Annotated in this window: 108 protein-coding genes, 2 tRNA genes and 6 pseudogenes (1 of these 116 only partly in view); 30 read left to right on the plus strand and 86 right to left on the minus strand. The window is 70.3% G+C overall.

Annotated elements, in window-relative coordinates; all coding sequences use genetic code 11:
• From AB8998_RS20360 to dxr, 8 genes are all read right to left on the minus strand, one after another.
• Positions 1-607, minus strand: partial view of a cobyric acid synthase gene (locus tag AB8998_RS20360; RefSeq protein ID WP_369739505.1) — the 5' portion only. The gene continues 896 nt to the left of window position 1, outside the view; only the first 607 of its 1503 coding nucleotides appear in the window; it begins with the start codon at positions 605-607; its stop codon lies beyond the left edge, outside the window.
• Positions 608-615: 8 nt separating this feature from the next.
• A complete protein-coding gene (gene map / locus AB8998_RS20365; RefSeq protein ID WP_369739506.1) occupies positions 616-1473 on the minus strand; it encodes a type I methionyl aminopeptidase in 858 nt (285 codons plus the stop codon).
• 98 nt (positions 1474-1571) lie between these two features.
• Complete coding sequence (locus tag AB8998_RS20370) at positions 1572-2144, minus strand: DUF1707 SHOCT-like domain-containing protein (protein WP_369739507.1); 573 nt, start codon at positions 2142-2144, stop codon at positions 1572-1574.
• A 58-nt stretch (positions 2145-2202) separates the two neighbouring features.
• Complete coding sequence (locus AB8998_RS20375; RefSeq protein ID WP_369739508.1) at positions 2203-4020, minus strand: penicillin-binding transpeptidase domain-containing protein; 1818 nt, start codon at positions 4018-4020, stop codon at positions 2203-2205.
• A gap of 86 nt (positions 4021-4106) precedes the next feature.
• Positions 4107-4961 (minus strand): GNAT family N-acetyltransferase, encoded by an 855-nt coding sequence (locus AB8998_RS20380; RefSeq protein ID WP_369739509.1) that lies wholly within the window; start codon positions 4959-4961, stop codon positions 4107-4109.
• A 56-nt stretch (positions 4962-5017) separates the two neighbouring features.
• Complete coding sequence (gene ispG, locus AB8998_RS20385) at positions 5018-6190, minus strand: flavodoxin-dependent (E)-4-hydroxy-3-methylbut-2-enyl-diphosphate synthase (RefSeq protein WP_369739510.1); 1173 nt, start codon at positions 6188-6190, stop codon at positions 5018-5020.
• Between the two features lie 17 nt (positions 6191-6207).
• Positions 6208-7422 carry a M50 family metallopeptidase gene (locus AB8998_RS20390; protein WP_369739511.1) on the minus strand — a complete coding sequence of 405 codons (1215 nt, stop codon included), beginning with the start codon at positions 7420-7422 and terminating at the stop codon, positions 6208-6210.
• A 19-nt stretch (positions 7423-7441) separates the two neighbouring features.
• The gene (dxr, locus tag AB8998_RS20395) at positions 7442-8662 is read right to left on the minus strand and encodes a 1-deoxy-D-xylulose-5-phosphate reductoisomerase (RefSeq protein WP_369739512.1); all 1221 of its coding nucleotides are present in this window, start codon (positions 8660-8662) and stop codon (positions 7442-7444) included.
• 132 nt (positions 8663-8794) lie between these two features.
• Here dxr and AB8998_RS20400 point away from each other — a divergent pair, with 132 nt between their 5' ends.
• Positions 8795-9049, plus strand: coding sequence for a DUF2631 domain-containing protein (locus tag AB8998_RS20400; RefSeq protein WP_369741676.1), 255 nt, complete (start codon positions 8795-8797; stop codon positions 9047-9049).
• 17 nt (positions 9050-9066) lie between these two features.
• On the opposite strand, the gene rlmN is transcribed toward AB8998_RS20400, so the two are convergent.
• The 4 genes from rlmN to pyrH all read right to left on the minus strand — a co-directional run bounded on the left by rlmN (position 9067) and on the right by pyrH (position 12711).
• Positions 9067-10170 (minus strand): dual-specificity RNA methyltransferase RlmN, encoded by a 1104-nt coding sequence (gene rlmN, locus AB8998_RS20405; protein ID WP_369741677.1) that lies wholly within the window; start codon positions 10168-10170, stop codon positions 9067-9069.
• Between the two features lie 42 nt (positions 10171-10212).
• Complete coding sequence (locus tag AB8998_RS20410; protein ID WP_369741678.1) at positions 10213-11052, minus strand: phosphatidate cytidylyltransferase; 840 nt, start codon at positions 11050-11052, stop codon at positions 10213-10215.
• Between the two features lie 127 nt (positions 11053-11179).
• Positions 11180-11737, minus strand: a complete 558-nt coding sequence (gene frr, locus AB8998_RS20415; protein ID WP_369739513.1) for a ribosome recycling factor — start codon at positions 11735-11737, stop codon at positions 11180-11182.
• Between the two features lie 224 nt (positions 11738-11961).
• Positions 11962-12711 (minus strand): UMP kinase, encoded by a 750-nt coding sequence (pyrH, locus tag AB8998_RS20420; RefSeq protein WP_369739514.1) that lies wholly within the window; start codon positions 12709-12711, stop codon positions 11962-11964.
• Between the two features lie 309 nt (positions 12712-13020).
• On the opposite strand from pyrH, the gene mbp1 reads away from it, so the two are divergent.
• On the plus strand, positions 13021-13260 hold the full coding sequence (gene mbp1 / locus AB8998_RS20425) for a microaggregate-binding protein 1 (protein WP_369739515.1): 240 nt from the start codon (positions 13021-13023) through the stop codon (positions 13258-13260).
• Positions 13261-13517: 257 nt separating this feature from the next.
• Complete coding sequence (locus tag AB8998_RS20430) at positions 13518-14258, plus strand: winged helix-turn-helix domain-containing protein (RefSeq protein WP_369739516.1); 741 nt, start codon at positions 13518-13520, stop codon at positions 14256-14258.
• 44 nt (positions 14259-14302) lie between these two features.
• Here the strand turns inward: AB8998_RS20430 and AB8998_RS20435 are convergent, their stop codons facing one another.
• Positions 14303-15238 carry a lysophospholipid acyltransferase family protein gene (locus AB8998_RS20435; RefSeq protein ID WP_369739517.1) on the minus strand — a complete coding sequence of 312 codons (936 nt, stop codon included), beginning with the start codon at positions 15236-15238 and terminating at the stop codon, positions 14303-14305.
• 109 nt (positions 15239-15347) lie between these two features.
• A complete protein-coding gene (locus tag AB8998_RS20440; RefSeq protein WP_369739518.1) occupies positions 15348-15830 on the minus strand; it encodes an MPT63 family protein in 483 nt (160 codons plus the stop codon).
• 537 nt (positions 15831-16367) lie between these two features.
• On the opposite strand from AB8998_RS20440, the gene AB8998_RS20445 reads away from it, so the two are divergent.
• Positions 16368-16625, plus strand: coding sequence for a hypothetical protein (locus AB8998_RS20445; protein WP_369739519.1), 258 nt, complete (start codon positions 16368-16370; stop codon positions 16623-16625).
• 88 nt (positions 16626-16713) lie between these two features.
• On the opposite strand, the gene AB8998_RS20450 is transcribed toward AB8998_RS20445, so the two are convergent.
• On the minus strand, positions 16714-17676 hold the full coding sequence (locus AB8998_RS20450; RefSeq protein ID WP_369739520.1) for an esterase family protein: 963 nt from the start codon (positions 17674-17676) through the stop codon (positions 16714-16716).
• Between the two features lie 38 nt (positions 17677-17714).
• Positions 17715-18143: a hypothetical protein gene (locus AB8998_RS20455; RefSeq protein ID WP_369739521.1), complete on the minus strand. Its 429-nt coding sequence runs from the start codon at positions 18141-18143 to the stop codon at positions 17715-17717.
• Between the two features lie 506 nt (positions 18144-18649).
• On the opposite strand from AB8998_RS20455, the gene AB8998_RS20460 reads away from it, so the two are divergent.
• Positions 18650-19087 (plus strand): hypothetical protein, encoded by a 438-nt coding sequence (locus tag AB8998_RS20460; RefSeq protein ID WP_369739522.1) that lies wholly within the window; start codon positions 18650-18652, stop codon positions 19085-19087.
• A 1-nt stretch (position 19088) separates the two neighbouring features.
• Positions 19089-19508, plus strand: a complete 420-nt coding sequence (locus tag AB8998_RS20465) for a MarR family winged helix-turn-helix transcriptional regulator (RefSeq protein ID WP_369739524.1) — start codon at positions 19089-19091, stop codon at positions 19506-19508.
• A 173-nt stretch (positions 19509-19681) separates the two neighbouring features.
• Here the strand turns inward: AB8998_RS20465 and AB8998_RS20470 are convergent, their stop codons facing one another.
• Genes AB8998_RS20470 through rpsB form a run of 3 tightly spaced genes read right to left on the minus strand, consistent with a single transcriptional unit; the run spans position 19682 to position 22774 of the window.
• The gene (locus AB8998_RS20470; protein WP_369739526.1) at positions 19682-21100 is read right to left on the minus strand and encodes an amidase; all 1419 of its coding nucleotides are present in this window, start codon (positions 21098-21100) and stop codon (positions 19682-19684) included.
• Positions 21101-21108: 8 nt separating this feature from the next.
• The gene (gene tsf / locus AB8998_RS20475; RefSeq protein ID WP_369739528.1) at positions 21109-21924 is read right to left on the minus strand and encodes a translation elongation factor Ts; all 816 of its coding nucleotides are present in this window, start codon (positions 21922-21924) and stop codon (positions 21109-21111) included.
• Positions 21925-21934: 10 nt separating this feature from the next.
• Complete coding sequence (gene rpsB, locus AB8998_RS20480) at positions 21935-22774, minus strand: 30S ribosomal protein S2 (RefSeq protein WP_369739529.1); 840 nt, start codon at positions 22772-22774, stop codon at positions 21935-21937.
• Between the two features lie 235 nt (positions 22775-23009).
• On the opposite strand from rpsB, the pseudogene AB8998_RS20485 reads away from it, so the two are divergent.
• Positions 23010-23531, plus strand: a pseudogene (locus AB8998_RS20485) (M23 family metallopeptidase); the annotation flags it as partial.
• 32 nt (positions 23532-23563) lie between these two features.
• Here AB8998_RS20485 and AB8998_RS20490 read toward each other — a convergent pair.
• From AB8998_RS20490 to AB8998_RS20530, 9 genes and pseudogenes are all read right to left on the minus strand, one after another.
• Positions 23564-24460 (minus strand): tyrosine recombinase XerC, encoded by an 897-nt coding sequence (locus AB8998_RS20490; RefSeq protein WP_369739530.1) that lies wholly within the window; start codon positions 24458-24460, stop codon positions 23564-23566.
• 32 nt (positions 24461-24492) lie between these two features.
• Positions 24493-25656, minus strand: a complete 1164-nt coding sequence (locus tag AB8998_RS20495; protein WP_369739531.1) for a lactate 2-monooxygenase — start codon at positions 25654-25656, stop codon at positions 24493-24495.
• 42 nt (positions 25657-25698) lie between these two features.
• Positions 25699-26562 (minus strand): siderophore-interacting protein, encoded by an 864-nt coding sequence (locus AB8998_RS20500; protein ID WP_369739532.1) that lies wholly within the window; start codon positions 26560-26562, stop codon positions 25699-25701.
• Positions 26563-26594: 32 nt separating this feature from the next.
• Complete coding sequence (gene dprA, locus AB8998_RS20505; RefSeq protein WP_369739533.1) at positions 26595-27764, minus strand: DNA-processing protein DprA; 1170 nt, start codon at positions 27762-27764, stop codon at positions 26595-26597.
• Complete coding sequence (locus AB8998_RS20510) at positions 27761-29272, minus strand: YifB family Mg chelatase-like AAA ATPase (RefSeq protein ID WP_369739534.1); 1512 nt, start codon at positions 29270-29272, stop codon at positions 27761-27763. The genes dprA and AB8998_RS20510 overlap by 4 nt, the downstream gene beginning before the upstream one ends.
• Positions 29272-29649: a YraN family protein gene (locus AB8998_RS20515; RefSeq protein ID WP_369739535.1), complete on the minus strand. Its 378-nt coding sequence runs from the start codon at positions 29647-29649 to the stop codon at positions 29272-29274. Before AB8998_RS20515 ends, AB8998_RS20510 begins: the two co-directional genes overlap by 1 nt.
• Positions 29650-29776: 127 nt before the next feature.
• Entirely contained in the window at positions 29777-30598 is an 822-nt protein-coding gene (gene fdhD, locus AB8998_RS20520) for a formate dehydrogenase accessory sulfurtransferase FdhD (RefSeq protein WP_369739536.1), read from the minus strand.
• Complete coding sequence (locus AB8998_RS20525) at positions 30586-32955, minus strand: FdhF/YdeP family oxidoreductase (RefSeq protein WP_369739537.1); 2370 nt, start codon at positions 32953-32955, stop codon at positions 30586-30588. The genes fdhD and AB8998_RS20525 overlap by 13 nt, the downstream gene beginning before the upstream one ends.
• Before the next feature lie 24 nt (positions 32956-32979).
• Positions 32980-33307: pseudogene (locus tag AB8998_RS20530) on the minus strand (epimerase); the annotation flags it as partial.
• A 247-nt stretch (positions 33308-33554) separates the two neighbouring features.
• Here AB8998_RS20530 and AB8998_RS20535 point away from each other — a divergent pair.
• Positions 33555-34305: pseudogene (locus AB8998_RS20535) on the plus strand (GAF and ANTAR domain-containing protein).
• Positions 34306-34325: 20 nt separating this feature from the next.
• Here the strand turns inward: AB8998_RS20535 and AB8998_RS20540 are convergent.
• Genes AB8998_RS20540 through rplS form a run of 4 tightly spaced genes read right to left on the minus strand, consistent with a single transcriptional unit; the run spans position 34326 to position 36684 of the window.
• Positions 34326-34631 (minus strand): DUF2469 domain-containing protein, encoded by a 306-nt coding sequence (locus AB8998_RS20540; RefSeq protein WP_076122808.1) that lies wholly within the window; start codon positions 34629-34631, stop codon positions 34326-34328.
• On the minus strand, positions 34628-35407 hold the full coding sequence (locus tag AB8998_RS20545) for a ribonuclease HII (RefSeq protein ID WP_369739538.1): 780 nt from the start codon (positions 35405-35407) through the stop codon (positions 34628-34630). Before AB8998_RS20545 ends, AB8998_RS20540 begins: the two co-directional genes overlap by 4 nt.
• 2 nt (positions 35408-35409) lie before the next feature.
• Positions 35410-36285: a signal peptidase I gene (gene lepB, locus AB8998_RS20550; RefSeq protein ID WP_369739539.1), complete on the minus strand. Its 876-nt coding sequence runs from the start codon at positions 36283-36285 to the stop codon at positions 35410-35412.
• Between the two features lie 57 nt (positions 36286-36342).
• Positions 36343-36684: a 50S ribosomal protein L19 gene (gene rplS / locus AB8998_RS20555; protein WP_369739540.1), complete on the minus strand. Its 342-nt coding sequence runs from the start codon at positions 36682-36684 to the stop codon at positions 36343-36345.
• A gap of 245 nt (positions 36685-36929) precedes the next feature.
• Between rplS and AB8998_RS20560 the strand changes: the two genes are divergently transcribed.
• A complete protein-coding gene (locus AB8998_RS20560) occupies positions 36930-37904 on the plus strand; it encodes a serine hydrolase (RefSeq protein ID WP_369739541.1) in 975 nt (324 codons plus the stop codon).
• Here AB8998_RS20560 and trmD read toward each other — a convergent pair.
• From trmD to AB8998_RS20585, 5 genes are all read right to left on the minus strand, one after another.
• A complete protein-coding gene (gene trmD, locus AB8998_RS20565; RefSeq protein ID WP_369739542.1) occupies positions 37901-38596 on the minus strand; it encodes a tRNA (guanosine(37)-N1)-methyltransferase TrmD in 696 nt (231 codons plus the stop codon). The two genes, AB8998_RS20560 and trmD, sit on opposite strands and share 4 nt — an antisense overlap.
• Positions 38593-39126, minus strand: a complete 534-nt coding sequence (gene rimM, locus AB8998_RS20570) for a ribosome maturation factor RimM (protein WP_369739543.1) — start codon at positions 39124-39126, stop codon at positions 38593-38595. Before rimM ends, trmD begins: the two co-directional genes overlap by 4 nt.
• 19 nt (positions 39127-39145) lie before the next feature.
• Positions 39146-39388, minus strand: coding sequence for an RNA-binding protein (locus AB8998_RS20575; protein ID WP_369739544.1), 243 nt, complete (start codon positions 39386-39388; stop codon positions 39146-39148).
• Positions 39389-39393: 5 nt separating this feature from the next.
• Entirely contained in the window at positions 39394-39882 is a 489-nt protein-coding gene (rpsP, locus tag AB8998_RS20580; protein WP_369739545.1) for a 30S ribosomal protein S16, read from the minus strand.
• Between the two features lie 179 nt (positions 39883-40061).
• Positions 40062-40481 (minus strand): nuclear transport factor 2 family protein, encoded by a 420-nt coding sequence (locus tag AB8998_RS20585; protein ID WP_369739546.1) that lies wholly within the window; start codon positions 40479-40481, stop codon positions 40062-40064.
• A 57-nt stretch (positions 40482-40538) separates the two neighbouring features.
• On the opposite strand from AB8998_RS20585, the gene AB8998_RS20590 reads away from it, so the two are divergent.
• A complete protein-coding gene (locus AB8998_RS20590; RefSeq protein ID WP_369739547.1) occupies positions 40539-41423 on the plus strand; it encodes a D-alanyl-D-alanine carboxypeptidase family protein in 885 nt (294 codons plus the stop codon).
• An 11-nt stretch (positions 41424-41434) separates the two neighbouring features.
• Here AB8998_RS20590 and AB8998_RS20595 read toward each other — a convergent pair whose 3' ends face one another.
• The 5 genes from AB8998_RS20595 to ffh all read right to left on the minus strand — a co-directional run bounded on the left by AB8998_RS20595 (position 41435) and on the right by ffh (position 48347).
• Positions 41435-42031, minus strand: a complete 597-nt coding sequence (locus tag AB8998_RS20595; protein ID WP_369739548.1) for a TetR/AcrR family transcriptional regulator — start codon at positions 42029-42031, stop codon at positions 41435-41437.
• 1 nt (position 42032) lies between these two features.
• The gene (locus AB8998_RS20600) at positions 42033-43868 is read right to left on the minus strand and encodes an N-acyl-D-amino-acid deacylase family protein (protein WP_369739549.1); all 1836 of its coding nucleotides are present in this window, start codon (positions 43866-43868) and stop codon (positions 42033-42035) included.
• A gap of 71 nt (positions 43869-43939) precedes the next feature.
• Complete coding sequence (locus AB8998_RS20605; protein WP_369739550.1) at positions 43940-45628, minus strand: serine/threonine-protein kinase; 1689 nt, start codon at positions 45626-45628, stop codon at positions 43940-43942.
• Between the two features lie 9 nt (positions 45629-45637).
• The gene (locus tag AB8998_RS20610) at positions 45638-46756 is read right to left on the minus strand and encodes a metal-dependent hydrolase family protein (protein ID WP_369739551.1); all 1119 of its coding nucleotides are present in this window, start codon (positions 46754-46756) and stop codon (positions 45638-45640) included.
• 7 nt (positions 46757-46763) lie between these two features.
• Positions 46764-48347, minus strand: a complete 1584-nt coding sequence (ffh, locus tag AB8998_RS20615; protein WP_369739552.1) for a signal recognition particle protein — start codon at positions 48345-48347, stop codon at positions 46764-46766.
• 89 nt (positions 48348-48436) lie between these two features.
• On the opposite strand from ffh, the gene AB8998_RS20620 reads away from it, so the two are divergent.
• Positions 48437-49231, plus strand: a complete 795-nt coding sequence (locus AB8998_RS20620; RefSeq protein WP_369739553.1) for an alpha/beta hydrolase — start codon at positions 48437-48439, stop codon at positions 49229-49231.
• Between the two features lie 102 nt (positions 49232-49333).
• On the plus strand, positions 49334-51073 hold the full coding sequence (locus tag AB8998_RS20625) for a DEAD/DEAH box helicase (RefSeq protein WP_369739554.1): 1740 nt from the start codon (positions 49334-49336) through the stop codon (positions 51071-51073).
• Positions 51074-51080: 7 nt separating this feature from the next.
• Here the strand turns inward: AB8998_RS20625 and AB8998_RS20630 are convergent, their stop codons facing one another.
• The 10 genes from AB8998_RS20630 to sepIVA all read right to left on the minus strand — a co-directional run bounded on the left by AB8998_RS20630 (position 51081) and on the right by sepIVA (position 64091).
• Entirely contained in the window at positions 51081-53537 is a 2457-nt protein-coding gene (locus tag AB8998_RS20630) for a [protein-PII] uridylyltransferase (protein WP_369739555.1), read from the minus strand.
• 27 nt (positions 53538-53564) lie between these two features.
• Positions 53565-53903, minus strand: a complete 339-nt coding sequence (gene glnB, locus AB8998_RS20635; RefSeq protein WP_144956377.1) for a nitrogen regulatory protein P-II — start codon at positions 53901-53903, stop codon at positions 53565-53567.
• A gap of 2 nt (positions 53904-53905) precedes the next feature.
• Entirely contained in the window at positions 53906-55318 is a 1413-nt protein-coding gene (locus AB8998_RS20640; protein ID WP_369741679.1) for an ammonium transporter, read from the minus strand.
• A gap of 167 nt (positions 55319-55485) precedes the next feature.
• The gene (gene ftsY, locus AB8998_RS20645; RefSeq protein ID WP_369739556.1) at positions 55486-56745 is read right to left on the minus strand and encodes a signal recognition particle-docking protein FtsY; all 1260 of its coding nucleotides are present in this window, start codon (positions 56743-56745) and stop codon (positions 55486-55488) included.
• A 68-nt stretch (positions 56746-56813) separates the two neighbouring features.
• Complete coding sequence (gene smc / locus AB8998_RS20650) at positions 56814-60416, minus strand: chromosome segregation protein SMC (RefSeq protein WP_369739557.1); 3603 nt, start codon at positions 60414-60416, stop codon at positions 56814-56816.
• A gap of 212 nt (positions 60417-60628) precedes the next feature.
• Positions 60629-60904, minus strand: a complete 276-nt coding sequence (locus AB8998_RS20655; RefSeq protein WP_369739558.1) for an acylphosphatase — start codon at positions 60902-60904, stop codon at positions 60629-60631.
• Positions 60905-60941: 37 nt separating this feature from the next.
• Positions 60942-61811, minus strand: a complete 870-nt coding sequence (mutM, locus tag AB8998_RS20660; protein ID WP_369739559.1) for a DNA-formamidopyrimidine glycosylase — start codon at positions 61809-61811, stop codon at positions 60942-60944.
• A 173-nt stretch (positions 61812-61984) separates the two neighbouring features.
• Positions 61985-62698, minus strand: a complete 714-nt coding sequence (gene rnc, locus AB8998_RS20665; RefSeq protein WP_369739560.1) for a ribonuclease III — start codon at positions 62696-62698, stop codon at positions 61985-61987.
• Positions 62695-63282, minus strand: a complete 588-nt coding sequence (locus AB8998_RS20670; protein ID WP_369739561.1) for a YceD family protein — start codon at positions 63280-63282, stop codon at positions 62695-62697. Before AB8998_RS20670 ends, rnc begins: the two co-directional genes overlap by 4 nt.
• A 71-nt stretch (positions 63283-63353) precedes the next feature.
• Positions 63354-64091, minus strand: a complete 738-nt coding sequence (gene sepIVA / locus AB8998_RS20675; RefSeq protein WP_369739562.1) for a cell division protein SepIVA — start codon at positions 64089-64091, stop codon at positions 63354-63356.
• A 380-nt stretch (positions 64092-64471) separates the two neighbouring features.
• On the opposite strand from sepIVA, the pseudogene AB8998_RS20680 reads away from it, so the two are divergent.
• Together AB8998_RS20680 and AB8998_RS20685 are read left to right on the plus strand one after the other, a co-directional pair.
• Positions 64472-65412, plus strand: a pseudogene (locus AB8998_RS20680) (permease); the annotation flags it as partial.
• Between the two features lie 300 nt (positions 65413-65712).
• Entirely contained in the window at positions 65713-66132 is a 420-nt protein-coding gene (locus AB8998_RS20685; RefSeq protein ID WP_369741680.1) for an alpha/beta hydrolase, read from the plus strand.
• Between the two features lies 1 nt (position 66133).
• Here the strand turns inward: AB8998_RS20685 and AB8998_RS20690 are convergent, their stop codons facing one another.
• The 6 genes from AB8998_RS20690 to AB8998_RS20715 all read right to left on the minus strand — a co-directional run bounded on the left by AB8998_RS20690 (position 66134) and on the right by AB8998_RS20715 (position 70865).
• Entirely contained in the window at positions 66134-67087 is a 954-nt protein-coding gene (locus AB8998_RS20690) for an amidohydrolase family protein (protein ID WP_369739563.1), read from the minus strand.
• Between the two features lie 35 nt (positions 67088-67122).
• A complete protein-coding gene (gene coaD / locus AB8998_RS20695; RefSeq protein ID WP_369739564.1) occupies positions 67123-67605 on the minus strand; it encodes a pantetheine-phosphate adenylyltransferase in 483 nt (160 codons plus the stop codon).
• 77 nt (positions 67606-67682) lie between these two features.
• Positions 67683-68237, minus strand: coding sequence for a 16S rRNA (guanine(966)-N(2))-methyltransferase RsmD (gene rsmD / locus AB8998_RS20700; RefSeq protein WP_369739565.1), 555 nt, complete (start codon positions 68235-68237; stop codon positions 67683-67685).
• A gap of 7 nt (positions 68238-68244) precedes the next feature.
• A complete protein-coding gene (locus tag AB8998_RS20705; RefSeq protein ID WP_369739566.1) occupies positions 68245-68880 on the minus strand; it encodes a vitamin K epoxide reductase family protein in 636 nt (211 codons plus the stop codon).
• A complete protein-coding gene (locus AB8998_RS20710; RefSeq protein WP_369739567.1) occupies positions 68877-69641 on the minus strand; it encodes a DsbA family protein in 765 nt (254 codons plus the stop codon). Before AB8998_RS20710 ends, AB8998_RS20705 begins: the two co-directional genes overlap by 4 nt.
• Positions 69642-69746: 105 nt before the next feature.
• Positions 69747-70865: an alpha/beta hydrolase gene (locus AB8998_RS20715; RefSeq protein ID WP_369739568.1), complete on the minus strand. Its 1119-nt coding sequence runs from the start codon at positions 70863-70865 to the stop codon at positions 69747-69749.
• On the opposite strand from AB8998_RS20715, the pseudogene AB8998_RS20720 reads away from it, so the two are divergent.
• Together AB8998_RS20720 and AB8998_RS20725 are read left to right on the plus strand one after the other, a co-directional pair.
• Positions 70864-71719: pseudogene (locus AB8998_RS20720) on the plus strand (aldo/keto reductase). The gene AB8998_RS20715 and the pseudogene AB8998_RS20720 sit on opposite strands and share 2 nt — an antisense overlap.
• A 5-nt stretch (positions 71720-71724) precedes the next feature.
• On the plus strand, positions 71725-72576 hold the full coding sequence (locus tag AB8998_RS20725) for an aldo/keto reductase (RefSeq protein WP_369739569.1): 852 nt from the start codon (positions 71725-71727) through the stop codon (positions 72574-72576).
• A 17-nt stretch (positions 72577-72593) separates the two neighbouring features.
• Here AB8998_RS20725 and AB8998_RS20730 read toward each other — a convergent pair whose 3' ends face one another.
• The 3 genes from AB8998_RS20730 to AB8998_RS20740 are packed head-to-tail and all read right to left on the minus strand — an operon-like array spanning position 72594 to position 77214.
• The gene (locus tag AB8998_RS20730; protein ID WP_369739570.1) at positions 72594-73313 is read right to left on the minus strand and encodes an HNH endonuclease family protein; all 720 of its coding nucleotides are present in this window, start codon (positions 73311-73313) and stop codon (positions 72594-72596) included.
• Entirely contained in the window at positions 73310-75544 is a 2235-nt protein-coding gene (recG, locus tag AB8998_RS20735; RefSeq protein ID WP_369739571.1) for an ATP-dependent DNA helicase RecG, read from the minus strand. The genes AB8998_RS20730 and recG overlap by 4 nt, the downstream gene beginning before the upstream one ends.
• Before the next feature lie 2 nt (positions 75545-75546).
• On the minus strand, positions 75547-77214 hold the full coding sequence (locus tag AB8998_RS20740) for a DAK2 domain-containing protein (protein ID WP_369741681.1): 1668 nt from the start codon (positions 77212-77214) through the stop codon (positions 75547-75549).
• A gap of 329 nt (positions 77215-77543) precedes the next feature.
• On the opposite strand from AB8998_RS20740, the gene rpmB reads away from it, so the two are divergent.
• Positions 77544-77738 carry a 50S ribosomal protein L28 gene (gene rpmB, locus AB8998_RS20745; RefSeq protein ID WP_369739572.1) on the plus strand — a complete coding sequence of 65 codons (195 nt, stop codon included), beginning with the start codon at positions 77544-77546 and terminating at the stop codon, positions 77736-77738.
• Here the strand turns inward: rpmB and AB8998_RS20750 are convergent.
• From AB8998_RS20750 to AB8998_RS20760, 3 genes are read right to left on the minus strand one after another with little or no spacing between them, the layout of a single operon-like run.
• Positions 77710-78066: a nitroreductase family protein gene (locus AB8998_RS20750; RefSeq protein WP_369739573.1), complete on the minus strand. Its 357-nt coding sequence runs from the start codon at positions 78064-78066 to the stop codon at positions 77710-77712. The two genes, rpmB and AB8998_RS20750, sit on opposite strands and share 29 nt — an antisense overlap.
• A gap of 56 nt (positions 78067-78122) precedes the next feature.
• Positions 78123-78806, minus strand: coding sequence for a uracil-DNA glycosylase (locus AB8998_RS20755; RefSeq protein ID WP_369739574.1), 684 nt, complete (start codon positions 78804-78806; stop codon positions 78123-78125).
• Between the two features lie 58 nt (positions 78807-78864).
• Positions 78865-79833 (minus strand): thiamine-phosphate kinase, encoded by a 969-nt coding sequence (locus tag AB8998_RS20760; RefSeq protein ID WP_369739575.1) that lies wholly within the window; start codon positions 79831-79833, stop codon positions 78865-78867.
• Positions 79834-79917: 84 nt separating this feature from the next.
• Between AB8998_RS20760 and AB8998_RS20765 the strand changes: the two genes are divergently transcribed.
• Positions 79918-80499 (plus strand): DUF3515 domain-containing protein, encoded by a 582-nt coding sequence (locus tag AB8998_RS20765; protein ID WP_369739576.1) that lies wholly within the window; start codon positions 79918-79920, stop codon positions 80497-80499.
• Here the strand turns inward: AB8998_RS20765 and AB8998_RS20770 are convergent, their stop codons facing one another.
• Together AB8998_RS20770 and AB8998_RS20775 are read right to left on the minus strand one after the other, a co-directional pair.
• Positions 80500-81627 carry a D-alanine--D-alanine ligase family protein gene (locus tag AB8998_RS20770; protein ID WP_369741682.1) on the minus strand — a complete coding sequence of 376 codons (1128 nt, stop codon included), beginning with the start codon at positions 81625-81627 and terminating at the stop codon, positions 80500-80502. It lies immediately after the preceding gene.
• Between the two features lie 62 nt (positions 81628-81689).
• Complete coding sequence (locus tag AB8998_RS20775) at positions 81690-82718, minus strand: NAD(P)H-dependent glycerol-3-phosphate dehydrogenase (RefSeq protein ID WP_369739577.1); 1029 nt, start codon at positions 82716-82718, stop codon at positions 81690-81692.
• 111 nt (positions 82719-82829) lie between these two features.
• Here AB8998_RS20775 and cofC point away from each other — a divergent pair, with 111 nt between their 5' ends.
• From cofC to mutT1, 3 genes are all read left to right on the plus strand, one after another.
• Entirely contained in the window at positions 82830-83480 is a 651-nt protein-coding gene (gene cofC / locus AB8998_RS20780) for a 2-phospho-L-lactate guanylyltransferase (protein ID WP_369739578.1), read from the plus strand.
• Positions 83481-83566: 86 nt separating this feature from the next.
• Positions 83567-85753 (plus strand): RNA degradosome polyphosphate kinase, encoded by a 2187-nt coding sequence (locus AB8998_RS20785; RefSeq protein WP_369739579.1) that lies wholly within the window; start codon positions 83567-83569, stop codon positions 85751-85753.
• Positions 85754-85825: 72 nt separating this feature from the next.
• Positions 85826-86764: an 8-oxo-(d)GTP phosphatase MutT1 gene (gene mutT1, locus AB8998_RS20790; RefSeq protein ID WP_369739580.1), complete on the plus strand. Its 939-nt coding sequence runs from the start codon at positions 85826-85828 to the stop codon at positions 86762-86764.
• A 57-nt stretch (positions 86765-86821) separates the two neighbouring features.
• Here the strand turns inward: mutT1 and AB8998_RS20795 are convergent, their stop codons facing one another.
• The 3 genes from AB8998_RS20795 to leuC all read right to left on the minus strand — a co-directional run bounded on the left by AB8998_RS20795 (position 86822) and on the right by leuC (position 89763).
• Positions 86822-87481, minus strand: coding sequence for an HU family DNA-binding protein (locus tag AB8998_RS20795; RefSeq protein WP_369739581.1), 660 nt, complete (start codon positions 87479-87481; stop codon positions 86822-86824).
• A 215-nt stretch (positions 87482-87696) separates the two neighbouring features.
• Complete coding sequence (gene leuD, locus AB8998_RS20800) at positions 87697-88293, minus strand: 3-isopropylmalate dehydratase small subunit (RefSeq protein ID WP_369739582.1); 597 nt, start codon at positions 88291-88293, stop codon at positions 87697-87699.
• A 21-nt stretch (positions 88294-88314) separates the two neighbouring features.
• Positions 88315-89763, minus strand: coding sequence for a 3-isopropylmalate dehydratase large subunit (leuC, locus tag AB8998_RS20805; RefSeq protein ID WP_369739583.1), 1449 nt, complete (start codon positions 89761-89763; stop codon positions 88315-88317).
• A gap of 87 nt (positions 89764-89850) precedes the next feature.
• Here leuC and AB8998_RS20810 point away from each other — a divergent pair, with 87 nt between their 5' ends.
• Together AB8998_RS20810 and AB8998_RS20815 are read left to right on the plus strand one after the other, a co-directional pair.
• Positions 89851-90552 (plus strand): IclR family transcriptional regulator, encoded by a 702-nt coding sequence (locus AB8998_RS20810; RefSeq protein WP_369739584.1) that lies wholly within the window; start codon positions 89851-89853, stop codon positions 90550-90552.
• A gap of 59 nt (positions 90553-90611) precedes the next feature.
• A pseudogene (locus AB8998_RS20815) lies at positions 90612-91126 on the plus strand (PPOX class F420-dependent oxidoreductase).
• 17 nt (positions 91127-91143) lie between these two features.
• Here AB8998_RS20815 and AB8998_RS20820 read toward each other — a convergent pair.
• From AB8998_RS20820 to AB8998_RS20835, 4 genes are all read right to left on the minus strand, one after another.
• A tRNA-Glu gene (locus AB8998_RS20820) sits at positions 91144-91216 on the minus strand.
• 98 nt (positions 91217-91314) lie between these two features.
• Positions 91315-91386, minus strand: a tRNA-Gln gene (locus AB8998_RS20825).
• A gap of 148 nt (positions 91387-91534) precedes the next feature.
• Positions 91535-92995 carry a glutamate--tRNA ligase gene (gene gltX, locus AB8998_RS20830; protein WP_369739585.1) on the minus strand — a complete coding sequence of 487 codons (1461 nt, stop codon included), beginning with the start codon at positions 92993-92995 and terminating at the stop codon, positions 91535-91537.
• The gene (locus AB8998_RS20835; protein ID WP_369739586.1) at positions 92992-93798 is read right to left on the minus strand and encodes a fumarylacetoacetate hydrolase family protein; all 807 of its coding nucleotides are present in this window, start codon (positions 93796-93798) and stop codon (positions 92992-92994) included. Before AB8998_RS20835 ends, gltX begins: the two co-directional genes overlap by 4 nt.
• 105 nt (positions 93799-93903) lie before the next feature.
• On the opposite strand from AB8998_RS20835, the gene AB8998_RS20840 reads away from it, so the two are divergent.
• Entirely contained in the window at positions 93904-95205 is a 1302-nt protein-coding gene (locus tag AB8998_RS20840) for an MFS transporter (protein WP_369739587.1), read from the plus strand.
• Here AB8998_RS20840 and AB8998_RS20845 read toward each other — a convergent pair.
• Positions 95108-96118 carry a 3-isopropylmalate dehydrogenase gene (locus tag AB8998_RS20845; RefSeq protein WP_369739588.1) on the minus strand — a complete coding sequence of 337 codons (1011 nt, stop codon included), beginning with the start codon at positions 96116-96118 and terminating at the stop codon, positions 95108-95110. The genes AB8998_RS20840 and AB8998_RS20845 overlap by 98 nt on opposite strands.
• A gap of 7 nt (positions 96119-96125) precedes the next feature.
• Positions 96126-97712 carry a phosphoglycerate dehydrogenase gene (serA, locus tag AB8998_RS20850; RefSeq protein ID WP_369739589.1) on the minus strand — a complete coding sequence of 529 codons (1587 nt, stop codon included), beginning with the start codon at positions 97710-97712 and terminating at the stop codon, positions 96126-96128.
• A 149-nt stretch (positions 97713-97861) separates the two neighbouring features.
• On the opposite strand from serA, the gene wrbA reads away from it, so the two are divergent.
• Positions 97862-98479: an NAD(P)H:quinone oxidoreductase gene (gene wrbA, locus AB8998_RS20855; protein WP_369739590.1), complete on the plus strand. Its 618-nt coding sequence runs from the start codon at positions 97862-97864 to the stop codon at positions 98477-98479.
• On the opposite strand, the gene ilvC is transcribed toward wrbA, so the two are convergent.
• The 3 genes from ilvC to AB8998_RS20870 are packed head-to-tail and all read right to left on the minus strand — an operon-like array spanning position 98476 to position 101906.
• The gene (gene ilvC / locus AB8998_RS20860; RefSeq protein WP_369741683.1) at positions 98476-99477 is read right to left on the minus strand and encodes a ketol-acid reductoisomerase; all 1002 of its coding nucleotides are present in this window, start codon (positions 99475-99477) and stop codon (positions 98476-98478) included. The two genes, wrbA and ilvC, sit on opposite strands and share 4 nt — an antisense overlap.
• Before the next feature lie 57 nt (positions 99478-99534).
• Positions 99535-100038, minus strand: coding sequence for an acetolactate synthase small subunit (gene ilvN, locus AB8998_RS20865; protein ID WP_369739591.1), 504 nt, complete (start codon positions 100036-100038; stop codon positions 99535-99537).
• Positions 100038-101906, minus strand: a complete 1869-nt coding sequence (locus tag AB8998_RS20870) for an acetolactate synthase large subunit (RefSeq protein WP_369739592.1) — start codon at positions 101904-101906, stop codon at positions 100038-100040. Before AB8998_RS20870 ends, ilvN begins: the two co-directional genes overlap by 1 nt.
• 320 nt (positions 101907-102226) lie before the next feature.
• On the opposite strand from AB8998_RS20870, the gene AB8998_RS20875 reads away from it, so the two are divergent.
• The gene (locus AB8998_RS20875; protein WP_369741684.1) at positions 102227-102586 is read left to right on the plus strand and encodes a PH domain-containing protein; all 360 of its coding nucleotides are present in this window, start codon (positions 102227-102229) and stop codon (positions 102584-102586) included.
• 5 nt (positions 102587-102591) lie between these two features.
• On the opposite strand, the gene AB8998_RS20880 is transcribed toward AB8998_RS20875, so the two are convergent.
• On the minus strand, positions 102592-103440 hold the full coding sequence (locus AB8998_RS20880) for a DoxX family protein (protein ID WP_369739593.1): 849 nt from the start codon (positions 103438-103440) through the stop codon (positions 102592-102594).
• 185 nt (positions 103441-103625) lie between these two features.
• Here AB8998_RS20880 and AB8998_RS20885 point away from each other — a divergent pair, with 185 nt between their 5' ends.
• Entirely contained in the window at positions 103626-104756 is a 1131-nt protein-coding gene (locus tag AB8998_RS20885; protein WP_369739594.1) for a PQQ-dependent sugar dehydrogenase, read from the plus strand.
• Positions 104757-104761: 5 nt separating this feature from the next.
• Here the strand turns inward: AB8998_RS20885 and AB8998_RS20890 are convergent, their stop codons facing one another.
• The 4 genes from AB8998_RS20890 to AB8998_RS20905 all read right to left on the minus strand — a co-directional run bounded on the left by AB8998_RS20890 (position 104762) and on the right by AB8998_RS20905 (position 109242).
• A complete protein-coding gene (locus AB8998_RS20890; RefSeq protein WP_369739595.1) occupies positions 104762-105325 on the minus strand; it encodes a flavin reductase family protein in 564 nt (187 codons plus the stop codon).
• A gap of 79 nt (positions 105326-105404) precedes the next feature.
• Positions 105405-106916, minus strand: coding sequence for an Asp-tRNA(Asn)/Glu-tRNA(Gln) amidotransferase subunit GatB (gene gatB / locus AB8998_RS20895; protein WP_369739596.1), 1512 nt, complete (start codon positions 106914-106916; stop codon positions 105405-105407).
• A 9-nt stretch (positions 106917-106925) separates the two neighbouring features.
• A complete protein-coding gene (locus tag AB8998_RS20900) occupies positions 106926-108086 on the minus strand; it encodes a MinD/ParA family ATP-binding protein (protein WP_369739597.1) in 1161 nt (386 codons plus the stop codon).
• A 124-nt stretch (positions 108087-108210) separates the two neighbouring features.
• The gene (locus AB8998_RS20905) at positions 108211-109242 is read right to left on the minus strand and encodes an ATP-dependent 6-phosphofructokinase (RefSeq protein WP_369739598.1); all 1032 of its coding nucleotides are present in this window, start codon (positions 109240-109242) and stop codon (positions 108211-108213) included.
• A 178-nt stretch (positions 109243-109420) separates the two neighbouring features.
• Here AB8998_RS20905 and AB8998_RS20910 point away from each other — a divergent pair, with 178 nt between their 5' ends.
• Positions 109421-110161: an ATP-binding cassette domain-containing protein gene (locus tag AB8998_RS20910; protein WP_369739599.1), complete on the plus strand. Its 741-nt coding sequence runs from the start codon at positions 109421-109423 to the stop codon at positions 110159-110161.
• A 2-nt stretch (positions 110162-110163) separates the two neighbouring features.
• Positions 110164-112077, plus strand: a complete 1914-nt coding sequence (locus AB8998_RS20915; RefSeq protein WP_369739600.1) for a YhgE/Pip family protein — start codon at positions 110164-110166, stop codon at positions 112075-112077.
• Positions 112078-112112: 35 nt separating this feature from the next.
• On the opposite strand, the gene gatA is transcribed toward AB8998_RS20915, so the two are convergent.
• Together gatA and gatC are read right to left on the minus strand one after the other, a co-directional pair.
• Positions 112113-113606, minus strand: coding sequence for an Asp-tRNA(Asn)/Glu-tRNA(Gln) amidotransferase subunit GatA (gatA, locus tag AB8998_RS20920; RefSeq protein WP_369739601.1), 1494 nt, complete (start codon positions 113604-113606; stop codon positions 112113-112115).
• The gene (gatC, locus tag AB8998_RS20925) at positions 113603-113902 is read right to left on the minus strand and encodes an Asp-tRNA(Asn)/Glu-tRNA(Gln) amidotransferase subunit GatC (RefSeq protein WP_369739602.1); all 300 of its coding nucleotides are present in this window, start codon (positions 113900-113902) and stop codon (positions 113603-113605) included. Before gatC ends, gatA begins: the two co-directional genes overlap by 4 nt.
• 211 nt (positions 113903-114113) lie before the next feature.
• Between gatC and AB8998_RS20930 the strand changes: the two genes are divergently transcribed.
• Positions 114114-114770, plus strand: coding sequence for an ACT domain-containing protein (locus AB8998_RS20930; protein ID WP_369739603.1), 657 nt, complete (start codon positions 114114-114116; stop codon positions 114768-114770).
• Positions 114771-114776: 6 nt separating this feature from the next.
• Here AB8998_RS20930 and AB8998_RS20935 read toward each other — a convergent pair whose 3' ends face one another.
• Positions 114777-114941 (minus strand): hypothetical protein, encoded by a 165-nt coding sequence (locus tag AB8998_RS20935; RefSeq protein ID WP_369739604.1) that lies wholly within the window; start codon positions 114939-114941, stop codon positions 114777-114779.
• Between the last annotated feature and the right edge of the window lie 402 nt (positions 114942-115343).

The following is a 115343-nucleotide window of genomic DNA, read 5'->3' on the forward strand; positions in this document are numbered from 1 at the left end:
GGTCCCCGCGGAACTTGTTGACGACGAAGCCGGCGACCAGCGCCTGGTCCTCGGGTTCGAGCACGGCCAGCGTGCCGAACAGATGCGCGAGAAGACCGCCGCGGTCGATGTCCCCGACCAGCAGCACCGGAAGGTTCGCGGCCCTGGCCAGGCCCATGTTCGCCACATCGGTTGCGCGCAGGTTGATCTCGGCGGGAGAACCCGCGCCCTCGCAGATCACCGCATCGAATTCTCTACGCAAGCAGGACAATTCGTCGGAAACGATGCCGGCGAGCCGGTCGCGGTTTTTCATGTAGTCCGCGGCGGCGACCGATCCGTCGACCCGGCCGCGGATCACCAGCTGCGACGTGCGGTCGCCGCCCGGTTTGAGCAGGATCGGGTTGAAGCGGACGCTGGGTTCCAGGCCCGCCGCCCGGGCCTGGAACGCCTGGGCCCGCCCGATCTCGCCGCCCTCGACGGTGACGGCCGAGTTGTTGGACATGTTCTGCGCCTTGAACGGCGCGACCCGGACCCCGCGGCGGGCCAGCAGCCGGCACAGGCCCGCCACCACCACCGACTTCCCGGCGTCGGAGCTGGTGCCGGCGACCAGCAGCGCCCCGCTCACCATTTACGGCGTCATGGCAGCGTGAGGATCTCGACACCGGTCTCGGTGACCAGCAGCGTGTGCTCGAACTGCGCTGTCCACTTGCGGTCCTTGGTGACCACCGTCCAGCCGTCGTCCCAGATCTCGTAGTCCAGCGCGCCGAGGTTGATCATCGGCTCGATGGTGAACGTCATGCCCGGCTGCATGGTCGTGGTCACCGAGGGCTGCTCGTAGTGCAGCACCACCAGCCCGTTGTGGAACGTGGTGCCGATCCCGTGCCCGGTGAAGTCGCGAACCACGTTGTAGCCGAACCGGTTCGCATACGACTCGATCACCCGGCCGACGACCGACAGCGCACGCCCCGGTTTGACGGCGTTGATCGCCCGCATCGTGGCCTCGTGGGTGCGCTCCACCAGCAGCCGGTGCTCCTCGGAGACGTCGCCGGCCAGGAAGGTGGCGTTGGTGTCGCCGTGCACCCCGTCGATGTAGGCGGTGACGTCGATGTTGACGATGTCGCCGTCCTCGACCACCGTCGAGTCGGGGATGCCGTGGCAGATGACCTCGTTGAGCGAGGTGCAGCACGACTTGGGGAACCCCTTGTATCCCAGCGTGGACGGGTAGGCGCCGTGGTCGACCATGTACTCGTGGGCGATCCGGTCCAGTTCGTCGGTGGTGACCCCCGGCGCGACGGCCTTGCCCGCCTCGGCCAGCGCGCCCGCCGCGATCCGGCCGGCGACGCGCATTTTCTCGATGACCTCCGGCGTCTGCACCCACGACTCGCTGCCCTCTTGGGCGGTCGCCTTGCCGACGTACTCCGGGCGCGGGATGCGGGCGGGCACCGGCCGGGTGGGGGACAACACTCCGGGGGAAAGCACGGTGCGAGCAGACATACCGCCAGCTTAATCGCCCGGCCCGGGGCCGGCCCGGCCACGCGTGTGGATCGGCCGCGTCCGCGGTGCACACAGGGCGGCGACACGCCGCCGCCGATTTACCCCCGATGCCGGCGCAGGAGCGACCGGCGCGGCCCCCGGATGGTCACCGATCCGCACACCACCCGCCCCGTCAGCACCACATGCGGCCTGCCCTCGCCCGGTGCGTCCTTGCGTCGGTCGCTGGCGCTGCCGCCGTAGACCTCGACGTCGTCGATCGAGGCGCTGGCGCCGGCGGGCAACCGGATCTGCACCGAGCCGAACCTCATGTCCATCTCGATGACCACCACCGGCCCCGCGAACCGGGCCCTGGTCAGGTCGAGTTCCACCGAGCCCAGTCGGCGCACCAGCGCCAGGCGGGTGGGCACCGTCCATTCGCCGTGCCGCTTCAGCGAGCCCGCCCAGCCCCGCAGCTCCACCCGGTCCGCCGCGGAGCTGACGATGGCGCCGGGCCCCGGCAGGTCGCCGACCAGCACGTCCAGCTCGCCCCGGGTACGAGCGTAGGACACCTGCGACGAGCGCTGCTCGAACTCGTCGACGTCGATCAGCCCGAGCGCGACGGCGTTGTGCAGCCGCCGCATCGTGCCGTTGCGGTCGGCGTCGGAAACCCGCAGCGATACCGGAGCCACCATGTCTCCACCGCTTTCAGCGCCCACCCCGGCAATTTACCGCTGCGGGCGGGCCGGGGCCTCACGCCAGGAAATCCGGGGGCAGCGACTCGAACATCACCTTGGTCATCCGGACCGCGTACTCCGAGCTGCCACCCCCGACGATCAGGGACGCGAACGCCAGGTCGCCGCGGTACCCGGCGAACCACGAGTGCGATCCGCCCGGGAACTCGGCCTCGCCGGTCTTCCCGAACACCGCCCCGCAGCCCGAGATCTCCTTGGCGGTCCCGTTGGTCACCACCAGCCGCATCATGGGCCGCAGGGCCTCGACCATCTTGGGGCTGATGGGCGTCGCGTCACCCTGTACCGTCGTCGGCCGCCCGGCGATCAGCTGCGGCACCGGCGTCCTGCCGGCAGCCACCGTGGCGGCCACCAGGGCCATGCCGAACGGGCTGGCCAGCACGCGTCCCTGCCCGAAGCCGTCCTCGGTGCGCTCGGCCAGGTCCACCGTCGGCGGCACCGAGCCGGTGACCGTGGTGATGCCCTCGACCTGGTAGTCCAGCCCGATGCCGTAGCGGCTGGCCGCCTGGGTCAGCCCGCGCGGCGGCATCTTGCTGCTCAGCTCGGCGAATGTGGTGTTACAGGAACTGGCGAACGCGCGCGACATCGGCACCACGCCGAGGTCGAAGCCGCCGTAGTTGGGGATGCTGCGGTGCCCGATGTCGATGTGGCCCGGGCAGCCCATCATCGTGTTGGGCGTGGCCATGTCGCGCTCGACGGCCGCACCGGCGGTCACCATCTTGAACGTCGACCCCGGCGGGAACAGCCCGGTGGTGGCGAGCGGGCCGTCGGCGTCGGCCCCGGCGTTCTGCGCGATCGCCAGGATCTCCCCGGTCGACGGCTTGATCACCACCATCATCGCCTTACCGCCGCGGCTGTCGACGGCGTGCTGGGCGGCATTCTGCACCGCCCGGTCCAGGGTGAGCGAGACCGACGGCGCCGGAGACCCCGGAACCTCGTGCAGCACTTCGACTTCGACACCGTTCTGGTTCACGCTGACCACCCGCCAACCCGGCTCGCCGTCGAGTTGGCCGATGACCGTCTTCTTCACCTCGGCCACCACCGTCGACGCGAAATGCGGGTCAGTGGGCAGCATCTCGGGCTGGGGCGTGATCACGATGCCGGGCAGCCGGCCGATCGCCGGGAAAACCTTGTCGTTGTCGTCCGGATGCAGGGTGACCAGGTCCACCGGCTGGGTCGACGAGCTGGCCTGCTCCGCGAGCAGCTGGGGATCGCCGAGCGCGTCGTTGAAGGGGTGCAGGACGTCGGCCACCGCGTGCGCCGTCGAGCTCAGGGCCAACCCGGAGCCGGCCTGCGTGGCGTCCAGCGTGTAGTGGTACAGGTAGCCCGGCACCAGCACGTCGGTGCCGCCGAGTTCGTTGACCGAGGCGCGCCGCGGCCGGTCGGCCCGCAGCGCGAACGTCTGGTGCTCGCCCAGCTTGGGGTGCAGCCCGGTGGTGGTCCAGCGCACGCGCCAGCGTCCCTCGTAGCGGGCCATCTTCAGCTCGCCGTCATAGGTCCAGACCCGGTCCTTCGGCAGATGCCAGGAGAAGCGGTAGTCCACCTTGCCGGTGTCCTCGGCGTACCTGGCGCTGAGCACCTGCGCGTCGAGGTGGGTGGCCTGCAGCCCCGCCCAGGCCGCGTTGAGCGCCTCGCGGGCGTCGTTGGGGCTGTCGCTGAGCTGGGCGGCGCTGGCGGTATCCCCGACGGCCAGGGCGGCGAAGAACTGCTCGGCGGCCGGGCCGGGCCCGTCGGGCCGCGGGGTGCACGCGGACAGCGCGATCGCGGCAACGACCACCAAGCACGTGACTGACGAGACGAATGTTGTTCGAGTTGCCATCGGTGCTGATGTTAAGAACAGTGACACCGCCGCCCGCGCAGACACACCGAGACGAAACCGTTACGTCCGCGGCCCCGGCGCGGGGGCTAGTCCAGCAGGACGGTCGCGAACGTGCCGACCTCGGTGAAGCCGACGCGCGCATACGCCGCGCGGGCCACCGCGTTGAAGTCGTTGACGTAGAGGCTGGCGATGCGCCCGGCGCCCACGATTACCGCGGCCACCGTCGCGGTGCCGCCCGTGCCCAGTCCCTGGCCGCGCCACTCCGGGTGCACCCAGACGCCCTGGATCTGGCCGACCGCCGGGGACTGCGACCCCACCTCGGCCTTGAAGACGACCTGACCGTCCTCGAAGCGCGCCCAGGCCCGCCCGGCGGCGATCAGGCTGGCCACCCGGCGCCGGTAGCCACGGCCGCCGTCGCCGATGCGCGGGTCGACACCCACCTCCCCGATGAACATGTCGACGGCGGCCACCAGGTAGGCGTCCAACTCGTCCGGCCGGACCTGGCGCACCCCGACGTCGATGTCGCAGTTGGGATGGGCGGACAGCGCCATCAGCGGCTGCTGCTCGCGCACGTCACGCGCCGGGCCCCACGCCACCTCGAGCCGCTCCCACATCGGCAGCACCAGGTCGGCCCTGCCGACCAGCGACGAACAGCGCCGCGTCCCGCTCATCGCCTCGTCGGCGAACGCGTTGAGGTCGGCCGGCGCGCCACGCAGCGGGATCAGGTTGGCGCCGGCAAAGCACAACGACTCCTCCGGGCCGCGGCGGGTCCACAACTCGCCGCCGATCGCGTTGGGGTCGACGCCGTGGTCGGCGACGCGGGCCGCGACCATGCACGACCCGACCGGGTCCTCGTCGAAAACGCGCCACACGGTGGCGGCATCGCGCACCACGGACACCCGCCGCTCGCCGACGAGGCGGAAGATGGGCGGAGCCGACATGGGGGCGAACTCCCTGTGGTGGGTGCCGGGGACCGGTGCGAGCGCACCGGCCCCTATCAGCTTACGGTCACAACCGGCGAACCGCTCGCGGTTGTCTGCGGCCCGTCGCCCGATTCGTCACCCGTTTCGGACGCGAGACGCATCGCCTCCTCGATCAGGGTCTCGACGATCTTGGCTTCCGGAACGGTCTTGATCACCTCGCCCCGAACGAAGATCTGGCCCTTGCCATTTCCCGACGCCACGCCCAGGTCCGCCTCGCGGGCCTCGCCGGGACCGTTGACGACGCAGCCCATCACGGCGACCCGCAGCGGCACGTCGAGACCGTCCAAGCCGGCGGTGACCTCGTTGGCCAGCGTGTAGACGTCGACCTGGGCCCGGCCGCACGACGGGCACGACACGATCTCGAGCCCCCGCGGCCGCAGGTTGAGCGACTCGAGGATTCCGACGCCGACCTTGACCTCCTCTACCGGCGGGGCCGACAGCGACACCCGGATGGTGTCGCCGATGCCCTTGGACAGCAGCGCGCCGAAGGCGACCGCGGACTTGATGGTGCCCTGGAACGCCGGCCCGGCCTCGGTGACCCCCAGATGCAGCGGGTAATCGCACCGGGCGGCCAGCAACTCGTAGGCGGCGACCATCACCACCGGGTCGTTGTGCTTGACGCTGATCTTGATATTCCCGAAACCGTGCTCCTCGAACAGCGAGGCCTCCCACAGCGCCGACTCCACCAGCGCCTCGGGGGTGGCCTTGCCGTACTTCTCCAGGAACCGCTTGTCCAGCGAGCCGGCGTTGACGCCGATGCGGATCGGGATGCCGGCGTCGCCGGCGGCCTTGGCGACCTCGCCGACCCGGCCGTCGAACTCCTTGATGTTGCCGGGGTTGACCCGCACCGCGGCGCAGCCGGCGTCGATGGCGGCGAAGATGTACTTGGGCTGGAAGTGGATGTCGGCGATCACCGGGATCTTGCTCTTGGACGCTATCGCGGCCAGCGCGTCGGCGTCCTCCTGACGCGGACAAGCCACCCGCACGATGTCGCAGCCCGCCGCGGTCAACTCGGCGATCTGCTGCAGCGTCGAGTTGACGTCGTGGGTCTTGGTGGTGCACATCGACTGCACCGAGATCGGGTGGTCGCTGCCCACCCCGACGTCGCGAACCATCAGCTGGCGCGTGGGGCGACGGGGCGCGAGCGTGGGTGCCGGGGCGTCCGGCATTCCCAGGCCAACAGACACTTTTTGCCTTCTCTCGTCTACTGGAACAGCCGGATCGGATTCACCAGGTCGGCCGTGACGGTCAGCAGCATGTACCCGACGACGAAGACCAGGACCACATACGTCGCGGGCATCAGCTTGAGATAGTTCACCGGCGCGGCCGCCACCATGCCGCGGGCCGAGCGGATCATGTTGCGGACCTTCTCGAACACCGCGATCGCGATGTGGCCGCCGTCGAAGGGCAGCAGCGGCACCAGGTTGATCGCACCGAGGATGAGGTTCAACTGGGCCAGGAAGAACCAGAACGCCACCCACAGCCCGTGGTCGACGGTGTCGCCGCCGATGATGCTGGCCCCGACGACGCTCATCGGCGTCTGCGGGTCGCGCTGCCCACCGCCGATGGCATGCACCAGCGCGCCGACCTTCGTCGGGATCGCGACCAGCGCCTTGCCCACCTCGACGGTCAGTCCCCCGGCGAACGCGAACGTGGCCGGCACCGCGGAGAACACGCCGTAGTGGGTGGGCGTGAGCCTGACGGCGCCGACACCGATGGCGCCGACCGTCGAGGCCTCCGGCTTGCCGCCCTGTCCGTTTCCGACAAAGCGTTGCGTGGGCGTGATGTCGACATAGGTGGTGACGGTGGAGCCGTCCCGTTCCACGACGACCGGAACGGTCCCGTGCAGCTTGCGGACCGCCGCGGCCATGTCCTCGAAGCTGGACACCGGGGTGTCGCCGACCTTGACCACGATGTCGCCGGGGCGGATCCCGGCGCGCGCGGCCGGACCGGGGCCCGTGCAGGTCCCGAGCTTGCCCGGCGCCACTTCCGGTGCCACACACGCCGTTTCGCCGACCACGGCCCTGGTGGGTGGGTGCAGGTTAGGCAGACCCCAGACCAGTGCGATCCCGTAGAGCAGCACCAGGCAGATGACGAAGTTCATGCCGGGGCCCGCGAACAACACCGCGACCCGCTTCCAGGTCGCCTGCTTGTACATCGCCCGGTCGGTCTCGTCGGGCGCCAGCTCCTCGACCGGCGTCATGCCGGCGATGTCGCAGAAGCCGCCCAGCGGGACGCCCTTGACGCCGTACTCGGTCTCCCCGCGCCGGATCGACCACAGCGTGGGCCCGAAGCCGACGAAGTAGCGGCGCACTTTCATGCCGGTGGCGCGCGCCACCCACATGTGGCCGCACTCGTGCAGGGCCACCGAGATCAGGATGGCCAGCGCGAACAGCACAATGCCGATAACGAACATCATTTCGCTGCCAGGACCTTTCTCAAGCCAATCCCGAGACCTTGTCAGGGGCCACTGCCGGGGTCGCAGACGTTGCTACTGCGACGGCGCGCCGCGCCCGCTCCCGTGCCCAGCGCTGCGCCTCCAGTACCTCATCCACGTTAGCGGGTGATACGGCCCATTGGTCGGCGGCGTGCAGCACCTCGGCGATCGTTTTGACGATGCCCGGGAAGCCGATCCGGCCGTCGAGGAACGCTTCGGCCGCCTCTTCGTTGGCGGCGTTGTAGACCGCGGTCATGCAGCCGCCGGTCTCCCCGGCCCGCCGGGCGAGGTCGACCGCGGGGAACACGTCGCCGTCGAGCGGCTCGAATTCCCAGGTCGAGGCGGTGCTGAAGTCGCAGGAGGCGGCCGCGCCGGGGACGCGGCGCGGCCAGCCCAGCGCCAGCGAGATGGGCAGCTTCATGTCCGGCGGGCTGGCCTGCGCGATCGTCGAGCCGTCGACGAAGGTGACCATCGAATGAACGATCGACTGCGGGTGCACGACCACCTCGATGCGGTCGTAGGGGATGCCGAACAGCAGGTGGGTTTCGATGAGCTCGAGACCCTTGTTCACCAGCGACGCCGAGTTCAGCGTGTTCATCGGGCCCATCGACCACGTCGGGTGGGCGCCCGCCTGCTCGGGGGTGACGCTCTCGAGATCGGCGGCCGTCCAACCCCGGAACGGCCCTCCGGAGGCGGTCAACACCAGCTTGGCCACCTCCTCGGGGGCACCGCCGCGCAGGCACTGGGCCAGCGCGGAGTGCTCGGAGTCGACGGGCACGATCTGGCCCGGGCGCGCCGCCCGCAGCACCAGCGGGCCGCCGGCGATCAGCGACTCCTTGTTGGCCAGCGCCAGGCGGGCGCCCGAGTCCAGCGCGGCCAGCGTCGGGCGCAGCCCCAGCGCTCCGACCAGCGCGTTGAGGACGACGTCGGCCTCGGTTTCCTGCACGAGCCGGGTGACGGCGTCCGGCCCCCGGAACGGGACGTCGCCGACGCGCTCAGCCGCCCGCTCGTCGGCGACGGCGATGTTGGTGACCCCGGTTTGCGAGCGTTGCCGCAGCAACGTGTCCGGCTTCGCGCCCCCCGCGGCCAGCCCGACCACCTCGAAACGGTCGGGGTTGGCGGCGATGACCTCGAGCGCCTGGGTGCCGATCGAGCCGGTGCTGCCCAGCACCAACACCCGCAGGCGGCCCTCGCCATGCCCGTCGGTCGTCGCAGTGCTCACCCACTCATTGTGCCGTCCGACGGCGACCCGGGCCACGACGTGGCCCGGGTGGCGACCGAACTCGCGGCACCGCGCGGCGGGTATGCCAGAATCACCTCTTTAGAAGCCGATCCGATCCGAAAGGGACTCGCCGTGGCCAGTACCGAACTGGAACACTCCGCCGGCGTCGACACCGCCGAGGTGCCGTCGGCGGCGTGGGGCTGGAGCAGGATCAACCACCGCACCTGGCACTTCGTCGGCGTGTTCGCCGTCATATTCCTGCTGGCGATGCTGCGCGGCAACCACGTCGGCCGCGTCGAAGACATCTGGCTGGTCAGTTTCGCCGTGCTGGCGCTGTTCGTCCTGGTGCGCGACCTGTGGGGCCGCCGCCGCGGCTGGCTCAGGTAGCCGCGGCTACCCGCCTGCTACTCCTTTTCCAAGGCCAGCTGTCCGCAGGCGGCGCTGATCTCGCGACCGCGCGTGTCCCGCACCGTGCACGGCACCCCCTGGGCCCGCACCCGCCGCACGAACTCCCGCTCCACCGCCTTGGGGCTGGCGTCCCACTCGCTGCCCGGTGTCGGGTTGAGCGGGATCAGGTTGACGTGCACCAGGGGCCCGAGCGCGCGATGCAGCCGCTTGCCCAGCAGGTCGGCCCGCCACGCCTGGTCGTTGACATCGCGGATCAGCGCGTATTCGACCGACACCCGACGACCGGTGACGTCGGCGTAATAGCGGGCCGCGGCGAGGGCCTCGCCGACCTGCCACCGGGTGTTCACCGGCACCAGCGTGTCGCGCAACTCATCGTCGGGCGCGTGCAGCGACAACGCCAGCGTCACCCCGAGACGTTCGTCGGCGAGCCTGCGGATCGCGGGCACCAGCCCCACCGTCGACACCGTCACCGAACGGGCGGAGATGCCGAAGCCGTGCGGCGCCGACGCAGTGATGCGCTGCACCGCGGGCAGCACCCGGGCGTAGTTGGCCAGCGGCTCCCCCATGCCCATGAAGACGACGTTCGAGAGCCGCTGACCCGCCGGGTCGAAGTCGTCGCGCAGCGCCGCCGCGGCGGCCCGTACCTGTTCGAGGATTTCCGCGGTCGACAGGTTGCGCCGCAACCCGCCCTGACCGGTCGCACAGAACGGGCAGGCCATGCCGCAGCCGGCCTGCGACGAGATGCACACCGTGTTGCGCTGCGGGTAACGCATCAGCACCGATTCGATCGTGGTGCCGTCGGTGGCCCGCCACAGGGTTTTGCGGGTCTGACCGGCATCGCAGGTGACGTCGGTGGCCGCGGTGAGCAGCGTCGGGAACATCGCCTCGGCGACCAGCTCACGGACGGCGGCGGGAAGGTCCGTCATCCGGTGCGGATCGGCGATCAGCCGCCCGTAGTACTGGTGTGCCAGCTGCTTGGCCCGAAACGCGGGCAAGCCCAGCTCCGCGATGGCCGACGCGCGGCCGGCCTCGTCCAGGTCGGCCAGGTGCCGCGGCGGCCTGGCCGGGCGCGGTGCGTCGAAAACCAGTTGGTGAACCATGACCCGTCCAGTATCGGTCACGTCGCGCCCGGCCCCGAAAAGCTAGGGCAGCAGCGTCAGCACGGTCCAGGCCGCGACCGCCGACGGGAGGACGCCGTCGAGCCGGTCCATCAGCCCGCCGTGGCCGGGCAGCAGCCTGCCCATGTCCTTGATGCCGAGGTCGCGCTTGACCTGGGACTCCACCAGATCGCCGAGCGTGCAGGTCAGCACGAGCACCACGCCCAGCAAAACGCCGATCCACGGCGGCTTGCCGGCCAGGAACGTCGCGGTCAGGGTCGCCGCGGCGGTCCCGAACACCAGCGAACCCGCGAACCCCTCCCACGACTTTTTCGGGCTGATCGCCGGAACCATCAGGTGCTTGCCGAACACCACCCCCACGGCGTAGGCGCTCACATCTGAGGCGACGACCGTGATCATGAGGCAGAAGACCCGGCCCGCACCGTCTTTCGGGTAGACGAGCAGCGCGGCGAACGACGCGAACAGCGGGACCCACGCGGCCAGGAACACGGTGGCGGACGCGTCCCGCAGGTAGTTCGCCGAGGGCGAACCGGCCATCGGCTCGGGCCGTTTGCTGTTGTCCTGCATGAACAGCCGCCACATCATGCAGACCACCACCGTGACACCGAATCCGGCCATGGCGCCGGCCGCATGGAAGGGCCAGGTCAGCCACACGGTGAGCTGGCCCCCGGCCAGCAACGGGATGGCGGGGATGACGTATCCGGCTTCGCGCAGCCGGCGCACCACCTCGTGGCTGGCGACGAAGATGGCGAGCGCGACGATCACCACCCAGTAGCGCGGAGCAAAAAGCAGCGTCGCGACGAGAACCGCGCCGATGCTGGCGCCCACGACGATCGCTGCGGGCAGGTCACGTCCCGCCCGCAGCGGCTTCCCGGCCGGTCGACGCGCGGTGTTCCGGGATGCGGGGGCCTCGCGTGCGGGCGCCGGCTCCTCGGGCGCGCTTCCTTTGCCGGCGTCGGGGGTTGCCACGGACTTGGTTGCTGAGCGGCCGTTAGACCTCCAGCAGCTCGCCTTCTTTGTGCTTGACCAGTTCGTCGATCTGGGTGACGTACTGTTGGGTGGTCTTGTCCAGGTCTTTCTCGGCGCGGCCGACCTCGTCTTCGCCCGCCTCGCCGTCCTTGCGAATGCGGTGCAACTCCTCCATCGCCTTGCGGCGGATGTTGCGCACGGAAACCTTCGCGTCCTCGCCCTTGTGCTTGGCCTGCTTGACCAGCTCGCGGCGGCGCTCCTCGGTGAGCTGCGGCACAGCCACCCGGATAAGGGTGCCGTCGTTGGTGGGGTTGACGCCGAGGTCGGAGTTGCGGATCGCCGTCTCGATCGCGCCGAGTTGACCGGCCTCGTAGGGCTTGATCACGACCAGCCGCGCCTCGGGGACGTTGATGCTGGCCAGCTGGGTGATCGGGGTGGCGGCGCCGTAGTAGTCGATCACGATCCGGGAGAACATGCCCGGGTTGGCGCGACCCGTGCGGATCGTCGACAAGTCGTCACGGGCCACAGCTACGGCTTTCTCCATCTTCTCTTCAGCATCGAAAAGAGCCTCATCGATCATGTGCGCTGCTCCTCCTCATCGCTGCGCTCTGCATCGTCGCCAGCGTCGATCATGTGCGCTGCTCCTCCTCATCGCTGCGCTCTGCATCGTCGCCAGCGTCGATCATGTGCGCTGCTCCTCCTCATCGCTGCGCTCTGCATCGTCGCCAGCGTCGATCATGTGCGCTGCTCCTCCTCATCGCTGCGCTCTGCATCGTCGCCAGCGTCGATCATCGCGTCTTCCCCTCAGGTGGTGACCAGCGTTCCGATCTTCTCACCAGCGACCGCGCGGGCGATATTGCCATTGGTCAGCAGGTTGAACACCAGGATCGGCATGCCATTGTCCATGCACAGGCTGAATGCGGTGGTGTCGGCCACCCGCAGGCCGCGGTCGATCACCTCGCGGTGGGTGATCACGGTCAGCAGCTCGGCCTCGGGATTCACCCGGGGATCCTCGGTGAACACGCCGTCGACCGCCTTGGCCATCAAGACCACGTCCGCGCCGATCTCCAGCGCCCGCTGCGCCGCGGTGGTGTCGGTGGAGAAGTACGGCAGGCCCATGCCGGCGCCGAAGATCACCACCCGGCCCTTCTCCAGGTGGCGGACGGCCCGCAATGGGAGGTAGGGCTCGGCCACCTGGCCCATGGTGATCGCGGTCTGGACCCTGGTGACTATGCCCTCCTTCTCCAGGAAATCTTGCAGCGCAAGGCTGTTCATCACCGTGCCGAGCATCCCCATGTAGTCCGACCGGGTGCGTTCCATGCCGCGCTGTTGAAGCTGGGCGCCCCGGAAGAAGTTTCCGCCGCCGATCACCACGGCGACTTGCACGCCGGTCCGCACCACTTCGGCGATCTGGCGGGCCACCCGGGCTACCACGTCGGGATCCAAGCCGACCTGTCCGCCGCCGAACATCTCCCCGCCCAGCTTGAGCAGCACCCTCGAATACTTGGCTCGACTCGCCGCTACGCCGTTGGCGCCTTCCGTCGGCTCCGTCATCAGACTCCTCGCATGAGAGCGCCATCCCGGGCGAACTCATCCGGAACGGCCTTGCACATCCTGCCTCATCGCAGCACATACCGGCATCGGCGGGGTGGATTATCGGCACAGGTCACGCGGGCGGGGGTGTGCTGGCCCGCCCGGGACAGGTTTGGCCGCGCGGCGGCGGGGGAATAGGCGAATACGCAGCAGGAAACCACCGGTCTTGAGAAATAGGGCCGCCAGCTGCTGTGTTGCCGAATCGTTCACCGGTCGGCAAGGAGCGTAAACCGCTCGTTTTCAGGCACGCCAATGAGGAGGAGCTGATCCATGGCGGACACCAACAACTCCGGACCCGCGGAAGCCGTGAAGGGCGTCGTCGAGGACGTCAAAGGTAAGGCCAAGGAGGCCGTCGGGGCGGTGACGGGCCAGGATAACCTCACTCGCGAGGGCCAGGCCCAGCAGGATAAGGCCGAAGCGCAACGCAACGCGGCCAAGAAGGAAGCCGAGGCAGAAGCTGCACGCGGCAGCGCCGAGGCAGCCGAAAAGCGCCAGGAATCCCACCAGTAGCTTGACCCAACGATGAGTCCGGCCCGTGCCGACGGGCCGGACTCATCGGCATCTCGGTGGCATTCCGTTGGCATTCCGGTGGCGTTCCGGCGTTCTCGAACCGCGGGCAAATCTTTCCCGGGCGTGTTTCGGCTCGCGCGGCCCGGGACCCGCAAAGCCGGGTGGGTTGGCATAATTTCCCTCGCAAACGGGTAATCCACGCCGCGCCGGCAGGCATCTTCGCGCGAGGCGCCTGGGAGCAGACCCCGGTTTTGGAGATGCCGTTGGACGTTCTACTGGTCACCGACGAGGACGATTTCGAATCGGCGTTGCCGACGCTGAAGTCGTTTGCGGGCCGGTTGCGGCGCTCGTCCCTTACCGGTCACGCCGACGGGCATCCCGGTTCCGCCGACGTCGCGATCATCGACGCGCGCACCGACCCGGCGACGGCCCGAACGGTCTGCCGACGGCTGACAGCCGACGCCCCGGCGATCGCGGTGGTGGCCGTCGTGGCGCCCGCGGATTTCGCGGCGCTCGACGCCGACTGGCATTTCGACGATGTGATCCCCCCCGCCGCGGAGCCCGACGAGCTGCAGGCGCGGCTTCGGCTGGCCATCGCGCGCCGGCGCAGCGTCCTCAACGGCTCGCTGAAGTTCGGCGGCCTGATGCTCCACCCGGCCAGCCGCACGGGGTCGCTGGACGGCGCGGATCTGCATTTGACGCTCACGGAGTTCAAATTGCTGAGTTTCCTGGTGCAGCACGCCGGCCGCGCGTTCAGCCGTACCCGGCTGCTGCACGAGGTGTGGGGATATGACAGCAACGGCCGTGTCCGCACGGTCGACGTGCACGTGCGGCGGCTGCGCGCCAAGCTCGGGGCTGAACACGAATTTATGATCGCCACCGTCCGCGGGGTGGGTTACATGGCGGCGACACCGCCACGGCCGCAATGGATCGTCGGCGAACCACCGCCCGCGCAGGCACCGTCGGGACCGTCCGATCCGGGCCCGGACCACGGTTGACTGGATGCGCAGCGCTCCTGTGGCACAACGGCTTTCGTCACCCGTCAGGCGAATAGCGGCAACGCCCGCTTGCGCGCCAACGCATCTATCCCCCGCTGAATCGCTTCTTGCACCTCGCGATACTTGCCGTCGACGTAGTCGTCGTCCTCCGCGCGCGCGGGGTCGTGATCGAGTTCGACGGCGGGCATGAACCGCGTCCTGATCTTGGCCGGCAGCGGCAGCTGCGGAAGCGCCGCCGGCGCGATCCCCCACGGCAGCGAGACCGCGAGCGGAAAAACCTTGAGCCGCAACAGCCGATCGAGCCGCAGGGCCTTGGACAGCCCGTCACCGCGAATCAGTACCGGCATGGCGTCCGCGCCGCCGACCGTGGCGATGGGCACGATCGGAACGCCGGCCCGGATCGCCATCTTCACGAAGCCTTTCCGCCCCGCGAGGTTGGCACGGTCACGCTCGATCCACGGGCGCAACGAATCCACCTCGCCACCGGGCCACAGCGCTACGTCGCGTCCCTCGGCCAGGGCCGTGGCGATGGCGTCGGGGGCGGCGGGAAGCACGCCCATCGATCGGAAGTAGCTGCCGATGACCGGGATGGCCATGAGCGCGTCGTGCGCCGTGCCGTGCAGCGGGCGGTCCTGGCCGTATCGACGCCACCATTGCAGGCCGACAGTCCACGCGTCCCAGACGAACGGGGCACCGGAATGGATTCCGACCAGCAGCACCGGCGCCCCGGGAATGTTCTCCCATCCGTCGATCTCCATCCGGAACCAGTAGTCGACCAGCAGGTTCCACAGGAATTTCTGGCGCTGCAGGGTGGCCTCGTCCTGGCCGACGAGATCCCACTCGCCGGCGCGCTCGGCGACCCATGCACCGATCCCGCCGCCCTGGTCGTCGCGCACGCTTTTCATCCGCGCGCGCGCCTGTTCGGCGTAATGCTGGGCTTGCTCCTGTAACTCGGTCGGCCTGTGATCCACGTCGCTCATAGGGGTCGGATACCCGCTTCCGGCGCGGCGGAAGCACCGTGGCGAACCGCAGAAACGAACCTCCCCGCGTCGCAGGCGACGCGGGGAGGTCGGCTAGCCGGGGGCGGCGTCAGACATTGCTCGTCCAGATGAGAACGTCCTGCACGCCGTCGTTGTAGACGACGCCGTTCGGCGGCTGACCGGTCACGTCGAAGTACAGCATCCCGCTCGACTGCTGGCCTTGCGCGATCGGCGCCGGGCTCAGGCCGTTGGGGGTGGGGACGTTGTCGATCACCCGGTAGGTCTGGCCGTCGGCCGACCGGGCGTTGAAGTCCGAGACCAGCGGGGTGACGGTGCCACCGTCAGCCGTGGCGGTGATGTCGGCCTGGTAGAGCTTGCCTTTCGGGGTGTAACCCGGAATGACGGTGTTGGTCGCGTGCAGGTTGTTCACGGTGTAGGCGGTGACCAACGGCCCGTCGACGAGCTTTTCGCTGGTGCCGAAGCCCTGCACGGTCGGCGGCGCCGCCGATGCCGTCGCAGCGGTGAAGACGCTTGCCGCTGCGATCGCACCGGCAGCAACTGCAGTTTTTGCAGTCGTAGTGGTGAACTTCATGTTCATTCCTTTCGTGTCGAAAAGCCGCTCTCTGGCGACAACCGCATACAAGGTCCATAACCTGTCGGCCGAAATCTCAAACATGTCGCTACCGCGCAGGCGTCGCGCTTGGCCGCCCCACCTGCGGCAACACCACGAAAATCGCTTGTGCGGCAACACAATTAAGCCACTCCTGCAACACCTGTACCACGGCCACCGGCGTCGGGGGCCCGGCCAGGCGCCCCAGAGTCATCCGCCGATCAGCGGGGTAGCCACAAGCGAGGAGCCCGCGCCGCCGGAGCGCGCGGGATTGCACGGTTCGCGCGATCGGGCCGACACCCGCGGTGTCCGGGTAGGGTTGGGCGCAGGCTGAATTGAGATAACCGGCGCGATCGACGGCCACTGCCGGCTGAGCCGAGTTCCGCACAGAGCGTTGGAGCAGACGCCACCCGTGAATCCAGGTGATTCCCCTCTCCGAGGGATCACTGCGCACGCGAACGGCACCACCGGATGCCGGCCGGCGACGAACCCGATACCGACCGAGGAGCTTTTTTGACGATGGCGCGCTACACCTATCGTGTCGTGTGGTCTCCCACATATCAGAAGTATTTTGCCCGCTGCCTGGACATTCCGACACTGACCCCGTTGGGCACCACCCAACAGGACGCACTGGAACAGGTCAGCCGACTGGCCGCCGATTCCGACGAAGCGGCGAAAGCTTCTGGTTACGAAGGTGATACGCGCAGGCGGACCGCACCGTCAGTGAACCTGCGGCATGCCCAGCGAGTTGTGCCCCGGTGGCACACGCGCTGCTGACCGGCTCACGGGACGGCCCGCGCAACGGTTCGGGCGGCGGCGCATCGGCGCCGCCCGAACCGTCAGGACTACGTAGGGTCCAAGGCGGCTATCCGGACGCCCCGCCGCCGAGCGTGTGCTGCATGTCGGGCTTCATCGCCGACAGCTGCGCGCCCCAGTAGCCCCAACTGTGCACACCGTTCTGATCGATGTTGAACGTCGCGTTGTGCCCGCCCGCGCTGATGTAGGCGTCCTTGAACGCAACGTTGCTGTCCAGGACCACCTGCTCGATCACGGTGCCCGGGATGCTGCCCTCGCCGATCTCCGACGCCGTCCCGTTGCCGCTGTAGACCCACAGCCGGGTGTCGTTCGCAACCAGCCGGCCGACCTGCACCGTGGGATCGTTGCGCTGCCAGCCGGGTCCGCCATCCGGTCCCCACATGTCGTGCGGGTTGAATCCGCCCTCGTTACCCATGGCCATCCCGATGTACATCGGACCCGAGCCGCTCGAGGGTGTCAGGTAGGCCGACAGGGAGCCGGCATACTTGAACTGGTTGGGGTGGTAGGCCGCCAGGATCAGGGCCGAGGATCCGGACATCGAGATCCCGACGACGGCATCGTCGGTTCTGCTCACGCCCCTGTTCGCCAGGTAGCCGGGCAACTCGCTGGTCAGGAAGGTCTCCCATTTGTAGGTCTGGGGAGGACCGTCGCTGTTGTTGGCCGGACCGTACCAGTCGGTATAGAAGCTGGACCGCCCACCGACCGGCATCACCACCGAGATGCCCGAGCCGGCGTAGTCGTCGAACGCGTTGGTGTTGATGTCCCAGCCGTTGCGGTCGTCCTGCGCGCGCAACCCGTCGAGCAGGTAGACCGCCGGCGCGCCGCCCTTCTGGAATTCGACGGTGATGTCGTGTCCCATCGACGGCGACGGCACCTTGAGGAATTCCGGCGCCGCGGCCCGCGCGGGCGCAGCAACCCCGCTCACGCCGGCCAATCCCGGTATCGCCGCCGCCGCTATCCCGGCGACCGTCAGTCGAAGCATCCAGCGAATCCTGCTCATCCTTGTCTCCATGATCGTTGTCGGTTGGCTCCGCTCTTGCTTCGCCGTCATCACACGGGCCAGGCGAGATCCGCTTCGGCGAGCGAAGCTTCGTCCCCGTCGAGCGCGATGGCCTCCACATCCAGTGCCGACCAGGACTCGTCGATCGACACGTGCACCATCGAGTGCACGCCGTAGCGGCGCACCTCCCGCGCCAGCCAGTCCCGGTGCATTTGCAGATCGACTTCCGACCGGCGTGGCTTGGGATAGGCCAGCCAGCCCCGGCCGCCGGCGAGCACGGCATCGTAGAGGGCGGAGAGCAGGTCCAGATCCCCTCGACCCGCGATGAATCCGATGACCACGTCGGCCCGGTCAGGGGTTGACCCGTCCACTCCCGGAATGACGTGCTCGTACCCGGAGGGCGCGTTGATCAGCGCCACTCGGTCGCCCGCTCCGATCCGCAATCTCTGCCCCAGTTCCGAAAAGTCCGGCCACTTCACGTCATCACCTCTCTGTAGTGAGCTCTGTAGGGAGCCCGATGGTTCGATAGGCCGCGTTGGTCCGTGCGGTGGCCCGCCTGGCGGGCCGACGGCGCCCGCATTGGAAGTACTTGGAGCACGGGAGATTGGAGGGCAGCTTCCGTTTGTCCTGATGCAATATCACGCCCGGCGCGGCCCCGCCCGAACCGCGCCCGGCCACCGGACCGACGCGTGGGCATCGAGTTTTTCTGCGCGACATGCCGTTCCATGGATGCCGAATGAACTTCCAAAGAACACCGGCCCTTTGGTGGTTGATCGCCGATCGTGCGGGTAGCGCCCGGACAGCGGAGGTCAGGTCGACGTGCAGAACGGTCTCGAACTGCTCGGCCATCCGTGCCGGCAAACATCGACTCTGCCGTTCGGCCATCGCCGAGTTCGGTGGCGGACGCGTGGTCCGTAGGCGAACTGTGCTTACAAACAGAGCTTTTGGAAGGATATTTGTCGGCGTCGCGCAACGTCTCGAGCATGTGCCCGTCGCGCAGGCTCCGGGACGCGACGCGACCGCCGAACATGCCGCGGTAGCATTCTTCGGCCGCCGTGACCGGTCGGGCGCTCTGCCGGTCGTGGAACCGTTCGCCGGTCCCGGCCATGCCGTCGCGGCATACCACATCGAGACCGGGGCGCTGCAGATCCGCCAGTTCGTCGTCGGCAACCCGACTCGACTCCTCGCAGGTGTCCTGCGGGGAATCTGGCACAGCGCCCACCACCGGAGTTCCCCCGCACGGCAGCGCTGGGACCACCACGTCGTCACGGTCCCGGTAGCGCTGCAGTCGGCCGAACAGCACCTCACCCACCTCGCGGCGGTCCCGGAACGGTTTCGGCGTCATGAAGGGCCTCTACCCGCAATCGCGGCGCGAAAACGCGAGTCGCGGGTTCGGCACCGAAGGATATGTCAATATCGCTGACATGGTTCAGGCTCACGACGCCCCGCTTGGTTACCTCCTCTACCGGGTGGGTGCCGTTCTACGCCCAGAGGTCTCCGCGGCGCTGGGCCCGCTGGGTCTGACGCTGCCCGAATTCGTCTGCCTGCGCCTCCTTTCGATCTCGCCCGGACTATCCAGCGCCGAGTTGTCCCGCCACACCAACGTCACGCCGCAGGCGATGAACACGGTGCTGCGCAAGCTGCAAGACGTTGGGGCGGTGACACGCCCGTCGACGGTGTCGTCCGGACGCGCGCTGCCGGCCACGCTGACCGGCCAGGGCCGCGTGTTGTTGAAGCGCGCGGAGGCCGCGGTACGAGCGGCAGACGCCCGCATCCTGGCGAAGCTGACCGGAACTCAGCAACGCGAGTTCAAGCGGATGCTCGAAAAGCTCGGGTCGGACTAGCCGGCTGCCCGGTCAGGCGGCCACCGCCCAGGTCGCGGCCACGCCCGCGAACTCCATGCCGACCAGGTGCTGCACCGGTTCGCCGCGGGCGGCTCACGGGCCGGGCATTCGGACCGGCGCGGCAGCCACGGGGATGCCCGGCAAAGCGCGTCGCGGCAAACGGACGGTTGCGGTCAGGCGGTCGGCTCTGCGGCCTGGATGCGGGCCCACGGCCGGGCCTCTTCGAGTTCGTAGGCAAGCTCCAGCAGGAGCGCCTCCTGGCCCATGTCGGCCGACAGCATCATGCCCACCGGCATGCCGTCCGACGACTGGGCCAACGGCAGCGAAAGCGCCGGCTCGCCGGTCACGTTCTGCAGCGGGGTGAACGCGACCCAGTCGATCAGCCGGTCGATGACCTGCCGGTAGTCGACGGGGGCCAGGTGGCCGATGCGGGGCGTCTCGTCGGCCAGCGTCGGCGTGAGTATCGCGTCGTAGGCGCCGAAGAATTCCGCGGTGCGCCTCCGCAGCCGACGCAGGCGCGCGATCGCGAACGGAAGCCGGTGGAGGTTGCGGGCGCTGTGTCGCTCCAGGCCCAGCGTCAGGCTGTCCAGCCGGGTGCGGTCGAACGTGTCGCCGAACGTGCGGCGCCCGATGCGGACCTGCGCCAGCGCCAGGAATCCCCAATACAGCACGAAGTCGTCGACGAAGCTGGCCGGCACCGGCGGCTCGTCGACGTGTTCGACACGGTGACCAAGTTCCTCGAGGAGCCCGGCCGACTTCAGGGTCAGCTCCCGCATCTCGGGGCTGCACTCGCGCATGACCGAGCGGGTCAGCACGGCGATGCGGAGCCGCCGCCTGCCGGGTGCGGTGACGTCCCCCACCGGCGCCAGTTTGCGGTTGCGCCAGATACGCTCGGCCTCCCGGTAGAACGCCGCGGTGTCCCGCACCGAACGGGTCAGCACGCCGTTGGTGACGATGCCCACCGGCATGCGGCGCAGCGTCGGGTCCAGGGGCAACCGCCCGCGCGACGGTTTGAGCCCGATAAGCCCGTTGCAGGCGGCCGGGATGCGGATGGAGCCGCCGCCGTCGTTGCCGTGGGCGATCGGCACCACCCCGGCGGCGACGAAAGCGCCCGATCCCGACGACGAGGCGCCGGCGCTGAACTCGGTGTTCCACGGGTTACGGACCGGCCCCAGCCGGGGGTGTTCGGCCGAGGCGCTGAACCCGAACTCCGACAACTGGGTCTTGCCCACCGAGTTCAGGCCGGTGGCCAGGAACAGCTCGGTGAACTCGCTGTTGCCCGCGGCGTGCCAGGGCGTCCACGCGTCAGTGCCGTGCATCGTCGGCTGGCCGGCGACGTCGATGTTGTCCTTGATGAACGTCGGGACGCCGCCGAAGAAACCTTCGGCGGGCTTCCCCTCTGCGGCGGCCCGGGCCTGCTGGAACGCGGCATAGGCCAGGCCGTTGAGCACCGGGTCGACGGCCTCGGTGCGGGCGATGGCAGCCTCGACCAACTCGGCCCGGCCGATCCGGCCTTCACGCAGGGCGTCGGCCAGGCCGACCGCGTCGAGGTCGCCGAGGGCGTCGTCACCGAACGCGTGCACGTGGCGCATGCGCGTGCCTAGGCTTGGCCCACCTCGAAGCGAACGAAACGGGTCACCGTAACGCCCGCCTCGTCGAGCAGGGCCTTCACGGTCTTTTTGCTGTCGGACACCGACGGCTGCTCGAGCAGCACCGCGTCCTTGAAGAAGCCGTTGAGCCGGCCCTCGACGATCTTGGGCAGCGCCTGCTCCGGCTTGCCCTCGGCCTTGGCGGTCTCCTCGGCGATGCGGCGCTCGCTGGCCACGACATCCTCGGGCACGTCATCGCGCGATAGGTAGCGCGCCTTGAGCGCGGCGATCTGCAGCGCGACGGCATGCGCGGCGTCCTGGTCCTGACCCTCGAACTCGACCAGCACCCCGACGGCGGGTGGCAGGTCGGCGGCCCGTTTGTGCAGGTAGGTCTCTACGTTGCCATCGAAGTACTGCACCCGGCGCAGTTCGAGCTTCTCGCCGATCTTGGCCGACAGGTCGGCGATGGCCTGCTCGACGGTCTTGTCACCGATTTTGGCGGTCTTGAGACTGTCGACGTCGGTGGCCTTGGCGGCCAGCGCGGCGTCGACGACCTGGTCGGCCAGCGCCTGGAACTCGGCGTTCTTGGCGACGAAGTCGGTCTCGGAGTTGAGCTCGATGAGGGCGCCGCCCTTGGCAGCGACCAGACCCTCGGCCGTGGCACGCTCGGCGCGCTTGCCGACGTCTTTGGCCCCCTTGATCCGCAGCGCTTCGACGGCCTTGTCGAAGTCGCCGTCGCTTTCGGCCAGCGCGTTCTTGCAGTCGAGCATCCCGGCGCCGGTGAGTTCCCGAAGCCGCTTGACGTCGGCAGCGGTGAAGTTCGCCATATCAGCCTTCCTATGAAGGGTCAGTGGTGGGTTCGGCCGTGCCCGCGGCAGCTTCGGCGCCGGCAGTGGCTGTCGTTGTCGCGGCGGCCAGCAGTTCCTGCTCCCACTCGGCGAGCGGCTCGGCGGACTCCGCCTCGGGCTTGCCGTCGCCGCGGCCCACGCCGGCGCGGGCCTGCAGACCCTCGGCGACCGCGGAGGCGATCACCTTGGTCAGCAGCGCGGCCGAGCGGATCGCGTCGTCGTTGCCCGGGATCGGGTAGTCGACCTCGTCGGGGTCGCAGTTGGTGTCCAGGATGGCGATCACCGGGATGCCCAGCTTGCGGGCTTCGCCGACGGCGATGTGCTCCTTGTTGGTGTCGACGACCCAGATCGCCGAGGGCACCTTGGCCATGTCGCGGATACCGCCGAGGCTGCGCTCCAGCTTGTTCTTCTCGCGGGTCAGCATCAGGATTTCCTTCTTGGTGCGACCCTCGAAGCCCCCGCTCTGCTCCATCGCCTCGAGCTCCTTGAGGCGCTGCAGCCGCTTGTGCACCGTGGAGAAGTTGGTCAGCATGCCGCCCAGCCAGCGCTGGTTCACGTACGGCATGCCGACGCGGGTGGCCTCGGCCGCGACGGACTCCTGCGCCTGCTTCTTGGTGCCGACGAACAGCACCGTGCCGCCGTGGGCGACGGTCTCCTTGACGAACTCGTACGCCTTGTCGATGAAGGTGAGCGTCTGCTGCAGGTCGATGATGTAGATGCCGTTGCGGTCGGTGAAGATGAACCGCTTCATCTTGGGGTTCCACCGACGGGTCTGATGCCCGAAGTGGGTGCCGCTGTCCAGCAGCTGTTTCATGGTGACTACGGCCATGGGTGTGCCTTACGTGTGTCGGTTGCCGCCCGGCATCGGGTGAGGCCGGGCCCTGGCATCTGCTGCGTGCCGGACCCGGCGGGGAAACCCGGTCGGGACCGCCCGGCATGCGGTGCGAGTCCTAGTGGAACGGGAGCCGCGATGCAGACGCGCGAAGTCAGCCCGCAAGCGAGCTGCGACCGGAAGTTTACACCGCCTGCGCAGGTGGTTTCTCCACAGCATCTCCCCGCCCTGACTGGTGGCGCCACCGCCGCGGCACTGGACTGGGCCGGTGCGACGGGTCCTGCCGCTCCTGCTGTGCCTGATGGTGGCCGGCGCCGCGCCCGCGACCGCCGGCGACGAGCGGCTGGATTGGCCGCTGCGGCCGCGCCCGGTCGTGACCCGCGGATTCGATGCCCCGGCGCCGGACTGGCGGCCCGGCCACCGGGGCGTCGACCTGGCCGGCGCACCCGGGCAGCCGGTGTACGCCGCAGGCACCGCGACCGTGGTGTTCGCCGGGCCGCTAGCCGGGCGGCCGGTCGTGTCGCTGGCCCATGCGGGCGGACTGCGCACCAGCTACGAGCCCGTCCGGGCGGCGGTGCGGGTCGGTCAGGCGGTGACCACCGGCACGGTGATCGGCTCGTTGCTGGCCGGGCACCCCGGCTGCGGCGCCGCGGCGTGCCTGCACTGGGGTGCGATGTGGGGACCGGCATCGGGCGCCCGCTACGTCGACCCGCTGGGCCTGTTGAGGTCCACCCCGGTGCGGCTCAAGCCGCTGGGCGGCTGAGTTCCTCTCGCGTGCCGTGGGAGCTAGGCCCGCGGGTGGGCCTGGTCGTGCACCGCTCGCAGCCGCGACACCGCGACATGGGTGTAGAGCTGGGTGGTCGCCAGGCTGGAATGCCCCAGCAGTTCCTGCACGACCCGCAGGTCGGCTCCCCCTTCGAGCAGGTGCGTGGCCGCGCTGTGCCGCAGTCCGTGCGGGCCCATGTCGGGCGCGCCGTCGACCGCGGCAACGGTCTGGTGCACGACGGTGCGCGCCTGGCGCACGTCGAGCCGCCGGCCGCGGGCGCCCAGCAGCAGCGCCGGCCCGGACGCCGCGGTCGCCAGAGCGGGGCGACCGTCGGCCAGCCATGCGCGCAGCGCGTCGGCGGCCGGCAGCCCGTAAGGCACGGTGCGCTGCTTGTCGCCCTTGCCCAGGACGCGCACGAGCCGGTGGTGGGTATCCACGTCATCGATGTCCAGGCCGCACAGCTCGCTCACCCGGATCCCGGTCGCATACAGCAACTCGACGATCAGCCGGTCCCGCAACGCCAGCGGATCACCTTGCTGTGCACCAGATTTCGCGGCGTCCATGACGTCGGCGGCCTGGTCCTTGCGCAGCACGGCCGGCAGGGTGCGGTGCGCCTTGGGAACCTCCAGCCGGGCGGCCGGATCCCCGTCGAGCAGGCCGCGACGCGCCGCCCAGGAGGTGAACGCCTTGACCGCCGAGGTGCGCCGGGCCAGCGTGGTGCGGGCCGCGCCCGCGCCGGCCGCCGCGGCCAGCCACGAGCGCAGCACCGGCAGGGTCAGCCCGTCCAGGCCGACCCCGCGCCCGTCGCAGAACGCCAGCAGCGAGCGCACGTCCCCCAGGTAGGCCCGCCGGGTGTGCGCCGACCGGCCGCACCGCAGCGCCAGGTACTCGTCGAACTCCTCGAGGACCGCCTCCACGGCTCCACGGTCGCAGGCGCCGCGGGATCGCCTCAGTCGACGCGCCGCAGCGTAGCCGGGGTGAGATCTTTGCGGGTCGGATATCCATCCACGGCCATGATCAGGTCCGCCTCGGCCAACATCGCACGCAGCACGTGCACGATCCCGTCGGCGCCGCCGAGCGCCAGGCCGTAGGCGTAGGGCCGGCCGATACCCACCGCCGTCGCGCCCAGTGCGAGCGCCTTGACGACGTCGGCGCCGCTGCGGACCCCAGAGTCGAACAACACCGGCAGCCCGTCGGCCGCCTCGACCACCTCGGGTAGGGACGCCAGCGCGGGCAGGCCGCCGTTGGCCTGGCGGCCGCCGTGGTTGGAGCAGTAAATGCCGTCGACGCCTCCGTCCTTGGCGCGCCGCGCGTCGTCGGGATGGCAGATGCCCTTCAGGAGCAACGGAAGGTCGGTCAGCGAACGCAGCCAGGCGAGGTCGTCCCAGCTCAGGGCGTTCGCGAACAGCTGCACCCAGCGCAGCACCGCGCCCTGGGGGTCCTCCTCCGCCGGGCGTGCCAGGCCCGCCCGGAAGACGGGGTCGCTGGTGTAGTTGGCCAGGCAGTGGCCGCGCAGCTGCGGGAAGTTCGAGGTGCTCAGGTCGCGGGGGCGCCAGCCGGTGACCCAAGTGTCGAGGGTGACGACGATGCCCTTGAAACCGGCGGCCTCGGCGCGCCGCACCAGGCTGGCGGCCAGCTCCCGGTCGGTCGGCGTGTACAGCTGGAAGAATCCGGGCGTGTCGCCGAGCGCGGCGGCGACGTCTTCCATCGGGTCGACCGACAGCGTCGAGGCCACCATGGGCACGCCGGTGCGGGCGGCCGCGCGGGCGGTGGCCAGGTCGCCGTGACCGTCCTGGGCGCACAGGCCGATGACGCCGATCGGCGCCATGAACACCGGGCTCGGCAGCGTCATGCCGAACAGTTCGACGCTCAGGTCGCGCTCCTTGGCGCCGACGAACATGCGCGGAACGAGCCCCCACCGGTCGAATGCTTCGCAGTTAACCCGTTGCGTGCGTTCGTTGCCCGCGCCGCCCGCGACGTAGGACCACACCGACGGCGGCAGCGCCGTGGCGGCCTTGGCCTCGAGTTCGGCGAAGGCCATCGGCAGCGGCGGCACCACTCCGGCCAGGCCCCGCAGGTAGATCTCGTTCTGGTAGTCCCCGAAATGTGGCATGCGATGAGAATGCCAGCCGGCGCGGCGGTTGGGCGTGCGGTCCTACCGAACCGCCGCCTGGGCCTCCGCTTCCTTCTGGGCCAGCTCCTTCTTCCACTGGCGGAACGTCTCCTCGGTGCGGCCGCGCCGCCAGTAGCCGGAGATCGACGACGCCCAGCGCGCCTCCACACCACGCTCGTTGCGGATGTAGGGCCGCAGGTTGTGCATGACGGCCTGCGCCTCGCCGTGAATGAAGACGTGCACCTGCCCCGGTAGCCACGGCGTGGTGGTGACCGCCTCGATCAGCGGTGCGTGGTCGCCCGCGCGGTCCTCGGGCACCAGGTCGGCGCGACCGCCGCGGTAGACCCAGCGCACCTCGACGGAGTCCGGTGCGGTCAAGGCGATCTCGTCCTCGGGGTTGGCCACCTCGATGAACGCCTTGCCGACCGCGTCGGGGGGCAGCGCTTCCAGCGCCGCCGCGATAGCCGGCAGCGCGGACTCGTCTCCGGCCAGCAGATGCCAGTCGGCGGCCGGGTCGGGTGTGTAGGCGCCGCCGGGGCCCATCAGGTACACCGGCTGCCCCGGTTGCGCCGTGGCCGCCCAGGGGCCGGCCACCCCATGCTCGCCGTGCACGACGATGTCGACCGCGATCTGCTGGTTCGCGGCGTCGACGCGGCGGACCGTCATGGTCCGCACCGCCGGCTTCCGCTCGGGCGGCAGGTCGGCGAAGCTGTCCAGCGTCAACGGCCGCGGCAGCGCGGCCATGTCGACGTCGTCGGGGACGAAGACCATCTTGACGTAGGTGTCGGTGAACCTGTTGGGCACGAAGGTGCCGAACTCGTTGCTGCCCAGCAGCACCCGAATCATGTGTGGTGCCAGCTGTTGTGTGCTGACGACTTCAAACGTTTGCAGTGGTCGACCCGCCACTTGTCCTCCCGTCCAGACCCGGCCCACGTCGACTATACGAGCCGCGGCGTCCGCCCAGCTCGGGCGGCGTTGGCGCGGACGACTTTCCAGCGACCGTCGGCGCGCTGCACCAGCCCGGCCACCTCCAGGATCGCCAGCGGGCCCAGCACCTGCTCCGGCGGCAGGCCCGACTCCACTGCGATCTGGTCGACCGAGGCGGCCCCGCGCCCCGGCAGCGCTTCGTACACCTGACGCTGCGCCTGGTCGAGCCCGTCCAGGGCGGTGCCCGGGCGCGGCTGCTCGGGCGCCAACTCGCCGACGCGGCCGACCAACTCGACGATGTCCTCGGCGCGGGTGACCAGTTCCGCGCCCTGGCGCAGCAACAAGTGACAACCCGCCGACGCCGACGAGGTCACGGGCCCGGGCACGGCGCCCACCACCCGGCCCAGGGCGCGCGCCCAGGCGGCCGTGTTCGCCGCCCCGCTGCGCAGCCCGGCCTCCACCACCACGGACGCCCCCGCGACCGCGGCGACCAGGCGGTTGCGGGTCAGGAACCGGTGCCGGGCGGGGCGGACACCGGGCGGGTATTCGCTGAACAACATCCCGTGCCGGCCGATGCGGTGCAGCAACGCCGAATGGCCGGCCGGGTACGCGACGTCCAGCCCGCTGGCGAGGATGGCCACCGTGACGCCGTCGCAGCTCAGCGCCGCCCGGTGCGCCGCGCCGTCGATGCCGTAGGCGCCGCCGGAGACGACCGCGACGTCGCGTTCGGCCAGGCCGGCCGCGAGGTCGGCCGTCACCTGCTCGCCGTATGCGGTCGAGGCCCGGGTGCCGACCACGGCGGCCGCACGTTCGCTCACCTCGTCCAGGCGCGCCGGGCCCTGCGCCCACAACACCAGCGGTGGGCTGCCGCCGGGCCGTGCACCGGGCCGAGCGCCGAACGCCGCGAAGGCCAGCACCGGCCACTCGTCGGTGTCCGGCGTGATCAGTCGCCCGCCGCGGGCGGCGAGCAGGTCGAGATCGGCCGCGGCCCGGTCGACTTCCCGGCGCGCCGCGGTGTGCCGCGCCAGGTCGTCGCCGACCAGCCCGCGCCGGACCCGGTCGGCGGCCTCCACCGGGCCGACGGCGTGCACCAGGGCGGCGAGTTCGGGGCAGGGCGGCTCGGCCACCCGCGACAGGTAGGCCCAGGCCAGGGCCGTGGGGTCGGCGGCCGGGGCCGTCATCGCCGCGCCCCCATCTGCCGGAAGCTGAGCGCCGCGGCGACTTCGTCGAGCCCGGGCAGGTCCCGGCCGGCCAGGTCGGCCAGGCTCCACGCGACCCGCAGGGTGCGATCCACACCGCGGATGCTGAGCAACCCGCGGTCCACCGCGCTGCGCAGCGGCTCCATCGCTTGGCTGCCGAGCCGGAACTTGCGCCGCAGCAGCGGCCCGCTGACCTCGGCATTGGTGCGGAACCCGTGGGGCCGCCACCGCGCGGCGGCCGCCTCGCGGGCCGCTGCCACCCGCCGGCGGACCCGCTCGGTCGGTTCACCGTCGGTGGCCGAGAACGCGCCGGCCCGTACCGGATTCATCTGTACCCGCAGGTCCACGCGATCCATCAGGGGCCCGGACAGTTTGCCCAGGTAGCGCCGTTTGGTCGCCGCCGCGCAGATGCAGTCCTGCGGGTCCGCCGGCGCGCACGGACACGGGTTCGCGGCCAGCACGAGCTGGAAGCGGGCCGGGTAGCAGGCCACCCCGTCGCGCCGGGCGAGCCGGATCTGCCCGTCCTCCAACGGGGTTCGCAACGACTCCAGCGCGGCGACGCTGATCTCGGCGCATTCGTCCAGAAACAGCACCCCGCGGTGGGCCCGGCTGACGGCGCCCGGGCGGGCCATTCCCGAGCCGCCACCGACCAACGCGGCGACGCTGGAGCTGTGATGCGGCGCCACGAAGGGCGGTCTGGTGATCAAGGGCGTGTCCGACGACAGCAGGCCGGCCACCGAGTGGATCGCGGTGACCTCCAGCGACTCGCTGTCCGACAGCGTCGGCAGCAACCCCGGGAGGCGTTGCGCCAGCATCGTTTTTCCGACGCCCGGCGGCCCGGTCAGCATCAGGTGGTGCGCGCCCGCAGCCGCGACTTCGACCGCGTAGCGCGCCTGCGCCTGCCCCACCACGTCGGCGAGGTCGGCCGAGGGCTCCGAATCCGTGGCGACCGCCGTGATCCGCTCGCTCAGGGGGGCGGACCCCGACAGCCAGCTCCGCAGCTGTCTCAGGGAGCGCACGCCCCAGACGTCGACGCCGTCGACCAGGCTGGCCTCAGCCAGGTTGTCGACGGGGACCACGACGGCCGGCCAGCCCTCGCGCTTGGCGGCCAGCACGGCGGGTAGCACGCCGCGCACCGGGCGGACCCGCCCGTCCAGCGACAGCTCGCCCAGCAGGAGCGTCTTCTCCAGGCGTTCCCACGGGGTTTTCCGCTGCGCCGAGAGCACCGCGGCCGCCAAGGCGATGTCGTAGACCGATCCCATCTTGGGCAATGTCGCCGGCGACAGCGCGAGCGTGAGCCGGGCCTGGGGCCAGTTGTTGGTGCAGTTGGTGACCGCCGCACGGACCCGGTTGCGGGACTCCTGCAGCGCGGCGTCGGGCAGCCCCACCAGGTGCACCCCCGGCAGGCCGGAGGAGATGTCGGCCTCGATCTCCACGATCTCGCCGTCGAGCCCGCGCACGGCGACCGAGAACGCCCGTCCCAGCGCCATCAGCCGATCCCCCGCAGGTGGGTGATCTCCGGGGTGCGGTGCCGCCCGACCCGCACGCCGATCACGTCGATGCGCACGGCGGCCCAGCGCACGTCCTGGCCGGCCAACCACAGCCCGGCAAGCCGGCGCAGACGCCGGACCTTGCCCGGGGTGACGGCGTTCGGCAGCCCACCGTAGCCGTCGCCGGTGCGGGTTTTCACCTCGACGAACACCACCGCGCGGGCGGCGTCGTCGGCGGCGATCACGTCGAGTTCGCCGTAGCGGCACCGCCAGTTGCGGTCCACGATCCGAAATCCCATCCGGGTCAAGTGGTCCACGGCGAGCGCCTCGCCCATCGCGCCCAACTCCACCCGGGTCATCGTCTTTTCTGTCGTCACGCCTGCCACTCTGGGCGGCGGCCCCGACACCGCGCACCGCCGCGGGCGCGAGATCCTCGGTCGAAGGGCCGGTTATCCCCAGTCGCGCGCGTATCCACAACCGCGCCCGCCGCAGAGCGGCGAACGGTCAGGCGATCCGGTCGGCGCGGGTGTAGACGTTCATCGAGTCGCCGCGCAGAAACGCCACGAGGGTGATCCCGGACTCCTCGGCCAGCGAGACCGCCAGCGACGACGGCGCGGACACCGCGGCCAGCACGGGGATGCCGGCCATCACGGCCTTCTGGGTCAGCTCGAAGGACGCGCGCCCGCTCACCAGCAGCACCGACGCCGCCAGCGGCACCCGCTCGCGCTCCAGCGCCCAGCCGATGACCTTGTCGACCGCGTTGTGCCGTCCGACGTCCTCCCGCACGGCCAACACGGCGCCCTCGGCGGAGAACAGCGCCGCGGCGTGCAGCCCGCCGGTGCTGTGGAATACCTTCTGCGCGGCCCTCAGTTGGCGGGGCATCGCCCGCAGCGTGGCCGCCGCGACGGTGGCGCCGTCGGCACCGGGATGGAAGCGGCTGCTCAGCCGCACCGCCTCCAGCGACGCCTTGCCACAGACCCCGCACGACGAGGTCGTGTAGAAGTTGCGCGTCACATCGAGGTCGGGCAGCGCGACGCCGCGCGCCAGGGTGACCTCGAGCACGTTGTAGCTGTTGGCGCCGTCATCGTCGCGGCCACCGCAGTAGCGAATGCTGTGCACGTCCCCGCGTCGGGCGATCACTCCCTCGGTGAGCAGGAACCCCTGCGCGAGTTCGACGTCCGCGCCGGGCGTGCGCATCGTCACCGTGATCGCCGAGCCGTTGACGCGGATCTCCAACGGCTCCTCGACGACCAGCGTGTCCGACCGGGTGGTCGACGTGTCGGCGGTGAGGCGCTGGACCCGCCAACGCGCGGTTACGCGCCCCACCGGGTGCCGTCGCCGACGCCGAGAGCCACCGGGGACGAGGCCGGCTCCACCCTGATGACGATCGCCTTCGATACCGGCGTGTTCGACTTGGCGGCGACGTGATCAAGTGCGACAAGCGGATTCGTTTCCGGATAATATGCCGCGGCATTGCCGACCGGGGTCGAATAGGAAATCACCAAGAAATCTTTGGCGCGCCGCTCCTGCAGACGGCCATCGGCATCGCTCCACTCCGACACCAGGTCGACGCGCTCGCCCGCCTTCAGACCCAACGCCTCGATGTCGGCCGGGTTCACGAACACCACACGCCGTCCACCCTTCACCCCTCGATAACGGTCGTCGAGCCCGTAGATCGTGGTGTTGTACTGGTCGTGACTGCGCAGCGTTTGCAGCACCAGCCGGCCCGGCGGCACCGGCACCCATTGCAGCGGATTGACGGCGAAGTTGGCTTTGCCCGTGCCGGTGTGGAATTCGCGCGAGTCGCGGGGTGGATGGGGCAACTGGAATCCGTCCGGCCGGCGCACCTTGCGGTTGTAGTCGGCACAGCCGGGGACCACCGCGGCGATGGCATCGCGAATGGTGTCGTAGTCGGCCGCGAAACGCTCCCACGGCACCGGATGCGCCGCGCCGAGCAGAGTGCGCGCCAGCTGGCAGACGATTTCGACCTCGCTGCGCACCTGGTCGCTGGGCGGGTGCAGGCTGCCTCGCGACAGATGCACCATTGACATCGAATCCTCAACCGAGACAACCTGTTTGCGCCCTCCGCGGATGTCGCGGTCGGTGCGACCAAGCGTGGGCAGGATCAGCGCCGTCGCGCCGTGCACGAGATGGCTGCGGTTGAGCTTGGTCGCAATCTGAACGGTCAGCGCGCAACTGCGCAAGGCCGCCTCGGTGACGGCGGTGTCGGGGGTGGCCGACGCGAAATTGCCACCCATGCCCATGAACACCGTGACCCGCCCGTCGCGCATGGCGCGGATCGCCGCCACGGTGTCATAGCCGTGCTTGCGGGGGGTGGCGATGCGGAATTCGCGGTCCAGCGAAGCGAGGAACGGCTCGGGCATCTTCTCCCAGATCCCCATCGTGCGGTCGCCCTGCACGTTGGAATGGCCGCGCACCGGGCACACCCCCGCGCCCGGCTTGCCGATCATGCCGCGCAGCAGCAGCAGGTTGGTGGCCTCGCCGATGGTGGCCACGGCGTGGCTGTGCTGGGTCAAGCCCATGGCCCAGCAGACGACCGTGCGCTGCGATGCCCTAAGCATCGCGGCAACACGCTCCAGTTGCTGCCGCTCGATGCCGGTGGCGGCCAGCGCGGTGCCGATGTCGACCCCGAGGGTCTGGCGCCGATACTCGTCGAAGCCGGCGCAATACCGGTCGACGAATTCCCGGTCGACGACGGTCCCGGGGGCCCGCCCCTCGGCCTCGAGCAACAGCTTGCCCAGCCCGGCGAACAGCGCCATGTCCCCGCCGATACGGATCTGCACGAACTCGTCAGCCACCGGGATGCCATGCCCGGCGAGCCCGTTCAGCTTCTGCGGGTCCCTGAACCGGATCAAGCCGGCCTCAGGTAGGGGATTTATCGCGATGATCTTGGCGCCGTGGGACTTTGCTTTCTCCAGCACCGACAGCATGCGCGGGTGGTTGGTGCCGGGGTTCTGCCCGGCGACGATGATCAGATCGGCATGCTCGACGTCGTCGACGGTGACGGACCCCTTTCCGATGCCGATCGACTCCGTCAGCGCCGCGCCCGAGGATTCGTGGCACATGTTCGAGCAATCGGGCAGATTGTTCGTGCCGAAGCAGCGGACCATCAACTGGTAGCAGAACGCGGCCTCGTTGCTGGTGCGACCCGACGTATAGAACACCGCGGCATCCGGGCTATCCAACGCGTTGAGCTGATCGGCGATCAGCCGGTAGGCGGCGTCCCAGCCGATCGGCCGGTAGTGATCATCGCCGGGCCGCAGCACCATCGGATGGGTGATGCGGCCTTGCTGGGACAGCCAGTATTCGGGCTTCGCCGACAGCTCTGCCACCGAGTGCCGGGCGAAGAATTCCGGCGTCACCGTGCGCCTGGTGGCCTCCTCCGCCACGGCCTTGGCACCGTTCTCGCAGAATTCGGCCAGCTTGCGTCCGCCACGCCCCTCGGGCCAGGCGCAACCGGGGCAGTCGAATCCCTTGCGCTGATTGAGCCGGGCCAGCACCGCCGCGGTCCGCAGCGCGCCCATCTGCTCCCACCCGCGCTGCAGGGACACGATGACCGCTCGGAGGCCCGCCGCCTCACGTTTGCGTGTCGTAACCGTTATCGCGTCTTCGTCGTAGCCGGCAGGGAAGCCGCGAGACGCGGCCCCGAGCTTGTAACCCACCGGATCAAACTACATCGGCGTGCCTCACAGCGCCGAGGCCAGCGCCGCCAGGGCCTCGGCCGAGGAATGCAGCGGCCACCAGCCCAGCGCCGTCTTGGCCTTCGTCGTGTCCATCACTACCGAGGTCCGTGCGACGTGCAGCCATTCCAGCAGGGACGGGACGAACGACGCCTTCGCGCGCCGCCTTTTGCGCGGAGTAGTAGTGCTCGGGAGAGCCGCGCGGCGCGCCGTCCTCGATGAGCGGGACGGGGTTGTCGCCGTGGTAGCCGTAGGCCGCCACCGACGAGGTGTAGACCAGCCGCCGTGGCTGCGAGGCGGCGACCGTGGCCTCGAAGACGTTGCGGGTGCCTTCCCATGTGCGTTGTCCTGCCCTGCCGGGGAGCAACCAAAACAAGTACCCCGATTGCGACCGACAGGACCGGCTCCGGGCCGTAGGCTTGCGGCGCAGCGCCGCAGCCGCGGCACTCGCTGTGACCCGGCGAATCGCTGACAGTCCGGCAACCCCAGCACGGGGCACGTGCGGCTCGTTGCCGACCGATAATCTATGGCCACGGGGCGGGCCCGGCTACGCTCGGACACCGCCGTGAGGGAGGCACAACGTGGTAGACGACTTGAACACCGGCCCGGCCGGCCCACCGCCCGGCGGAGAGAAGGCCGATCCGGCGACGGTCTTCTCGGCTCTCGCCGAGATCATCTATCAGGGCTCGGATCCCGGTGAGATGTACTCGGCGATCTGCGTGGCCGCGACGCTGACGGTGCGCGGCTGCGACCACGCCAGCCTGATGCTGCGCGAGAACGGGCAGTATGTCACCGTCGGCGCCAGCGACCGGCTCGCGCACTCGATCGACGCGCTGGAACGGCGCGTCGGGGACGGCCCCTGCATCGATGCGATCGAGGAGGAAACCCCCCAGATCGACACCGACCTCACCTCCCCGTCGCTGTGGCCGAAACTGGCGGCGGTCCTCGTCGAGGAGACACCGGTCCGCGGAGCGATGGGGTTTCGCCTGCTGGTCGACAAGCGCAAGGCCGCGGCCCTCAACCTGTTCAGCGACACCCCCAACCTGTTCGACCGAGTCGGCCGGTGCGGCCGCGGTGCTGGCGTCGTTCGCCAGCGTGGCCATCAACGCCGTGGCCAAGGGAGAAGACGCCGCGAGCCTGCGGCGAGGCCTGCTCAGCAACCGGGAGATCGGGAAGGCGGTCGGCATGCTGATGTTGCTGCACGACATGAGCGAGGACCAAGCCTTCGACCTGCTGCGCCGCCATTCGCAGAGCCTCAACATCAAGCTCGCCGACGTGGCGCGGGCGGTCATCGAGAGGCGGGGCCATCTGCCCCCCGAAGGCGAGGGCTAGCGCGGGGCCGAACGGGCCGGCTATTCGGGCAGCCGCAACTCCGGCTTCTCGACCTCTTCGATGTTGACGTCCTTGAAAGTGACCACGCGCACCTGCTTGACGAACCGCGCCGGCCGGTACATGTCCCACACCCACGCGTCGGACAGGCGCAACTCGAAGTACACCTCGCCGTCGGCGTTGCGGGGCATCATCTCCACGCTGTTGGCCAGGTAGAAACGCCGCTCCGTTTCGACGACGTAGCTGAACTGACCGACGATGTCCTTGTACTCGCGGTACAGCGAGAGCTCCATCTCGGTTTCGTACTTTTCGAGATCCTCTGCACTCATCTGTCACTCACCTGGTCAAGACGTCCTTCTCGTTGCGAACTGGTCCCATCTTTCCTCAACGGTATGCGCCACGGCGCGTCCGGAGGGTTCGGATCGCAATCCGCCACCACCCGGCTCTGCGAGCCGATCGCCACGCGACGGACGTTGATGAAGGAATGGCGGTGCTCGGGGCACGGGCCCAGCCGGGCCAGCGCCGTGCGGTGCGCGGGCGTGCTGTAGCCCTTGTGGTCGGCGAAACCGTAACCGGGGTGGTCGGCGTCCACCGCGACCATCAGCCGGTCGCGGCTGACCTTGGCCAGCACGCTGGCCGCGGCGATGCAGGCCGCGGCCGCGTCCCCAGCGATCACCGGCAGCGACGGCATGGGCAGGCCGGGCACCCGGAAGCCGTCGCTGAGCACATAACCGGGACGCACCGTAAGGCCGGCCACCGCGCGGCGCATTCCCTCGATGTTGGCGACGTGCACGCCGCGCCGGTCCACCTCGGCCGACGGGATGAACACCACGTGGTAGGCCAACGCGTAGCGCTGGATCAGGGGAAACAGCCGCTCCCGCACCTTCTCGGTCAGCTTCTTCGAGTCGTCCAGGGCGGCAAGGCTTTCCAGCTTTCCCGGGCCGAGCACGCAGGCCGCCACCACCAGGGGGCCCGCGCAGGCGCCGCGGCCCACCTCGTCCACCCCGGCCACCGGGCCCAGACCGCTGCGGTACAGCGCGGACTCCAGGGTCCGCAGACCCCCGGACTTGCGGATCACCGTCCGCGGCGGCCAGGTCGTGGCCACGGCTACCGATTCTGCTGCGGGTTCACCGAGTCCACGACGCCCCAGCGCCCCGGCGGCCAAACGATGAACCTGGCCTTGCCGATGACGTTGGAGACCGGCACGGTGCCCGACATCGGGTCGCCGGTGCACAGGATGCCCTTCAGCGCGTCGGTCGGGGTGCTCGCGCAGTGGGCCCGCGAGTCCGCCGAGTGCGTCCGGTTGTCGCCCATCACCCACAGGCGCCCCGCGGGCACGGTGACCGGCCCGAACTCGGGCCCCAGACAGGGGTAGACGGCGGGATTGGCCATCATGGTCGCCGGGTCCAGGTACGGCTCGAAAAGCCGCTTGCCGTTGACCGTCAACCCCGTGTCGGCCCGGCACTGCACCGTCTGCCCGCCGACCGCGATCACCCGCTTGACCAAGTCGTTCTCGTCGGGGGGCACGAAGCCGACGAAGGACAGCGCGTTCTGGGCCCAGCGCAGCGCGGTGTTGTTGGATCGGATCGACTTGTACCCGACGTTCCACGCCGGCGGTCCTTTGAAGACGACGACGTCGCCGGGTCGTGGGGCGGCGAAGTCGTAGGTCACCTTGTCCACCATGATCCGGTCGCCGACACAGCCGGGGCATCCGTGCAGGGTGGGCTCCATCGACTCCGACGGAATCAGGTAGGGCCGCGCCACGAACGTCAGCATGACGTAGTAGAGCACCACAGCGATGACCGCGAGAATCGCGAACTCGCGCAGGGCGGACCGCTTGGTGCGCTTGGGCTCTGGCACCTCCGGGGCTTCGCCCTCCGCGGCGGCCGCGTCGTCGGCCGCGCCGGGGTCGCACGTGGAAACCTTCGGCTCTGAGGGACCGGCGTCGGGCCGGGGCTCGGATGAGTCCGTGCTATCGGTCACGAGACCAGCGTAGCCAGGTCGGTTGGCGCCCTGGTGAACCGCCGGGCCGGTGCGCCGTCAGCGCTTCTCCTTGATCTTGGCCTTCTTGCCGCGGAGCTCACGCAAGTAGTACAGCTTGGCGCGGCGGACATCGCCCCGGGTCACCACCTCGATGTGGTCGATGGTCGGTGAGTGCACCGGAAACGTGCGCTCGACGCCGACGCCGTAGCTTTCCTTGCGCACGGTGAAGGTCTCGCTGACGCCCCCGCCCTGCCGGCGGATGACCACGCCCTTGAACACCTGGATACGCTCCTTGGCGCCTTCGATGACCTTGACGTGCACGTTGATGGTGTCGCCCGGACCGAAGGCCGGGATGTCGTCGCGTAGCGACGCCTGGTCGACGAAGTCCAGCCTGTTCATGCGAAAGACACTTCCTTGCAGTCGCGGCTCCCGGCCGCCCGCACGCGGGCGCCAAGCGGTCACCGAGCCGATGGGTTCGAGCGTTCCAATTCGTCTCGCAGCAGGCGGGAAGCGGCCCGGCCGGCCGGCGACCGCTGGAGACAACTGGTCAATTGTGCCAGACACCTGCCATGCAGTGAAAATCACAGGGAATCACCGCGCCGTACCGCGAGCCAACAGCGCAGGTCAGTGGTAGATATGACGGCATGCGACGACGATCCCTGACGCTGCCGGCCGCCCTCGCGGCGGCGACGTTGGTGATCGCGACGGCCTGCCTGACCCAGCTGCGCACACAGGTGCAGGCGAAGGTGTACGACGCCGCGCTCGCCCCCGCGTCCAACCCGGTGGCGCCCCCGTCGCCGCAGCAGCTGGCCGATCTGTTCGCGGGGACCGGCGCGCCGCACCCACCCGAGCGGGCGCTGCCCACCGCCGAGTTCGGCCTGCTGCAGGCGCGGATGCAGCAGGCGACCGACGAGGCCGCCGCCGCGGGCGCCGCGCTGTCGGTCGCGGTCCTGGACCGCGTCACCAACCGCCTCGTCTCCAACGGCAACGGCCAGATCCCCGGGACGGCGTCGGTGGCCAAGCTCTTCATCGCCGACGACCTGCTGTTGCAGGAGGCCTCGGGCAGGACCGCGCTGGCCCCCGACGACCGCCAGGCCGTGGACCTGATGCTGCAGTCCTCCGACGACGGGGCGGCCGAGCGGTTCTGGGGTCAGGACGGCGGCAACGCCATCATCACCGAGGTGGCGGCCCGGTACGGGCTGGGCTCGACCACGCCGCCACCCGACGGCCGCTGGTGGAACACGATCAGTTCGGTGACCGACCTGATCCGCTACTACCAAAAGCTGCTCGACGGCTCCGGCGGGCTGCCCGCCGAGCGGGCGAAGATGATCGTCGACGACCTGGGCCGCTCCACGCCCAACGGCGTAGACGGCTACCCGCAGCGGTTCGGCATCCCCGATGGCCTCTACGCCGAGCCGGTGGCGGTCAAGCAGGGCTGGATGTGCTGCATCGGCGCCGACTGGATGCACCTGTCGACCGGGCTCGTCGGCCCCGACCACCGCTACATCATGGTGGTGCAGTCGCTGCAGCCCTCCGACGACGCGACCGCCCGCGAGACGATAACCCGGGCGGTCAGGACGATGTTCCCCGACGGCCGGATCGGCCCCGCACTCGACTAGTCGCCCGGCGGGCACAGGTCCGGGCGGCGTTCGCGGGTCCGGCGCAGGGAGACCCCCCGGCGCCAGGCGGCCACCCGGGCGTGGTCCCCGGACAGCAGCACCTCGGGGACGTCGAGCCCCCGCCAGCTGGATGGGCGGGTGTAGCTGGGACCCTCCAGCAGCCGGTCCAGGCCGGGCGAGTGCGAATCGTCCCGGTGCGAGTCGGGGTTGCCCAGGACGCCGGGTAGCAACCGCAGCACCGCCTCGATGATCACGACCGCCGCCGACTCCCCGCCCGGCAGCACGTAGTCGCCGATCGAGACCTCCGCGACCCGCATGCGGCGGGCGGCGTCCTCGACGACCCGCTGGTCGATGCCCTCGTAGCGGCCGCAGGCGAACGCCAGGTGCGCCTCGGCGCTCCAGCGCTGGGCGGTGGCCTGGGTGAACAGCGCACCGGCGGGCGTGGGCACCACCAACAGCGTCTCGCCGGAACAGATCTCGTCCAGCGCCTCTCCCCACACCGGAGCCCGCATCACCATCCCGGGGCCCCCGCCGTAGGGCGCGTCGTCGACCGAGCGGTGCACGTCGTGCGTCCAGCGCCGCAGGTCGTGTACGCGCAGGTCCACCACACCCGACTCGATCGCCTTGCCCGGCAACGACTGCCGCAGCGGGTCCAGGTAGGCCGGGAAGATCGTGACGACGTCGATTCTCATGCCAGATCTAAAAGACCCTCGGGCGGATCGATCTCGACGACGCCGTCCGGCAACGACACCGACGTGACGATCGCGCCGACGAACGGCACCAGCACCTCCCCGCCGTCGGGCGGGCGCACCGCGAGCAACTCACCGGCCGCGGTGTGCAGCACCTCGACGACGACGCCGACGTGGGCACCCGTCGTGGTGCGCACGCGCAGGCCTTCGAGCTGGTGGTCGTAGTAGGTGTCCGGTTCGTCGACCGGGTCGATCGGCGGCAGATCGGCGGAGTCGACGACGAACAAGCTGCCGCGCAGCGCCTCGGCGGCGTCCCGGTCGGCGACGCCGGCCAGCCGCACCAGCAGCCGCCCGCCGTGCTCGCGCGCGCTGTCCACGACGTAGCTGCGCTCCGGTGCGCCGCCGCGGGCGTCTCTGGCGCGCAACGCGGTGCCCGGGGCGAACCGGGCGGCGGGGTCGTCGGTGCGGACCTCGACGACCACCTCGCCGCCGATGCCGTGCGCCTTGACCACGCGCCCGACGGTCAACTCCAACGGAGTTCCATGCGCGCTGCTACTGGTCGGTGTCCACGACGTCGACGCGGATGCCGCGACCGCCGATGCCGGCGACCAGCGTGCGCAGCGCGGTCGCGGTGCGACCGCCGCGACCGATCACCTTGCCCAGGTCGTCGGGGTGGACGTGGACCTCGACGGTGCGCCCGCGCCGGCTGGTCACCATGTCCACCCGGACGTCGTCCGGGTTGTCGACGATCCCGCGGACCAGGTGCTCGACTGCGTCGACGACGACGGTGCCCACGCCGGTCAGCTTTCCGCGGCGGGCGAGGCCGGCTCGGGCTGCTCGCCTTCGGCAGGCGCCTCGGCAGGCGTCTCTGCGGCGGCCTCGGCCTTGGCCGCCGTCTTGGCGGGGGCCTTCTTCTTGGGCTTGGCGGCCTCGGTGGTCGGGCCGCCCTCGGCCTCGGCCAGCGCGGCGTTGAACAGCTCCAGCTTGCTGGGCTTGGGTGGCTTGACCTTCAGGGTGCCCTCGGCGCCCGGGAGGCCCTTGAACTTCTGCCAGTCGCCGGTGATCTTGAGCAGCTTGAGGACCGGCTCGGTGGGCTGGGCGCCGACCGACAGCCAGTACTGCGCGCGCTCGGAGTCGATCTCGATCAGGCTCGGTTCCTCCTTCGGGTGGTAGCGGCCGATGACCTCGATCGAACGGCCGTCGCGCCGCGTGCGGGCGTCGGCGACGGCGATGCGGTACTGGGGGTTGCGGATCTTTCCAAGCCGGGTGAGCTTGATCTTGACAGCCATGTGTTACGCGCTCCTGTGTGTGTCACGCTGCAATTCGGCGATCGGGGCGGAATGCCCCGATCCGGTTTTGCCTCGCGTGTGCGACCCGCGCCCGAGCACCGAATCGAGGTGGGTCGCACGAGGGACAGCCGCCCATTGTGCCAGAGCGGGAGCCGCCACCGGAAATCCGCCTGACCGGCTCACATGACTTTCTGAAAGACCTTCGTCTCGACGCGGCGGCTCATCCGCCAGCCGTCAGGGGTGCGGGCGAACTCGTCGTCGTACCAGAGCCCGCAGAACAGCACCTGGTCGCTCTCGCCGCCCAGCACCATCGGGTTGAAGCAGATCACCCGCGACGAAGCGGTGTCACCGTCGATGCGGACCGAGAAGTTGCCGAGCATGTGCGCGTACACCGGGAAGTTCGGCAGCACCTCCGAGAGCCACTTCTTCACCTCGGGGAAGCGGCCGTCGATCCCGCCGAGCGCCCGGTAGTCGATGTAGGCGTCCGGGGTGAAAACCCGGTCCAGGTCGTCGAAGCGCCGGTTGTCGATGGCGGTGGAGTAGTCCACCAGAAGCTGTTGGATCTCGAGGCGGTCGGAGATCTCGGCCAGGCTCAGCATGCATCGCACAGTACTGAACGTGGGCGCCCGACGAGCCGGAAGTTAGACTCTGCGGCCATGCGGAAGCTCATCGCCGCACTCGCCGCGGCGCTCGTGATCGGTGCCGGCGGGGTCGATGCGGTCGGCGCCCCGGCGGCCCGCGCCGACAGCATGCAGCCGGTCGGCTCGGTGCCGATCCCCGACGGCCCGGCCCAGACCTGGATCGTGGCCGACCTCGACAGCGGTGAGGTGCTCGCCGGCCGCGACCAGGATGTGCAACACCCACCCGCGAGCACCATCAAGGTGCTGTTGGCGCTGGTGGCGCTCGACCAGGTGAGCCTGGACTCGACCGTGGTCGCCGACGCCGCCGACGCCGACGTCGAATGCAGCTGTGTGGGCATCAAACCGGGCCGCAGCTACACCGCACGCCAGCTGCTGGACGCCATCCTGCTGGTGTCGGGCAACGATGCGGCCAACACGCTGGCGCACCTGATGGGCGGCGCCGACGCAACCGTCGCCGCGATGAACGCCAAGGCCGCCTCCCTGGGGGCGACGAGCACGCACGCGTCGACGCCGTCCGGCCTGGACGGGCCCGGCGGGTCCGGCGCGACCACCGCGCACGACCTGGCCGTCATCTTCCGCGCCGCCCTGGCCAACCCGGTGTTCGCGCAGATCACCGCCGAACCGTCGGCGATGTTCCCCGGCGATCACGGCGAGCGACCGATCGTCAACCGCGACGAGCTGCTGCAGCGCTACCCCGGCGCGATCGGTGGCAAGACGGGCTTCACCAACGCGGCCCGCAAGACGTTCGTCGGCGCCGCCGCCCGCGGCGGGCGGCGGCTGGTGATCGCGATGATGTACGGGCTGGTCCACGAGGGCGGCCCGACGTATTGGGATCAGGCCGCCAACCTGCTGGATTGGGGTTTCGCGCTGAACCCGGAGACGGGCATCGGCTCGCTGTAGCCACCGCGTGCTTACTGGCCGGGCAGCGCCGCGGTGAGCAGGGCCGCGAGGACCGCGACCCGGCGCTCCGCGATGTCCGGCTGCGGCAGCACCCCCTCGACCACGGTGGCCCCGTCGAACACGTTGGTCATCAGCGCCACCACGACCGGGAACGTGTCCTGCGGGAAGCTCTCGGCGCCGGGCAGCGCCCGGGCGGCGTCGTGAATCTTGGCCCGGTACTGGCCGAGCTCGTGTTGCAGCGTCTCCCGGAGCTTTTCGTCGGTGCGGGCGGCGACCAACAGCTCGTAGAGCACCGCGTTGGTGGGGCTGGCGGTGAGGTCCCGCAGGATCGTCAGCGCCGCTTCCAGCGCGGGCCGGTCGGCGGGGATTTCGGCGACGCGCTTGGTGAAGGTTTCCAGCTGGCGGCGCAGCACCTCGGACGCCGTGGCGGCCATGAAGTCGCCCATCGTCTCGAAGTGGCGGAACAGGGCCCCGACGGACACCCCGGCGCGTTTGGTGATCACCGCCGCCGACGCGCGGGCATAGCCCACCTCGACGATGGTGGCGATGCTCGCCTCGAGGAGTCGCGCGACGGTCTCCTCGCGGCGCTGCTGCTGGGTGCGGGCCACGTCAGGCGCTCACGGCCGGGGACCCGCGCCGCGCGCCCGCCCGCAGGTAGCGGCCCGACCTGACGGTCCGGCCGTAGCCGTCCCTGAACCGGCCTGCCCGGAAGACGACGGCGCCACCCACGCCCGTCGCGACCACGGCGCCGTCGTTGCGGTTGACCATGCGCCGCAGGCCGCCGTAGTGGGGCACCGCCTCCTCGTGGTAGGCGTCGACCGACTCGTCCAGGCCGGCGGGGTCGATCACCACGAAGTCGGCGCGGTCGCCTTCGCGCAGCGTGCCGGCGTCGATGCCGAACCAGTCCGCCAGCTCGCCGGTCAGGCGGTGCACCGCGCCCTGGACGGACAAAAACGGCGCGCCCGCGCGTTCGGCGTCCCGAGTGCGCTTGAGCAGCCGCAGGGCGAAGTTGTAGAAGGCCATGTTGCGCAGGTGTGCGCCGGCGTCGGAGAAGCCCATGTGCAGGCTGGGCTCGGCGGCGAGCTTGTCGAGCTGTCGGGGCCGGTGGTTGGCGACGGTGGTGGTCCAGCGGACGTTGCGCTCGCCGTTGTCGACGAGCACGTCGAGGAAGGCATCGAGCGGGTGCAGCCCGCGTTCGTCGGCGATGGCCCCGAAGCTCTTGCCGATCAACGAGCGGTCGGGGCACTCGACGATCACCGCGTCGTGGAAGTCGCGGTGCCACAACGACGGCCCGAGCTTGCGCCGGTCGAACTCGCGCCGGAACCGGCGGCGATAAGACTGGTCGGCCAGCAGTTCGTTGCGCTGCAACTGGTCGCGCAGGTGCAGGGCCGCGGTCCCGGCACCGAACTCCTCGAACACCGGCAGGTCGATCCCGTCCGAGTACAGCTCGAACGGGACGGGCAGATGCTGGAACCGCACGTCAGAGCCCAGTAGCTTGTTCAGTATCCGGGTGCCCAGACCGAAGGTGTGCGCGGCCAGCGGCATCGACTTGGCGTCGGCCGACACCAGCATGCTCATCCGGACTCCCCTGCCGCGGCCGAAGATCCGGCTGCTCGCCAGGAAGAACAGCAGCCCCGACGCCGGGTTTTTGATGTCGGGGGCGCTCTGCAGCATCCGCCCGCGCCGGCGCAGCACGTCGATCAGCTTGCGCCGTTCCCGCCAGGTCGCGAAGGTCGACGGCAGCGCGCGCGACCGGAACCGGTCGCCGTCGAGCTTGTCGATCGCGGCGTCCATCCCCGACATGCCGAGCATTCCGGCGTCCAGCGCGTCGTCGAGCAACGCCGCCATCTTCTCGAGTTCGGCCGCGGTGGGCTGCGCGCCGGCGTCGGTGGCGCGGTCGAGTCCGAGCACCGCGGCCCGCAGGTCCGAATGCCCGAGCAGGGAGCCGACGTTGGGCCCGAGCGGCAGGGCGTCGATCGCCTCGACGTATTCGGCGGCCGTCGACCAGGTCCGCCGGGACGCCAGGGCGCCGTGGACGTACTCGCGCGGCACCGCCTCGACGCGGCTGAACAGGTCGGCGGCGTCCTCGGAGTCGGCGTACACCGTCGACAACGAGCAGTTGCCCAGCAACACAGTGGTCACACCGTGGCGCACCGACTCGGGCAGGCCGGGGTCCAGCAGCACCTCGGCGTCGTAGTGGGTGTGCACGTCGATGAAGCCGGGTACGACCCACTTGCCCGCCGCGTCGATCACCTCGGGGCAGCCGGTCTCGTCGAGCGGGCCGTCGGCGGGGCCGACCACGGCGACCACCAGGCCGTCGCGAATCCCGAGCGTGCGGGTTCGCGGCGGCCTGCCGGTGCCGTCGAACCACAGGCCGTCGCGGATGATCACGTCGTAGGTCACCGGGGCCTCCAAATTTCGTAAGGGTGCCACCGAACCTAGCATAGATAGCAAGCACTCACAATCTTTTTGGCGGCTCGAACGGTACCCGCCGCACGCCTCGCGGATGGGCCGGCTCAGGGATGGGGCTTGCCCGACGGCACCGCGCCCGGCCCGACGGGCGCCGGCGCCATCCCTTCGGGGCCGGCCGGCCCGGCGGTCGGGTCGGGCACCGTCACCCCCGGCGGCACCCCGCCGTGCGGGCTGGCCACCGCGGGGATGCGGATGACCGCCGAGCGCTGGCCGCATTCGTTGGTCTGCACGGTGAGGGTCTCTTCACCGGCGAAGTCGCCGTGCGCCCGCGGTTGCAGCGTCAACACCAACGTCGCGGTCTGCTTCTGGCGTAATCCGTCCGATCCGATGCACGGGAACCGGATGTCGACCGGCAAGGACTGCCATCGACCGTCCCCGTACGCCAGGAACAGCGGCGCACCGGGTGACACCTCGCGCAGGTGACCGGTGTCGTCCAGCCGGGTGGCGGCCGCGGTGCAGGACTGCGGCGCGCACGACGAGCGGAATGCCCACCAGGTGGTCACGTCCGGGGGTTGCGGGTCGGCGGCGTAGTTGTAGGTCTGCTTCGTGCGTTCGACGTCGATGCTGTACGTGCCGTCCAGCGGAACCGGGACGGCGGGCGGCGAGGTGGCACGGGTCCCGCCGGCCGAGGCCGACGGCGGCGCTGTACGGCCGGCGCCCTGAGCCGGGGCCGGTTGGTTCCTGCGCCCGATCACGAGACCCAGCGCGACCAGTCCGGCGACCAGCGCCACCGCCACGACCCGCACTGCGGCCTTGCGTAAGCCGCGCCTGGCCGGCACCGCCCGCGGGGGACGCGCGGGCGGTGCGGCCGGTGCGGCCGCGCCGGAGGGACCGGCCGGTCGCCCGCCCCACGCCCCTGCCGCCGGCCGCGCGCCGCCGTGTGCGTCGTCGGACTCGGGCCAGGCATAGGCGGGATAGTCGGCGACCAGGACCGCTTCCGGACCGCGGTCGCCGGGTGCGAGGCCCGCTTGCGCGTTGGCCGCGACGGCGAAGTCGGCGCACCGCGCGAACCGGTCGGCGGCCCGCGGGGCGAGCGCCCTGGCGAACACCTCGTCGAGGCGGGCCAGCTCCGGGCGCTGCTCGCTGAGCCGCGGCGGCGAGCCGGCCGCCAGCGGCGCACCGGTCAGCAGGTGAAACGCGGTGGCCGCCAGCGCGTACTGGTCGGCGCGCCCGTCGATGTCGGAGCCCGTCAACTGCTCGGGCGACCCGTAGGCCGCCGTCCTGGCGGGCTCCCCGATCGGCACAGCGACGCCGAAGTCGGACAACAGGATCCCGGGCTCGCCCTCGTCCCGGCCGGTCAGGAAGACGTTGGCCGGCTTGACGTTGCGGTGCAGCAGGCCGCGCTGGTGCGCGTAGTCGAGCGCCTCGGCGAGGGCGTTGACCACCGCGAGCGCCTCGCCGACCGGCGACACCGCGGGAAACCGGCCGGCCATCAGCTGCGCGGCGTTGACGCCGTCGACGTAGTCCATGGCGACCCAGAGCTGTCCCTCGAACTCGCCACGGTCGTTCACGCGCACGATGTGCGGGTGATAGAGGCTCGCGGCGATCGGGGTCTCGGCGTGAAACCGGCGGCGCAGTTCGCCGTCGCCCGACAGCGCCGGCGACAGCACCTTGAGCGCCTGCCAACGCGACGATCGAGGATCCTGGGCCAGATACACCGTGCCGGTCGCTCCGGAGCCCAGCCTCCGAGCCACGATGTATCCGGCGAATGTCGCGCCGCTGGGCAACGCCATCGTCAGATCCTATTCCCTCGCCGGACGCGACGCGCGCCCGGCCTCCGCGGCGACCCCGGCACGAAACGCGTTGCCGCGCAGTATCACAAGGTCCGGCGCAGCGAGTACATCGGGCCCTAGCCGAGGGTCGCGCGAGTAGCACAGCAGGTCGGCCGGCGCCCCGTGCTCGAGGCCGGGCCTGCCCAGCCAGCGGCGGGCGTCCCAGCACGCCGCGCCCAGCGCCTCGGTCGGGCTCATGCCGATGCGCGTGAGGGCCTCGACCTCGTCGCCGATGCGGCCGTGGGCGACCATGCTGCCCGCGTCGGTGCCGGCATACACCGGCACCCCCGCCTCCCGCGCGGCCGCGATCCGCTCGTAGCCGCGGGCATAAAGGTCGCGCATGTGCGCGGCGTAGGTCGGATACCGCGTCGCGGCATCGGCGATCCCGGGGAAGTTCTCGAGGTTGATCAGCGTGGGCACCAGCGCCGTGCCGTGCTCGAGCATCAGGGCGATGTTGTCGTCGGTGAGGCCGGTGCCGTGCTCGATGCAGTCGATGCCGGCGTTGATCAGGCCCGGCAGCGCGTCCTCGCTGAAGACGTGGGCGGTGACGCGGGCGCCGTGGGCGTGCGCGGCGTCGATCGCGGCCCGCAGCACGTCCTCGGACCACAGCGGCGCGAGGTCGCCGACGCCGCGGTCGATCCAGTCGCCGACCAGCTTGATCCAGCCGTCGCCGCGGGCGGCCTCCTCGGCGACGGCCGCCGGCAGCTGCGACTCGTCCTCGAGCTCGACGGCGAAGCCGGCGATATAACGCTTGGGCCGGGCCAGGTGCCTGCCGGCCCGGATGATGCGGGGCAGGTCGGCGCGGTCGTCGAGGGTGCGGGTGTCGGTCGGCGAGCCGCAGTCGCGCAACAGCAGCGCCCCGGCGTCGCGTTCGGTCTCGGCCTGGGCGATCGCCTCGTCGAGTTCGATCTCGCCGTGCTTGCCGAGCCCGACGTGGCAGTGCGCGTCCACCAGGCCGGGCAGGATCCAGCCGCCGTCAAAAAAGGTGTCGGCCCCGGCGGCCGGTTCGGTGCTGATGCGGCCGTCGACGACCCACAGTTCGACCTCGGCCTCATCGGGCAGCCCCCGGCCCCGCACGTGCAGGCGCACGAGACGGCTACTTCCTTCCTGGGTTGCCCGGGAACTTCAGCTTGGACAGGTCGAAATCGGCCAGTCCGGGCGGGAGCTCGTTGAGGCCGTCGGGCATCTGCGACAGATCCGGAAATCCCGCCGGCATTCCCGGCATGCCCGCCCCGAACGGGCTCTTCGCCTTGGGCGGCGTGGGGCCGCGCGCCCCCTTCTTGCCCTTCTTGCCGGCCTTGCCCTTGGCCTGTTTGCTCTTTCGCGTCGCGGACTTGCGGCCCATGCCGGGGATGCCCATGCCGCCGAGCATCGACGACATCATCTTGCGAGCCTCGAAGAAGCGGTCGACCAGCTGGTTGACCTCGGCGACCGTCACACCCGAGCCGTTGGCGATGCGCAGCCGCCGGGACGCGTTGATGATCTTCGGGTCCGCGCGCTCCTGCGGCGTCATCCCGCGGATGATGGCCTGCAGCCGGTCGAGTTGCGTGTCGTCGACGGCGGCCAGGGCGTCCTTCATCTGGCCGGCGCCCGGCAGCATGCCCAGCAGGTTGCCGATCGGCCCCATCTTGCGGATGGCCAGCATCTGTTCCAGGAAGTCCTCGAGGGTCAGCTCGCCGGTGCCGATCTTGGCGGCGGCCGCCTCGGCCTGCTCGGCGTCGAAGACCTGCTCGGCCTGTTCGATCAGGCTCAGCACGTCGCCCATGCCCAGGATGCGGCTGGCCATCCGGTCGGGGTGGAAGACGTCGAAGTCCTCGAGCTTCTCCCCAGTGGAGGCGAACAGGATCGGCACCCCGGTCACCTCGCGGACCGACAACGCGGCGCCACCGCGGGCGTCGCCGTCGAGCTTGGTCAGCACCACGCCGGTGAAACCGACACCCTCGCGGAACGCCTCGGCGGTGGTGACGGCGTCCTGCCCGACCATCGCGTCCAGGACGAACAGCACCTCGTCGGGGTCGACGGCGGTGCGGATGGCCGCGGCCTGGGCCATCAGCTCGTCGTCGATCCCCAACCGTCCGGCGGTGTCGACGATGACGACGTCGAAGTGCTTGGCGCGGGCCTCGGCGAGCCCGGCGGCCGCGACGGCGACGGGGTCGGGCGGGCCGACGTCGGGATCCGGTGATCCGGCGCCGGGATGCGGCGCGAACACCGGCACCCCGGCCCGCTGGCCGACGACCTGAAGCTGGTTCACCGCGGCCGGGCGCTGCAGGTCGCAGGCCACCAGCAGGGGCGTGTGCCCCTGGCCGCGCAGCCAGGCCGCGAGCTTGCCGGCCAGCGTCGTCTTGCCGGAGCCCTGCAGGCCGGCGAGCATCACGACCGTGGGCGGGGACTTGGCGTAGGCCAGCTGGCGGGTCTGGCCGCCGAGGATGCCGACGAGTTCGTCGTTGACGATCTTGACGACCTGTTGCGCCGGGTTGAGGGCGCCGGACACCTCGGCGCCGCGGGCGCGCTCCTTGATCCGGTTGACGAACGCCCGCACCACGGGCAGCGAGACGTCGGCCTCCAGCAGGGCGAGCCGGATTTCGCGGGTGGTGGCGTCGATGTCGGCGTCGGTCAGCCGCCCCTTGCCGCGCAGTCCCGCCAGCGCACCGGTCAACCGGTCAGACAGGGATTCAAACACCCGACCAGCCTAGTGGCTCGGCGGCCGGGGCACTTCGGCCGCGCGCGAAGGGCTTGACGGCGCGGCGCCGGCAAACGAGGGTCGAGCCCATGCTCGAGGTGCTCGACAAGGGCTCCACCAGCCCGGCGCATCCGGCGCCGCTGCTGTTCGTCCACGGCGGTTGGCACGCGGCGTGGTGTTGGGAGAACTTCCTGGACTTCTTCGCCGATGCCGGCTACCGCGCGGTCGCGGTGAGCCTGCGCGGGCACGGCGCGAGCCCCACCCCCACACCGCTGCACAGGGTTTCCGTCGCCGACTACATCGACGACGTCCGCGCCGTGGCCGACGACCTCGGCGGCTGGCCGGTGCTGATCGGCCATTCGCTGGGCGGCTTCGTCGTGCAGCGCTATCTGGAAACCCGCCGCGCCCCGGCCGCGGTGCTGGTCGGTTCGGTGCCACCGCAGGGCGTGCTCACGCTGGCGCTGCGGGTCTGGCGCCGCCGGCCGTCGATGACGCTGGAGACCTGGAACGACCGCACGCTGCTGAAATTCCTCGCCACCCCGGCCCTGGCCCGCGAGTACCTGTTCTGCGCCGACACGCCCGAGGCCGTCGTCGAATCCTGCCGGCAACGCGCCGGGGCCGAGAGCGTGCGCGCCGCGATGACCGACCCGATCCTCCGCCGGGTCGCAACCCGGCGCGTGAGCACGCCGATCCTGGTGCTGGGCGCCGAGTACGACGGCTTCGTCAGCGTCGAGGAGGTGCGCGCCACCGCCCGCGCCTACCGGACCGAGCCGGAGTTCTTCCCGATGGGTCACAACATGATGCTCGAGCCCGGCTGGCCCGACGTCGCCGGCCGGATCCTCGCGTGGCTGCGGGCCCGCGACGTCACCGGCTCGGCACGCTAGCTCGCCCGAGTCGCTGCCGCCGCGAAAAGCCTTGCCGTGCTAGATTTCACGTCCGCCACTTAACCAGGCCGGCCGCATCGGATCACGGGACCACGGGGGGAAATGTCGTTGCAACCGGTCAGCACGGAGCCACGCGCCGCGACCGGGCACGACCCCGGCCGCGCGTTGCGGGGTTGGCAGCGCAGGGCGCTGGTGAAATACCTGACCGGTCAGCCGCGCGACTTCCTGGCCGTGGCCACCCCCGGATCGGGCAAGACGACGTTCGCCCTGCGGGTGGCGGCCGAACTGCTGGCCCAGCGCGCCGTCGACCAGATCACCGTCGTGGTGCCCACCGAGCACCTCAAGGTCCAGTGGGCGCGGGCCGCGGGGACGCACGGCCTCGCCCTGGACCCGCGGTTCTCCAACACCAGCCCGGTGACCTCGCCGGAGTATCACGGCGTCACGGTGACCTACGCCCAGGTCGCCGCGCACCCGACACTGCACCGGGTGCGCACCGAACAGCGCAGGACGCTGGTCGTCTTCGACGAGATCCATCATGGCGGTGACGCCAAGACCTGGGGCGACGCGATCCGCGAAGCCTTCGGCGACGCGACGCGGCGACTGGCGCTGACGGGGACGCCGTTCCGCAGCGACGACAGCCCCATCCCGTTCGTCGACTACGAAGCCGGCTCCGACGGGATCCTGCGCTCGCGGGCCGACCACACCTACGGCTACGCCGAGGCGCTCGGCGACGGGGTGGTCCGCCCGGTGGTCTTCCTCGCCTACTCCGGCGAGGCGCGCTGGCGCGACAGCGCCGGCGAGGAGCACGCGGCGCGGCTGGGCGAGCCGCTGTCGGCCGAGCAGACCGCGCGGGCCTGGCGCACCGCGCTGGACCCGGCCGGCGAATGGATGCCCGCGGTGATCGCGGCCGCCGATCGGCGGCTGTGTCAGCTGCGCACGCACGTGCCCGACGCCGGCGGCATGATCATCGCGTCGGACCGGACCGCGGCCCGCGCGTACGCCGCGCTGCTGGAGCGGCTGACCTCCGAACAGCCCACGGTCGTCCTGTCCGACGACCCCGGATCGTCCGGGCGCATCACCGAGTTCGCCGAGAGCACGGGCCGGTGGCTGGTCGCGGTGCGCATGGTCTCCGAGGGCGTCGACGTGCCCCGGCTTGCGGTGGGCATCTACGCCACCAGCGCCTCCACGCCGCTGTTCTTCGCCCAAGCCATCGGCAGGTTCGTGCGGTCGCGGCGGCCGGGGGAAACGGCCAGCATCTTCCTGCCGTCGGTGCCCAACCTGCTGCAGCTGGCCAGCGAGCTGGAGGCCCAGCGCAACCACGTGCTCGGCGCGCCGCACCGGCCGGACGCGGACCCGCTCGACGGCGATCCCGCCACGCGCACGCAGACAGAGCAAGGCGAGGAGGACCGCGGCTTCACCTCCCTGGGCGCCGATGCCGAACTCGACCAGGTCATCTTCGACGGGTCGTCGTTCGGCACCGCCACCCCCGCCGGCAGCGACGAGGAGGCGGACTACCTGGGCATCCCCGGGTTGCTCGACGCCGACCAGATGCGGGCCCTGCTGCACCAGCGCCAGGACGAGCAACTGCAGAAGCGGGCCCGGCTCCAGCAGGACGCCGCGCACGCCGCGCCGGTGCCGTCGATGCACGGGGAGCTCCGCGAACTGCGCCGCGAGCTGAACACGCTGGTGTCGCTGACCCATCACCGCACCGGCAAGCCGCACGGCTGGATCCACAACGAGCTACGCCGCCGCTGCGGCGGGCCGCCGATCGCGGCCGCCACCCGCGACCAGATCCAGGCGCGCATCGTCGCGCTGCGGCAGATGAATTCGGAGCGGGCGTGAGCGCGCCCTAGTCGCCGACGGGCTCCTCGAGCACCTCGACGGCGGGGCCGCCCAGCACGGCCGCCAGGTGCTGCTCGACCACCGCGCGGGCCGAGTGCTCGCTGTCCCCGGCCGGCGCCGTCACGCAGAACACGTCGGCCGCGGTCGATCCGAAGGTGTTGACCTTTGCCCAGACGATGTCGACCCCGGCCCGTTCCAGCGCCCGGGTCAAAAGCGCCAGCAGGCCCGCCCGGTCCATGGCGCGGACTTCCAGGACCAGCTGGCCGAAAGGCGCGGTCTCCAGCCACAGGATGCGGGGCGGGGCGGTGGAACGCGTGACGGGAACACCGAACTGCACCTCGCCGGCCCGCGCGGTGGCCGCGCTCACCGCGTCGTTGTCGCGCTTCTCCAGCGTGCCCAGCACGTCGATGTCACCGCCCAGGGCGCCGGCGAACTGCTGGCGCAGCAGGCCCGCCTCGGGCGGCGAACCGAACAGCGGCGACACCACGAACTCGATGATCGCGACGTCGCCGTGGACGTTGGCCGACGCCGAATGGATGCGCAGCGAGTTCAGCGCCAGCACCGCGGCGGCGTTGGACACCAGCCCCCGCTGGTTCGGCGCGATCATCACGACCTGCAGGCGCTCGCCGCCGCCGGGCGCGACGTCCACCTGCACCCGGCGCTCACTGGTCAACGAAAGATATTGCGGTGCAACGGGTTCAGCCCGCGGTAGCGCCTCACCGGCCATCACCATCCGGCAGCGGCGGACCAGGTCCTCGATCAGGGACGCCTTCCATTCGCTCCACACCCCGGGTCCGGTGGCCTTCGAGTCGGCCTCGGTCAGCGCGTGCAGCACCTCGAGCAGCAGCGGGTCCCCGCCCAGGGCTTCGGACACCGCCGTGATGGTTTCGGGGTCCTTCAGGTCGCGACGGGTGGCCACCACCGGCAGCAGCAGGTGGTGGCGCACCAACTTGGCCAGCAGTTCGGTGTCCTCGGGCGAAATCCCCAGGCGGGGGCCGATCTTCAGCGCCATCTCGGCCCCGAGCACGCTGTGGTCCACGCCGCGGCCCTTGCCGATGTCGTGCAGCAGCGCGCCGAGCGCAAGCAGGTCGGGGCGCGCCACCCGGGTCGACAGCGGCGCGGCGTTCACGAGGGTCTCGACCACGTGCCGGTCCACCGTCCACTTGTGGGCGACGTCGCGCGGCGGCAGGTCGCGGATGGCGTCCCATTCCGGCAGCAGCCGCCCCCACAACCCGGTGCGGTCGAGCGCCTCGATGGTGGCCACCGCGGTCGGGCCGGCTGACAGCACGACCAGGAAGTCGTCCAGCGCCTCGCGCGGCCACGGGGCCGGCAGATCGGAGATTTCGGCGGCCAGCCGGCTCAGCGTGCCGGCGCCGATCGGCAGGCCCTTGTCCGCCGACGCGGCCGCCACCCGCAACACCAACCCCGCGTCGACGTCGGGACGCGCGTCGCGGGCGAGCACGATCTCCCCCGCGTAGTCGACGACCCCCTCGTCGAGCGGACGCCGCTTCGGGCGCCGCACCAGGGCGGAGATCCCGCGGCGCGGCAACGCGATCGCGGCGGTGCGCAGCCCGGTCTCGGCGTGGTAGGCGATGGTGCGGCCCGCGCCGGACAGGATCCGCGCCAGGTCGAACCTGTCACCGAAATGCATTGCGGCGCTGATCTCGTCGGCGAACTGGGCCAGCAGGACGTCACCTCCGCGCCCGGACACCCGGTGCAGCTCGGTGCGCACGTCGAGCAGCATCAGGTAGGCGGCGTCCAGCGAGCCGCCGGGCAGCTCCGGATTGTCCATGCCGTGGCGGTCGATGAGCTGGGCGAGGCCGAGCGCGTCGAGCAGCTGCACGTCGCGAAGGCCGCCGCGCCCCGACTTCAGGTCGGGCTCGGCGCGCTGGGCGATCCGGCCGCACCGCTGCCAGCGGGCGTGGGTGATCTCGACCAGCTCGTCCATGCGGGAGCGAATGGCACCGCGCCACTGGCGCCGCGCCCCGGCGATCAGCTCCTCCGAGAGCCGCGCGTCCCCCGCGATGTGGCGCGCATCCAACATGCCCAGCGCGGCCACCATGTCGCTGTCGGCCACACCGAGGGCCCCCGGGACGGTGCGCACGCTGTGGTCGAGCCGAATGTTGGCGTCCCACAACGGATACCACAATCCGTCGGCGACCCGCTCGAGCACGTCGGCGGGCTTGTCGTCGTGCAGCAGCATCAGGTCCAGGTCGGAGTGCGGCAGCAGCTCGCGGCGGCCCAGGCCGCCGACGCCGACGACCGCGAAGCCGCCGTCGTCGGTGATCCCGATCTCGGCGGCCTTGGCCGCCAGCCAGGACTCGTGCAGTTCCAGCCAGGCCCGCCGCAGCTTCGCGGGGCCGAGCTCACCGCCGTCGGCCAGCAGACGGCGCCGCGAGGCAACCAGATCGGTTGCCCCGCAAGCGTTTCCTGTCCCCAACGGGTCGGACCCGGTCGGGTTCATCCCTCCATGGTCCGGATCAACGGCGTGTCACAGCGCATCGGTCCCGCGTTCACCGGTGCGCACCCGAACGATGGTTTCCACGGGGCTGACCCAGACTTTGCCGTCACCGATCTTGCCGGTGCGCGCCGCCCGCACGATGCTGTCCACGACCTTGTCGACGATGGAGTCGTCGACGACGACCTCGATGCGGACCTTGGGCACGAAATCGACCGAGTACTCCGCACCCCGGTAGACCTCGGTGTGGCCCTTCTGGCGTCCGTAGCCCTGGATCTCGCTGACCGTCATCCCCAGGACGCCCGCGTCTTCGAGCGCAGTCTTGACGTCGTCGAGGGTGAACGGCTTGACGATCGCGGTGATGAGCTTCATCTCTACTCGGCCTCAACTTTCTCGCCCATTCGCTCCTCCATGCCGTTCCGGGTGTCCGGCACGGCAACCCGGGGGGGAAGCACCGAGCCGGTCGCCACGGCGAAATCGTAACTGCTCTCGGCGTGCTCGGCCTCGTCGATGCCCGCGGCCTCCGCCTCGGGGCTCAATCGAAGTCCCATCGTGTATTTCAGGATCAAAGCCAAAACAAGCGTGACCACACCAGAATAGATCAAGACGCTGAACGCGCCTATCGCCTGCCGCTCCAGCTGGGCCCAGCCGCCGCCGTAGAACAAACCCCGCGACACGCCCGTGACGCCGTTGATGGCCGGGGATTCCGGGGCCGCCAGCAGGCCGACCAGCAGCGTGCCCGCCAGGCCACCGACCAGGTGCACTCCGACCACGTCGAGCGAGTCATCGAAACCCAGCTTGAACTTCAGCCCGACCGCCAGGGCACACACCGCCCCGGCGACCGCGCCGACCACCAGCGCGCCCAGCACGTTGACCGACGAGCACGACGGCGTGATGGCGACCAGCCCCGCGACGATCCCCGACGCCGCGCCCAGCGTCGTCGCCTTGCCGTCGCGGATGCGCTCGGTGGCCAGCCAGGCCAGCATCGCCGCGGCGGTCGCGATCGTGGTGGTCACGAACGTCGTGCCGGCCGCACCGTTGGAGCTGGTGGCCGAACCGGCGTTGAAGCCGTACCAGCCGAACCACAGCAGGCCCGCCCCGAGCATGACGAACGGCAGGTTGTGCGGGCGGAACAACGTGGTGGGCCAGCCCCTGCGCTTGCCCAGCACGATCGCCAGCATCAGGCCCGCCACGCCGGCGTTGATGTGGACCGCGGTACCCCCGGCGAAGTCGATCGCGTGCAGCTTGTTGGCGATCCAGCCGCCGTGCTCGGCCACCGAGCCGTCGAAGGCGAACACCCAGTGCGCGATCGGGAAGTACACCAGCGTCGCCCACAGCCCGGAGAACACCAGCCAGGCGCTGAACTTCAGCCGGTCGGACACCGCACCTGAGACCAGCGCCACCGTGATGATCGCGAACATCAGCTGGAAGGCCACGAACACCGTGGCCGGCATGCTGCCCACCAGCGGGACGTCGGTGGCGGCGGTGCCGGCGCTCGGGTCCGCCTTCACCGCGTTCCCGCCGATGAGGCCCTTCAGGCCCCAGAACTGGCCCGGGTCACCGGCGACATTCCCCTTGTCGTCGCCGAAGGCCATCGAATAGCCGTAGAGCACCCACAGAACCGTCACCACGCCCATCGCGCTGATGCTCATCATGATCATGTTGAGCACGCTGCGGGCGCGGACCATCCCGCCGTAGAAGAACGCCAGACCCGGCGTCATCAACAGCACCAGCGCCGAACTCGTCAGCATCCAGGCGGTATCGCCGGTATCTGGCTGACCCATCATCGGGAATGTCACTCGCTACCACCTCCGGTCGGCCGTGAACTGGCCGCCAGACATGTGCCTGATGACCTGACCAGAACCATGCGAGATGGTTGTTTCGGCGCTGGGGCCGCCGTGTTTCGGCGGTATTAACGTCGGCCCGGTTGTGTAAGGGGGCCGTGCAACGGGTTTCAGCCCAGCAGCGCGTCGACGAACCCGGCCGCCTCGAACGGCGCCAAATCGTCGGGCCCTTCGCCGAGCCCGACCAGCTTCACCGGCACCCCGAGTTCCTGCTGAACCCGGAACACGATGCCGCCCTTGGCCGTTCCGTCGAGCTTGGTCAGCACCGCGCCGGTGATGTCGACGACCTCGGCGAAGACCCGGGCCTGGGCCAGCCCGTTCTGCCCGATGGTGGCGTCGAGCACCAGCAACACCTCGTCCACCTCGGCCCGCTTGGTCACCACCCGCTTGACCTTGCCCAGCTCGTCCATCAGCCCGACCTTGGTGTGCAGCCGGCCCGCGGTGTCGACGAGCACGACGTCGGCGCCCGCGGCGATGCCCTTGTCGACGGCGTCGAAGGCCACCGACGCCGGGTCGGCCCCCTCGGGGCCGCGCACCACCTCCGCGCCCACCCGGGACGCCCACATCTCGAGCTGGTCGGCCGCCGCGGCGCGGAAGGTGTCGGCGGCGCCCAGCACGACGCGCCGGCCGTCGGCCACCAGCACCCGCGCCAGCTTGCCGACGGTCGTCGTCTTCCCGGTGCCGTTGACGCCGACGACCAGCAGCACCGACGGACGGTCGGCGTGCGGCAGCGCGTGGATCGAGCGGTCCATGCCCGGCTGCAGCTGCGTGATCAGGACGTCGCGCAGCGCGGCCTTGGCGTCGGCCTCGGTGCGCACGTCGCTGCTGGCCAGCCGGCTGCGCAGCTGTGTCATCACCGACTCGGTGACCACGGGCCCCAGGTCTGCGATCAGCAGGGTGTCCTCGACATCCTGCCAGGAGTCCTCGTCCAGGTCGCCGCCGCCGATCAGGCCCAGCAGGCTGCGCCCGAACGCGTTCTGCGATTTGGCCAGCCGGCCGCGCAGCCGTTCGAGCCGGCCCTCGGTCGGCTCGATGGCCTCGATCTCGGGGGCCTCCGGTGGCGGCGCGACGGTCTCGGGTTCGGGGAGCCCGACGTCGGCGACCGTGCGCCGCGGCGCGTCGCGGGGAATCGTCGCGTCGTCGCCCACCCCGGGCAGTCCCGTGGTGTCGAGACGCTCCGCGGTCGGTGCGCCCTGGCTGAACGTGATGCCCGATGAGGCGGTATAGCCGCGGGGGCGCTCCAGCGTGCCGGGCTCGGGCCGGGCCAGCCTGATGCGCCGTCGCCGGTAGCGCGCCAGCCCCGCCACCAGCGCGACGATGACCAGCAGGACGGCGATGACGACGAGGGCGATCCAAAATCCTTGCGACACGCTGACATTCTTCCAGCCGCCCCGACGGCCCCGGGCGGCGGCAGCCGGTGCCCGGGTGCTCGCGTGTCCTAGGGGGAAGCCGCGGCCAGCTGCTGCACCTGCTGGCCGCGCATGCGCTGGGAGATCACCGCGGTGATCCCGTCGCCCCGCATGGTCACGCCGTAAAGCGCGTCGGCGATCTCCATGGTCGGCTTCTGGTGGGTGATGATGAGCAGCTGAGAGCGCGCCCGCAGCAGCTCGAACAGCGAGAGCAGGCGGCGCAGGTTGGTGTCGTCGAGCGCGGCCTCGACCTCGTCCATGATGTAGAACGGTGACGGACGGGCCCGGAAGATCGCCACCAGCATCGCCACCGCGGTCAGTGCCTTCTCCCCGCCGGACAGTAGCGAGAGCCTGGTCACCTTCTTGCCCGGCGGACGGGCCTCCACCTCGATGCCGGTGGTCAGCATGTCGTCGGGATTGGTCAACCGCAGCCGGCCCTCGCCGCCGGGGAACAACACCGTGAAGACCTCCCGGAACTCGCGTTCGACGTCGACGAACGCGTCGCTGAACACCTGCAGGATGCGGGCGTCGACGTCGGCGACGACGTCGAGCAGGTCCTTGCGGGCGGCCTTGACGTCCTCGAGCTGGGTGGACAGGAAGTTGTAGCGCTCCTCCAGGGCGGCGAACTCTTCGAGCGCCAGCGGGTTGACCCGGCCCAGCTCGGCCAGCTCGCGTTCGGCGCGTTTGGCCCGGCGCTCCTGGGTGGCCCGGTCATAGGGCATCGGGGCCGGGGCGACCACCTGCTCGCCGCGCTCGCGGGCCTGCTCGAACTCGGCCATCTCCAGCTCGCTGGGCGGCAGCCCGACGTGCGGGCCGTACTCGGCGACCAGGTCGGCCGGGGCCATCCCGAACTGTTCGAGCACCGTCTGCTCGAGCTGCTCGATGCGCAGCGCCGCCTGGGCGTTGGCCACTTCGTCGCGGTGCAGCGAATCGGTCAGCGTGGCCACCCGGGCCCCCAGCGCGTTCACCTCGTCGCGCACCGCGGCCATCGCCGCCGAGCGCTGCTGCCGCTCGGCCACCAGCGCATCGCGGATGTGCGACGCCGCGCCGACCACCCCGTCCAGCCGCGCGGCCAGCAGCCGCCCGGCGTCGGCCACGGCCGCGGCGATGGCGGCCGCGCGCACCCGCGCGGCGCGCGCCTGCTCGGCGCGCACCCGGGCCTCCCGTTCGGCAGCGGCCGCCCGGCGCAGCGAATCCGCCCGCCCCCGCACCGCGTTGGCCCGCTCCTCGGCGGTGCGCAGCGCCAGCCGGGCCTCCACCTCCACGCCGCGCGCGCTCTCGGCGGCGGCGGCGATCCGCTGCCGATCCGCCGGCTCCTCGGCCTCGACATGCTGGGTTTGCTGGGCGTTGCGCAGCCGCGTCTCGAGCTCGGTGACCTCTTCGACAGTCCGCGCGCGGCCGGATTCCAGCTCCTCGCGCTGCCGCAGCAGCCTGTTCCACTCCTCCTCGGCCGTCCGGGCGTCCTGCCCGAGCCGGCCCAGCTGCTCGTACATCGCGGAGATGGCGGTGTCGGACTCGTTGAGCGCGGCCAGCGCCTGCTCGGCGGAGTCCTGGCGGGCCGCCTGCTCGGTCAGCGCACCCGACAGCGCCGCGCTCAGCTGGGCGACCTGCGCTTCCGCCGCGGCCAGCTCGCTGCCGGCCTTGTCGATTTCGGAGGTGATCTCCAACGTGGACATCTTCCGGTCGGAGCCGCCGTTCACCCAGCCGGCGCCCACCAGGTCGCCGTCGAGGGTCACCGCCCGCAACCGCGGGCGGGCGGCCACCAGCTCGAGCGCCCGTGCCAGGTCGTCGACCACCGCGACGCCGGAGAGCATGGCGGTCAGCGCGCCACGCAGCCGCGGCGGGGTCTCGACCAGGTCCAGCGCCCACACCGCGCCGCCGGGCAGCTCGCCGGCCCGCGCCGAATCCTCCGGGGCCGGCCAATCCCCCACCACCAGGGCAGCGCGCCCGCCGTCGGCCTCCTTGAGCGCGGCGACCGCGGACCGGGCCGCCCCGAGGCTCTCGGCGGCCAGCGCGTCGGCTGCCGAGCCGAGCACGGCGGCCACCGCCGCCTCGTAGCCCGAGCGGACCTTGACCATCTTGGCGATCGGCCCCAGCAGCCCCGCCCCGCCGTGGTGCTCGGAGAGCCACGCCGCGCCGTTCTTGCGTTCCAGCCCCACCGACAGCGCGTCGATGCGGGCCCGCAGCGAGGCCACCTGCCGTTCGGCGCCCCGCTCGGCGGCCTGCAGCTCGGTGACGCGCTGGTCGGCTGCGCGCAGCGCGGCCACGGTCCGCTCGTGGTGCTCGTCGAGGCCCATCTCGCCCTGGTCGAGCTCGCCGACCCGCCCCTGCACCGTCTCGAACTCGGCCCGGGTCTGCTGCACGCGCGCGGCGGCGTGCTCGATGCGCTCGGAAAGCTTCGCGACGCTGTCGTCGATCGACTCGACGCGTGCCCGCATGGTCTCCACCTGCCCGGCCAGCCGGGCCAGGCCCTCGCGCCGGTCCGCCTCGGCGCGGACCGCCGCCAGGTGGGCCCGGTCGGCCTCGGCGGCCTCGCGCTCTCGCTCGGCCAGTTGCGCGCGGGCGGCCTCCAGCCGTGTGCGCGCCGCGGCCAGCTCCGCCTTCAGCTGCCGCTCGGCGGCCTCGACCCGCTGGGCCTCGGCATCCATCGCGTCCGGGTCCTTGTCGCTGGTCCTGGCCGGCTCGACATCGAGATGCTGGGCGCGTTCGCTGGCGATGCGCACGGTTGCGGCCACGCGTTCGGCCAGGGCGGACAGCCCGAACCAGGTGTGCTGGACCGACTCGGCGCGGGTCGAGAGCTCAGCCAGCGCGGTCTCGTGGGCGGTCAGCTCGTCGGAGGCCACCGCGAGGCGGGCGGCGGCCTCGTCGTGCTCGCGGCGCATCGCGGCCTCGGCCTCGAGGATGGCGCTGCGCTCGGTCTGCCGGTTGACCAGGTCGTCGGCGGCCAGCCGCAACCGGGCGTCGCGCAGGTCGGCCTGGATGGTCTGGGCCCGCCGGGCCACCTCGGCCTGGCGCCCCAGCGGTTTGAGCTGGCGGCGCAGCTCGGTGGTCAGGTCGGTGAGCCGCGCCAGGTTGGCCGACATCGCGTCGAGTTTGCGCAGCGCCTTTTCCTTGCGCTTGCGGTGCTTGAGCACGCCGGCGGCTTCTTCGATGAACGCGCGGCGGTCCTCGGGCCGCGACTGCAGGATCTCGTCGAGCTTGCCCTGCCCGACGATGACGTGCATCTCCCGGCCGATCCCGGAGTCGCTGAGCAGCTCCTGGACGTCCATCAGCCGGCAGCCACTGCCGTTGATCTCGTACTCGCTGGCGCCGTCGCGGAACATCCGCCGGGTGATCGACACCTCGGAGTAGTCGATGGGCAGCACGTTGTCGGAGTTGTCGATGGTGACGGTGACCTCGGCACGGCCCAGGGGGGCGCGCGAGGAGGTGCCGGCGAAGATGACGTCCTCCATCTTGCCGCCGCGCAGCGTCTTCGCGCCCTGCTCCCCCATCACCCAGGCCAGGGCGTCGACCACGTTGGATTTGCCGGAGCCGTTGGGCCCGACGACGGCGGTGATACCCGGCTCGAAGCGCATAGTCGTCGGCGAAGCGAAGGACTTGAAGCCCTTCAGCGTCAGACTTTTGAGGTACACGGCGTGCCAGACTACCGCTCAATTCGTCGCGTCCGGCCCCCTCGCGGGGTGTCGTCGGGCCCGAAATCGACCGGTCGGCGCACACGTCACAGGGGTCACAGCCGTCACTGGGAGGGAAGCGGTGCTCCCTCCTGAAATGCGATAGCGCCGGCGATACCAGTTTTGCGATGCGACCATGGGCAGCCGCGACGGTGCCAACGTGACCGGAGTGACTAGCGCTCGACGAAACCGTCGAACCGCTCGTGCGCCGGCGCCCAGTCGGCGACGACCTTGTCCACGCGCCCCGGTGCGCCGTCGCCGTCGAGCAGCTGCAGCAGCTTCTCGCCCGCCTCACGCGTCCCGTGCGCGACCACCAGCACGCGGCCGTCGTCCTGGTTGGCCGCGTAGCCGGTCAGGCCCAGCTCCAGCGCCCGGCAGCGGGTCCACCAGCGAAATCCCACGCCTTGCACCCTCCCGTGCACCCAGGCGGTCAACCGCACGTCAGACATGACTCATTTTTACGTGAAGAGCGCGAACGGGTGTGCATCAAAGCCGTGGATTCATGCCCGAGGTCCGCGGGCGGGGCTGGCATTTCGGGCAGTAGAACGACGAGCGGTTCATGAACTTCTCCCGGCGCATCACCGCGCCGCAGCGCCGGCACGCCTGGCCCTCGCGGCCGTAGGCGTCCAGCGACCGGTCGAAGTACCCCGACTCTCCGTTGACGTTGACATAGAGCGAGTCGAACGACGTTCCACCCTTGGCCAGCGCCTCGCGCATAACCTCCGCGGCGGCGTCCAGCACGGCGGCCAGGCGTGGGCGGCTCAGCGTGGCCGCCACCCGGGCGCCGTGCACCTTGGCCCGCCACAGCGCCTCGTCGGCGTAGATGTTGCCGATCCCCGACACCACCTGCTGGTCCAAGAGCTGGCGCTTGAGCTCGGAATGCTTGCCGCGCAGCACCCCCACCACGGCGGCGGCGTCGAAGCGGGGATCCAGCGGGTCACGGGCCAGGTGCGCGACAGGCTCCGGCACCACGCTGCCGTCGACTTCCACCAGGTCGGCGAGCAGCCACCCGCCGAAGGTCCGCTGATCGGCGAAGCTCAGCACGGTCCCGTCGTCGAGCAGCGCGGAGATTCGCACGTGCTCGGCGCGCGGGACGGCGCCCAGCAGCATCTGCCCGCTCATGCCGAGGTGGACGACGAGCGCGCTGTCCGACCCCAGCAGCAGCCACAGGTATTTGCCGCGGCGATCGGTCCCGGTGATCCGCTCCCCCAGAAGCCGGGAGGTGAGGTCGCCGGGCCCGGCTTCGTGGCGGCGCACCGCGCGCGGGTGGTGCACCCGGACCGCCGTGATCGTCCTGCCGACCACATGGGACTGCAATCCCCGGCGCACCACCTCGACTTCAGGCAGCTCGGGCATCTAGTGATGATCGCAAGCGCGGCAAAGCCGGGCGCAGCGGGTCATCACCGTCAACCTAGACGGGCATGATCGCAAGCGCGGCAAAGCCGGGCGCAGCGGGTCATCACCGTCAACCTAGACGGGCATGATCGCAAGCGCCGCAAAGCCGGGCGCAGCGGGTCATCACCGTCGATCTAGACGGGCGTTTTCCCCGCGGTGTCGAGCGCCTCCAACGCCTTCCAGGTGGCTGCCGCGGCCTTCTGCTCGGCCTCCTTCTTGGAGCGCCCGATGCCCGAGCCGTATTCGATCTCCATCACGACGACCACCGCGGTGAATTCCTTGTCGTGATCCGGTCCGGTGGAGGTCACCAGGTAGGACGGCGCGCCCAGGCCGCGCGCCGCGGTCAGCTCCTGCAGGCTGGTCTTCCAGTCCAGCCCGGCCCCCAGCGTGGGCGCGGCGTCCAGCAGCGCGCCGAACAACCGCAGGATCACCTCGCGGGCCGTGGTGATTCCGTGCTGCAGGTAGATGGCGCCCAACAGGGATTCCATGCCGTCTGCCAGGATGCTGGACTTGTCCGCACCGCCGGTGTTCGCCTCGCCGCGGCCCAGCAGCAGGTGGACTCCGAGGCCCTCGGCGGACAGGTTGCGCGCGACGTCGGCCAGTGCCTGGGTGTTGACGACGCTGGCGCGCAGTTTGGCCAGGTCCCCCTCCGAGCGGTCGGGGTGGCGGTGGTAGAGCTCGTCGGTGATCGTGAGCCCCAGAACGGCGTCCCCGAGGAACTCGAGGCGCTCGTTGGTCGGCAGGCCGCCGTGTTCGTAGGCGTAGCTGCGGTGTGTCAGCGCCAGCTCGAGCAGCTCCTCGGGCAGGTCGACACCGAGCGCGTCGAGCAGCTCTTCCCGGGAGGTCAACGCTCACCCCGCGAGATATCGGGCCCCGGTGGCAGCATCTCGGTCAGCTTGGCCCACCGCGGGTCGATGCGCTCGTGGAAGTGGTCCGGCTCGGCGGCCAGCGAGACGCCGCATTGGGGGCACAGCCCGGGGCAATCGGGCCGGCACACCGGGGAGAACGGCAGCTCCAGCCCGACGGCGTCGATGACGGACTGCTCGATGTCGACGGTGTCGTCGACGATGTGGCCGACCTCGTCTTCCCCGGTGGTCGCCTCGGTCGTGCTGCCCGGGTAGGCGAACAGCTCGGTCAGGGCCACCTGGATGCGTCCGTCGACCGTGCCCAGGCAGCGGGAACATTCGCCGGAGGTGGGCGCGGTGACCGTTCCGCTGACCAACACCCCTTCGGACACCGACTCGAGCCGCAGATCCAGTTCCAGCGGCGCGCCCCGCTCGATCGCGATCATGTCCAGCCCGATGCGCGACGGGCTGGGCATGGTTTCCCGCAGCGTGACCATCGCGCCCGGGCGTCGGCCCAGCGGTGTGATGTCCAGCTTCATGGGTGAACCCGGACGACGGTGCGCCGTGGTGCTGTGCTGCCGCGTCATAGGGGAAATCCTACGGCGCCGACCGCATAACGCCAGGCTGAACCGGCGGCTGCCGTGGTGAGCCGGTTCGGCTACCGCGTGGCGTAGTCGTGGGTGCCCGCCGCCGTCCGTAGTTGGTGGCGCCCTCGGCCCACGGACCGCAGCGTGCCGTTGAGGAAGTCCTCGAACTCCGCGAGTTTGCTGTCGACGTAGACGTCGCACTCGCCCCGGAGCCGGTCGGCCTCGGCATGGGCGGTGTCGATGAGCCGGGCGGACTCGGCCTTGGCCGCCTGCACCACCTCGTTCTGGGACACCAGGCGCTGCTGCTCCTTGATGCCCTCTTGCACGGCCTTCTCGTACGAGAGGTTGCCGCTCTCGAGCAGCCGGTCGCATTCGGCCTGGGCCCGGCTGGTGCTGGCCTCGTACTCGCGCTTGGCGGCCGTGGCGATGCGCACCGACTCCTCGCGCGCCTCGGCGACCATCCGTTCGCTGTGTTGGCGGGCTTCGCTCACCATCCGGTCGGCCTGCGCTTTCGCGTCGGACAGCAGCCGGTCGGCCTCCGCGCGGGCGTGGTTGAGCATCGACTCGGACTCGGTGGTCGCCGAGTCCACCATCGACTCGGCGTGTTCCTTGGCCTCCTGCAGCATCGAGTCCCGCGCATCGAGAACGTCCTGGGCGTCGTCCAGTTCGCCGGGGATCGCATCCTTGATGTCGTCGACCAGTTCGAGCACGTCGCCGCGGGGCACCACACAGCCGGCCGTCATCGGCACGCCACGGGCTTCTTCGACAATGGCGGCCAGTTCGTCCAGCGCTTCAAAGACTCGGTACACGGCCATACCCTCCTGGGCGTCTCGCCAAAAAACTCTGTTGTTACCAGTGTGCCTGTTGTTACGTCCGTGACAGTGGTGGCGACGCCGGTGTGTCGGGCACCTGCCCGGCGGAGAACGGGGAGAATTTCGCAGGAATTCGCCCGTTCGCGCCTTTGTCGCGTTTTGTCGCTGTTTTGTCGCGGCTTTTTGTCGCGCAGACAGCGATTCTAGAGAGCGCGACGTCCGGGGCGAATCCCAGAATTGGGGGTGTCCCCCCGCACACGGCTTTGCCTTATACCCCACTGGGGTATACGTGCGTCGGGGCGGGCGGCGCCAACCGGGCGGAGGAATTCGTGACAGTGCTGGCAGCGATCGGCCACGCCCTGGGCCTGGCCGGCACGATGACGTGGGAGATCCTGTGGGCGCTGATCCTCGGCTTCACCCTGTCCGCGGTGGTGCAGGCCGTGGTGCGCCGCTCGACGGTCGTTGCCCTCCTCGGTGACGACCGGCCCCGCACCCTCGCGCCGGCGGCGGGCCTGGGCGCGGCCTCGTCGTCGTGCTCGTATGCGGCCGTCGCCCTGGCCCGGTCACTGTTCCGCAAGGGCGCCAACTTCACCGCGGCGATGGCCTTCGAGAGCGGCTCCACCAATCTGGTCGTGGAGTTGGGCAGCATCCTGGCGCTGCTGACGGGGTGGCAGTTCACCGCCGCGGAGTTCGTCGGCGGGCCGCTGATGATCGTCGCGCTGGCCGTCCTGTTCCGCGTCTTCGTGCGCTCCCGGCTCGTCGACGCCGCCCGCGCACAGGCCGAGCGGGGACTGGCCGGATCGATGGAAGGCCATGCGGCGATGGACATGTCGATCCAGGACGAGGGTTCGTTCTGGCGACGGCTCCTGTCCTGCCAGGGCTTCACCTCGGTGTCGCACGTGTTCGTCATGGAGTGGTCGGCGATTCTGCGTGACCTGGTCGTGGGCCTGTTGATCGCGGGGCCATCGGAGCCTGGGTGCCCGAAAGCTTCTGGCAGGGCTTCTTTTTGGCCGACCACCCGGGCTGGGCGGCACTGTGGGGGCCGATCGTCGGACCGGTCGTGGCGATCGCTTCGTTCGTCTGCTCGATCGGCAATGTGCCGCTTGCCGCGGTGCTGTGGAACGGCGGCATCAGCTTCGGTGGCGTCGTCGCGTTCATCTACGCCGACCTGCTGATCGTGCCGATCTTGAACATCTACCGCAAGTACTACGGCACCAGGATGATGCTGACGCTGCCGGCCACCTTCTACGCCGCGATGGTCGTCGCCGGATACCTTGTCGAATTGATCTTCGGCACAGCGCATCTCATTCCGGCACAGCCGTTTCCGGCGGGACGAGACGGGTAGGCGGATCGGGCGCCCGTCTACGACCGCACCACCGCCCCGACTCGGTCGGTCGCGGCACCCTCGACCCCGAACTGCGGGCATGGTTGCCCGGCGGCCCGAGGCTGGGCGCAGACATCCCGATCGCCCAGGGGCGCCGCGAACACCGGCAGCTCGGCGTGGGACCCTGGCCGCCGATCGGCTCGGTGCAGCACCTGGTGCCGCACGGATCCATCCCGGTCCGCCGGCACCCCCCCCACCCGGCCGGCGTCCACCCCGTCGGGCGCGCTGGTCTACCTGCACGGCGGCGGCTACACCTACGGCACGCTCGACGAGTTCGAGGTTCCGGTGCGGCTGATCGCCGAGCGCGCCGGGATCAGCACCGACGCGGTCGGCTACCGGCTGGCACCCGAGTCGAAGTACCCGACCCGCAACCTCCTGCGCGACGGCGACGACGCGCGCGACCCGTGTATCACCCCGATGAACGCCCCGAGCCACACCGGCCTGCCGCCGGCGATCCTGGTCACCAACGGCTTCGACCCGCTCCGGGACGTCGGGCACGCCTACGCGAGGAAACTCGCCGCGGCCGTAAACGAGCTGACCTACATCCATCATCCCGATCTCATCCCCGGGTTCCCGCAGTTCAGCCGGTCGTCGAAGGCGGCGCATCGGGCGACCCTGGAGGTGGCCGACCGAATCGGTGCGGCCATCGGATGAGTCAGATCCGCAAGATGCGTTCGGCGTTGCCGTGGGCGATCTTCGCGCGGTCGGCCGCGCTCAGCGTGGTGCGCTCGAACCCGTCGACGGCCGCCTGCGACGACTCGTAGGGATAGTCGACGGAGAACATGATGGCGTCCGCCCCGACCTCGAGCACGGCGCCGGTGAGCGTCGCCGGGGAGAAGACGCCGCTGGTGGTGAACACGATGTTGGTGCCCAGGTAGGCCGATGGGGGGCGGTGTAGCCGGTAGTCGGGGGTGGTGGTCGCATACCGCGAGTCCAGCCGGCTGCGCTGGAACGGCAGGAACTCGCCCATGTGGCCCAGGATCAGCGTCGCGGACGGGTGGCGGTCGAACACGCCGCCACACAGGATCCGCAGCGCGTGCCCCGACACCTCGGCCGCCCAACTCCACATGGCGCCATAGAGTTCCGGGTGGCCGTTCAGCACGTGCCAGTGATCGGCCGGCGGGGCGCCGGGGTGCAGGTACAGCGGGACGGCCAAAGATTCCAGCGCTTCCCACAGCGGTTCGAAGATCGGCTCGTCGAGGTAGTGACCACCCAGATGGTCGTTGACCAACGCGCCGCAGAACCCCAGCTCGCCGATGCAGCGCTCCAATTCGGCGACCGCCGCCCCGGGATCCTGCAGAGGTAGCGCGGCGAAACCGCGGAACCGGGACGGGTGCCGGGACACCACATCGGCCAGGAAGTCGTTGGCGCGCCGGGCGTTGTCGCGCGCCGTGGCGGCGTCGAGGTCGGCCTGCAGACCGGGAACGGTCAGCGACAGCACCTGGACGTCGATGCCGGCGGCGTCCATCTCCGGGAGCCGGTACTGGGTGAAGTCGGGCAGCTTGCGCAGCCATTCCTCGGCGTACGGCGTTGCGCGCAAGGACAACCCGGGCATGGGATCGGCGATCCCGGGGATCGAGAAGGCCTCTTCCAAGGCGATGTATCTCACCGGGTCCCTTCTGAATCGTTGCGGCGGAACGCCATTCAGCGACGGTCGGCGAGCTTGCCGCGCATGCGGCGGTTCACCGGTTCGGGCAACAGCCGGGACACGTCACCGCCCAGCGTCGCGACCTCCTTGGCCAGCGACGACGACACGAACGAATACTCCGGCGCGGTCGCCACGAAAAAGGTGTCGACACCGGCGATGTGCTTGTTCATCTGCGCCATCTGCAGCTCGTATTCGAAGTCGGTGTCGGTGCGCAGCCCCTTGACGATGGCCGTCATCCCGCGGGCCGTGACGAAGTCGACCACCAGGCCTTCTCCCGCCTCCACCCGCAGGTTCGGCAGGTGCGTCGTCGACTCCTCGATCATGGCGATCCGCTCGTCGAGGGCGAACATGCCCTGCTTGGCCGGGTTGGACAGGATCGCGACGACCACCTCGTCGAACTGGCCCGCGGCCCGCTCGAAAACGTCGATGTGGCCCAACGTCACCGGGTCGAACGACCCGGGGCACACCGCGCCCGTCACAGGCCGCGCCGCCGACGATGCGGGTCCGGGCGATGAGGAACAGCGGCGTCCATGACGCATGACGGTACACGTCCGCCTCAGCCCACCTCGGCCATCTCCAGTCGGGTGTCGCCGTAGCCACGCGACGGCCATGGCCGCCAGCCGGGCGGCCAGGTCAGGGCCGCGCCGTTCGCCCCGCGCTCGACCACGACGACGGTTCCCTCGTGCGCCCACCCGTGGTCGACCAAAGCGGTCAGGACGGCCCCGACCTCCGCGGCGTCGACGTCATACGGGGGGTCGGCCAGCACCAGGTCGACCGGAGCCGCCGCCCCGCCCGCCAGGACCGCGGCCACCGGCCCCCGGCGCAGCGTCGCGCCGGGCAGGCCGAGGGTGTCGATGTTGCGCGCGAGGACGGCGGCGGCGCGCTGGTCGGACTCCACGAACACCGCGGAGCCCGCGCCGCGCGACAGTGCCTCGAGTCCGAGCGCCCCCGAACCGGCGTAGAGGTCCAGCACGGCCAGGCCGGTCAGGTCCCGGCGCGCGGCGAGGATGTTGAACAGCGATTCGCGCACCCGGCCGGTGGTCGGCCGCGTTCCGCGCGGAGGCACGGCGATGCGCCGCCCCCCGGCGGCACCTCCGATGATCCGGGTCACCGGGCACCTACAGCAGCGTCGACCAATAGTCCCAGAACCGGACCATGATGAGCAGGAACACGGCGGTGAACCAGAGCACGGCGAGCGACCAGCGCCAGTGGTGGAGCAGCCGCGTCGCGGCCCCCGCCTGCCCGAGTTCCGGGCGCACCGCGACCGATGCCAACACGACCAGCAGCGAGACGCTCACCACCCAGACCACCATGCAGTACGGGCACAACGCCCCGATGCGATACAGGCTCTGGAAGATCAACCAGTGCACGAACGCCACCCCGCCCAGGATTCCGACTGTCAGGCCGGTCCAATACCATTGCGGCAAAGCCACTTTCGCCAACGCCAGGACACCGGTCACGATGACCACGGTGAAACCCACGATCCCGAGCAGCGTGTTGGGCACCCCCATGATCGACGCCTCCGGCGTGACCATCACCGATCCGCACGCCAGGACCGGGTTGAGGTTGCAGGAGGGCACGTACGACGGATTGCCCAGCAGGTGGATCTTCTCCACCGTCAGGGTCAGCGAGGCCACCAACCCGATCGCACCGCCGAGCAGCATCCACCACGCGCTGGGCGCCGGGACGCGCTCCCGCGGAGGCGAATCCGCGCCCACCGGTGCGACGGGTTCGGCTGACACCGGGGCCGTCACGAAGCCGCAGGCTTGACCGCGGTGTCGATGCCCGGCACGTCGCCGACGATGGTCTTGATCTTGGCGACCAGCGCGTCGGGTGTCGACGGGTCGTAGTCGTCGCCGTTGATCTTGATGGTCGGGGTCGCGTTGATGTGCGCGGCCGCCGCCTCGCCGGTCACCTTGGACAGGTACTTGCCGCTGTTGATGCAGTCCGGCACCTTGCCCACCACGCCGGATTCCCGGGCGATCTCGATCAACCTGGCGTTGTCGGGAAAGCTGGTGCCGCGTTCGCTGGGCTGGATGTCGCTGCTGAACAAGGCGGCGTGGAAACGGCGGAACGCGCTGATGGACTCGTCGGCGACGCACAGGGCCGCCGCGCCGGCCCGCGACGAGTAGTCCTGGTTCCGCGGGCTGTCCAGAATCGAGACCATGGAGTAGTCGGCCTCGATCGCCCCGATGTCGATCAACTTGGACACCGTCGGGCCGAAGGTGCGCTCGAAGTTCCCACAGGCCGGGCACAGAAAGTCCTCGTAGAAGGTGACCGTCGCCTTGGGATTGCCGGTGCCGGGCTGGGTGACCAACTTGCTCGACGTCACCCGCACCGTGTCGCCCGAACCGGTGTTGCCGTCCTTTTTGTGATGCGACGTGACGATGTAGGCCACGAGGGCGACCGCGAAGATCACCACGATCGCGGTGCCGCCGATCTGGATGAGGCGGCCGGATTTGCCGCCGCCGGAGGACATGTCGAATCGCGGGGGACGTTTGGGGTTGTCGGCCACGGGTTCCCTGATCTTTCGGTGCGGGGGTCTTTCGGTGCGTGGGTCTTTCGCTGCGTATTGCCCCGACCACGGTCGGGCGACGGCGCCTCTAGACTACCGGGCGCCTCACGCGCGGCTCAGATGAGCGCGCAGCGCCGAAATCAGTTCGCTGGTCGCGGCCGCGCTACCGCCTCCCAGCGGGAACAGGTTGGCGAAGCCGTGGGTCAGCGAACCCATCGACCTCAGGTCCACCGGGGTGCCGGCCGCCCGCAGCGCCGCCGCGTAGCTCGCCCCCTCGTCGCGCAATGGGTCGAAACCGGCGACCGCGATCAGCGCCGGCGCCAGATCCGACAGCGACCCGGCCAGCAGCGGCGACACCCGCGGATCCGCCGGGTCGATGCCGGAATCCCTCAGGTACTGGGCGTGGAACCAGTCCATGTCGCGCTTGGTGAGCAAGAACCCGCGGGCGAACAGGCTCAGCGACCGGGTCCGCGCGGTGAAGTCGGTCCGCGGGTAGATCAGCCACTGCAGCACCGGGGCGGGCCCGGCGTCGTCGCGGGCCAGCTGGCACACCACCGCGGCCAGGTTGCCGCCCGCGCTGTCCCCGCCCACCGCGACGCGCCCGGGCGTCGCACCGAGTTCGGCGGCGTGCTCGTGGGCCCACACGAAGGCCGCGTAGGCGTCCTCGATCGCCGCCGGGGCGGCGTGCTCGGGCGCCAGCCGGTAGTCCACGGACAACACGTGGATGCCGGCGTCGCGGCAGGTCAACCGGCACAGCATGTCGTGGGTGTCCAGGTCGCCGAGCACCCAGCCCCCGCCGTGGTAGAAGACCAGCAGAGGTGCGGGACCGCCGGCCGCCGGGCGGTAGTGGCGCGCCGGAATCGCGCCGGCCGGCCCGGGCAGCGAGAGGTCGTCGACCTCGACGTGGATCTGCGGCCCGGGAAACCCGACGGTCATCTCGTGCATCTGGGCCCGGGATGCCGCCGGATCGTCATCCACGACCAGGCCGTCGACGCCGACCGCGCGCAGACCCGACAGCATGAGCTGCAGCGTGGGGTCCAGCGTATTGCCGTCGATGATGACCGAACGGCCGCCGAACAGCACCCGTTTGGCCCGGTCCGGTATCCACGGGATGACCTTGACGCCGATGGTCGTGACCGCGCCCTGCAGGCGAGCGGGCAGGCGCATCGACACGCGCTTCGCTCCGGACTGGAGCTCCTGCTCGCCTGGCACACTCTTAGACATGGGCCGCTCCCTCGAGAAGAACTGCGTCACGCTCAACGACGGTAATGCGATCCCCATCGTCGGGCTCGGGGTGTTCAAGGTCCCGCCGGCGGAAGCCGAGCAGGCGGTCAGCGCCGCGCTGCGGGCCGGTTACCGGCACATCGACACCGCCGCGGCCTACCGCAACGAACGGGAAACCGGGCGGGCGGTTGCCGAGTCCGGCGTGCCGCGCGACCAACTTTACGTGGTGACCAAACTGTGGAACGCGGACCAGGGTTACGACAGCACGCTGGCCGCGTTCCCCGATATTTCAGGCCAGCATGGACCGGCTGGGGCTGGACTATCTCGACCTTTACCTGATCCACTGGCCGGTGCCCGCGCAGAACACGTTCGTGGACACCTTCAAGGCGTTCGCCCACCTGCGCGATCAGGGCCGGATCCGCTCGATCGGGGTCAGCAACTTCGAACCCGAGCACCTCACGGTTCTCATGGACGCCACCGGCATCGTCCCGGCGGTCAACCAGATCGAACTGCATCCCCGGTTCCCCCAGCACGAGCTGCGCGAGGTGCACGCGCAGCGAGGCATCGCGACGGAGGCGTGGGCGCCCCTGGGCCAGGGAGAACTGCTGGCCGACCCGACGGTGGTGGCGGTCGCGGAAAGTTGTGGACGAACCGCGGCGCAGGTGTTGATTCGCTGGCACATCCAGCTGGGTAATATCGTGATCCCCAAGTCGGTGAACCCCTCACGGATAGCGAGTAACTTCGACGTGTTCGATTTCGAACTCAGCGCCGACCAGATGGCGCGGATTTCTTCGCTCGAGGACGGAACGCGGCTCGGGCCGGATCCACGAACCTTCAATTTCACAGGTAGGTGAATGACGTGACTGGCGACTCGGGCGCCGCCGTACCTTCGATAGCTCTCAACGACGAGAACACCATGCCGGTTCTCGGCCTGGGCGTCGCGGAGTTGTCGGACGACGAGGCCGAACGCGCGGTGTCGGCGGCGCTGGAGATCGGCTGCCGGCTGATCGACACCGCCGCCGCCTACGGCAACGAGGCCGGCGTGGGCCGAGCGATCGCGGCCTCCGGCATTCCGCGCGCGGAGCTTTTCGTCACCACCAAGCTGGCCACGGCCGACCAGGGTTTCACCAGTTCCCAGCACGCCTGCTCCGCCAGCCTGGAGCGACTCGGCCTGGACTACGTGGACCTCTACCTGGTGCACTGGCCGGCCCCGTCGCTGGGCAAATACGTGGATTCCTTCGGCGGCCTGATCCAGTGCCGCGGCGAGGGCCACGCCCGCTCCATCGGCGTCTGCAACTTCACCGACGACCACCTGTCGACCGTCATCGACCTGTGTTTCGTCACCCCGGCCGTCAACCAGATCGAGCTGCATCCGCTGCTCAACCAGGACGAGCTGCGCAAGGTGAACGCGCAGCACAACGTGGTGACGCAGTCCTACACGCCGCTGGCGCTGGGCAAGCTGATGGACAACCCGACGGTCACCTCGGTCGCCGCCGAATACGGCAAGACGCCCGCGCAGGTGCTGCTGCGGTGGAACCTGCAGCTGGGTAACGCCGTGGTGTTCCGCTCGGCCCGGGCCGAGCACATCGCCGGTGACTTCGACGTCTTCGACTTCGAACTGGCCTCCTCGCACATGGACGCGATCAACGGCCTGCACGACGGCACCCGGCTGCGCCCGGACCCGGACACCTTCGACGGCACCGGCTCCTGACCCGGGGCGCGCCTGCCTCAGCCCGCCGGGCAGGTGGCCGCGGCCTGCCTCAGAACGCCGGCGGAAGGTTCGTCGACCGGTAGCCGGTAGCCGCGCAGCACGGCGATGAACTGCATGGCGTACTGGCAGTCGAACGCGGTGTTCGGCGGCATCCAGCGCGCCGGCGGGGAATCGCCCTTGTCCTGGTTGGCCTGCCCGTCCACGGCCAGCAGGTTGGCCGGGTCGTTGGCGAAGCGCAACCGCTCCGGAAACGGCCAGGCGTAGGCCCCCATGTCCCACGCGTAGGCCAGCGGGACGATGTGGTCGATCTGCACCGACTCACCGGTGTGCGCGCCGCGCTGGAACGCGATGGTCTTGTCGGTGTACGGGTCATGCAGCGTTCCGGTGGCCACCGCGTCCGGGCAGCGCTTGATCGACACATAGGTCTTGTCGACGAGGTCGCGGTTGAGGATGTCGTCGCGGGTGTCGCACCCGTTGTGCCCGAGCGGGGCGTCGTTGTCGTCGTCCCACGCGTCGCCGAACGCCGCCCTGCGGTAGTCGTAGCGGTGCAGCCGCTGCGGCAGCACCGCGATGCCGGCGAGCACGTCGGTGCCGGGCGCCACCGTGGGCACGTCGGCGCGCGCGGCGACCTCGGCGCGCTGGGCCGCCTTCGAGCCCAGCGTCTGGTAGGCGACCACCAGGGCGAACACCGCGATCGCCGACAACCACAACAGCAGCTTGCGGTTGGGGCCCCTCACGACTTGTCCAGGTATTCGATGCGGTCGGTGTTGGTGAACGTGGCCGCCAGCAATTCCAGTCCGGCGTCCCCGGGGTCCTGCTCGTGGGCCCGGGCGCAGAACTCGCGCGCCGCCTCGATGACCTCGCGATGCTCGGCCAGGGAAAGCAGACGCAGGTTGATCGCGCGCCCGGACTGGTTGCGGCCCAACACATCTCCTTCCCGGCGCTCCTTGAGGTCGAGGTCGGCGAGGACGAAGCCGTCCAGGGTGCCGGCGACGGCGGTGAGCCGCTGGCCGGCCCGCGATTCCGGCGGCACCCAGCTGGCCAGCAGGCACAGGCTGTCGTGCTCGCCGCGGCCGATGCGACCCCGCAACTGGTGCAGCTGGCTGATCCCGAACCGGTCGGCGTCCATCACCAGCATGACGGTCGCGTTGGGTACGTCGACGCCCACCTCGATGACGGTGGTGCACACCAGGACGTCGATCTCGCGCGCACGGAAGGCCGCCATCACGGCGTCCTTCTCGTCGGCCGGCAGCCGTCCGTGCATCAGGCCCAGCCGCAGGGCGGCCAGCTCATGGGAACGCAACCGCGCGAACAGCCCCTCGGCGGTCGCCGAGGGGCGGGCGTCCTGCTCCTCTTTGCCGTCACTCTCGTCGATCCGCGGCGCCACCACGTAGGCCTGGCGGCCCTCGGCGACCTCCTCGGCGATGCGCTGCCAGGCACGCTCCAGCCACGCGGGCTTGTCCTTGACGAAGATCGCGTTGGTGGTGATGGGCCGGCGGCCCCGCGGAAGTTCGCGCAGCGTCGAGGTTTCCAGGTCGCCGTAGACGGTCAGTGCGACGGTCCGCGGGATCGGGGTGGCCGTCATCACCAGCAGGTGCGGCGTGATCCCGGGAACGGCCTTGGCGCGCAACTGGTCTCGCTGCTCGACGCCGAACCGGTGTTGCTCGTCGACCACCACCATGCCCAGGTTGTGGAACTCCACCGCGTCCTGCAGCAGCGCGTGGGTGCCGATGACGATCCCGGCCTCGCCGGACGCGACCTCGGCGCGGACGTGCTTCTTCTGCGCCGCCGTCATCGATCCGCTCAGCAACGCCACCCTGGTGGCTACCCCGTCGTCGCTGTCCTCCCCACCCAGCTGGCCCGCCATGCCCAACGGGCCCAGGACGTCGCGGATCGACCGGAGATGTTGGGCGGCAAGGACTTCCGTCGGTGCCAGCAGCGCGCACTGGTAGCCGGCGTCGACCAGTTGCAGCATCGCCAGCACGGCGACGATCGTCTTTCCCGAGCCCACCTCGCCCTGCAGCAGCCGATTCATCGGCCGGGTGGCCGACAGGTCCCGCGCGATCACGTCGAGCACGTCGCGCTGACCCGCCGTCAGCTCGAATGGCAGCCGCCGCAACAGTTCTGATGCCAGGCCATCGTCCCGCACCGGCGCCGGGGGCCCCGATTCCGCCAGCTTGCTGTGCCGGCGGCCGAGCAGTCCCCACTGCAGGCCGACGGCCTCGTCGAAGGTCAGGCGTTCGCGCGCCCGCCGGCGCTCCGGCTCGCTCTCGGCCAGGTGAATGTCGCGCAGCGCGCGGTCCTGCGAGACCAGGCCGTACTGGGCGAGCAGCGCCGCCGGCAGCGGATCGTCGACCGGGTCGAGGACGTCGAGCACCTGGCGCACGCAGCGGAAGATGTCCCAGCTCTGCACCTTGGTGGTTGCCGGGTAAATCGGGAAGAAGGCCCGCTCGAACGCCGACATCTGCACCTCGCCGGCGGTGGCCTGCGAGGCGATGGCGATGTTCTTGAGCGAGCTCGTGCCGCGGCTCTTGCCGTCCGGTGAGTCGAGGATGAGAAACGCCGGGTGCGTGAGCTGCATGACGTTCTTGTAGAACCCGACCTCCCCGGACAGCATCACCTTGGTGCCCTCGGTGAGGTCCTTCATCAGGTAGTTCGCGTTGAAGAACGTCGCGGTCACCTTGTTGCGGCCGGAGCCGAGCGTGATGCGCAGACACTTCTTCTTCGGGGTCTTGCGCATCGGGAACGACTCGGTCTGGGCGATCGTGTCGACGATCGTGATGTGCTCGCCGGCCTCCGGGCGTTGCTGACCGTCCCCGTCGGCGCCCCAGCGGGTCGCGCCCTCGGTGTAGCTGCGCGGATAGTGGCGCAGCAGGTCGTTGACGGTGCGGATGCCAAAGGCCTCTTCGAGTGGGTCGGCGGCCTTGGCGCCCAGGACGAAGGTCAGCGGTTCGCCGAGTGATGCCACGGTTACTCGACCCCGATGAGCAGCACGTCGCCGCGGTGGCCCGTGCGGTAGGTGACCAGCTCGGTGCCCGGGTGGTGGTCGTGCACGTGCCGCTGCAGTACGTCGCCGACGCCCGCGGAATCCTCGCCGGCCGTCGCGTGGTCTGGTTCCATGGCGGCGCCCACCAGCACCGTCACCAGGTCCCCACCCGAGGCCAGCAGCAGGTCGATCAGCCCGATCGCGGCCCCGGCCGCGTCGTCGGCCACGATCAGCACCTCGTCGCCCGCGATGCCCAGGCCGTCGCCCGGTTTGCAGCGGCCCGCCCACGTCAGCGCGCTCTCGGTCGCGATGCGCACCGAGCCGTGGCGGGCCGCCCCGGCGGCCCGCGCCATCGTGTAGCCGTCGTCGACGGCCTGCCTGCCGGTTTCGTGCACGGCCAGCGCGGCCAGCCCCTGCACCATCGACCCGGTCGGTATCGGCACCACGTCGATGCCCCAGCCGATGGCCGCAGTGCAGCCGGCCACCAGTTCCTCGACGGCCACGAGTCCGTTGGGCAGCACCATCACCTGCGCGGCGCCGGTGTCCACCACGGCCCGCATCAGCTGGTGGGCGCTGATGTGGCCGGGCAACTCGGTGCCGTCGGGGTCCGAACGCAGCACGCAGGCGCCCTCGCCGCCGAACAGCTCGGCGGCCCCGTCGCCGTCGACGACGGCCAACACCGCCCGTTCCCGCGTCCAGCTGCCCGCCGGCAATCCCGCGGCCCCCGAGCTCAGGGCTGACACGACGATCCGGCTGGGCCGCCCGGCGGCCAGCCCCGCCTCGATCGCGGCGCCGGCGTCGTCGGTGTGCACGTGCACCGAATAGCCGCCCTCCGTCGACGGCGCGGCCGCGATCGCCACGGAGTCGCCCAGTTCCTCGAGCCGGTCCCGCAGCACGTCCGCACCGGCGGCGGCGCAACCGTCCAGTCGGTACATCACCTCGAACTGCGGTGACGGCCGTTCGGCGGGGGCGTCGGGCTGCGGCGCGCGCGGCGACAGCTCGTACACCTCGCGGGCGGACGTCTGCCCGGTGACCGTCGACCGCAGCGCGTCCAGCAGCACCAGTAGGCCCCGGCCCCCGGCGTCGACGGCACCGGCGTCGGCCAGCACGTCGAGTTGCTCCGTCGTCTTCTCCAGCGCGACCACCGCCGCGTCGCCCGCGGCGGTCAGCGCCGCGGGCAGGCCGTCGTCGGCGCACGCCGCGACGGCGGCGGCGGCGGACCGCAACACCGAGACGATGGTCCCGGGCACCTCCTGGCCACCCATCGAGGCGATGACCAAGTCGACGCCGCGATGCAACGCCGCCCCGAGGACGGCGGCATCCAGCTCGGCCAGCTCCCCGCCGCAATCGGCGGCGCGGGCCGCGGCGACGTCGGCGACACCACGAAGAATCTGCGACAGGATCACCCCGGAATTGCCGCGGGCGCCGTTCAGCGCACCGGACGACAGGGCGGCCGCGACCCGGGCGACGCAGCCCGACCCGCCGGCCGCCGCGTTCGCCTCCGCGAGCGCGGAACGCATGGTGAACAGCATGTTCGCGCCGGTGTCGGAATCGGCGACGGGGTACACGTTGAGCCGGTTGATCTCGTCGATGTGGACGATCAGATCGCCGACGGCGGTGTGCGCCCAGTCCCGCAGGGCCGCCGCGTCCAGCGGACGATCCGGCCTGCCCTCGAGCGTGCCTTCCGAAGCGTTCACAGCGACCCACCTCCTCCCGCGCCGGCCTCCGTGCGCGCCAGCGTAGCCCGGCGACGACGCGCGCGGCCGCCCGCGAGCCAGCACCCGCCGGCGCGGGCGACCGGCCGGATCGAGCCTAGCCACCGGCGCCGACACCGCGCGTCGTAGGATTGCCGTCGGCGCCGATCGTTTTGGTGGTTGCCCACCGCAGTCGGTATCCTGGACCGACCAGGTTTTCCAGGAAGATCTGAGTTGCGCTGTCCCGGCCGGCTCGCCGGACCCCCGATGATTTGAGGAGCTTTGACATGGCTGCTGTGTGCGATATCTGCGGGAAGGGCCCCGGCTTCGGCAAGTCGGTGTCGCACTCCCACCGCCGCACCAGCCGCCGGTGGGACCCCAACGTCCAGACCGTGCACGTCGTCACCCGTCCCGGCGGCAACAAACAACGGCTGAACGCGTGCGCGTCCTGCATCAAGGCCGGCAAGGTCGCCCGGGGCTGACCCGGCCCTGACCTCGCCGCGGACGCCGAACATCGTCCGCGCAGCACGGCCACGCGCCGCGCCTCGCCGTCGTCGCGGGCGATTCCCATCGCGCCGTCGACCTGTGCGCCCAGTTCGCGGCGCAGGTGGGCGAACTCCGCCGGGAGTTCCGGGACGTTGGGCGCTTCGGAACGCGCCTTCTCCGGCATGGCCGCGACCAACCTGTCCCGACCCGCCCGGACGCGAACACCACCTGCCAGGGCTGCACGTTGGAGTTCGACGGCGCGAGCATCCCCAGTTCCAGCGACTCCTCGACCAGGCGTCGCGGCACGGGGTCGGCCAGGAACATCCGCGTCGACCGCCGCCGCCGGATGGTCTCGTCGAGGTCGTAGGTGTTCGTCGCGGTCAGGGCAACCGCCAGTCGATCGGATCGGCGCCCAGCTTGGTCAGCAGATCGTTGGCGCGGCTGAACGGGCGCGAGCCGAAGAACCCGCGGGACGCCGACAGCGGCGAGGGATGGGGCGACTCGATCGCCACGCAGTCGCCGTCGGCCAGCAACGGTTTCAGCGTCGACGCGTCGCGGCCCCACAAGATCGCCACGAGCGGCTGCGGACGTTCGACCAGGGCGCGGATCGCGCACTCCGTCACCACTTCCCACCCCTTGCCCCGATGCGACGCCGGGTTGCCCGGGCGCACGGTGAGCACCCTGTTGAGCAGCAACACACCGCGCTGCGCCCAGGGCGTCAGGTCGCCGCACGAGGGCTGCGGATGACCGAGGTCCGCGGTGTACTCGTCGAAGATGTTGGCCAGGCTGCGGGGCAGCGGGCGCACCTCCGGGGCCACCGAGAAGCTCAGCCCGACCGCGTGTCCGGGGGTCGGGTAAGGGTCCTGCCCCACGATGAGGACCCGCACGCTGTCGAAAGGAAAGTTGAAGGCGCGCAACACGTTCGGCCCCGCCGGTAGGTACCGGCGGCCCGCGGCGACCTCGGCCCGCAGAAATTGCCCCATCGCCGCCACCTGCTCGGCCACCGGCTCGAGGGCCTGCGCCCACCCCGGCTCGACAAGCTCGTGCATCGGCCGCGCGGTCACCGCCACCCCCTCGCCATCGCGTAGACGATCACCGCGCCACACTACTCACGTCGCCCGGCTAATCCTGAAACGACTGCCAGCCCGCGTACCTCCCCCACGGCGCGCCGTCGACGAGAACCCGGGGCGGGCCGTCGAGCACCCGCCCGATGACGCGCCATCCGGACGGCACCGGGCCGGCGAAACAGGCCGCCAGCGCGTGGTCTTCGCCGCCGCCGAACACCCACGACCACGCGTCGGCGCCCACCGCGGCGGCGGCCTCACTCAGCGGGTCGCGATCGGCGGCAAGCGCCGCGGTGGACACGTCGAGGCCCACCCCGGACGCCTCCGCGACGTGCCCGAGGTCGGCGACGAGCCCGTCGGAGACGTCGATCATCGCCTGCGCTCCGGCGCTCGCGGCCACGGCTCCCGCGCCGTAGGGCGGCCGGGGCACCAGGTGCCGGCGGCGCAGGTCGTCGAAGCCGTCGATCCCGTTGTGCCACAACGCGTATCCGGCGGCAGACCGGCCGAGGTCGCCCGCGACGGCCAGCACCGAACCGGGTTTCGCGCCGGACCGCAGCACCGGCGCGCGGCCGTCCAGGTCGCCCAGCACCGTCACTGACAGCACCCATTGCGGACAGCTGACCAGGTCACCGCCGACGATGCCGGCGCCGACCCGTACGGCCTCCTCCCACATCCCGTCGACCAGCGCGTCGGCGTCGGCCGCCGCCGTGTCGCCGGGCGCCCCGAACCCGACGAGGAACGCCGTCGCCCGCGCGCCCATCGCCTCGACGTCGGCGGCGTTCTGCGCGATCGCCTTGCGCCCGACGTCGTGGGGCTTCGACCAGTCCAGCCGGAAGTGCCGGTCCTGCACCAGCATGTCGGTGGACGCCAGCACCCGGCCGTCGGAGGCGGACACCATCGCCGCGTCGTCGCCGGGCCCGAGCAGCACGGTGCCGGGCTGCCGGCGCCCGCGCACCAACCGGTCGATCACGGCGAACTCGCCGAGCTGCCGCAGGGTCGGGGCGGTGCCGGCCGTGTCGTCGCCCACCACGCCTCCTGCGGCCTGCGGTAAGTTCGGTACCTGCCCGCGCGAGCGGACCGCGCCAGTGTACGAGAAGGAGGCACGGGGGCGTTGACGACCGACCCGGCCACCGATTCGGGCGACTCGGGACCGCCACGCGCGGTGATCGTCGCCGCGGTGGCGCTGGCCGTCGTGTCGATCGGGGTGGTGCTGGCCATCGCGGCGAACCGGGAGGGCCCGCCGCGACCGGTGTCCCTTCCGGCGATACCCGCGCCGCACGCCGACGATCCGGCGTGCCGGGCGCTGGAGCGCGCGCTGCCGCAACGGCTGGGCGAGTACCGGCGCGCGCCGCTGGCGCAGCCGGCACCCCACGGCGTGGCCGCCTGGCGCGCCGACCCCCGGGGCGAACCCGTGGTGCTGCGCTGCGGGCTGGACCGGCCCCCCGGCTTCGTGGTGGGGTCGCCGATCCAGGTCGTCGACCGCGTGCAGTGGTTCGAGACCGCCCCCTCGGCGCAATCCGCCGGTCCCGCAACGACTGACGCGGCGGTTTTCACGTGGTACACGGTCGACCGGCCGGTGTACGTCGCGCTGACGCTGCCGCCGGACTCGGGGCCGACGCCCATCCAGGAGCTCTCCGAGGTGATCGACCGGACCGTCGCGGCGGTGCCGATCGACCCGGCCCGCCCCGAATGATCAGCGCAGGCCCGTCCCCCGGGCCAGGGCCGTGTCGATCATGGTCGCCAGCAGGGTCGGGTAGTCCACGCCGCCGGCCCCCCACATCCTGGGGAACATCGAGATCGTGGTGAACCCCGGCATGGTATTGATCTCGTTGATCACCGGGCCGTCGTCCGTCAGGAAGAAGTCGACGCGGGCCAGGCCCTGGCAGTCGATGGCGCGAAACGCCCGGATCGCCAATTCGCGCACGGTGTCGGCGATGTCGTCGTCGACCTTGGCGGGCACGTCCAATTCGGCCGCGTCGTCGAGATATTTGGTCGCGAAGTCGTAGAACCCGTCCTCGCGGCCCCGCACGCCGGCCACCCGGATCTCCCCCAGCGTGCTGGCCCGCACGGTGCCGTCCGGCATCTCGAGCACACCGCACTCCAGCTCGCGCCCGTTGACCGCCGCCTCGACGATCACCTTCGGGTCGTGCCGGCGGGCGCCGGCGACGGCGGCGGGCAGCTCGTCCCAGCTCGAGACCCGGCTGACACCGATCGAGGACCCGCCGCGGGCGGGCTTGACGAAGACCGGCAGCCCGAGCCGCTCGCGTTCCTCGGGCCGCAAGGTCGAGCGCGACGGGCGCAGCACGACGTGCGCGCCGACGGGCAGCCCCTCGGCACTCAGCAGCTTCTTTGTGAACTCCTTGTCCATGCCGGCCGCGCTGGCCAGCACCCCGGCTCCGACGTAGGGCACACCGGCCAGTTCGAGCAGCCCCTGGATGGTGCCGTCCTCGCCGTAGGGACCGTGCAGCACCGGGAACACGACGTCGACCTCGCCGATGACCGACGCCAGGACCTCGCCGGTGCTCGCGGGCAGCGACACCAGCTGGCCGCTGCGCCGCGGATCGGCCGGCAGGGAGAGCTCGGTGCCCGATTCGGTGGTCACCTCCGGCAGCCGCCGGTCGGCGATCGCCAGCGAGTCCGGGTCGCCGTCGGTGAGCACCCAGGAGCCTTCCGGGGTGATGCCGATCGCGACCACGTCGAAACGCCGCCGGTCGAGATTGCGCAGGATGCTGCCCGCGGACACGCAGGAGATGGCGTGCTCGTTGCTGCGGCCACCGAAGACGACGGCGACGCGCACGCGGCCACCGGGTGGCGGGGCCACCGGCCGGTCAGAGGCATCCACAATATGGAGAGGCTACCGGCTGGGCGGCTCGCGGGTCGCCCTCACTCGGGCTTGGTGCTGCGGCCCAGCAGCAGGGCCACCGCGGCGTCCACCGACAGCCCCTTGTGACAGACCCGGTGCACGGCGTCGGTGAGCGGCATCTCGACGTCGTAGCTGGAGGCCAGCGCCAGGACCGATTCACACGACGTCACCCCCTCGACCACGGTGTCCCCCTCGCCGGCCCGCAGCGCCGATTGCACGGTCGCGCCGCGGCCCAGGCGTTCGCCGAACGAGCGGTTGCGCGAATACGGCGACGTGCACGTGGCCACCAGGTCGCCGACCCCGGCCAGCCCGGCCAGGGTCGCGCCCTTGGCGCCGAGCGCTATCCCCAGCCGCATGATCTCGGCCAGGCCGCGGGTGACGATCGCGGCCGCGGTGTTCTCGCCCAGCCCGACGCCGGCCGCCATCCCGCACGCGAGCGCGATGACGTTCTTGCAGGCGCCACCGATCTCGGTGCCGACCACGTCGCTGTTGGTGTAGGGGCGTAAGTACCCGCTGTTGAGCATCCGCTGCAGGGCCACCGCACGGCCGGAGTCGCTACAGGCCACCACCGTGGCCGCGGGCTGGCCCGCGGCGATCTCACCGGCCAGGTTCGGCCCGGAGATCACCGCGACCTGCGCCGGGTCCACACCGGTCACCGAGACGATGACCTGGCTCATCCGCATCAGGGTGCCCAACTCGATGCCCTTGGCCAGGCTGACCAGGGTGGCGCCGTCGGCCACCAGGGGCGCCCACCGCTCGAGGTTGGCCCGCATCGTCTGGGCAGGAACACCCAACAGCACCGTGGATGCACCCGCCAGCGCCTCGGACGCGTCGGCGGTGGCGCGGATGCCCGGCGGAAGCAACGTTGCGGGCAGGTAGTCCTGGTTGTACCGGGTGGCGTTGACCTGCTCGGCCACGTCGGCGCGCCGGGCCCACAGCTTGACCGCCGCCCCCGGTCCCCCGGCGTCGACGAGGACCTTGGCCAGCGCCGTGCCCCACGCGCCGGCGCCCATCACCGCGACCCCGCCGTCGCCCCCGGTACCGGCCATTGGCGCCCCTGTCTGTCGTCGCGACACCGAACCGTCGCCCGGCGCTCCACAGTAGCCGGGCGAGGGTGCCGGGCGGGACCGCCGGAGGCTGCGCCCTGGCAGGATGACCTCATGACCGGCACCGGGGGCGACTGCGGAGGCGACGTCGCGTTGATCATCGCGGTCAAGCGACTGGCCGCCGCCAAGACCAGGTTGGCCCCCGTGTTGTCGGCGCCGGCCCGCGAGAAGGTGGTGCTGGCCATGCTCGTGGACACCCTGACGGCCGCGGCCGCGGTGCCGGCGCTGGGTTCGATCACCGTCATCACGCCCGACGAGGTCGCCGGGGCCGCGGCGGCCGGGCTCGGCGCCGACGTGCTGGCCGACCCGACCCCCGACGGGCACGGCGACCCGCTGAACAACGCGATCGCCGCCGCCGAGCGGTCGGTGTCCGGCAGGTTCGCCAATACCGTTGTGCTGCAAGGAGATTTGCCCGCACTGCAGTCCCGGGAACTGGCGGAGGCGATCGCCGCCGCGCGCGGTTACCGCCGCAGCTTCGTCGCCGACCGGTTGGCGACGGGGACCTCCGCGCTGTGCGCGTTCGGAGCACCGCTCGACCCCCGGTTCGGCCCGGATTCCTCGGCGCGGCACCGTCGTTCGGGCGCGATCGAGTTGACGGGCGCGTGGCCGGGTCTGCGTTGCGACGTGGACACGCCGGCCGACCTGACGGCCGCGCGGCGCCTCGGGGTCGGGGCGGCGACCGCCCGGGCGGTCGCCCAGCAGTGATGCCGACCGCCCGGCGGACTCGCCCGTTCGATGAACTTCGCGCCAACGGCGGATGGATGTATGTCCGGCGCTAGCAGCACACGGGGGTGATGAGCAATGATCTCTTCGTGACCGATACCGAAGCCGAACCCCTTCCCGACGAGAGCGTATGGCATGCGGGTGACCCCGCCGTGTCGGCACCACCGGCGACCACCCAGGCGGCGACCACCGATCTGCCGGAAGACCGTTACCTCAACCGGGAACTCAGCTGGCTGGACTTCAATGCGCGCGTTCTCGCGCTGGCCGCCGACAGCTCCCTGCCCCTGCTGGAGCGGGCCAAATTCCTGGCGATCTTCGCCTCCAACCTCGACGAGTTCTACATGGTGCGGGTGGCGGGCCTCAAACGTCGCGACGAGATGGGGCTGTCGGTGCGCTCCGCCGACGGCCTGACACCGCGCGAGCAGTTGGCCGTCATCGGCGAGCAGACCCAGAAGATCGCCAGCCAGCACGCGCGGGTGTTCCTCGACTCGGTCCGGCCGGCCCTGGCCGCCGAGGGCATCCACATCGTCACGTGGGCCGATCTGGATCAGCCCGAACGCGGGCGGTTGTCCGCCTATTTCACCGAGCAGGTCTTCCCCGTTCTGACGCCGCTGGCCGTCGACCCCGCCCACCCGTTCCCGTTCGTCAGCGGCTTGAGCCTGAACCTGGCGGTCAGCGTGCGGCAACCCGAGGACGGCAGCCAGCACTTCGCCCGGGTGAAGGTGCCCAACAACGTCGACCGCTTCGTCGAACTCGACAGCCCCGAATGGGGAATCGACGGCCCGGACGTCGTGCGGTACCTGCCGATGGAGGAACTGATCGCGGCCTTCCTTCCGGAGCTCTTCCCCGGCATGGAGATCGTCGAGCATCACGCCTTCCGCATCACCCGCAACGCCGACATGGAGGTCGAGGAAGACCGCGACGAGGACCTGTTGCAGGCGATGGAGCGGGAACTGGCGCGCCGGCGCTTCGGTCCGCCGGTGCGCCTCGAGATCGCCGACGACATGACGGAGAGCATGCTCGAGTTGCTGCTGCGCGAACTCGACGTGCACCCCGGTGACGTCATCGAGGTGCCCGGTCTTCTCGACCTCTCGTCGTTGTGGCAGATCTACGGCCTGAACCGCCCGGGCCTCAAAGACGCGGCGTTCGTTCCCGATACGCATCCCGCCTTCGCCGACCGGGAAACGCCCAGGAGCATCTTCTCGACGCTGCGCGAAGGCGACGTGCTGGTGCACCACCCCTACGACTCGTTCTCCACCAGCGTGCAGCGCTTCATCGAGCAGGCCGCCGCCGACCCCGACGTGCTGGCGATCAAACAGACTCTGTACCGCACCTCGGGCGACTCGCCCATCGTCCGCGCGCTGATCGAGGCCGCCAAGGCCGGAAAGCAGGCGGTGGCACTGGTTGAGCTCAAAGCGCGCTTCGACGAGCAGGCCAACATCCGGTGGGCCCGCGAACTCGAGCAGGCGGGCGTACACGTGGTGTACGGGCTGATCGGGCTCAAGACGCACTGCAAGACCTGCCTGGTGGTGCGGCGCGAGGGTTCGGCGATCCGGCGCTACTGCCACATCGGGACGGGCAACTACAACAGCAAGACGGCGCGGTTGTACGAGGACATCGGGCTGCTGACGGCGGCCCCCGACATCGGCGCGGACCTGACCGACTTGTTCAACTCGCTGACCGGTTATTCGCGTAAGTTGTCCTACCGCAACCTTTTGGTGGCTCCCCACGGAATTCGCACCGGCATCATCGAACGCGTCGACCGCGAGATCGCCGCGCACCAGGAGCGTGGTGGCGGGCGGATTCGGATAAAGATGAACGCACTCGTCGACGAGCAGGTCATCGATGCGCTCTACCGCGCGTCGCAGGCCGGGGTGCGGGTCGAGATAGTGGTACGCGGCATCTGCGCCCTGCGCCCCGGCGCGGAAGGCTTCTCCGAGAACATCGTCGTCCGTTCGATCCTCGGCCGCTTCCTCGAGCATTCGCGGATCATCCATTTCCGCAACATCAACGAGTTCTGGATCGGCAGCGCCGACATGATGCACCGCAACCTCGACAGGCGCGTCGAGGTGCTGGCTCAGGTCAAGGACCCCAAGCTCACCCCGCAGCTGAACGACCTGTTCGAGTCCGCTCTGGATCCGTCCACTCGCTGCTGGGAGTTGCGCGCCGACGGCCAATGGACGGCGATGCCGCACGACGGCCACACGGTTCGCGACCACCAGGAGTGGCTGATGGAGCGGCACCGGAGCTCCTGAGGCCGTGTGGTAGCTTTCCAGGTCACACCGGGGGGCGACCACGCCCAGCCGAATTGACCTGCAGGAGCGAAGTTGCCGACCCAGACCCCGCCCGCCGATCGGCGCCCGGGGAGCCGGATCGTCTACGCAGCGGGCGCGGTGCTGTGGCGGCCCTGTGCGTCGGGCCCGGGCGTCGAGATCGCCGTCATCCACCGCCCCCGCTACGACGACTGGTCGCTGCCCAAGGGCAAAGTCGACCCCGGTGAGACGGCGCCGGTGGCCGCGGTGCGGGAAGTGTGCGAGGAGACCGGTCACCACGCCGTTCTCGGCCGGCGGCTCACCTCGGTGAGTTACCCCATCTCCCAAGGCACCAAGAAGGTGTACTACTGGGCGGCACGCAGCACCGGCGGCGAGTTCGCGCCGGGCAAGGAGGTCGACGAGCTGATCTGGCTGCCGGCCGCCGACGCCATCGCCAGGGTGAGCTACCCACACGACCGGAAAGTGTTGCGCCGCTTCGCCAAGGACCCGGCAGACACCCACACGGTGCTCGTGGTCCGGCACGGCACCGCGGGCAGCAAATCACGTTTCGCCGGCGATGACGCCCTGCGGCCGCTCGACAAGCGGGGCAGGGCCCAGGCCGAGGCGCTGGTCCCGCAACTGATGGCTTTCGGCGCCACGGACGTCTACGCGGCCGACCGGGTGCGCTGCCACCAGACGGTGGAACCGCTTGCGGCCGAACTCGGCGTGCCCATCCACTCCGAGACCGCCCTGACCGAGGAGTCCTACGCCGCGGACCGGGATCGCGGCCGCGAGCGCGTCCTGCAGATCGCCGCGCAACCGGGGACCCCTGTCATCTGCACCCAGGGCAAGGTGATTCCCGATCTGATCGCCTGGTGGTGCGAACGCGATGGCCTCAAGCCCGACAAGGCGCGCAACCACAAGGGCAGCACCTGGGTGCTGTCGCTGTCGGACGGACGGCTGACGGCGGCCGACCACATCGGCGGCGCGCTGGCCGCCAACGTGCGCGCCTGAGACGCGAATACCCTTCGGGGGCATCGCTGCCCCCGAAGGGTTTCCGCTGTGGACTGCCTACTTGCGGCCGCGCCGCGACGTTGCCGCGGCCTTCTTGACCGGAGCCTTGGTCGCCGCGGCCTTCTTGACCGGAGCCTTGGTCGCCGCGGCCTTCTTGACCGGAGCCTTGGTCGCCGCGGCCTTCTTGACCGGAGCCTTGGTCGCCGCGGCCTTCTTGACCGGAGCCTTGGTCGCGGCCTTCTTCGCCGCCGGGGCCTTGGTCGCGGCGGCCTTCTTGACCGGAGCCTTGGTCGCGGCCTTCTTCGCCGCCGGGGCCTTGGTCGCGGCGGTCTTCTTGGCGGCCGTCTTGCGGGCCGGGGCCTTCTTCGCCGCCGCCTTCTTGGCCGCACCCGCGGCTACGACACCGCGCTTGACGGCGGGACCCTCCGCCGGGAGGCGCTGCGCCCCAGAGACAACCGCTTTGAACTGGGCACCGGGCCGGAATGCCGGGACGGACGTGGGCTTCACCTTCACCGTCTCGCCGGTACGCGGATTGCGGGCAACCCGCGCCGCGCGCCGACGCTGTTCGAAAACACCGAACCCGGTGATGGTGACGCTGTCGCCCTTGTGCACCGCACGCACGATGGTGTCGACGACATTCTCGACGGCGGCGGTGGCCTGCCGACGGTCCGAGCCCATTTTCTCTGTGAGCACGTCAATGAGCTCTGCTTTGTTCATCCATACCCTCCGAAGCCGTTGGTCCTCGTTTTCGGGAACCGACTAGTGGACACGGTAAACCTTCACCGGGCAAATTTCCAAGAGCCACGCGCAATTTCAGGGCCTGCCGAGCGTCAATTTCGCAATCCGGTTGCCGCCCTTGACTCGTGGGGCACCCCCGAAATCGGCTTGGCCGCCGCGGTCGACGGGGCCCGAATTCGGCGCCCGGCACGGCCTCATCGGGTGGGCGAAATGCGCGGCTTCCACTCGGGGCGGGTGGCCTCGAAGGTCTCGATCTCGTCGAGTTTCCGCAGCGTAAGGGCTATATCGTCGAGTCCCTCGAGCAGTCGCCAGGCAGTGTGATCGTCAATCTTGAACGGCAGCACCGCCGTTCCAGCGATGATATTTCGATCTTGAAGATTGGCAGTGATTTCCAGCCCCGGGCTCTGCTCGATGAGCTTCCAGAGCAGTTCGACGCCGTCCTGGGAAACTTCTGCCGCCAAGAGGCCCGACTTGCCCGCGTTGCCCCGGAAAATGTCGCCGAAGCGCGAGGAGATGACGACCCGGAATCCGTAGTCCATGAGTGCCCACACCGCATGCTCGCGCGACGAGCCCGTCCCGAAATCGGGTCCGGCGACCAGAACTGAGCCCCGGTCGAAGGGGCTGAGGTTCAGCACGAAAGAGGGATCCGAGCGCCACGTGGCGAACAACCCGTCCTCGAAGCCGGTTCGGGTGACACGCTTCAAAAAGACCGCCGGAATGATTTGGTCGGTGTCGACGTTGGAGCGCCGCAACGGCACGCCGATACCGGTATGGGTGCGAAAGGCTTCCATGCTCGTCCCCTTGTCAGTCGTTCAGTTCAGGTCCGCTGGCGCGGACAATCTTCCGCGAACCGCCGTGGCCGCGGCCACGGCCGGCGAAACCAGATGTGTGCGGCCGCCCTTGCCCTGCCGGCCTTCGAAGTTGCGGTTGGACGTCGCCGCGCACCGCTCCCCCGGCGCGAGCTGATCCGGGTTCATTCCCAGGCACATCGAGCACCCGGCCTGCCGCCATTCCGCCCCCGCTGTGGTGAAAATCTCATTCAGCCCTTCGGCTTCTGCCTGTGCGCGGACCCGCATCGAGCCGGGCACGACGAGCATCCGAACCCCCCGGGCAATCTTGCGGCCGCGCAGCACGTCGGCCACCGCACGCAGATCTTCGATACGGCCGTTGGTGCACGACCCGACGAACACCGCATCGACCGCGATGTCGCGCATGGGAGTGCCCGGTTGAAGGTCCATGTACGCCAAGGCTTTCTCGGCGGCACGCCGATCGCCCTCGTCGGCCAGCTGCTCGGGATCCGGGACGGTAGCGGCCAACGGCACCCCCTGGCCGGGATTGGTTCCCCAAGTGACGAACGGGCTCAACGACGTTGCATCGAGGTGTACCTCGGTGTCGAAGACGGCGCCGGGGTCCGTGCGCAGCTGCTGCCAGTACCGCATCGCGGCGTCCCAGTCCGCACCGGTCGGCGCGTGCGGCCGGCCGCGCAGGAACTCGTAGGTGGTGTCGTCCGGCGCCACCATCCCCGCCCGGGCTCCGGCCTCGATGCTCATGTTGCAGATCGTCATCCTGCCCTCCATGGACAGCGATTCGATCGCGCTGCCACGGTATTCGATGACGTGGCCCTGCCCGCCGCCCGTGCCGATCTCGGCGATCAGCGCCAGGATGACGTCTTTTGCGGCCACGCCGTGGGGCAGCCGACCATCCACGTTGACCGCCATCGTCTTGAACGGACGCAACGGCAGCGTCTGGGTGGCCAGGACGTGCTCGACCTCCGAGGTGCCGATGCCCATGGCCAGCGCCCCGAACGCGCCGTGGGTGGAGGTGTGGCTGTCGCCACAGACGACCGTCATTCCCGGTTGCGTCAGCCCCAACTGGGGCCCGACGACGTGCACGATGCCCTGCTCGATGTCGCCCATCGGGTAGAGACGGACCCCGAATTCCTCGCAGTTGCGCCGCAATGTCTCGACCTGGGTGCGCGACACCGGATCGGCGATCGGCTTGTCGATGTCGACGGTGGGCACGTTGTGGTCCTCGGTGGCCAGCGTCAGGTCGGGCCGGCGCACCGGGCGGCCGGCCAGGCGCAGGCCGTCGAAGGCCTGGGGACTGGTCACCTCGTGCACCAGATGCAGGTCGATGTAGATCAGGTCGGGCGCCCCGCCTTGTTCTGGACCGCCACCGGATACCACAACGTGGTCGTCCCAAACCTTTTCGGCCAGGGTGCGCGGCGTGCCCGCGTGAGCCGCCTTGATCTGTGATTCCATCTCGCCCTCGTCTCGATTCGCCTCGTCCGCGCCCCGCCGCCCGATCCGGGCTGGTGATCTCACTATACGAGACGCTAATATCTCTTCGTGAGACAGCATAGCGGCATCGGCGTCCTCGACAAAGCGGTGGGCGTCCTGCACACCCTTGCCGAATCGCCATGCGGGTTAGCAGAACTCTGCGAGCGCACCGGCCTGCCCCGGGCCACCGCGTACCGGCTGGCGGCTGCCCTCGAAGTGCACCGCCTTGTGGCACGCGACGACGACGGGCGCTGGTGCCTGGGACCCGCGGTCAGCGAACTGGCGACCCGCGTGCACGATCCCCTGCTGGCCGCCGGCGCGGCCGTGCTCCCCGAACTGCGCGAGACCACCGGCGAAAGCGTCCAGCTGTACCGCCGCGAGGGCACCTCGCGCGTCTGCGTGGCCGCTCTGGAACCGGCTGCCGGCCTTCGCGATACGGTCCCGGTCGGGGCGCGGTTGCCGATGACGGCGGGATCGGGGGCCAAAGTTCTACTAGCCCATAGCGACGCGGCGACCCAGAAGTCCGTTCTGCCGATGGCGAAATTCACCGACCGGACACTGGCCGAGGTGCGCCGGCGCGGCTGGGCGCAGAGCGTCGCCGAGCGGGAGCCGGGGGTGGCCAGCGTGTCGGCTCCAGTGCGCGACGGCCGCGGGGTCGTCGTCGCCGCGATATCGGTGTCCGGGCCGATCGACCGGATCGGGCGGCGCCCCGGGGTGCGCTGGGCCGCCGACCTGCTGGCGGCCGCCGAGGCGATGACCCGTCGGCTCTGAATCGCCGAGTGCGGACTCGCAGCGGGTTGCGCGGGCGGCGCCTGCCAGACTGACTACCCATGGGAACCAATCAGCGCGCGAGCATCGTCATGTCCGAGGACGAGATCGCCGACTTCGTCGTCAAGAGCCGCACCGGCACGCTGGCCACCGTCGGCTCCGACGGCCAGCCGCACCTGACCGCCATGTGGTACGCCGTCGTCGACGGCGAGATCTGGCTGGAGACCAAAGCCAAGTCGCAGAAGGCGGTCAACCTACGGCGGGATCCGCGGGTCAGCTTCCTGATCGAGGACGGGCACCCTACGACACCCTGCGCGGCGTCTCCTTCGAGGGTGTGGCGGAGATCATCGACGACCCCGAGGTCTCCCACCGCGTGGGGGTCAGCGTGTGGGAGCGCTACACCGGCCCCTACACCGACGAGATGAAGCCGTTCGTCGAGCAGATGATGAACAAGCGGGTGTGCGTGCGCGTCGTCCCCCGCCGCGCCCGCTCGTGGGACCACCGCAAGCTCGGCCTGCCGCACATGCCGGTGGGCGGTTCCACCGCACCGGCCGTGCTGGGATCGGCCGGCGAGTGACCGGTGAACGGTTTTTGTAGCCCCGATGGGATTCGAACCCACGCTACCGCCGTGAGAGGGCGGCGTCCTAGGCCGCTAGACGACGGGGCCAGAACCGATCCGAGCTGCCAGCATAGCTCACCCGGCTAAGCCCACCTAATCGCTTGCGGTGAGCAGGTTTTGCTCGCATCTTCTGCTGGCATCTTTTGCTGGGGTACCAGGACTCGAACCTAGAATGGCTGAACCAGAATCAGCTGTGTTGCCAATTACACCATACCCCACTGTCGGCCTGAAACCGCTGGTCGGAGCGATCACGGGCGGCGCAAGCCACCCCGCGGAACCGCCGTTGCCAGCTGTTGTCGGCCTTTGTGAACCGCAGTGCAGACTACCAAAGACTTCGGGCGCATTCCGCACGCCCGTCGTTCCTACCTATCCGGTGCGCGCGCCCCGCAGGCGCAGCAGGCTGCGGTCGCGGCCGAGCAGCTCCAGCGACTCGAACAGCGGCGGGCTGACCGTCGCTCCGGTGGCGGCCACCCGGATCGGGCCGAACGCCTTGCGCGGTTTGAGCCCCAGCCCCTCGATGAGCGCGCCTTTGAGCGCGTCCTCGATGTGCGTCGCCGTCCACTCCGGCACCCCGTCCAGCGCGGCCAGGGCCGCGTCCAGCACCGCGTCGGCGTCCGGGCCGAGCTCTTTGGCGGCGGCCTTGGGGTCGAGGGCGTATTCGTCGTCGTTGAAAAACTTCAGCAGCTCCCAGGCGTCGCCGAGGACCACGATGCGGGTCTGCACCAGCCGGGCCGCCGCGGCGAAACCGGCGTCGTCCAGGCCGGTGCGACGGCCGTGCGCGCCGAAGTAGTCGCGCAGCCGGGCGGTGAAGTCGTCGGGGTCGAGCATCCGGATGTGCTCGGCGTTCAGCGCGTCGGCCTTCTTCTGGTCGAAACGGGCCGGGTTGGAGTTGACGTCGACGACGTCGAACGCGGCGACCATCTCCTCGAGGCTGAACAGGTCGTGGTCGTCGGCGATCGCCCAGCCGAGCAGCGCCAGGTAGTTCAGCAGCCCCTCGGGGATGAAACCCCGCTCCCGGTGGGTGAACAGGTTCGACTCCGGGTCACGCTTGGAGAGCTTCTTGGTCCCCTCCCCCAACACGGTTGGCAGGTGCGCGAATTCCGGGGTCCGCTCGGCGACGCCGATGCGGATCAGCGCCCGATAGAGCGCGAGCTGACGGGGCGTCGAGGGCAGCAGGTCCTCCCCCCGCAGCACATGGGTGATCTTCATCAGCGCGTCGTCGCACGGGTTGACCAAGGTGTACAAGGGATCTCCGCTGGCGCGGGTCAGCGCGAAATCGGGCACGCTGCCCGCCGCGAAGGCGGTGGGCCCACGCACCAGGTCGTGCCAGCGCAGGTCCTCGTCGGGCATCCGCAGGCGCACCACGGGCTTACGGCCCTCGGCCAGGAACGCCGAGCGCTGCGCGTCGCTCAGCTGCCGGTCGAAATTGTCGTAGCCGAGCTTGGGGTTGCGGCCGGCGGCGATGTGCCGCGCCTCGACCTCCTCCGGCGTGGAGAAGGCGTAATAGGCCTCACCAGCTTCGAGCAACCGGGCCACCACGTCGCGGTAGATGTCCTTGCGCTGCGACTGCCGGTAGGGCCCGTAGGGGCCGCCGACCTCGGGCCCCTCGTCCCAGTCGAGGCCGAGCCAGCGCAGCGCGTCGAGCAGCGCCAGATAGCTCTCCTCGGTGTCGCGCTGGGCGTCGGTGTCCTCGATGCGAAACACGAAGGTGCCGCCGGTGTGTCGGGCATAGGCCCAGTTGAACAGGGCGGTGCGGACCATCCCGACATGCGGGGTGCCGGTGGGCGACGGGCAGAACCGGACGCGGACGTTGGTGGTGGAGGTCACGACTTTCCTTTGCGGACTACGGGATTGCTCAGCGTGCCGATTCCCTCGATGGTGACCGAGACGGTGTCGCCGTCCTCGATGGGACCCACACCCGCGGGCGTCCCGGTGAGGATCAGGTCGCCGGGCAGCAACGTCATCACGGCCGAGATCCATTCCACGGTGGCGCCGATGTCATGGATCATCAGCGAGGTTCGGCTGTGTTGCTTGGTCTCCCCGTTGACCTCGGTGCGCAGTTCGAGGTCGGCCGGGTCCAGCGGTGTGAGATCGGTGACGATCCAGGGCCCGATCGGGCAGAAGGTGTCGTGCCCCTTGGCCCGGGTCCACTGGCCGTCGGCCTGCTGCTGGTCGCGCGCCGAGACGTCGTTTCCGATGGTGTAGCCGAGAATGTTCTCGGCGGCCTTGGCGGCCGGGACGTCCTTGCAGGCCCGGCCGATGACCACCGCCAACTCGCCCTCGAAGTGCACCGGTGATGCGTTGGCCGGCAGGCGAATCGGCACGTTCGGTCCGATGATCGCCGTGCTGGGCTTGAGAAAGATCACCGGGTTTGCCGGCGCGGGGCCGGTCATGTTGCTCATCTCCGCGACGTGGTCGGCGTAGTTCTTGCCGACGCAGACCACCTTGCTGGCCAGGATCGGCGCCAGCAGCCGGACGTCGGCCAGCGGCCACGACCGGCCGGTGAAGGTCGGCGTGCCGAACGGGTGCTCGGCGATCTCGCGGACAATCATTCCGGCGGGGTCGTCGGGGTCACCCTCGATGCTGACGAAGGCGACGCCGTCGGGGCTGGCGATTCGACCAAGGCGCATTCGCTTGAGCCTAGTGACGATCGCGAGCGCGGCGCAGCCGGGCGTGGCGCGCCCTCGGGCCTGCGCTTTCGGAGACGTCCCAGCCGCGTGTGTAACCATGGGCAGATGCCGACCGAGCCGGGGTCTACGGGCCAACTCAGTGCAGGCGCCCGATGGTCGATCATGGCCATTTCTCTGGGGGTGACGGCGAGTTCGTTCCTGTTCATCAACGGCATCGCCTTTTTGATCCCGTCGCTGCAGGCTGCCTATGGGATCCCGCTGACCGAGGCGAGTCTGCTGTCGTCGATGCCCAGCTGGGGCATGGTCGTCACGCTGGTGCTCTGGGGCTACGTGCTGGACCGCGTCGGCGAGCGCATCGTGCTGACCGCGGGTTCGGCGCTGACGGCGCTGGCGGGTTATTCCGCGGCGTCGGTTCATTCGATGTTCTTGACCGGCATGTACCTGTTCCTCGGCGGCATGGCCGCCGCGAGCTGCAACAGCGCCGGCGGACGGCTGGTGTCCGCGTGGTTCCCGCCGCACCAGCGCGGCCTGGCCATGGGCATCCGCCAAACCGCTCAGCCGCTGGGAATCGCCTTGGGCGCGATGGTGATTCCCGAGCTCGCCGAACACGGCCCGCGATCGGGCCTGATGTTCCCGGCCTTCGCGTGCACGATGGCTGCGGTGGCCGCGGCCATCGGGATCGTCGACCCGCCGCGAAAGTCCCGGCAGGCGGCCACCGATCAGGAGTTGGTCAGCCCCTACCGGGGGTCGCTGATGCTGCCGCGCATCCACGCGGTGGCCGGTCTGCTGATGATGCCGCAGACGGTCACCGTGACGTTCATGCTGGTGTGGCTGATCAACAACCTGCACTGGTCCATCGCGGGCGCCGGCGCCATGGTCACCGTCTCGCAGCTCCTGGGCGCCGCGGGCCGCATCATGGTGGGCCGCTGGTCGGACCGGATCGGCTCACGGATGCGGCCGGTCCGCATCATCGCCGGTGCGGCCGCGGTGACCCTGTTCCTGCTCACGTGGGCCGATCACCTGAACTCGGCCTACCAGGTGCCGCTCATGATCGCCATCTCGGTGCTCGCGGTGCTCGACAACGGGCTGGAGGCGACCGCGATCACCGAGTTCGCCGGGCCGTTCTGGAGCGGCCGCGCCCTGGGCATCCAGAACACCACGCAGCGGCTGATGGCGGCCGCCGCGCCACCGATGTTCGGTGCGCTGATCACGGCGTCGAAGTATCCCGTCGCCTGGGCCCTGTGTGGCGTGTTCCCGTTGCTGGCGGTGCCGTTGGTGCCTGTACGCCTCCTCCCGCCCGGGCTGGAGCCTAGAGCGCGGCGGCAATCCGTTCGCCGACTTCGCCGGTGGAGCGCCGTTCGTTCCCGCGGGTCGACAGATAGGCCGCGACGGCCCGATCGACTCTGAGGGCAGCGTCGTTCTCCCCCAGGTGGGCCAGCAGCAGCGCCACCGACATGATCGCCGCGGTCGGGTCCGCGATCCCCTGCCCGGCGATGTCCGGCGCGCTACCGTGCACGGGCTCGAACATCGACGGGTTGGCGCGGGTGGCGTCGATGTTTCCGCTGGCCGCCAGGCCGATTCCGCCGCACACCGCCGCGGCCAGGTCGGTGATGATGTCGCCGAACAGGTTGTCGGTGACGATCACGTCGAAGCGCCCCGGATCGGTGACCAGGAAGATGGTGGCGGCGTCGACGTGTAGATAGGCCACCTCCACGTCGGGGTATTCCGCGCCGACCTCGGCCACGATCCGCGACCACAACTTGCCGGCGAACGCCAGCACGTTGGTCTTGTGCACCAGCGTGAGGTGCTTGCGCCGCCGCCGGGCGCGTTCGAACGCGTCGACGACGACGCGACGCACCCCGAACGCGGTGTTCAGGCTCACCTCGGTGGCCACCTCGTGGGGCGTTCCGGCGCGGATCGCGCCGCCGGTGCCGGTGTAGGGCCCCTCGGTTCCCTCGCGCACCACCACGAAATCGATCTGCGGGTTTCCGGCGAGCGGGCTGCGCACGCCCGGAAAGAGCCGGGACGGCCGCAGGTTGACGTGGTGGTCGAGCTCGAAGCGCATGCGCAGCAACAGCCCCCGCTCCAGCACGCCGCTGGGCACCGACGGGTCGCCGATCGCCCCGAGCAGGATGGCGTCGTGCTGGCGCAGTTCGGCCAGCACCGATTCCGGCAGCAGTTCGCCGGTGGCGTGATAACGCCGGGCACCCAGGTCGTAGTCGGTCTTCTGCACGCCGGGCAGGACCGCGTCGAGCACCTTGACCGCCTCGTCCACCACCTCGGGACCGATCCCGTCGCCGGCGATGACGGCGAGCTTCATGCGCGCCTCACGACAGGTCGACCACTTCGAGTTTGTTGGCGGTCACGGCGGCCGCGATCGCCGAGCGCACCTCCGCGGGGACGTCCCGGTCCAGCCGCAGCAGGATGGTCGCTCCCGGCCCCTCGGCGTCCTCGGAGAGCTGCGCGGCCTGGATGTTCACCCCGGCGCCACCGAGCAGGGTGCCGATCTTGCCCAGCGCCCCGGGCTGGTCGACGTAGTTGATCACCAGGTTGGTGCCCTCGGCGCGCAGGTCGAAGTTGCGGCCGTTGATCTGCACGATCTTCTCGGTCAGCAGCGGGCCCGAGAGCGTGCCGGCCACGTTGACGGTCGAGCCGTCCGGGCCGACCGCCCGCACGTCGACGAGGCTGCGGTGGTTGGGGCTCTCCGAGGCCTTCGTGATCTCGGCGGTCACGCCGCGTTCCTCGGCCAGCGCGGGCGCGTTGACGAACGTCACGGTGTCCTCGATGACCGCCGAGAACAACCCGCGCAGCGCCGAAAGCCGCAGCACGTCGACGTCTTCGGCGGCCAGCTCGCCGCGCACCTGCACCGACACCGACGCCGGCAGGCCGCTGGACAGGGCGGCGGCCAGCACCCCCAGCTTGCGCACCAGGTCCAGCCAGGGCGCGACCTCCTCGTTGACCGCGCCGCCGCCGACGTTGACCGCGTCGGGGACGAACTCCCCGGCCAGCGCCAGCTTGACGCTCGCCGCGACGTCGGTGCCGGCCCGATCCTGGGCCTCGGCCGTGGACGCGCCCAGGTGCGGCGTCACCACCACCTGCGGCAGCTCGAACAGCGGGCTCTCGGTGCACGGCTCCTTGGCGAAGACGTCGAGCCCGGCGCCGCGGACGTGGCCGCTGACGATGGCCTCGGCGAGCGCGGCCTCGTCCACCAGGCCGCCGCGCGCGGCGTTGACGATGATGACACCCGGCTTGGTCTTGGCCAGCGCCTCCTTGCCGATCAGCCCCGCCGTCTCGGGCGTCTTGGGCAGGTGCACCGAGATGAAGTCGGCGCGGGCCAGCAGGTCGTCCAGCGACAGCAGTTCGATGCCCAACTGCGCGGCGCGGGCCGCCGACACGTAGGGGTCGTAGGCGACCAGGTGCGCCCCGAAGGCCGCGAGCCGTTGGGCGACCAGTTGCCCGATCCGGCCCAGCCCGACGATGCCGGCGGTCTTGCCGAGAATCTCGGTGCCGGAGAACGACGACCGCTTCCAGGTGTGGGCGCGCAGGGAGGCGTCGGCGGCCGGGATCTGGCGGGCCGCGGCCAGCAGCAGGGCCATGGCGTGCTCGGCGGCGCTGTGGATGTTGGACGTCGGGGCGTTGACCACCAGCACCCCGCGCTCGGTGGCGGCATCGACGTCGACGTTGTCCAGCCCCACCCCGGCGCGGGCCACGATCTTCAGCTTGGGGGCCGCCGCCAGCACCTCGGCGTCGACCGTGGTGGCCGAGCGCACCAGCAGCGCGTCGGCCTCCCCCACCGCGGCCAACAGCTTCTCCCGGTCGGGCCCGTCCACCCAGCGCACCTCGACCTGGTCCCCGAGCGCGGCGACGGTGGATTGGGCGAGTTTGTCGGCGATCAATACAACAGGCAGGTTCACGCGGCCAGCCTATCGGCTGCGGTTTTCACCGGCGGCGGACGGTCGGCGCATCGTCGCGCGTGACGCCCACACCCAATGGCTTACATGCGGCGCCAATACCTTTCGCGACGGCATGTTGCCGGGGCCACCCTCGTGCCTATGCTGTTGCGGTGACCAGACTCGCAGTCATCTACTACTCGGCCACCGGGCACGGCACCACGATGGCCCGCCGCGTCGCCGCCGCGGCCGAGTCCGCCGGCGCCGAGGTCCGGGTGCGCCACGTCGTCGAGACCCACGACCCGGAATCGTTTGCCCACAACCCGGCCTGGACAGCGAACTACGAAGCGACCAAGGATCTTCCCGCGGCCACCGGCGACGACATCGTGTGGGCCGATGCGGTGATCTTCGGTTCACCGACCCGCTTCGGCTCCCCCGCAGCGCAATTGCGCGCCTTCCTCGACTCGCTGGGCGGGCTGTGGGCACAGGGCAAGCTGGCCGACAAGGTGTATGCGGCCTTCACGTCGTCGAACACCCTGCACGGCGGGCAGGAGACCACGCTGGTCACCCTCTACCTCACGCTGATGCATTTCGGCGGCATCATCGTGCCACCGGGATACACCGATCCGTCCAAGTTCGTCGACGGCAACCCCTACGGGGTGAGCCTGGTCTCCACCCACGACAACATCGAGATCATCGACGAGACCACCGCGAACGCCCTCGACCACCTGGCCCGCCGGGTGGTGGCGGTCGCAGGGCGGCTCGCGTCGGCGCAGCGGCCCCGGGGCTAGGCCGTCTCGGTGATCGGGCGGTCCACCCAGCTCATCAGCTCGCGCAACTTCTTGCCGGTGACCTCGATGGGATGCTCGGCGTTCCGCTTGCGCAGTTCCTCGAGCTGCTTGTTGCCGCCCTCGACGTTGGCGACCAGCTTCTTGACGAAGCTGCCGTCCTGAATGTCGCGCAGGATCTCGCGCATCCGCTCCTTGGTGCCGGCGTCGATGACGCGCGGGCCCGACAGGTACCCGCCGAACTCGGCCGTGTCGGACACCGAGTAGTTCATCCGGGCGATGCCACCCTCGTACATCAGGTCGACGATCAGCTTGAGCTCGTGCAGCACCTCGAAGTACGCCATCTCCGGCGGGTATCCTGCCTCCACCATCACGTCGAAGCCGGTCTTCACCAATTCCTCTGTGCCACCGCACAACACGGCCTGCTCGCCGAAGAGGTCGGTTTCGGTCTCGTCTTTGAAGGTGGTCTTGATGACGCCCGCGCGGGTGCCGCCGATGCCCTTGGCGTAGGACAGCGCCAGCGCCTGGCCCTTTCCGGTGGGGTCCTGGTCGACGGCGATCAGGCACGGCACGCCCTTGCCGTCGACGAACTGCCGGCGCACCAGGTGACCCGGCCCCTTCGGAGCGACCATCGCGATGGTGACCTCGGCCGGGGGCTTGATCAGCCCGAAGTGGATGTTGAGCCCGTGCCCGAAGAACAGCGCGTCGCCGTCTTTGAGGTTGGGTTCGATGTCGTTGGTGAAGATCTCGGCCTGCGCGGTGTCGGGCGCGAGCAGCATGATCACGTCGGCCCACTTGGCGACCTCGGCGGGGGTGTCGACCTCCAGGCCCTGCTCGGAGACCTTCGCCCGGGACTTCGAACCCTCCTTGAGGCCCACCTTCACCTGCACGCCGGAGTCGCGCAGGCTCAGCGCGTGGGCGTGCCCCTGGCTGCCGTAGCCGATCACACCGACCTTGCGGCCCTGGATGATCGACAGGTCTGCGTCGTCGTCGTAGAACATCTCCAATGCCTCGGATGGCACGTTCCCTATCTCCTTCTCGTTCGCAACAGCTGAAATCTACTTGGTGCCCATGCCGCGCGGACCGCGCGACAACGCCACCACTCCGGACTGGACGATCTCGCGGACACCGAACGGCTCCAGCACCCGCAGCAGCGCCTCGATCTTGCCGCGGTTGCCGGTGGCCTCGATGGTCAGCGCCTCCGGCGACACGTCGATCACCTTGGCGCGGAACAGGTTCACCGCCTCGATCACCTGGCTGCGGGTGCCGGCGTCGGCGCGCACCTTGATCAGCGCCAGCTCGCGCGACACCGCGTTGTCATCGTCGAGCTCGACGATCTTGATGACGTTGATCAGCTTGTTGAGCTGCTTGGTCACCTGCTCGAGCGGGGTCTCCTCGGCGGAGACCACGATCGTCATCCGCGACATGTCCTTCTGCTCGGCCGGGCCGACGGCCAGCGACTCGATGTTGAATCCGCGCCGGGAGAACAGCGCCGCGATGCGGGCGAGCACACCGGGTTTGTCTTCCACCAGCACCGACAACGTGTGTGAGGTGAGGTTCATCAGGCGTGCCCCTCGCTTTCGTCGTCGAACAGCGGCCGGATGCCGCGGGCCGCCTGGATCTCGTCGTTGCTGGTGCCGGCGGCCACCATCGGCCACACCTGGGCATCGGCGCCGACGATGAAGTCGATCACCACCGGGCGGTCGTTGATCTCGCGCGCCCGGGCGATGACGTCCGCCACGTCTTCGGCATGCTCGCAACGGAATCCGACGCAGCCCAGCGCCTCTGCCAGCTTGACGAAGTCCGGGATGCGATGCGAGTGGGTTGCCAGGTCGGTCTGCGAGTACCGCTCCTCGTAGAACAGGGTCTGCCACTGGCGCACCATACCCAGGTTGCCGTTGTTGATCAGCGCCACCTTGATCGGCACACCCTCGATCGCGCAGGTGGCCAGTTCCTGGTTGGTCATCTGGAAGCAGCCGTCGCCGTCGATCGCCCAGACCTCGGCGTCGGGGCGGGCGATCTTGGCGCCCATGGCCGCCGGGACGGCGAACCCCATGGTGCCCAGCCCCCCGGAGTTGAGCCAGGTGCGCGGCTTCTCATACGAGATGAACTGCGCCGCCCACATCTGGTGCTGACCGACGCCGGCGACGTACACCGCGTCGGGACCGGCGATCTCGCCCAGCTTCTCGATCACGAGTTCCGGGCTCAGGCTGCCGTCGCTCTGCGGGCCGTAGCTCAGCGGGTAGGTCGACTTGACGTCGTCCAGGTAGGCCCACCAGTCGGTCATGTCGATCTTGCCGGCGACGCCGTGATGGCGCAGCATCGCGATCAGCTCGGTGATGACCGCCTTGACGTCGCCGACGATCGGCACGTCGGCGTGCCGGTTCTTGCCGATCTCGGCCGGGTCGATGTCGGCGTGGATGACCTTGGCCTCCGGCGCGAAGGTGTCCAGCTTGCCGGTGACCCGGTCGTCGAACCGGGTGCCCAGCGCGATCAGCAGGTCGGAGCGCTGCAGCCCCGCCACCGCCGCGACCGTGCCGTGCATGCCCGGCATGCCCAGGTGCTGGCGGTGGCTGTCCGGGAAGGCGCCGCGGGCCATCAGCGTGGTGACGACCGGGATGCCGGTCAGCTCGGCCAGCTCGCGCAGCTGCTCGGTCGCCTCGCCGCGGATGACGCCGCCGCCCACGTAGAGCACCGGCTTGCGGGCGGCCGCGATCAGCTTGGCGGCCTCCCGGATCTGCCGGCTGTGCGGTTTGGTGTTGGGCTTGTAGCCGGGCAGGTCCATGCGAGGCGGCCAGCTGAACGTGCACGGGCCCTGCAGCACGTCCTTGGGGATGTCCACGAGCACCGCGCCGGGACGCCCGGTCGCGGCGATGTGGAACGCCTCGGCGATCACCTGCGGGATCTCGTCACCCGAGCGGACCAGGAAGTTGTGCTTGGTGATCGGCATCGTGATGCCGGATATGTCGGCCTCCTGGAACGCGTCGGTCCCGATCAGCGAACGCCCGACCTGCCCGGTGATGGCGACCACGGGGATCGAGTCCATCTGCGCGTCGGCCAGCGGGGTCACCAGGTTGGTCGCGCCCGGACCCGAGGTCGCCATGCACACCCCGACCTTGCCGGTGGCGTGCGCGTAGCCGCTGGCGGCATGCCCGGCACCCTGCTCGTGGCGCACCAGCACGTGGCGCAGCTTCTTGGAGTCGAACAGCGGGTCGTACACGGGAAGCACGGCGCCGCCGGGAATTCCGAAGATGACCTCGACGCCGAGTTCCTCCAGTGACCGGATGACCGACTGTGCGCCGGTGAGTCGCTGCGGCGCAACACCTTTCGATCCGACGGCGGGGGGCTTTGCGGCGGGCTTGACCGCGTCCGAGGCGATGTCGGCCGCGCTGGGTGGCTGCGGGGTGTGCGGCCTGGTGGGAGCGCTCACTGTCGTTTGGTCCTTATTCACTCTGGGGTCTCGCTGTGGGCAAGAAAAAACCCCCGTCAGCTCAGCTGCTGCACGAGGGTTGCGCGTTGGTGCTGGATCGCTTCAAATGCCGAAAAGCTGGTCAGGCCCCAACGCGCCGACCGATTACTACGAGCATCCCGGGCTTTCCGGCGGTATCCATAACGCCCGACGTTAGCCTTCGCACTGCTCAGCCGTCAAATCCGGGGCCAGCCGGGGCGTGCACACCCGGGACGGGGTCGCCCGCACAGCCGCGGTGGGATGATGCGGGGGTGGCTACTGCATCGTCGTCCCAGACCCCCGTGGTGATCAGGATTTCGCCGATCGCGCACCTGGCCGTGGGATTCTTCGCCCTCGGGTTGCTGATCCCGGTGCTGGCCTGGCCGCCGTCGGCGCCGTTGCTGACCATCCCGGTGCTGCTGTCGGCGCTGATCGTGCGGCTGCGGACCGTGGCCGACGACCGGGGAGTCACCGTCCGGACGCTGCTGGGCAGCCGGACGGTGCGATGGGAGGAGATCGACGGGCTGCGCTTCCACCGGGGGTCCTGGGCCCGCGCCCACCTCGACAGCGGGGCCGAACTGCGCCTGCCCGCGGTCGACTTCGCCACGCTGCCCAAACTGACCGAGGCCAGCTCCGGACGGGTGCCCAACCCCTATCAGTAGGTGTTTCAGGCGATCGGATTGATGCCGTTGAGCAGCACCCACACCCCGATGCCGGCGGCGATGCCGGCCAGCAGGGCGACGAACGAACCGATGAAGGGCCGATGGGCCCAGCCCCGTCCGGCGTCGAGGCCGTAGCGGCCCGGTCCGCACAGGATCACCGCCACGGCCATCACGATCAGCGTGATCTGGTACTCGTGCCCGTCGGGCAGGAAATACGAAAGGGTATGGGCATGCGGCCGCGCCGACACGGTGGCCAGCAAGCCGTTGATCAGGAAGGCGAGCGCGCCCGCCGCGGCGATCGGGGTGAACAACCCCAGCACCAGCAGCACCCCCGCGACGACCTCGCCGCCGGCGCTGACGTAGGCCAGGATGTCGGCGTGCTGGTAGCCGACGTCGGACAGCGAGTTCCTGAACGCCGTGACGCCCGAGCCGCCCCACCAGCCGAACAGCTTCTGCAGTCCGTGTGCGCCCAGCACCACCCCGAGGCCGACGCGCAGGATCAGCAGGCCCAGGTGCTGGGTGCCGCGCCGGCCCACCGCGTACTGGTGCTCGTCGTCGTCGTCGGCATCGACGTGGGCGGGTTCGACGGCGGCGGGCCGGGCCGGCGTCTGGGGCTGGACGTAGGGCAACGGCTCCTGGTTGTCGAGGAGGTTGTAGGCCGGGGCGCCGTGACCACCCGTCTGGTTGGGGTCGGCGTACGGGATGACGGTGGTGGTTCCGAAGTCACCCGGATACCCGGCCGGCGTCAGGTCGTCTTCGGGGTCGACCAAGCGTGCCGAGGCGGGGCGCACCGGGGTCGGCTCCGGGGACGGGTCCGGCCGCTGCCACGGTGCGTCATGCGATTGACTGGTCACGCGTGTCAGGGTAAGGGCATTTATGCCTGAATTGGGGATTTGAGCGGCCCTTTCGCCAGACAATCGGCACTTATACCGCCGAAACGGTCCATGTCGGCCCCGAATCGCCCGATTTGTGCGCTCGCAACGGCCGTCGTGCGCGGGCGTGTGGCGGCGGCCGCCGTCGGGTCCGTAGCCTGTCGGTCATGCGACTACGGCGTTCAGGGCGCTGGGTTCGGGGCGGGCTCGCCGCGCTTTCCGCGGTTGTGCTGGTGTCGAGCGGTTGCGCACGGTTCAACGACGCCCAGTCCCAGCCCTTCACCACCAACCCCGAGCTCAAGCCCCAGCCCAGCTCGACGCCTCCCCCGCCGCCGCCGCTGCCGCCCACGCCGTTCCCCAAGGAGTGCCCGGCCCCGGGGGTGATGCAGGGCTGCCTGGGCAGCACCAGCGGCCTGATCATGGGCACGGACAGCAAGACCGCATTGGTCGCCGAACGCCTCACCGGCGCGGTCAAGGAAATCTCGGTCAGCGCCGAACCGAAGGTGAAGACGGTGATCCCGGTCGACCCGTCCGGGGACGGCGGCCTGATGGACATCGTGCTGTCGCCGACCTACAGCCAGGACCGCCTGATGTACGCCTACATCACCACGCCCACCGACAACCGGGTGATCCGCATCGCCGACGGCGACATCCCCAAGGACATCCTGACCGGCATCCCCAAGGGCGCGATCGGGAACATGGGGGCGCTGGTCTTCACCAGCCCCACCACCCTGGTCGTGCTGACCGGCGACGCGGGCAACCCGGCGATGGCCGCCGACCCCAATTCGCTGGCCGGCAAGGTGCTGCGCATCGAGCAGCCGACCACCATCGGGCAGGCGCCGCCGACGACGGCGCTGTCGGGCATCGGCTCGGGCGGCGGCCTGTGCATCGACCCCGTCGACGGTTCGCTCTACGTCGCCGACCGCACCCCCACCGAGGACCGCCTGCAGCGCATCACCAAGACCTCGGAGGTCTCCACGGTGTGGACGTGGCCGGACAAGCCCGGGGTGGCCGGCTGCGCGGCGATGGACGGCACGGTGCTGATCAACCTGATCAACCCCAAGCTGACGGAAGCGGTCCGGCTCGACCCCAAGACGGGTGCGGTCACCGGCGAACCCGACGTCGTGCGCAAGGACACCCATGCCCACGCCTGGGCCCTGAAGATGTCACCCGACGGCAACGTGTGGGGCGCGACGGTCAACAGGACCGCCGGGGATGCCGAGAAGCTCGACGACGTCGTCTTCCCGCTGTTCCCGCAGGGCGGCGGCTTCCCGCGCAGCAACGACGACAAGACGTAGCGCGATCACAGCCCGCCGAGTGTGAACCTGACGCCGTAGCGGCGGGTCACCTCGGTCGGTGCCCTGTCGAAAAGCCGGTGCGAGGTCTCCTGCCCGGGGGCGTCGTCGTCGAGGTCGGAGAGGTACAGCGGGTCCTCGGAGGTCTCGGGGGCCCAGGTCGCGACGGGCGCCAGCAAGCACATCAGGTGGTCGCCGACTCCCTGCCGGCCCACCGTCCTGCCGACGAACCAGGCGATCGCGACGTCGAGGATCGGCATCCCCTGAGGGCCGGCGCGCCACGCGCAGCGATCGAATACGTTGAACCTCGGCCGGTTTTGGTCGCCGAACAGTTCGGCGATCCCACGGTGCTGCCGCGACAGGACGTGCACGGCCAGGTGCTGCGAACGGCTCGCGGCTTCGAAGCCGTGGCTTTTCCTGGCGATGCCGACCAGGAATCCCGGCGGGTCCACGCTGGCCTGGTTGGCGAAGCTGACCAGGCAACCCGAGGGCTGGCCCTCGTCGTGGGTCGTCACCACGAACACCGGGTGGTCCAGCATCGCCATGAGATCTTCGAACGATTCGTCCACCACGTGAACATCATGGATGCGCGCGACGGGTGTTGGCCAGGCTTTTCCGGTGATGGTTCGCGCCACGGCGCCCGCCGGGCCGTTACCCCTGCCCGCAGGCGGCCAGGACGAGTTCGCGCACCCGCGCCGCGTCGGCCTGTCCGCGGGTGGCTTTCATGACCGCACCGACGATGGCGCCCGCCGCGGCCACCTTGCCACCGCGGATCTTCTCGGCCACATCGGGATTGGCGGCCAGAGCCTCGTCGACGGCGGCCTGCGTCACGGAGTCGTCGCGGACCAGCACCAGACCCCGGTCGGTCATCACCTGCTCGGGTTCGCCTTCGCCGGCCAGCACCCCCTCCACGACCTGGCGGGCCAGCTTGTTGGACAGCTTTCCCTCGTCGACCAGCGCCACCACGGCGGCGACCTGGGCCGGCGTGACGGCGAGCTCGTCGAGGGACACGCCGGCCTCGTTTGCCTTCTGCACCAGGAAGTTGCCCCACCACGCGCGCGCGGACTCGCTGGACGCGCCGTGCTCGACGGTCGCCATGACCAATTCGACGGCTCCGGCGTTGACGAGGTCGCGCATCACCTCGTCGGACACACCCCACTCCTGCTGAATCCGCCTGCGGCTCAACCACGGCAGCTCGGGAATGGTTTGCCGCAACTGCTCGACCAGCTCACGGCTGGGCGCCACGGGCTCCAGGTCGGGCTCGGGGAAGTAGCGATAGTCCTCGGCGGTCTCCTTGACGCGGCCCGGGCTGGTGTACCCCGCCTCGTGAAAGTGCCTGGTTTCCTGGGTGATTCGGCCACCCGAGGTCAGAACCGCACCCTGGCGCTGCATTTCGTAACGCACGGCGACCTCGACGCTGCGCAGCGAGTTGACGTTCTTGGTCTCGGTGCGGGTGCCGAACTCGGCCGCCCCCGTCGGCTTCAGCGACACGTTGGCGTCGCAGCGCATCGAGCCCTGGTCCATCCGGACATCGGATACTCCCAACGCCCGCAACAGGTCTCGCAACGCCGTCACGTACGCCCGGGCGATCTGGGGAGCGCGCGCCCCGGCCCCGACGATCGGCTTGGTGACGATCTCGATCAGCGGCACGCCGGCGCGGTTGTAGTCGATGAGCGACGTCGTCGCCCCGTGGATGCGCCCGGTCTCGCTGCCCAGGTGGGTCAGCTTTCCGGTGTCCTCCTCCATGTGCGCGCGCTCGATCTCCACCCGCCAGGTGGTGCCGTCTTCCAGGGGCGCGTCGAGGTAGCCGTTGACGGCGATCGGCTCGTCGTACTGCGAGATCTGGTAGTTCTTGGGCATGTCCGGGTAGAAGTAGTTCTTCCGCGCGAAGCGACACCAGGGCACGATCTCGCAGTTCAGGGCCAGCCCGATCCGGATCGCCGATTCCACCGCGGCACGGTTGAGCACCGGCAGTGAGCCGGGCAGGCCCAGGCAGACCGGGCACACCTGGGTGTTGGGCTCGGCGCCGAAGGCGGTGGCGCAGCCGCAGAACATCTTGGTCGCGGTGGACAGCTCGACGTGCACCTCGAGCCCGAGCACCGGGTCGAAGCGCGCGACGACGTCGTCGTAATCCAGCAGTTCGGTGCCGGCAGCAACGGTCATGCGTCGATCCTAGTGGCGCTGCGGGGCCGCGCGCTCCGTCCCCCCACCAGGAAACATGTCGGCCAGCGTGGCCGCCAACTCCAGGTAGGCGCGCCTGCTCTGCGCGCTGAGGCGGTCCAGCGCGATCGCCTTGCCCTGCTGCACATGACGGTCGAACGGCAGCACCACCACGGCGGCGACCCGAGCCGACAACTCGTCGAGTTCCTTGACCGCCGCGTCGTTCACCCTGGCGTTGGCGACGTGGTTGATCGCGAGCACCGTCGATTTCAGCAACCGCCGATAACCGTTGTTGCCCAACCAGTCCAGCGTGGTCTTCGTCTTGCGTATGGCATCGATGGACACCCCGGTCACCACCACCAGGGCCCGCGACTCGGGCAGCACGGCGTCCATCACCGGCGAATTGAGGGACTTGACGCAGTCCACCAGCACCACCGAATAGTGCTTGCGCAGGATCGAAAAGGCCGTGACGACGTCGGCGCGCCCGAGCCGCCAATCGCTGCGCGCGGGATCCGGCGGGCCGAGCGCTTCCAGCCCCACACTGTTCATGTAGGTGTGGGCGCGGACGTCCTGATATCGGGTGAACGCGCCGCCGGAGAGCAGTTCCGCCATGCTCAGGGCGTTAGGGCGGCCGTGCCGCTCGACGAGGTTTCCGGCGTCGAGGTCGACGGCGACGACGTGGTCGTCTCGCACGCGGGCGAAGGTGGAGCCGAGCGCCTCGACCACCGAGGTCTTGCCGACGCCGCCCTTGAGGTTGAGGACGGCGATGGGGAATGCGCCGCCGACCGGCGTCCGGATGCGCTCGCGCAGGCCGTCTTCGTACGCCGCGCGTTTGCCCGGCCCGAGGTCGATTCCGGTGACGCGCCGCACCAGGCGCCGCCAGTTGAACCCCGGTGGGGTCTCGGCGGCGCGGTCGTCGAGGACGTCGAGCGACGCCCCGCCCGCCACCGCCTCGCGGCGGAACGCCGGGGCGGCCGGACGCGCCGGGGTCGGCACACCGGCCGGTGGCGGCGCGCCGCGGGCCCCACGGTAGGGCTGCGGGACGGTCGCCGACGCCTGGGCGGGCGCGGCGCGCGGGCGGGGCGGGGCCGGCGGGCGGTGCGGCGGGACCGGTGGCCCCGCCGATCCGGCGGGCTGCTGAACGACTCCGCGAATCGAACCGCGGTTGCTCATAACTCCGGTATAGCCGCTCGCGGCCGATCGGGAAACCGCGACCGGCGGGAACAGCACGATCTCGCGGCGAATTCAGGAGATCGTCAGGTCGGCGCCACCGCGCGTTCGCCGAACCGGTGCGGCCTCAGCCGAAGAAGGCCGCCGCGTCGTCGTAGCGGCTGGCGGGCACGAGCTTGAGTTGGCGCACCGCGTCGGCCAGCGCCACCCGCCCGATGTCCTGCCCGCGCAGCGACACCATCTGGCCGTACTCGCCCGCGTGCGCGGCGTCGGCGGCGTTGACGCCGAACCGGGTGGCCAGCACCCGGTCGTAGGCCGTCGGGGTGCCGCCCCGCTGCACGTGGCCCAGCACCGTCACCCGGACGTCCTTGTTGATCCGCTTTTCCACCTCGACGGCCAGCTGCGCGGCCACCCCGGTGAAACGCTCGTGCCCGAATTCGTCGATCCCGCCCTCCCGCAACGCGATCGAGCCCGCGACGGGCTTGGCGCCCTCGGCCACGACGCAGATGAAGTGCGAATCCCCGCGCTGGAAGCGGCGTTTGACCAGCCGGCACACCTCCTCGATGTCGAAGGGCTGCTCGGGGATCAGCGTCATGTGCGCGCCGGAGGCCAGCCCGGCGTTCAGCGCGATCCAGCCCGCGTGCCTGCCCATCACCTCGACCAGCATCACCCGCTGGTGGGATTCGGCGGTGCTGTGCAGCCGGTCGATGGCCTCGGTGGCCACCGTCAGGGCGGTGTCGTGGCCGAAAGTGACGTCAGTGCAGTCGATGTCGTTGTCGATGGTCTTGGGCACACCGACCACTGGGACGTTCTCCTCCGACAGCCAGTGCGCGGCCGTCAAGGTGCCCTCGCCGCCGATGGGGATCAGCACGTCGATGCCGTTGTCGTCGAGGGTCTGCTTGATCTGGTCCAGTCCCGCCCGCAGCTTGTCGGGGTGCACGCGGGCGGTGCCCAGCATCGTCCCCCCCTTGGCCAGCAGCCGGTCGTTGCGGTCGTCGTTCTGCAGCTGGATGCGCCGGTTCTCCAGCAGGCCGCGCCACCCGTCCTGGAATCCGACCACCGAGGAGCCGTACCGGGCGTCGCAGGTGCGCACCACCGCCCGGATCACGGCGTTGAGCCCGGGGCAGTCGCCGCCCCCCGTGAGAACTCCGATCCGCATGTCCTCATCTTGCACCGTGGCCCGCCAGGTGGGGCGAGCAGACGCAAAAACACCCAGACTGCCGGCTTCGGCACTCCGAGCGTCTTCGCAATGCGCGGCGCCGGTCTGATCTACTTAGATGAACTCGAAGCGAAACCCATCTGTACGGCTCCGTCGGGCCACGCCGAGAGGAACCTCCGTGTCAGACGAGGAAACAGCCCAGCAACAGCAACAGCAAGCGCCGGCGGTCGTCGCGCGCGGCATTCAGAAGGCCGGACCGTGGGGTCCGGTCTTCGGACCGCTCGACTTGGACATCGAGGCGGGCGGAGTCACCGTGCTGACGGCGCCGGCCGGATCGGGACGGACCGCATTACTGATGAGCCTGGCCGGCCGGATGAAACCGACGACCGGAACGCTCGAGGTATTCGGTCGCAGGAAGGCCCGGGACATCTTCGCGGTGTCCGCGTTGGCCGGCATCGAGCAACTCGACTCGGTGTTCGAGTCGGTCACCGTCCGCGATGTGATCACCGAGCAGTCCCGCTGGGACGCGCCGTGGTACCGATTGGTTCGCCGCGCCGGCGAACAGGAGCTGATTGCCATGTGCCGAAAGGTATTTGGCCAACTGCCGTTGCCACGTCTCAGCCAATACGTCGACCATCTCGATGAACTGGACGGGTTGCTGCTGCGCATAGCGCTGGCCAATACCGGCCGACCGCCACTGCTGGTGGTCGGCAGCGTCGACCAGGTAACCAGCAACCGCGACCGCGAGGTCCTGGTCCGCCGCCTGGTCGACCTGGGCGAGCACCAGACGGTGATCACCTCGACTGTCAACGATGTACCGGATGGTCTGGGCATTCGGGCGCAGATCCCGCTAGCAGAACGGGGACTCGACCAACCCGCCGAACTGGAACCGGTCGAACAGCAGAAAGGCGACGACTGATCATGCTTGCCGGAATGTCGCTGGGCACCGACCTCAAGCGCTACTCCCGCGGCACCATGCCGCGCCTGGCGCTGATCACGATCATCGCACTGCCACTGCTGTACGGGGCGATGTACCTGTGGGCGTTTTGGAACCCGTTCGCGGCGGTCGACAAGATCCCGGTCGCGTTGGTCAACGAGGATCGCGGCGCGATCGCGGCGGGCCGTGAACTGCGGGCCGGTGACCAGGTGGCCGAAGCGCTGCTGCGGTCCGGCCACCTGGATCTGCACCCGACGTCGGCAAGCCAAGCGGCAAAAGGGGTTTCCGACGGCACCTACTATTTCTCGATCACCCTGCCGCGCGACTTCAGTGCCGCCGTGGCATCGCCGGCGGGTCCGCACCCACGTGCGGCCGAGATCCAATTCCGCTTCAACGATGCCAACAACTACCTGGCATCGGTGATGGGGCAAAACGCCGCCCGGGAGGTGCTCAACCAGGTCAGCGCCAAGGTCGGCGAACAGGTCATCGGCACGGCGCTGACACAGGTCACCGACGAGGTCAAGAAAGCGTCCGACAGCGCCGGCCAATTGGCGGATGGATCCCAAACCCTGGCGAAAAACCTTGCCGGCGCGCGTGACGGCGCGGCAACGCTGGCCGGCGGCACCCGGCAGCTGTCAAACGGTATCCAGCAGGCGACCGACCCGCTGCTGAAAATGCTGGACGACCTCGCCGCGTCGAACCTCGACGTGAACGAGGCCGGCACCGCGGCGACGTGGCTGGGCGACAGCATCAAGGAGTTGACCGACCGGATTGCCGCGCTCAACGTCAACTACCAACAAGCCGCCGGGATCGTCAACCAGGTGGTGGACGGGTTGCGCGCCAACCCGGACCCGAATGTGCGGGGACTCGGCGACAGGCTCGACGCCGCGCAGCGCCTGCTCGCCACGAACAAAATGGACCCGGCCACCGACGAGGGCCTGGCCAAGTTGCGCGGCAAAACGCAACAGCTGGAAAACGACTTGGCCGATCCCAACAGCCGGTTGCGCACCGCGATAAACCAGACGCTCAACGGCGGCCTGCGGTCCGATCTTGTCGCATTGCGTACCGGTGCGTCCGCCGTCGATTCCGGTGCCGACAAGCTCCGCGGTGGGTTGCTGCAGCTGGCAGCCGGCAGCGACCGACTCGCCGCGGGCGCGCAGCAACTGGCCGGCGGGCTCGGGGAGGCCGACCAGCGCGTATCGACACTGACCGATCAGCAACGCATCCGGGTATCCCGGATCCTGGCGAATCCGGTCGGTGTCAATCTGGATTTCACCCATCAGGCCGCCACTTTCGGTACCGGGTTCGCGCCGTTCTTCTTGCCGCTCGCCTTGTTCATCGGCGCGCTGATCATCTGGATGTTGTTGACCCCGTTGCGAACTCGTGCCATCGTCGTCGGGCTGGGCGCATTACGGGTGGTGCTGGCCTCCTATTGGCCGGCTTTGTTGCTGGGGGTGTGCCAGGTGGCGCTGATGTATGCGGTGGTGCACTTCGGCGTCGGGTTGCACGCCGAGTACGCAGCGGGCATGGTGGCCTTCCTGATCCTGATCGTGGCGGCGTTCCTGGCGCTGATCCAGGCGTTCAACGCGGTTTTCGGCGTCGCGGTGGGCCGCGTGGTTACGCTGGCGTTCCTGATGTTCCAGCTGGTGTCCTCGGGCGGCGTGTACCCGGTGGAGACGACGGCGAAGCCGTTTCAGATCCTGCACCCTTACGATCCGATGACCTACGCGGTGAATGGGCTGCGGCAGTTGACGGTCGGCGGTATCGACGCCAGGATGTGGATCTCGGTGGGCGTGTTGTCCGGGGTGCTCGCCGCGTCACTGGCGGCGAGTGCATGGGCGGCCCGGCGCGATCGCCAGTTCACAATGGAACGACTCTATCCACCGATAGAAGTGTGACGTGTGCGCCGGTGCGATCCTCGCGACCCGGGTCCTCAGACGGGTGAGGACAGCGGGCCGCGGGCGGCCTCGTAGGCGGCGCCCACCCGGTAGAGGCGGTCGTCGGCCAGCGCGGGCGCCATGATCTGCAGGCCGACCGGCAGGCCGTCGTCGGGCGACAGCCCCGAGGGCACCGACATGCCGCAGTGCCCGGCCAGGTTCAGCGGCAGCGTGCACAGGTCGAACAGGTACATCGCCAGCGGGTCGTCGACCTTCTCGCCCAGCGGGAACGCGGTGGTCGGCGTCGCCGGCGACACCACGACGTCCACGGATTCGTAGGCCGCATCCAGGTCGCGGGCGATCAGCGTGCGCACCTTCTGCGCCTGGTTGTAGTAGGCGTCGTAGTAGCCGGCCGACAGCGCGTAGGTGCCGATCATGATGCGCCGCTTGACCTCCGGGCCGAAACCGGCGGCGCGGGTCAGCGCCATCACCTCCTCGGCGCTGTGGGTGCCGTCGTCGCCGACCCGCAGGCCGTAGCGCATCGCGTCGAAGCGCGCCAGGTTGCTCGACACCTCCGACGGCAGGATCAGGTAATAGGCGGCCAGGGCGTAGTCGAAGTGCGGGCAGTCGACCTCGCTCACCTCGGCGCCCAGCTCCGTCAGCTGGTCGACGGCGGCCTGGAACGACGCGAGCACCCCCGGCTGGTAGCCCTCGCCGCGCAGCTGCTTGACCACCCCGACGCGCACGCCCCGCAGGTCGCCGGCCTGCCCGGCCCTGGCGGCGCCGACGACGTCGGGGATCTCGGCGGCCACGGAGGTGGAGTCGCGGCTGTCGTGCCCGGCGATGACCTGGTGCAGCAGCGCGGTGTCGAGCACGGTGCGCGCGCAGGGTCCGCCCTGGTCCAGCGACGACGCGCAGGCCACCAGCCCGTAGCGGGACACCGTGCCGTAGGTGGGTTTGACGCCGACGGTCGCGGTCAGCGCGGCGGGCTGGCGGATGGAGCCGCCGGTGTCGGAGCCGATGGCCAGCGGCGCCTGGAAGGCGGCCAGGGCCGCCGCGCTGCCGCCGCCGGAGCCGCCCGGCACCCGCTCGACGTTCCACGGGTTGCGGGTGGGGCCGTAGGCGGAGTTCTCGGTCGAGGAGCCCATCGCGAACTCGTCCATGTTGGTCTTGCCCAGGATCGGGATGCCGGCCGCGCGCAGCCGCAGCGTGACGGTGGCGTCGTAGGGGGAACGCCAGCCTTCCAGGATCTTGGAGCCGCAGGTGGTGGGCATGTCGATGGTGGTGAACACGTCCTTGAGCGCCAGCGGGACACCGGCCAGCGTCGAGGGCAGCCGCTCGCCGGTGGCCACCGCGTTGGCAATCTGCTTGTCGACGGCCGCCGCCGCCGATAGCGCCTCGTCGGCCGCCACGTGCAGGAAGGCGTGGTACCGGTCGTCGGTGGCCGCGATCTGGTCCAGGCACGCCTGCGTCACCTCGGCCGACGTCAGCTCCCTGGCGGCGATCTTGGCGGCCAGCGTGGCGGCGTCCAGACGGATGATCTCGCTCACTCGACGTCCCCGAGGATCTGCGGGACGGCGAAGCGGCCGTCGACGGCCTCGGGCGCCGAGGCGAGCGCCTCCTGCTGGGTCAGGCAGGGCGCCTTCTCGTCCGGGCGCATCACGTTGACGTCCTTGAGCGGGTTGTCGGTGGCCTCCACGCCGCTGACGTCGACCGCCTGGACCTGGCTGACGTGGTTGAGGATGGCGTCGAGTTGGCCGGCGAAGCTATCCAGCTCGGTATCGGTCAGCGCCAGCCGGGACAGCCGGGCCAGGTGCGCGACCTCGTCGCGAGAGATCTGGGACACGAGCGAAAAGCCTAGCCCGGCGACGATGCGGCGCCGCAGGCGCCGCTGAGGAGCCGGGCCATCAGACCTAGCCCGGCGACGATGCGGCGCCGCAGGCGCCGCTGAGGAGCCGGGCCATCAGACCTAGCCGGGCTCCGGCAGCGAGCGTGCAGCCGGCCGATCCGGGACGGCCGAAATGCTCCCGACACATCCCTGTGCGACAGTGTTGGCCGTGCCGTCGTATCTATTGCGCATCGAGCTGGCCGACCGCCCGGGCAGCCTCGGGTCGCTGGCCGTGGCGCTCGGTTCGGTGGGCGCCGACATCCTGTCGCTCGACGTGGTCGAGCGCGCCGCCGGGTATGCGATCGACGACCTTGTCATCGAACTGCCGGCCGGGGCGATGCCCGACAAGCTGATCACGGCCGCCGAGTCGCTGTCCGGCGTCCGGGTGGACAGCGTCCGCCCGCACACCGGGCGGCTGGAGGCGCACCGGGAGCTCGAACTCCTCGACCGTGTCGCGGCGGCGGCCGGCAAGGGCTCCAAATTGCAGGTGCTGGCGAACGAGGCGCCCAGGGTGCTGCGGGTGAGCTGGTGCACGGTCCTGCACAGCGCGCAGGGCAAGGTGCACCGCCTGGCCGGCAGCACGGGCGCTCCGGAGACCAGGGCCGATTCAGCCCCCTGGCTGCCGATCGAGCAGGCGGTCACGCTGGACAACACCGGGGACTGGGTGCCGCAGGCGTGGCGTGACATGGACACCACGATGGTCGCGGCGCCACTGGGCGACCCGCACACCGCGGTGGTGCTGGGCCGCCCCGGCCCCGACTTCCGCCCGTCGGAGGTGGCCCGGCTGGGCTACCTCGCGGGGATCGTGGCCACCATGCTGCGCTGAGCCCGGTTATGCGGGCACGCGGTTCACCAGGCTGTCGTAGGTGGCGATGATCTTCTCGGTCTGCAGCGACTGACGGCCGGTGTCGCGGTGGGCGGTGACGATGCCGGTCATCTCCCCCAGCTTGTCGCGGTCCTCGACGAGCACCCGGATCGCCGCATCGCTGAATCCCAACGCGGCCAGACATTCTTCGCGGCCGACCGGCCGTGCAGGCGAACTCGTTGAGCAAGCCCGGCGGCGTCGATGAATTTCCGCAGCGAAGCCTCGAGGTGGCCCAGGCCGTAGATGTCGAGTGTGCAGTGGTCCACCCGCACGACCGCCTCGATTGCTTCCAGCGCCCGCTTCTCCGACGACAGGCGCCCACACCGGGCAAGTCGCAGCGGATCGTCGTCAGACGAGCCGGCTACCACGGCGGCCCGGGCTCGGTCGATGACGTCGTCGTGAACTCCATTGGAAATCGCCAAGAACGGGCGGGGCACCCCGCGCCTGGCCAGGGACCGGCGAAATGCCTGGTCGGTGTGATCTCGTGGTCCACGGCTTGGGCGTGCACCACCATGAGACGCCAGGCCAGCCGGG

The sequence above is a fragment of the Mycobacterium sp. HUMS_12744610 genome, assembly GCF_041206865.1.
GTDB lineage: Bacteria > Actinomycetota > Actinomycetes > Mycobacteriales > Mycobacteriaceae > Mycobacterium > Mycobacterium servetii.

Coding starts and splice junctions, on each gene's coding strand:
- map (WP_369739506.1), bottom strand. CDS start 1,473: ATGTCTGCTCGCACCGTGCTTTCCCCCGGAGTGTTGTCCCCCACCCGG.
- AB8998_RS20370 (WP_369739507.1), bottom strand. CDS start 2,144: ATGGTGGCTCCGGTATCGCTGCGGGTTTCCGACGCCGACCGCAACGGC.
- AB8998_RS20375 (WP_369739508.1), bottom strand. CDS start 4,020: ATGGCAACTCGAACAACATTCGTCTCGTCAGTCACGTGCTTGGTGGTC.
- AB8998_RS20380 (WP_369739509.1), bottom strand. CDS start 4,961: ATGTCGGCTCCGCCCATCTTCCGCCTCGTCGGCGAGCGGCGGGTGTCC.
- AB8998_RS20390 (WP_369739511.1), bottom strand. CDS start 7,422: ATGATGTTCGTTATCGGCATTGTGCTGTTCGCGCTGGCCATCCTGATC.
- rlmN (WP_369741677.1), bottom strand. CDS start 10,170: ATGGTTCACCAACTGGTTTTCGACGCACCGCGCCCGGCCAGGCCGCCG.
- frr (WP_369739513.1), bottom strand. CDS start 11,737: ATGATCGATGAGGCTCTTTTCGATGCTGAAGAGAAGATGGAGAAAGCC.
- pyrH (WP_369739514.1), bottom strand. CDS start 12,711: ATGACGGAGCCGACGGAAGGCGCCAACGGCGTAGCGGCGAGTCGAGCC.
- mbp1 (WP_369739515.1), top strand. CDS start 13,021: ATGGCGGACACCAACAACTCCGGACCCGCGGAAGCCGTGAAGGGCGTC.
- AB8998_RS20430 (WP_369739516.1), top strand. CDS start 13,518: ATGCCGTTGGACGTTCTACTGGTCACCGACGAGGACGATTTCGAATCG.
- AB8998_RS20435 (WP_369739517.1), bottom strand. CDS start 15,238: ATGAGCGACGTGGATCACAGGCCGACCGAGTTACAGGAGCAAGCCCAG.
- AB8998_RS20440 (WP_369739518.1), bottom strand. CDS start 15,830: ATGAAGTTCACCACTACGACTGCAAAAACTGCAGTTGCTGCCGGTGCG.
- AB8998_RS20445 (WP_369739519.1), top strand. CDS start 16,368: ATGGCGCGCTACACCTATCGTGTCGTGTGGTCTCCCACATATCAGAAG.
- AB8998_RS20450 (WP_369739520.1), bottom strand. CDS start 17,676: ATGGAGACAAGGATGAGCAGGATTCGCTGGATGCTTCGACTGACGGTC.
- AB8998_RS20465 (WP_369739524.1), top strand. CDS start 19,089: ATGGTTCAGGCTCACGACGCCCCGCTTGGTTACCTCCTCTACCGGGTG.
- AB8998_RS20470 (WP_369739526.1), bottom strand. CDS start 21,100: ATGCGCCACGTGCACGCGTTCGGTGACGACGCCCTCGGCGACCTCGAC.
- tsf (WP_369739528.1), bottom strand. CDS start 21,924: ATGGCGAACTTCACCGCTGCCGACGTCAAGCGGCTTCGGGAACTCACC.
- rpsB (WP_369739529.1), bottom strand. CDS start 22,774: ATGGCCGTAGTCACCATGAAACAGCTGCTGGACAGCGGCACCCACTTC.
- AB8998_RS20495 (WP_369739531.1), bottom strand. CDS start 25,656: ATGCCACATTTCGGGGACTACCAGAACGAGATCTACCTGCGGGGCCTG.
- dprA (WP_369739533.1), bottom strand. CDS start 27,764: ATGACGGCCCCGGCCGCCGACCCCACGGCCCTGGCCTGGGCCTACCTG.
- AB8998_RS20510 (WP_369739534.1), bottom strand. CDS start 29,272: ATGGCGCTGGGACGGGCGTTCTCGGTCGCCGTGCGCGGGCTCGACGGC.
- AB8998_RS20540 (WP_076122808.1), bottom strand. CDS start 34,631: ATGAGTGCAGAGGATCTCGAAAAGTACGAAACCGAGATGGAGCTCTCG.
- rplS (WP_369739540.1), bottom strand. CDS start 36,684: ATGAACAGGCTGGACTTCGTCGACCAGGCGTCGCTACGCGACGACATC.
- AB8998_RS20560 (WP_369739541.1), top strand. CDS start 36,930: ATGCGACGACGATCCCTGACGCTGCCGGCCGCCCTCGCGGCGGCGACG.
- trmD (WP_369739542.1), bottom strand. CDS start 38,596: ATGAGAATCGACGTCGTCACGATCTTCCCGGCCTACCTGGACCCGCTG.
- rpsP (WP_369739545.1), bottom strand. CDS start 39,882: ATGGCTGTCAAGATCAAGCTCACCCGGCTTGGAAAGATCCGCAACCCC.
- AB8998_RS20585 (WP_369739546.1), bottom strand. CDS start 40,481: ATGCTGAGCCTGGCCGAGATCTCCGACCGCCTCGAGATCCAACAGCTT.
- AB8998_RS20590 (WP_369739547.1), top strand. CDS start 40,539: ATGCGGAAGCTCATCGCCGCACTCGCCGCGGCGCTCGTGATCGGTGCC.
- AB8998_RS20600 (WP_369739549.1), bottom strand. CDS start 43,868: ATGCTAGGTTCGGTGGCACCCTTACGAAATTTGGAGGCCCCGGTGACC.
- AB8998_RS20605 (WP_369739550.1), bottom strand. CDS start 45,628: ATGGCGTTGCCCAGCGGCGCGACATTCGCCGGATACATCGTGGCTCGG.
- AB8998_RS20620 (WP_369739553.1), top strand. CDS start 48,437: ATGCTCGAGGTGCTCGACAAGGGCTCCACCAGCCCGGCGCATCCGGCG.
- AB8998_RS20625 (WP_369739554.1), top strand. CDS start 49,334: ATGTCGTTGCAACCGGTCAGCACGGAGCCACGCGCCGCGACCGGGCAC.
- AB8998_RS20630 (WP_369739555.1), bottom strand. CDS start 53,537: ATGAACCCGACCGGGTCCGACCCGTTGGGGACAGGAAACGCTTGCGGG.
- glnB (WP_144956377.1), bottom strand. CDS start 53,903: ATGAAGCTCATCACCGCGATCGTCAAGCCGTTCACCCTCGACGACGTC.
- AB8998_RS20640 (WP_369741679.1), bottom strand. CDS start 55,318: ATGATGGGTCAGCCAGATACCGGCGATACCGCCTGGATGCTGACGAGT.
- AB8998_RS20655 (WP_369739558.1), bottom strand. CDS start 60,904: ATGTCTGACGTGCGGTTGACCGCCTGGGTGCACGGGAGGGTGCAAGGC.
- mutM (WP_369739559.1), bottom strand. CDS start 61,811: ATGCCCGAGCTGCCTGAAGTCGAGGTGGTGCGCCGGGGATTGCAGTCC.
- AB8998_RS20670 (WP_369739561.1), bottom strand. CDS start 63,282: ATGACGCGGCAGCACAGCACCACGGCGCACCGTCGTCCGGGTTCACCC.
- AB8998_RS20715 (WP_369739568.1), bottom strand. CDS start 70,865: ATGTCTAAGAGTGTGCCAGGCGAGCAGGAGCTCCAGTCCGGAGCGAAG.
- rpmB (WP_369739572.1), top strand. CDS start 77,544: ATGGCTGCTGTGTGCGATATCTGCGGGAAGGGCCCCGGCTTCGGCAAG.
- AB8998_RS20750 (WP_369739573.1), bottom strand. CDS start 78,066: ATGTTCCTGGCCGACCCCGTGCCGCGACGCCTGGTCGAGGAGTCGCTG.
- AB8998_RS20775 (WP_369739577.1), bottom strand. CDS start 82,718: ATGGCCGGTACCGGGGGCGACGGCGGGGTCGCGGTGATGGGCGCCGGC.
- cofC (WP_369739578.1), top strand. CDS start 82,830: ATGACCGGCACCGGGGGCGACTGCGGAGGCGACGTCGCGTTGATCATC.
- AB8998_RS20795 (WP_369739581.1), bottom strand. CDS start 87,481: ATGAACAAAGCAGAGCTCATTGACGTGCTCACAGAGAAAATGGGCTCG.
- leuD (WP_369739582.1), bottom strand. CDS start 88,293: ATGGAAGCCTTTCGCACCCATACCGGTATCGGCGTGCCGTTGCGGCGC.
- leuC (WP_369739583.1), bottom strand. CDS start 89,763: ATGGAATCACAGATCAAGGCGGCTCACGCGGGCACGCCGCGCACCCTG.
- AB8998_RS20835 (WP_369739586.1), bottom strand. CDS start 93,798: ATGCGCCTTGGTCGAATCGCCAGCCCCGACGGCGTCGCCTTCGTCAGC.
- AB8998_RS20840 (WP_369739587.1), top strand. CDS start 93,904: ATGCCGACCGAGCCGGGGTCTACGGGCCAACTCAGTGCAGGCGCCCGA.
- AB8998_RS20845 (WP_369739588.1), bottom strand. CDS start 96,118: ATGAAGCTCGCCGTCATCGCCGGCGACGGGATCGGTCCCGAGGTGGTG.
- ilvC (WP_369741683.1), bottom strand. CDS start 99,477: ATGTTCTACGACGACGACGCAGACCTGTCGATCATCCAGGGCCGCAAG.
- ilvN (WP_369739591.1), bottom strand. CDS start 100,038: ATGAACCTCACCTCACACACGTTGTCGGTGCTGGTGGAAGACAAACCC.
- AB8998_RS20885 (WP_369739594.1), top strand. CDS start 103,626: ATGCGACTACGGCGTTCAGGGCGCTGGGTTCGGGGCGGGCTCGCCGCG.
- gatB (WP_369739596.1), bottom strand. CDS start 106,916: ATGACCGTTGCTGCCGGCACCGAACTGCTGGATTACGACGACGTCGTC.
- AB8998_RS20900 (WP_369739597.1), bottom strand. CDS start 108,086: ATGAGCAACCGCGGTTCGATTCGCGGAGTCGTTCAGCAGCCCGCCGGA.
- AB8998_RS20905 (WP_369739598.1), bottom strand. CDS start 109,242: ATGCGGATCGGAGTTCTCACGGGGGGCGGCGACTGCCCCGGGCTCAAC.
- AB8998_RS20915 (WP_369739600.1), top strand. CDS start 110,164: ATGCTTGCCGGAATGTCGCTGGGCACCGACCTCAAGCGCTACTCCCGC.